The sequence below is a fragment of the Agaribacter marinus genome (assembly GCF_030160655.1).
In the GTDB taxonomy this organism is placed as follows: domain Bacteria; phylum Pseudomonadota; class Gammaproteobacteria; order Enterobacterales; family Alteromonadaceae; genus Glaciecola; species Glaciecola marina.
The window spans coordinates 692,059-807,401 of record NZ_BSOT01000006.1; the positions used below are offsets into that span (position 1 = coordinate 692,059).

General features: G+C 41.2%; 92 protein-coding genes (2 of these 92 only partly in view). 51 read left to right on the top strand and 41 right to left on the bottom strand.

Translation table 11 applies throughout. The annotated features are described in order from the left end of the window. The 7 genes from QQK00_RS13785 to hflC all read left to right on the top strand — a co-directional run. Window positions 1–563: the 3' portion of an N-acetylmuramoyl-L-alanine amidase gene (locus QQK00_RS13785; protein WP_284218160.1), read on the top strand. 826 nt of this gene lie to the left of the window's left edge; 563 of the gene's 1,389 nt are visible here — the last part of the coding sequence; its start codon lies off the left edge, out of view; the stop codon is at window positions 561–563. After that, entirely contained in the window at window positions 560–2,533 is a 1,974-nt protein-coding gene (gene mutL, locus QQK00_RS13790) for a DNA mismatch repair endonuclease MutL (protein WP_284218161.1), read from the top strand. Before QQK00_RS13785 ends, mutL begins: the two co-directional genes overlap by 4 nt. 3 nt (window positions 2,534–2,536) lie before the next feature. Further along, entirely contained in the window at window positions 2,537–3,505 is a 969-nt protein-coding gene (gene miaA, locus QQK00_RS13795; RefSeq protein WP_284218162.1) for a tRNA (adenosine(37)-N6)-dimethylallyltransferase MiaA, read from the top strand. Window positions 3,506–3,575: 70 nt separating this feature from the next. Beyond that, window positions 3,576–3,824, top strand: coding sequence for an RNA chaperone Hfq (gene hfq, locus QQK00_RS13800; protein WP_284218163.1), 249 nt, complete (start codon window positions 3,576–3,578; stop codon window positions 3,822–3,824). Between the two features lie 15 nt (window positions 3,825–3,839). Then, entirely contained in the window at window positions 3,840–5,126 is a 1,287-nt protein-coding gene (hflX, locus tag QQK00_RS13805) for a ribosome rescue GTPase HflX (protein ID WP_284218164.1), read from the top strand. A gap of 125 nt (window positions 5,127–5,251) precedes the next feature. After that, entirely contained in the window at window positions 5,252–6,403 is a 1,152-nt protein-coding gene (gene hflK / locus QQK00_RS13810) for an FtsH protease activity modulator HflK (RefSeq protein ID WP_284218165.1), read from the top strand. Between the two features lie 3 nt (window positions 6,404–6,406). Then, on the top strand, window positions 6,407–7,288 hold the full coding sequence (gene hflC, locus QQK00_RS13815; protein ID WP_284218166.1) for a protease modulator HflC: 882 nt from the start codon (window positions 6,407–6,409) through the stop codon (window positions 7,286–7,288). A 129-nt stretch (window positions 7,289–7,417) separates the two neighbouring features. On the opposite strand, the gene QQK00_RS13820 is transcribed toward hflC, so the two are convergent. From QQK00_RS13820 to QQK00_RS13835, 4 genes are all read right to left on the bottom strand, one after another. Next, on the bottom strand, window positions 7,418–9,583 hold the full coding sequence (locus QQK00_RS13820; RefSeq protein WP_284218167.1) for an EAL domain-containing protein: 2,166 nt from the start codon (window positions 9,581–9,583) through the stop codon (window positions 7,418–7,420). Between the two features lie 2 nt (window positions 9,584–9,585). Further along, complete coding sequence (locus QQK00_RS13825; protein ID WP_284218168.1) at window positions 9,586–10,080, bottom strand: Rab family GTPase; 495 nt, start codon at window positions 10,078–10,080, stop codon at window positions 9,586–9,588. A gap of 115 nt (window positions 10,081–10,195) precedes the next feature. Next, on the bottom strand, window positions 10,196–11,935 hold the full coding sequence (locus QQK00_RS13830; protein ID WP_284218169.1) for an OmpA family protein: 1,740 nt from the start codon (window positions 11,933–11,935) through the stop codon (window positions 10,196–10,198). Window positions 11,936–11,947: 12 nt separating this feature from the next. Beyond that, entirely contained in the window at window positions 11,948–12,472 is a 525-nt protein-coding gene (locus QQK00_RS13835) for a hypothetical protein (protein WP_284218170.1), read from the bottom strand. Window positions 12,473–12,623: 151 nt separating this feature from the next. Here QQK00_RS13835 and QQK00_RS13840 point away from each other — a divergent pair, with 151 nt between their 5' ends. The 3 genes from QQK00_RS13840 (at window position 12,624) to QQK00_RS13850 (ending at window position 15,956) form a co-directional block, all read left to right on the top strand. After that, window positions 12,624–14,225 (top strand): AbgT family transporter, encoded by a 1,602-nt coding sequence (locus QQK00_RS13840; RefSeq protein ID WP_284218171.1) that lies wholly within the window; start codon window positions 12,624–12,626, stop codon window positions 14,223–14,225. A gap of 82 nt (window positions 14,226–14,307) precedes the next feature. Continuing rightward, window positions 14,308–15,402 carry a ferrochelatase gene (hemH, locus tag QQK00_RS13845; protein ID WP_284218172.1) on the top strand — a complete coding sequence of 365 codons (1,095 nt, stop codon included), beginning with the start codon at window positions 14,308–14,310 and terminating at the stop codon, window positions 15,400–15,402. Then, the gene (locus QQK00_RS13850; RefSeq protein WP_348521157.1) at window positions 15,399–15,956 is read left to right on the top strand and encodes a DUF4112 domain-containing protein; all 558 of its coding nucleotides are present in this window, start codon (window positions 15,399–15,401) and stop codon (window positions 15,954–15,956) included. Before hemH ends, QQK00_RS13850 begins: the two co-directional genes overlap by 4 nt. Before the next feature lie 22 nt (window positions 15,957–15,978). Here the strand turns inward: QQK00_RS13850 and QQK00_RS13855 are convergent, their stop codons facing one another. Further along, a complete protein-coding gene (locus QQK00_RS13855; RefSeq protein WP_284218173.1) occupies window positions 15,979–16,341 on the bottom strand; it encodes a DUF2237 family protein in 363 nt (120 codons plus the stop codon). Between the two features lie 48 nt (window positions 16,342–16,389). Here QQK00_RS13855 and ubiG point away from each other — a divergent pair, with 48 nt between their 5' ends. Both ubiG and QQK00_RS13865 read left to right on the top strand, forming a co-directional pair. After that, window positions 16,390–17,181, top strand: coding sequence for a bifunctional 2-polyprenyl-6-hydroxyphenol methylase/3-demethylubiquinol 3-O-methyltransferase UbiG (ubiG, locus tag QQK00_RS13860; RefSeq protein WP_284218175.1), 792 nt, complete (start codon window positions 16,390–16,392; stop codon window positions 17,179–17,181). A 20-nt stretch (window positions 17,182–17,201) separates the two neighbouring features. Then, window positions 17,202–18,215, top strand: a complete 1,014-nt coding sequence (locus QQK00_RS13865) for a zinc-binding alcohol dehydrogenase family protein (protein WP_284218176.1) — start codon at window positions 17,202–17,204, stop codon at window positions 18,213–18,215. Between the two features lie 48 nt (window positions 18,216–18,263). Here QQK00_RS13865 and QQK00_RS13870 read toward each other — a convergent pair whose 3' ends face one another. Beyond that, window positions 18,264–20,582 (bottom strand): agarase, encoded by a 2,319-nt coding sequence (locus QQK00_RS13870; RefSeq protein ID WP_284218177.1) that lies wholly within the window; start codon window positions 20,580–20,582, stop codon window positions 18,264–18,266. Between the two features lie 173 nt (window positions 20,583–20,755). Between QQK00_RS13870 and QQK00_RS13875 the strand changes: the two genes are divergently transcribed. Both QQK00_RS13875 and QQK00_RS13880 read left to right on the top strand, forming a co-directional pair. Continuing rightward, window positions 20,756–23,422, top strand: a complete 2,667-nt coding sequence (locus tag QQK00_RS13875; protein WP_284218178.1) for a CRTAC1 family protein — start codon at window positions 20,756–20,758, stop codon at window positions 23,420–23,422. A gap of 93 nt (window positions 23,423–23,515) precedes the next feature. Beyond that, a complete protein-coding gene (locus QQK00_RS13880; protein ID WP_284218179.1) occupies window positions 23,516–26,392 on the top strand; it encodes a glycoside hydrolase family 2 protein in 2,877 nt (958 codons plus the stop codon). A 118-nt stretch (window positions 26,393–26,510) separates the two neighbouring features. Here QQK00_RS13880 and QQK00_RS13885 read toward each other — a convergent pair whose 3' ends face one another. The 9 genes from QQK00_RS13885 to QQK00_RS13925 all read right to left on the bottom strand — a co-directional run bounded on the left by QQK00_RS13885 (window position 26,511) and on the right by QQK00_RS13925 (window position 38,121). Next, a complete protein-coding gene (locus QQK00_RS13885; RefSeq protein ID WP_284218180.1) occupies window positions 26,511–28,103 on the bottom strand; it encodes a LamG-like jellyroll fold domain-containing protein in 1,593 nt (530 codons plus the stop codon). Window positions 28,104–28,106: 3 nt separating this feature from the next. Continuing rightward, a complete protein-coding gene (locus tag QQK00_RS13890; protein ID WP_284218181.1) occupies window positions 28,107–28,670 on the bottom strand; it encodes an RNA polymerase sigma factor in 564 nt (187 codons plus the stop codon). Next, complete coding sequence (locus QQK00_RS13895; protein WP_284218182.1) at window positions 28,670–29,908, bottom strand: lactonase family protein; 1,239 nt, start codon at window positions 29,906–29,908, stop codon at window positions 28,670–28,672. Before QQK00_RS13895 ends, QQK00_RS13890 begins: the two co-directional genes overlap by 1 nt. A 7-nt stretch (window positions 29,909–29,915) precedes the next feature. Continuing rightward, window positions 29,916–32,201: an FAD-dependent oxidoreductase gene (locus QQK00_RS13900; RefSeq protein ID WP_284218183.1), complete on the bottom strand. Its 2,286-nt coding sequence runs from the start codon at window positions 32,199–32,201 to the stop codon at window positions 29,916–29,918. Window positions 32,202–32,296: 95 nt separating this feature from the next. Then, the gene (locus QQK00_RS13905; RefSeq protein WP_284218184.1) at window positions 32,297–33,484 is read right to left on the bottom strand and encodes a glycoside hydrolase family 117 protein; all 1,188 of its coding nucleotides are present in this window, start codon (window positions 33,482–33,484) and stop codon (window positions 32,297–32,299) included. Continuing rightward, window positions 33,474–34,688: a glycoside hydrolase family 117 protein gene (locus QQK00_RS13910; protein WP_284218185.1), complete on the bottom strand. Its 1,215-nt coding sequence runs from the start codon at window positions 34,686–34,688 to the stop codon at window positions 33,474–33,476. The genes QQK00_RS13905 and QQK00_RS13910 overlap by 11 nt, the downstream gene beginning before the upstream one ends. A 9-nt stretch (window positions 34,689–34,697) precedes the next feature. After that, a complete protein-coding gene (locus QQK00_RS13915) occupies window positions 34,698–36,380 on the bottom strand; it encodes a sodium:solute symporter family protein (protein ID WP_284218186.1) in 1,683 nt (560 codons plus the stop codon). A 16-nt stretch (window positions 36,381–36,396) separates the two neighbouring features. Beyond that, window positions 36,397–37,680 carry a family 16 glycosylhydrolase gene (locus QQK00_RS13920; protein ID WP_284218187.1) on the bottom strand — a complete coding sequence of 428 codons (1,284 nt, stop codon included), beginning with the start codon at window positions 37,678–37,680 and terminating at the stop codon, window positions 36,397–36,399. 195 nt (window positions 37,681–37,875) lie between these two features. Further along, entirely contained in the window at window positions 37,876–38,121 is a 246-nt protein-coding gene (locus QQK00_RS13925) for a hypothetical protein (protein ID WP_284218188.1), read from the bottom strand. Window positions 38,122–38,200: 79 nt separating this feature from the next. Here QQK00_RS13925 and QQK00_RS13930 point away from each other — a divergent pair, with 79 nt between their 5' ends. From QQK00_RS13930 to QQK00_RS13940, 3 genes are all read left to right on the top strand, one after another. Further along, complete coding sequence (locus QQK00_RS13930; RefSeq protein ID WP_284218189.1) at window positions 38,201–38,872, top strand: cupredoxin domain-containing protein; 672 nt, start codon at window positions 38,201–38,203, stop codon at window positions 38,870–38,872. Window positions 38,873–38,908: 36 nt separating this feature from the next. Beyond that, window positions 38,909–40,147 (top strand): hypothetical protein, encoded by a 1,239-nt coding sequence (locus tag QQK00_RS13935; RefSeq protein WP_284218190.1) that lies wholly within the window; start codon window positions 38,909–38,911, stop codon window positions 40,145–40,147. 550 nt (window positions 40,148–40,697) lie between these two features. Continuing rightward, window positions 40,698–41,450 (top strand): hypothetical protein, encoded by a 753-nt coding sequence (locus QQK00_RS13940; RefSeq protein ID WP_284218191.1) that lies wholly within the window; start codon window positions 40,698–40,700, stop codon window positions 41,448–41,450. A gap of 43 nt (window positions 41,451–41,493) precedes the next feature. On the opposite strand, the gene QQK00_RS13945 is transcribed toward QQK00_RS13940, so the two are convergent. From QQK00_RS13945 to folM, 4 genes are read right to left on the bottom strand one after another with little or no spacing between them, the layout of a single operon-like run. Next, window positions 41,494–42,387: a carbon-nitrogen hydrolase gene (locus QQK00_RS13945; protein ID WP_284218192.1), complete on the bottom strand. Its 894-nt coding sequence runs from the start codon at window positions 42,385–42,387 to the stop codon at window positions 41,494–41,496. 43 nt (window positions 42,388–42,430) lie between these two features. Further along, a complete protein-coding gene (locus QQK00_RS13950) occupies window positions 42,431–43,510 on the bottom strand; it encodes an agmatine deiminase family protein (protein WP_284218193.1) in 1,080 nt (359 codons plus the stop codon). 27 nt (window positions 43,511–43,537) lie between these two features. Next, window positions 43,538–45,607 carry a TonB-dependent receptor gene (locus QQK00_RS13955; RefSeq protein ID WP_284218194.1) on the bottom strand — a complete coding sequence of 690 codons (2,070 nt, stop codon included), beginning with the start codon at window positions 45,605–45,607 and terminating at the stop codon, window positions 43,538–43,540. Then, entirely contained in the window at window positions 45,607–46,314 is a 708-nt protein-coding gene (gene folM, locus QQK00_RS13960) for a dihydromonapterin reductase (RefSeq protein ID WP_284218195.1), read from the bottom strand. Before folM ends, QQK00_RS13955 begins: the two co-directional genes overlap by 1 nt. Before the next feature lie 293 nt (window positions 46,315–46,607). On the opposite strand from folM, the gene folE reads away from it, so the two are divergent. Both folE and QQK00_RS13970 read left to right on the top strand, forming a co-directional pair. Further along, complete coding sequence (folE, locus tag QQK00_RS13965) at window positions 46,608–47,324, top strand: GTP cyclohydrolase I FolE (RefSeq protein ID WP_431307737.1); 717 nt, start codon at window positions 46,608–46,610, stop codon at window positions 47,322–47,324. 49 nt (window positions 47,325–47,373) lie between these two features. After that, window positions 47,374–47,562 carry a DUF1289 domain-containing protein gene (locus QQK00_RS13970; RefSeq protein WP_284218196.1) on the top strand — a complete coding sequence of 63 codons (189 nt, stop codon included), beginning with the start codon at window positions 47,374–47,376 and terminating at the stop codon, window positions 47,560–47,562. Between the two features lie 68 nt (window positions 47,563–47,630). On the opposite strand, the gene QQK00_RS13975 is transcribed toward QQK00_RS13970, so the two are convergent. Together QQK00_RS13975 and QQK00_RS13980 are read right to left on the bottom strand one after the other, a co-directional pair. After that, complete coding sequence (locus tag QQK00_RS13975) at window positions 47,631–49,733, bottom strand: alpha-amylase family glycosyl hydrolase (RefSeq protein WP_284218197.1); 2,103 nt, start codon at window positions 49,731–49,733, stop codon at window positions 47,631–47,633. Window positions 49,734–49,764: 31 nt separating this feature from the next. Continuing rightward, window positions 49,765–50,751 (bottom strand): aldo/keto reductase, encoded by a 987-nt coding sequence (locus QQK00_RS13980; RefSeq protein ID WP_284218198.1) that lies wholly within the window; start codon window positions 50,749–50,751, stop codon window positions 49,765–49,767. Window positions 50,752–50,928: 177 nt separating this feature from the next. Between QQK00_RS13980 and QQK00_RS20525 the strand changes: the two genes are divergently transcribed. Together QQK00_RS20525 and QQK00_RS13985 are read left to right on the top strand one after the other, a co-directional pair. Then, window positions 50,929–51,066: a lipocalin family protein gene (locus QQK00_RS20525; RefSeq protein WP_431307744.1), complete on the top strand. Its 138-nt coding sequence runs from the start codon at window positions 50,929–50,931 to the stop codon at window positions 51,064–51,066. 127 nt (window positions 51,067–51,193) lie between these two features. Continuing rightward, entirely contained in the window at window positions 51,194–51,697 is a 504-nt protein-coding gene (locus QQK00_RS13985) for a DinB family protein (RefSeq protein WP_284218199.1), read from the top strand. A gap of 93 nt (window positions 51,698–51,790) precedes the next feature. Here the strand turns inward: QQK00_RS13985 and QQK00_RS13990 are convergent, their stop codons facing one another. After that, the gene (locus QQK00_RS13990) at window positions 51,791–53,533 is read right to left on the bottom strand and encodes a bifunctional lysophospholipid acyltransferase family protein/GNAT family N-acetyltransferase (protein ID WP_284218200.1); all 1,743 of its coding nucleotides are present in this window, start codon (window positions 53,531–53,533) and stop codon (window positions 51,791–51,793) included. A gap of 152 nt (window positions 53,534–53,685) precedes the next feature. Further along, a complete protein-coding gene (locus tag QQK00_RS13995) occupies window positions 53,686–54,819 on the bottom strand; it encodes an SEL1-like repeat protein (RefSeq protein ID WP_284218201.1) in 1,134 nt (377 codons plus the stop codon). Window positions 54,820–54,946: 127 nt separating this feature from the next. On the opposite strand from QQK00_RS13995, the gene pyrC reads away from it, so the two are divergent. From pyrC to QQK00_RS14050, 11 genes are all read left to right on the top strand, one after another. After that, entirely contained in the window at window positions 54,947–55,984 is a 1,038-nt protein-coding gene (gene pyrC, locus QQK00_RS14000; protein WP_284218202.1) for a dihydroorotase, read from the top strand. A gap of 1 nt (window position 55,985) precedes the next feature. After that, a complete protein-coding gene (gene dbpA / locus QQK00_RS14005) occupies window positions 55,986–57,380 on the top strand; it encodes an ATP-dependent RNA helicase DbpA (RefSeq protein WP_284218203.1) in 1,395 nt (464 codons plus the stop codon). 24 nt (window positions 57,381–57,404) lie between these two features. Then, the gene (locus tag QQK00_RS14010; RefSeq protein ID WP_284218204.1) at window positions 57,405–58,202 is read left to right on the top strand and encodes a sulfotransferase family 2 domain-containing protein; all 798 of its coding nucleotides are present in this window, start codon (window positions 57,405–57,407) and stop codon (window positions 58,200–58,202) included. 2 nt (window positions 58,203–58,204) lie between these two features. Further along, a complete protein-coding gene (locus QQK00_RS14015; RefSeq protein WP_284218205.1) occupies window positions 58,205–58,408 on the top strand; it encodes a DUF3565 domain-containing protein in 204 nt (67 codons plus the stop codon). A gap of 68 nt (window positions 58,409–58,476) precedes the next feature. After that, window positions 58,477–58,929, top strand: coding sequence for a GNAT family N-acetyltransferase (locus QQK00_RS14020; RefSeq protein ID WP_284218206.1), 453 nt, complete (start codon window positions 58,477–58,479; stop codon window positions 58,927–58,929). A 147-nt stretch (window positions 58,930–59,076) separates the two neighbouring features. Next, a complete protein-coding gene (locus QQK00_RS14025) occupies window positions 59,077–59,490 on the top strand; it encodes an MAPEG family protein (protein WP_284218207.1) in 414 nt (137 codons plus the stop codon). A 63-nt stretch (window positions 59,491–59,553) separates the two neighbouring features. After that, window positions 59,554–61,395, top strand: a complete 1,842-nt coding sequence (locus tag QQK00_RS14030; protein WP_284218209.1) for an ABC transporter ATP-binding protein — start codon at window positions 59,554–59,556, stop codon at window positions 61,393–61,395. A 713-nt stretch (window positions 61,396–62,108) separates the two neighbouring features. Next, window positions 62,109–62,942 carry a PEP-CTERM/exosortase system-associated acyltransferase gene (locus QQK00_RS14035; protein WP_284218210.1) on the top strand — a complete coding sequence of 278 codons (834 nt, stop codon included), beginning with the start codon at window positions 62,109–62,111 and terminating at the stop codon, window positions 62,940–62,942. A 67-nt stretch (window positions 62,943–63,009) separates the two neighbouring features. Then, window positions 63,010–63,861 (top strand): ThiF family adenylyltransferase, encoded by an 852-nt coding sequence (locus QQK00_RS14040; RefSeq protein WP_284218211.1) that lies wholly within the window; start codon window positions 63,010–63,012, stop codon window positions 63,859–63,861. Window positions 63,862–64,018: 157 nt separating this feature from the next. Beyond that, window positions 64,019–64,831 (top strand): flocculation-associated PEP-CTERM protein PepA, encoded by an 813-nt coding sequence (pepA, locus tag QQK00_RS14045; RefSeq protein ID WP_284218212.1) that lies wholly within the window; start codon window positions 64,019–64,021, stop codon window positions 64,829–64,831. Window positions 64,832–64,939: 108 nt separating this feature from the next. Then, window positions 64,940–67,546 carry a tetratricopeptide repeat protein gene (locus QQK00_RS14050; protein WP_284218213.1) on the top strand — a complete coding sequence of 869 codons (2,607 nt, stop codon included), beginning with the start codon at window positions 64,940–64,942 and terminating at the stop codon, window positions 67,544–67,546. Between the two features lie 113 nt (window positions 67,547–67,659). On the opposite strand, the gene QQK00_RS14055 is transcribed toward QQK00_RS14050, so the two are convergent. The 12 genes from QQK00_RS14055 to tssA form a co-directional block, all read right to left on the bottom strand. After that, window positions 67,660–68,565, bottom strand: a complete 906-nt coding sequence (locus QQK00_RS14055; protein WP_284218214.1) for a sugar phosphate isomerase/epimerase family protein — start codon at window positions 68,563–68,565, stop codon at window positions 67,660–67,662. 38 nt (window positions 68,566–68,603) lie between these two features. After that, window positions 68,604–72,716 (bottom strand): DUF7133 domain-containing protein, encoded by a 4,113-nt coding sequence (locus QQK00_RS14060; RefSeq protein WP_284218215.1) that lies wholly within the window; start codon window positions 72,714–72,716, stop codon window positions 68,604–68,606. Between the two features lie 163 nt (window positions 72,717–72,879). Further along, complete coding sequence (locus QQK00_RS14065) at window positions 72,880–73,683, bottom strand: hypothetical protein (RefSeq protein ID WP_284218216.1); 804 nt, start codon at window positions 73,681–73,683, stop codon at window positions 72,880–72,882. A 31-nt stretch (window positions 73,684–73,714) separates the two neighbouring features. Beyond that, complete coding sequence (tssH, locus tag QQK00_RS14070) at window positions 73,715–76,495, bottom strand: type VI secretion system ATPase TssH (RefSeq protein ID WP_284218218.1); 2,781 nt, start codon at window positions 76,493–76,495, stop codon at window positions 73,715–73,717. Window positions 76,496–76,520: 25 nt separating this feature from the next. Continuing rightward, complete coding sequence (gene tssG, locus QQK00_RS14075) at window positions 76,521–77,552, bottom strand: type VI secretion system baseplate subunit TssG (protein ID WP_284218220.1); 1,032 nt, start codon at window positions 77,550–77,552, stop codon at window positions 76,521–76,523. Further along, on the bottom strand, window positions 77,516–79,387 hold the full coding sequence (gene tssF, locus QQK00_RS14080; RefSeq protein ID WP_284218221.1) for a type VI secretion system baseplate subunit TssF: 1,872 nt from the start codon (window positions 79,385–79,387) through the stop codon (window positions 77,516–77,518). Before tssF ends, tssG begins: the two co-directional genes overlap by 37 nt. 6 nt (window positions 79,388–79,393) lie before the next feature. Continuing rightward, window positions 79,394–79,894, bottom strand: a complete 501-nt coding sequence (gene tssE / locus QQK00_RS14085; RefSeq protein WP_284218222.1) for a type VI secretion system baseplate subunit TssE — start codon at window positions 79,892–79,894, stop codon at window positions 79,394–79,396. 53 nt (window positions 79,895–79,947) lie between these two features. Then, entirely contained in the window at window positions 79,948–80,766 is an 819-nt protein-coding gene (locus QQK00_RS14090; protein ID WP_284218223.1) for a type VI secretion system accessory protein TagJ, read from the bottom strand. 124 nt (window positions 80,767–80,890) lie between these two features. Further along, the gene (locus tag QQK00_RS14095; RefSeq protein WP_284218224.1) at window positions 80,891–81,382 is read right to left on the bottom strand and encodes an Hcp family type VI secretion system effector; all 492 of its coding nucleotides are present in this window, start codon (window positions 81,380–81,382) and stop codon (window positions 80,891–80,893) included. A gap of 54 nt (window positions 81,383–81,436) precedes the next feature. Beyond that, window positions 81,437–82,927 (bottom strand): type VI secretion system contractile sheath large subunit, encoded by a 1,491-nt coding sequence (tssC, locus tag QQK00_RS14100; protein WP_284218225.1) that lies wholly within the window; start codon window positions 82,925–82,927, stop codon window positions 81,437–81,439. A gap of 3 nt (window positions 82,928–82,930) precedes the next feature. Next, window positions 82,931–83,434 carry a type VI secretion system contractile sheath small subunit gene (gene tssB, locus QQK00_RS14105; protein WP_284218226.1) on the bottom strand — a complete coding sequence of 168 codons (504 nt, stop codon included), beginning with the start codon at window positions 83,432–83,434 and terminating at the stop codon, window positions 82,931–82,933. Window positions 83,435–83,504: 70 nt separating this feature from the next. Beyond that, window positions 83,505–84,605 carry a type VI secretion system protein TssA gene (gene tssA, locus QQK00_RS14110; RefSeq protein ID WP_284218227.1) on the bottom strand — a complete coding sequence of 367 codons (1,101 nt, stop codon included), beginning with the start codon at window positions 84,603–84,605 and terminating at the stop codon, window positions 83,505–83,507. A gap of 314 nt (window positions 84,606–84,919) precedes the next feature. Here tssA and QQK00_RS14115 point away from each other — a divergent pair, with 314 nt between their 5' ends. The 13 genes from QQK00_RS14115 to tagF all read left to right on the top strand — a co-directional run bounded on the left by QQK00_RS14115 (window position 84,920) and on the right by tagF (window position 100,440). Further along, on the top strand, window positions 84,920–86,914 hold the full coding sequence (locus tag QQK00_RS14115) for a type VI secretion system Vgr family protein (protein WP_284218228.1): 1,995 nt from the start codon (window positions 84,920–84,922) through the stop codon (window positions 86,912–86,914). 41 nt (window positions 86,915–86,955) lie between these two features. Further along, window positions 86,956–87,360, top strand: coding sequence for a hypothetical protein (locus tag QQK00_RS14120; protein WP_284218229.1), 405 nt, complete (start codon window positions 86,956–86,958; stop codon window positions 87,358–87,360). Then, complete coding sequence (locus tag QQK00_RS14125) at window positions 87,360–88,007, top strand: peptidoglycan-binding protein (RefSeq protein ID WP_284218230.1); 648 nt, start codon at window positions 87,360–87,362, stop codon at window positions 88,005–88,007. Before QQK00_RS14120 ends, QQK00_RS14125 begins: the two co-directional genes overlap by 1 nt. Window positions 88,008–88,018: 11 nt before the next feature. Next, entirely contained in the window at window positions 88,019–88,498 is a 480-nt protein-coding gene (locus tag QQK00_RS14130) for a peptidoglycan-binding domain-containing protein (protein ID WP_284218231.1), read from the top strand. A gap of 43 nt (window positions 88,499–88,541) precedes the next feature. Next, on the top strand, window positions 88,542–89,708 hold the full coding sequence (locus QQK00_RS14135) for a hypothetical protein (RefSeq protein ID WP_284218232.1): 1,167 nt from the start codon (window positions 88,542–88,544) through the stop codon (window positions 89,706–89,708). A 22-nt stretch (window positions 89,709–89,730) separates the two neighbouring features. Further along, on the top strand, window positions 89,731–90,657 hold the full coding sequence (locus QQK00_RS14140; RefSeq protein ID WP_284218234.1) for a HEAT repeat domain-containing protein: 927 nt from the start codon (window positions 89,731–89,733) through the stop codon (window positions 90,655–90,657). 57 nt (window positions 90,658–90,714) lie between these two features. Further along, a complete protein-coding gene (locus QQK00_RS14145; protein ID WP_284218235.1) occupies window positions 90,715–91,104 on the top strand; it encodes a DUF4280 domain-containing protein in 390 nt (129 codons plus the stop codon). A 180-nt stretch (window positions 91,105–91,284) separates the two neighbouring features. Then, complete coding sequence (gene tagH, locus QQK00_RS14150) at window positions 91,285–93,039, top strand: type VI secretion system-associated FHA domain protein TagH (protein ID WP_284218236.1); 1,755 nt, start codon at window positions 91,285–91,287, stop codon at window positions 93,037–93,039. 28 nt (window positions 93,040–93,067) lie between these two features. Continuing rightward, on the top strand, window positions 93,068–93,562 hold the full coding sequence (tssJ, locus tag QQK00_RS14155) for a type VI secretion system lipoprotein TssJ (RefSeq protein ID WP_284218237.1): 495 nt from the start codon (window positions 93,068–93,070) through the stop codon (window positions 93,560–93,562). A 38-nt stretch (window positions 93,563–93,600) separates the two neighbouring features. Then, a complete protein-coding gene (gene tssK, locus QQK00_RS14160; protein WP_284218238.1) occupies window positions 93,601–94,932 on the top strand; it encodes a type VI secretion system baseplate subunit TssK in 1,332 nt (443 codons plus the stop codon). A 2-nt stretch (window positions 94,933–94,934) separates the two neighbouring features. Then, window positions 94,935–96,305, top strand: a complete 1,371-nt coding sequence (gene icmH / locus QQK00_RS14165; RefSeq protein ID WP_284218239.1) for a type IVB secretion system protein IcmH/DotU — start codon at window positions 94,935–94,937, stop codon at window positions 96,303–96,305. After that, entirely contained in the window at window positions 96,302–99,733 is a 3,432-nt protein-coding gene (gene tssM, locus QQK00_RS14170; RefSeq protein ID WP_284218240.1) for a type VI secretion system membrane subunit TssM, read from the top strand. The genes icmH and tssM overlap by 4 nt, the downstream gene beginning before the upstream one ends. A gap of 8 nt (window positions 99,734–99,741) precedes the next feature. Further along, the gene (gene tagF / locus QQK00_RS14175) at window positions 99,742–100,440 is read left to right on the top strand and encodes a type VI secretion system-associated protein TagF (protein WP_284218241.1); all 699 of its coding nucleotides are present in this window, start codon (window positions 99,742–99,744) and stop codon (window positions 100,438–100,440) included. Window positions 100,441–100,481: 41 nt separating this feature from the next. Here the strand turns inward: tagF and QQK00_RS14180 are convergent, their stop codons facing one another. Together QQK00_RS14180 and QQK00_RS14185 are read right to left on the bottom strand one after the other, a co-directional pair. Then, complete coding sequence (locus tag QQK00_RS14180; RefSeq protein WP_284218242.1) at window positions 100,482–101,357, bottom strand: hypothetical protein; 876 nt, start codon at window positions 101,355–101,357, stop codon at window positions 100,482–100,484. A 32-nt stretch (window positions 101,358–101,389) separates the two neighbouring features. Continuing rightward, window positions 101,390–102,181 (bottom strand): PP2C family protein-serine/threonine phosphatase, encoded by a 792-nt coding sequence (locus tag QQK00_RS14185; protein WP_284218243.1) that lies wholly within the window; start codon window positions 102,179–102,181, stop codon window positions 101,390–101,392. A gap of 176 nt (window positions 102,182–102,357) precedes the next feature. On the opposite strand from QQK00_RS14185, the gene QQK00_RS14190 reads away from it, so the two are divergent. Genes QQK00_RS14190 through QQK00_RS14200 form a run of 3 tightly spaced genes read left to right on the top strand, consistent with a single transcriptional unit; the run spans window position 102,358 to window position 106,294 of the window. Beyond that, the gene (locus tag QQK00_RS14190) at window positions 102,358–104,391 is read left to right on the top strand and encodes a protein kinase domain-containing protein (RefSeq protein WP_284218244.1); all 2,034 of its coding nucleotides are present in this window, start codon (window positions 102,358–102,360) and stop codon (window positions 104,389–104,391) included. A 2-nt stretch (window positions 104,392–104,393) separates the two neighbouring features. Further along, window positions 104,394–105,386, top strand: coding sequence for a polysaccharide deacetylase family protein (locus tag QQK00_RS14195; RefSeq protein ID WP_284218245.1), 993 nt, complete (start codon window positions 104,394–104,396; stop codon window positions 105,384–105,386). Beyond that, on the top strand, window positions 105,383–106,294 hold the full coding sequence (locus QQK00_RS14200; RefSeq protein ID WP_284218246.1) for a tetratricopeptide repeat protein: 912 nt from the start codon (window positions 105,383–105,385) through the stop codon (window positions 106,292–106,294). Before QQK00_RS14195 ends, QQK00_RS14200 begins: the two co-directional genes overlap by 4 nt. Window positions 106,295–106,511: 217 nt before the next feature. Here the strand turns inward: QQK00_RS14200 and QQK00_RS14205 are convergent, their stop codons facing one another. Continuing rightward, window positions 106,512–107,783: a GGDEF domain-containing protein gene (locus tag QQK00_RS14205; RefSeq protein WP_284218247.1), complete on the bottom strand. Its 1,272-nt coding sequence runs from the start codon at window positions 107,781–107,783 to the stop codon at window positions 106,512–106,514. A gap of 249 nt (window positions 107,784–108,032) precedes the next feature. Beyond that, entirely contained in the window at window positions 108,033–110,843 is a 2,811-nt protein-coding gene (locus QQK00_RS14210) for a bifunctional aconitate hydratase 2/2-methylisocitrate dehydratase (protein WP_284218248.1), read from the bottom strand. Window positions 110,844–111,310: 467 nt separating this feature from the next. On the opposite strand from QQK00_RS14210, the gene QQK00_RS14215 reads away from it, so the two are divergent. Together QQK00_RS14215 and QQK00_RS14220 are read left to right on the top strand one after the other, a co-directional pair. Continuing rightward, the gene (locus QQK00_RS14215) at window positions 111,311–112,432 is read left to right on the top strand and encodes a phosphoserine transaminase (protein WP_284218249.1); all 1,122 of its coding nucleotides are present in this window, start codon (window positions 111,311–111,313) and stop codon (window positions 112,430–112,432) included. 32 nt (window positions 112,433–112,464) lie between these two features. After that, window positions 112,465–113,637, top strand: a complete 1,173-nt coding sequence (locus QQK00_RS14220; protein WP_284218250.1) for a phosphoglycerate dehydrogenase — start codon at window positions 112,465–112,467, stop codon at window positions 113,635–113,637. A gap of 96 nt (window positions 113,638–113,733) precedes the next feature. On the opposite strand, the gene QQK00_RS14225 is transcribed toward QQK00_RS14220, so the two are convergent. Further along, a complete protein-coding gene (locus tag QQK00_RS14225) occupies window positions 113,734–114,516 on the bottom strand; it encodes a 3-keto-disaccharide hydrolase (RefSeq protein WP_284218251.1) in 783 nt (260 codons plus the stop codon). Between the two features lie 148 nt (window positions 114,517–114,664). Between QQK00_RS14225 and QQK00_RS14230 the strand changes: the two genes are divergently transcribed. Continuing rightward, on the top strand, window positions 114,665–115,069 hold the full coding sequence (locus QQK00_RS14230; RefSeq protein WP_284218252.1) for a response regulator: 405 nt from the start codon (window positions 114,665–114,667) through the stop codon (window positions 115,067–115,069). Between the two features lie 68 nt (window positions 115,070–115,137). Here QQK00_RS14230 and QQK00_RS14235 read toward each other — a convergent pair whose 3' ends face one another. Further along, a protein-coding gene (locus QQK00_RS14235; RefSeq protein ID WP_284218253.1) for a DUF6471 domain-containing protein crosses the window boundary here: on the bottom strand, window positions 115,138–115,343 show its 3' portion. The gene runs 76 nt beyond the window's last position; only the last 206 of its 282 coding nucleotides appear in the window; its start codon lies beyond the right edge, outside the window; it ends in the stop codon at window positions 115,138–115,140.

Consider the following 115,343-nt stretch of genomic DNA (forward strand, 5'->3'; position numbering starts at 1 on the left):
TTGGGCGATTGTTGGAACAAACAGAGCGGAGCTCCGCATTGTTAGGTGCTGCGGCTGACGTGATTGAAGACCGTGATACAGAACGTTATTTTGCCGAAACTATTTTTAACATGTCGATGGACTTGTCTCGTGCATCAAGTTATGAGTTGAGCAACAAAGTGATCCGAGAAATGAAAGGCATCACTAAAATGCATAAACGTACTCCTCAAAGTGCAAGTTTAGCCGTGTTAACCACACCAGAAACACCCTCTATTTTGGTTGAAGTAGGGTTTATCTCTAATCCTGTAGAAGAAAAAAACCTCAATTGGTCCAAACATCGAGAACGCTTAGCATTAGCGGTCTTTAATGCAATAAAGGCGTATTTTAAGAAAACGCCGCCCGACGGTACATTATGGGCCGAATGGAAAGTCGATGAACCACAAGAACATAGAGTTTCAAGTGGTGAGTCATTGTCTTTGTTAGCCCAACAATACGGCGTAACGGTTCGCCAGCTCAAGAATGAAAACAAATTGACCTCGGACGTTGTGCGAATCGGACAGGTTTTGAAGATCCCTAGTTCATGAGCGCCGATACCCTAGCAAAACCAACGATACGAGTTTTACCGCCGCAATTAGCAAACCAAATAGCTGCGGGTGAAGTGGTTGAGCGTCCAGCATCTGTCGTGAAAGAGCTAGTGGAAAACAGTATAGACGCTGGCGCCACATCTATTCATGTTGAGATTGAGCAGGGCGGGCACAAGCGTATTTGTATTCGTGATAATGGTAGGGGGATTGCCAAAGATGAACTTCGTTTAGCGCTTAGCCGACATGCAACAAGCAAAATATACGGCTTAGATGACTTAGATGCTATTGTTAGCATGGGATTTCGTGGCGAAGCATTAGCAAGTATCAGTTCTGTTAGTCGGTGTCTACTGACGTCTAAACCAGTAACACAAGATGAAGCGTGGCAAGCAAAAGCTGAAGGGCGTGATATGGACGTTGAAGTCACGCCAGCAGCACATCCTAATGGTACGTCAGTTGATGTCGTCGACCTCTTTTATAATACACCTGCTCGTCGACGTTTTTTACGCGCGGCAAAGACAGAATTTCAACACATTGAACACGTTATAAAGCGAATAGCTTTAGGGCACGCCAACGTCGCGTTTGAATTGACACACAATAATAAAAAAATATTGAAGTTTCCTGCAGCAACAACGCTGAAGCGCATTGAACAGGTATGTAAGCCTGCGTTTGTGCATGAAATGGCCGAAGTAAATTATGCGTACGAAGAACTTGTTATCACGGGGTGGGTGAGTAAGGTCGGTGTTGGATTTGATAATAATGAGCAACAGTATCTCTTTATTAATAATCGAATGATGAAAGACCGTTTGTTAATGCACGCTATTCGTCAAGCGTATGAAGGTATGCTGCCAGATGCTAAGTACTCTGGGTTTGTCATTTTTTTGCATATTCCGCCAGATGAGCTCGATGTAAATGTACATCCAGCCAAGCATGAAGTTAGATTTCGCCAAGGAAGAAAAGTGCACGACGCCATTTTTAAAGCAATTTCTGAGGTGGTTTTGTCGGGTGCAAAAACTGAGTCGAAAAACAGCACGCACGAATATTTTTCACCTGAAAAAGCAGCGATGGTACAACCGAGAACTGACGACACCGAGCGGCCACCCAATCAGCAGAATAGTACCAGCATAGACGAACAAGCCACGCAGGTGCGTGATTATGTTCGTCCTATCCAAACTATATCGCCACAAGGCCCTGGTCTAAGTAGTGGCGTGAACAAGCGTAGCGGAGCGTCAGGTTTATACAAAGAAGGTTTTAGTAACAACAGTGCGAATGCTGCGATAACCGAAGCCGGACGAAACTATCAGTCCTTGATGACTTCAGCTAGTAGATGCAACCAAGCACAAAGTGCTTCACCAACGGCAGATAGCCTTGAATGCTTGTTGTTCAATGAGCACTTATTGATAAATATTGCCGCCGACGTATCTGCTACTGCATCAACTACTAATAGAGGCTCAGCAACAAAACTTTTTGCAATACCCATTGATGGTATTGTTTCTGCATTTCTGAAATACAAGTTCATTGAGCCTGAGGATATTGTGCAACAACCTCTACTAATGCCTGTGTCAGTCCAGCATGCTGATTTACATAGCGACAAATCTGAGATCGACCGAGTAATTCAACTTTTTGCTCAATACGGTTTTACGCTCACGGCAAATGTAAACAAAGTAACTCTTAAACAAGTGCCAGCGTTTTTTAGACAGTTACCTTGGGCCAAAATGTTTGCGCCACTTGTGTCTAGTATATTAGTGTCTATAGTTTCAAAAAACCAAGATGCGAGTGATGATGAAACGCTGAGTTTCTTTGACAGTTTAGCGATAAACTACGTAAAGTGTGTGCCGATGAATACGGAGGCCGTGTTTCAATTGGTGAATGACGCTCAACTCAATCTACACAATATGGCGTATGACATTGGTCGTGAACTGAATATGTCGTCTCTATTATTAAATGCTAAAGTATTAAATGCTGAAGGTTAAGTAATGTCATACGTTAAAGTGACTGATATTGCAGAGAACGAGCGTTTAGACAAAGAATACCCTCAAGTACTTTGTATCATGGGTCCTACTGCATCGGGGAAAACGTCTCTGGCGATTAACGCGGCAAAATTGACAAACGGTGAAGTCATTAGTGTTGATTCTGCGCTCATATACCAAGATATGAATATTGGCACAGCCAAACCGGATACACTGGAAATGGATGGTGTTAAGCATTGGTTATTAGACATACGAAATCCTGAGCAGTCTTATTCCGTCGCTGATTTCAGGAGAGACGCACTTGCCGCGATTGATGATATAACTGCTCGGGGAAAGTTGCCCATTTTAGCCGGTGGAACGATGATGTATTTCAATGCCCTCATTAACGGTATTTCTGAGGTGCCGGCAACAGAAACAAAAGTGAGAGAGCAAGTAAAATCCTTGATTGAGGAAAAGGGCTTAGCATCTGTTCACCGTATGTTAGCCGATGTAGATGAGGTGACTGGGAATAGAGTTCACCCAAACGATTTACAACGTACGTCAAGGGCATTGGAAGTGTATATTTCCACGGGTAAAACACTTACCTATTGGCAGTCAAAGAAGACGCCCCAAGCCAGATGTCAATTTACTCAATTTAGTATTATGCCAGATGCGCGAAATACATTGCATGCTAGAATTGAACAGCGATTTGACTTGATGTTAAACAATGGTTTTGTCGACGAAGTAAGGCGCTTGGTCGATAAATATAGTTTGCACCTAGATCTACCCTCAATGCGTAGTGTAGGATATCGTCAAGTCTATCAGCACTTAAAGGGCGAATACTCTTACGATGAGATGCGTCAGCTTGGCATTATTGCTACTCGACAATTGGCCAAACGGCAAATTACATGGTTACGATCATGGCAGAACATAAATGCACTGAATACTGACGATGAATCAAATTTGACGCAAGTTTTGCAAAAATTGGGTGCATAAACAAATAAATATGGTGTACACTTATCTGACACATGGGTAATCAAAACATAATAATAAATAAGGACATAGGATGGCAAAAGGTCAGTCTTTACAAGACCCATTTTTAAACGCACTGAGAAAAGAGCGCATTCCTGTTTCAATTTATCTGGTAAATGGTATCAAACTGCAAGGTCAGGTTGAGTCATTTGACCAATTCGTTGTATTACTTAAAAATACCGTCAGTCAAATGGTATATAAGCACGCTATATCTACGGTTGTTCCGTCGCGCGCTATTACTATGCCAACAAATCATAACGACAACGACGGTAGCCAAGACTAATTCCGGAGTTTATGTTTGTTTGATCGTTTTGATGCTGGTGAAAATGCCGTTCTTGTTCACGTAGACTTTTCTGACGAACAAAACAAAGAAGATCTTCAAGAATTACAGATGCTGGTTTCGTCTGCGGGCGTAAACCAGCTAGGTGTTATAACCGCAAAAAGAAATGCCCCTCATGCTAAATACTTTGTTGGCAGCGGTAAAGCTGAAGAAATAGCCGATACAGTAAAAGCGTTAGATGCCAACGTAGTTATTTTCAACCACGCCTTATCACCTTCTCAAGAACGAAATATAGAAGCGTTGGTGAAATGTCGAGTGTTAGACAGAACGAGTCTAATACTGGATATTTTTGCGCAGAGAGCAAGAACCCACGAAGGCAAATTGCAAGTTGAGCTCGCGCAACTAAAACACATATCGACGCGTTTGATTCGAGGCTGGACTCACCTAGAGCGTCAAAAAGGTGGTATTGGTTTACGAGGTCCGGGTGAAACTCAGTTAGAAACGGATAGACGCCTACTACGAGGGCGTATTAAATCAATCTTAAAGCGCTTAGAACGTGTACAAAAACAACGTGAGCAAGGACGTCGCTCTCGTCAGCGTGCTGAAATCCCTACGGTTTCACTTGTAGGGTATACCAACGCGGGTAAATCTACGTTGTTCAATACAATTACAGAAGCGGGCGTATATGCAGCAGATCAATTATTTGCAACGCTTGACCCAACCCTTAGAAAAATTGAGTTGAGTGAAGTAGGTTCAGCGATATTGGCTGATACCGTAGGATTCATTAGGCATTTACCGCATGATTTGGTTGCCGCTTTTAAGGCGACGCTACAAGAAACACAGGAAGCAGACCTATTATTGCATGTCGTCGATTATTCTGACGCACAATACAAAGATAACATCGACCAAGTAAACGAAGTACTTGATGAAATTGATGCTGATGAAGTGCCTCAATTGATTATTTGCAATAAGATTGATCGCTTAGAATCGGTTGTTCCGAAAATCGATAGAGACCAAGATGGTCGACCAATTCGCGTTTGGGTGTCGGCTCAACAAGGTTTAGGGATTGATTTATTAAGAAATGCCCTTACTGAATGTTTACGGGAGTCGATGGTTAATCATCAACTTTGTATCCCAGCCGGTGATGGGAAGATACGTGGTATGCTCTATCAAATGAATTGTATTTTGGAGCAAAAATATTCGGACGATGGAGATTGGTTGGTAAATGTACAAATGCCCTCGTCTGATTGGCACCGTATGGATAAAAAAGTTGAGCATAGATTAAGTAAATACGTCGTTCATTAATCGAAAATAATTGTCGATTTAGGCAAGATGTAAATTTTCTTACATTTTTATTCGTCGATGGGTAAAACTATTCGCGATTTGTTCTAGTATAATAATTAGTTAGAGTAATTTTGGAGTGTGTACTTATGGCTTGGAATGAGCCTGGCGGTAATAACAACAATAACGACCCATGGAAAAACAAGGGTGGTAAAGATCAAGGTCCACCAGATTTAGACGATGTTTTGAAAAATATTTTCGGAAAATTCGGCAAAGGTGGAAAAGGCGGAAGTGATGGTTCATCCAATGGCTTAACTGGAAAAGGTCTTGGCTTTGCTGCAATCGTTGCGCTTGTTATTTATGGTTTAAGTGGTTTTTATACGATAAAAGAAGCAGAGCGCGGCGTATTACTGAGGTTTGGCGAGTATAATGGTTTAGCTGATCCGGGTTTACAGTGGAAGTTCACGTTTATTGACCAAGTATTACCCGTCAATATGCAAGAAATCAATTCTTTACCTTCTAGAGGCGCGATGTTGACAGAAGATGAGAATATGGTTGGTGTGGAAATGGAAGTTCAGTATCGTGTTATCAATGCTCAACAGTGGGTTTTTGCGGTAGTAGATCCTGAAAAAAGTCTCAGTCAGGCTTTTGATAGTGCAATTCGTTATGTGATTGGCCATTCTAAAATGGACGATATCTTAACGGGTGGAAGAGAAGTAATTCGAGCCAGAGTGCTAGAAGAGCTTCAAGGCATTGTTGACCCATATGCTATGGGTGTGTCGATTATTGATTTGAACTTCACAAATGCTCGTCCACCTGAAGAAGTACGCGCTGCATTTGATGACGCAATTGCTGCTCAGGAAGACCAAGAGCGTTTTATTCGTGAAGCTGAAGCATACTCAAAGGCTCGAGAGCCAGAAGCCCGTGGTGTGGTCAACAGAATGAACGAAGAAGCACAAGCATATAAAGAACGTGTCATTTTAGAAGCGCAAGGTGAAGTTGCACGTTTTGAAGCATTATTGCCACAATATGCCGCTGCACCTGAGGTTACTCGTCAGCGTATATACCTAGAAACGATGGAACAAGTATTTAGCAATACCAGTAAAGTGATGGTGGATACTGAAGGTGGCGGTAATATGATGTATTTGCCTTTGGATAAAATTATTCAGCAACAAGGACAAGCGGCGACTAACCCTGTGCGCTTAGATCCTAATCAGTTTCAGGGATTAACTAATGGTTTGGGCACGAATACTCGTCAAGACTCCTCGCGTAGCAACTCTTCAAGACAAGGGAGAAACTAGACAATGAAACCATTATTAGGCATTGCCGTTGCGTTGTTATTAGTGCTTGGCTATAACTCATTATTTGTCGTCGCAGAGGGCACGCGAGCAATCGTTATTACCTTTGGTAAAGTAAAAATGGATAACTCGGAAGTCCCAGTTGTTTATGACCCTGGTCTGCATACTAAGATTCCATTTTTTGCGCGAGTTCAACGTTTAGATGCACGTATTCAAACGCTTGATGAACGTGCTGATCGGTTTGTTACCAGTGAAAAAGAGGATTTGATTGTAGATTCGTACGTCAAATGGCGGATCACGGATTTTTCTCGTTACTATCTTTCTACTGGTGGTAATATTTTACAAGCTGAAACCTTGTTAAAACAAAAGGTTACCAATGGACTTCGTTCAGAATTTGGTACTCGTACCATTCAGCAAATAGTTTCTGGTGAGCGCAGTGAATTAATGGATGACGCATTAACTCAAGCTGCTGACAGTTCAGACGAACTCGGTGTTGAGATAATTGATGTACGAGTAAAACAAATTAATTTGCCGGTTGAAATCAGTAATTCAATATTCGATCGTATGCGTGCTGAACGGGCTGCGGCAGCAAGAGAATATCGTTCTAAAGGTCAAGAACAGGGCGAAATTATCCGTGCTAACATTGATGCAAAAGTGACGATTATGCTTGCCGATGCCGAGCGTAATGCACGTCAACTTCGTGGTGAAGGGGACGCACTCGCTGCCGAGATTTACGCGAATACTTACAACAAAAGCCCTGAGTTTTATAGCTTCTTGAGAAGCATGGACGCTTATCGTCAAAGCTTCAACAGTAAAGCTGATATATTGGTTATTGAGCCTGATAGTGACTTCTTTAAGTACATGAATCAAAGTTCTGGAAACCGCTAACGGCCTAACACGTTTGCTTAAAAATTGTCTAAGTAATAAGTCAAATCTATCAAAACCAATCCATACGGATTGGTTTTGTTGTTTTCACGTTTGTCTCTGTTACGATGAGGCTTAGGTACTACGTGCCTTTTAATGCTTACCTTGGTGTTGATTGTTATTTTGTATGTTTGCAATAAAATCAGTGACAGGCATAGGGCGACCATACATAAACCCTTGCGCGATATGGCATTTGTGGTCAATTAAATACTGTTGCTGAGCTTGTGTTTCAACTCCTTCAGCAATGACAGATAAATTTAAGCTATGCGCCATGGCAATAATGGCATTTACTATCGCTCTATCATCTTCGTTATCATCAATATCTTCAATAAACGAACGGTCTATTTTTAAGGTATCAATGGGAAGATGTTTTAAGTAAGACAATGAACAATAGCCGGTACCAAAGTCGTCAACTGATATATGAATACCCGTATCCTTAATTTCTTCTAGAAATAACTTCACTTTATTGTAGTTGTTGATTAACACGCCTTCTGTTACTTCAAGCTCTAGCAGATCTGGGTCAATATGGTGCTCTTCGATTTGATGTCGAAAGAAATTGATTAAATGTAAGTCATATATTTGTTTAGGCGAAAAATTTACGGTTATAGGTAGTTTAACGCCCTGCTCTGATAGGCGTACTTGAATGTCACAGACAGTGGCAAAGACCCAGCGGCCAATGGTATTTATAAGGTCGCTGCGTTCTGCTATTGGAATAAATTCGACAGGCGAAATTGTTTCACCATTTAGATGCCACCGCAGCAAGGCTTCTGCTTTGATTACCTCTTTGGACTCAATGTCAAAAATTGGCTGCAAGAATACTTCCAGCTGATTCTGCTCTATCGCGTTTTTTAAGGCATTTTCAAGAAAAAGGCGCCGTTGGGAAGCTTGTTTCAATTTTTCGCTGTATACCACGATATCCTTGGACATCGATTTTTTAGCACTTGCTAAGGCTAAATCGGCGCAACTTATTAATTCTTCAGCATTGATTGCGTTTAATGGGAAATGTGAAACGCCAATTTTGACCGGCAATACACATTTTCGGTCGCTTTTGGTGAATAAGGCCTGTTTACTCATCGACACTATTTCATCAGAAAGTCGCAAAATACTTTGCTCATATTCGTTTTCGTTACTTCCTTTTGGTCTTCGACGTAAAATCATGAACTCATCTGCACCAACACGCGTCATAAAATCGCCATTTGTTAATATCGCGGACGTACGTTTTACCATTTGATTAAGCAGCTCATCACCATCAAGATAGCCATATAATTCGTTAACGCTTCGAAAGTTCACGATATCTATGCTTAATAAGGTAACAGCTTGCCGTTTCTTTATTTGTTTTTGTAGTTCTTGCCAAAAGTATTGTCTGTTTGGTAAACCAGTGAGTGGATCATGCAATGCTAAATCTTCATTGGTTTGCAATAAATATTTTATGCGAGTGATATCACTAATCGTAAAAATCCAATAACTCACTTTACCGACGTCATTAAATACGGGGTTTATGTTCAATTTTAGCCATTTTTGTGGTGTAGGTGGCGCATGCCAATACAGCTCACCAGACCAAGGGTTGGGGTGATTGAATATTTCGCTTGTATTGTGATGTTGCCGTTTTATCAATGACTCAATGATTACCAATATATTTTTTTCTGATTTGCTTTTCGAGCAATCAAAAATATCTCTAGCGGCTGGATTAATTTCAAGCGATTCAACGTTTTCGTTAGTAATGATAACGCCAATATCCGCATGTTTTATGGCTTGATGAAGAGGCAGCCCCAAACCTGACTGAGCAGTTTCTATCAATATGGAGCGAATTCTCTCGCTCAAATAATCGTGACGTTCAACGATTTCGTCATTCGAGATGAGCAATTCACGTGCAATTTGCAATGTTTCTTTTTGCTGACTGTAATACTCTGCAACATTGTTAATGACGAGTATCTGTTGTCTATCAATAATGGCGGCGATTGCTTCTAGATATAATTCGCCACCATCGGTAATTTCAGTCCATATTCCGCTTTTTATTTGGTTGTCATTGCAGCTTTTTTTAGCCTTGGAGTTTTCCCAAAAATCTACAGCATCAATCATAAAATCATCTAAGAAAATTGATTTATCTTCCAAGGTGTATGTATCGACGGTTATTTCGTATTCAAATAGAGGCTTTAGCCAATCATGATTGCCTTCCAACAAAGTGAAACGTTGGTCTTCTTGTCGCTGGAAAACAGCGCAGTTAATGAGTCCTAGTGTTTGGATTAACGATGCGTGCATGATTACTCCATAGTGACGATTTGGCTCATGGCCTCGAACATGGCATTTACTTGACTACCTGTCTTTGCACTCGTTCTAAATGTTTTTTTGAAACAAGCGGTATGCTTACTGACAGTATCTTCACACCAATTGATAGAAGGGGCTAAATCACTCTTATTAATGGCGAGAATCGAAGGGGCATCAGTATGCTCGCTGGCTAAATCGTGTAGCTCCATGACTTCGGGGATTGAGGCAAAACGGCTGGTATCTGCCACAAATATTATGCCTGAGCAACCTCGTAAGTATCTAGGGTTAAATCCCGTGTATCGGTCCACACCTTCAAGATCCCATAACAGCAGTTGAACCGGTGTATAGCCGCCACTGACTATCTTCTTATCTACTTTGACGCCGATTGAGGTTAAATATTTTTCTGAAAATATTCCCTCAACAAATTGCTTGATTAAGCTTGTTTTACCCACGCCGCTGGGGCCTAGGATGCATATTTTTTTTTGCAACATATATTATTTACACACGTTCATACTGGTAGAGTCAGCATGGATTGATTTATCAGATTTTTAATCCTTACTATGCACTTTTCGGCACAATAAACCTATTGAGTCGGTCGACATTTCGCTAATACATTATTGCGAAAATCGCTTTTCTAGCATTTGAGTTTAGTCCATTTGTTTCAACTTGTCCTATCGCTACCGTCTGTAAAAATGACGCGTTTACTCCGTGCTGTACGAGTCTATTTTTAACATTCTCCGCCCGCTCAATGCTGAGCATCTGATTTCTATCTTGTGTGCCTTGGGTATCACTAGTACCCAATACCAATAATAGCGCCTTTTTGTTCAATTGTTCAGCAACAATTTGAATTTTATTGAATTTTTCACTAATGATTTTGATTTTTTCAGCTTCAAATTGAGGTATGTCACTTTGGTTTACCGCGAATTCAATACGGATATTTGAAATTTCACCTATTAATTTACCTAACAAGTGCTGTATTGCATTGGTATCTATCGAGTTAGTCGATGCAATATTTTGTATGTGAGATATGTCACCGAGCAATTTATCACTGTCTACTCCAGGAATGTTTCTTAGCATTGATTCAAGTAAAATTACATCGCCTGTGTGGAGTTGGCTTTCCATCCCATGTTGAATGGATAATCGTCCTTTGGCATACATGATCTGCGGGAATTGGCGAAGCACATCATTTATCTTTTGAGTTACAACATCATTGCTTAGAGAAATGACGGAAATCTCGTTAACCTTTACACGGTTTTTATCAATCGACTGATTGCCCATCCAGTCCTCGATGGATATTGCGGAAGGATCTCGCATGACTGTTACTTCGACATTACGAATGTCTGATATCTCCGCATGTGTCAGAGTAATGCCGTTTTGGCCAGTAAGCCCATTTTCAAAAGTAGTTACGATATTTGATGCTTGCCAATATAAAAAAGATAGCCACCCAAGGAACAACCCCGCGGCGCCAAGCAATATAATTGCAAGCCAGGTGTTTTTTTGTTGAGAACTCTTTTGTTCCTCGAGTAGGCATGCTTGAAGTGTACTTTCGACTACGCTAAATGTGCTTGTGTCACCATTAAATTTATGGAGTTCATCAACGTACATCTTGTGAATATATTCTAGGCTCGTTTGCAATTGATGTTTTGCTGAAGGAGAAATTGTGCCTGTTACTGAGGCGACTAGGAGAGCAGACGGCCCTTGTTTTAAATATAAGGAAAACTCCTTAGTTTTTATCTCCGCTAATTCCTGCTCACTTCCTCCGCTATGCGTCGAGAAAGAATCAGCGACAAAATCGTTTATTGCCGTTAGCATTGAAGATATTAGTTCTGAGTTTTCATTATCGACGCTATTGGCGGATGCCGAATGCAACAAGATGCCTGTTTCTTTATGAATAAGTAACACTTGATGGATTTTATATATGTGGGTCTGTGCGATCACATATTTTGCGTAGGACATGCCTGAGCGCCATGCTTGATAACGCCATTTAAGTCCACGAAAAGACAAAGAGCTTTCGATTATATCGTTCGTTTTTTCGATGAATTCTCGTAAGCTAGCGGCTACGTATTTCCTGACTAAATCCCCGACTAACGGAAATATATAATCAATTAATTCTTTTCGTTGCTGTTTGAAGGATTTTTGAATGGAGTGCTCGACGACTGGCAACAGGACCTGTGATACGCTGTTGTCTTGCTTTTCCCTATCGTTAATAGCCTCTGAAACGACGTCTTTTACCATCTGCCGCGCGTTACGCTGCATTTCAGCTTGTTGCTTGGTAAGTGGTTCTTGAAGTAATACCTTGCGAAGTTTCTCTAAATCTTCTTTCGCTCGGGTTTGAATATCAGACATTTTTTACGGTAACTATTCGTCTGCGTCAAGGTTAGTTGCAACATTCGCCAGCAGTTGCGCGAGTGTTTTTCGGTCCGTTTTAGAGCTAGTTAAATCCTTAGACACCGCGTCTAGTTTTGTCATCAATCGCTCAACTGCATCGGCTAAATCTGCTTGCAATGCATTTACTTCGTTGTCCATTCTTGCATGCAAATTTTTTGCTTCATCTCGGCCAGCATTCTCTGCCATTTCAATTTGGCTGTTAAGACGCTCTGTAATTTCAATGAGTTTTTGTTGATTTGTGTCTTGCGTGTTGTCAGTGTCGTTTAACTTGCTAAGTAGTATCTGTTGATTTTCAGCAATATTTTTTTGCATGTCAGAAAACTGCAAAGATATCTGGGTTTGTATTTGTTGCATTTCGTCACTGAGTCGCTGATTTAACGCATCGATCTTTTCATCGAGTTCTTGTTTAGCTGCACCAAATACAATCATCCTTAATTGTTCTAAGTCGCCTAAGGCATCATTTGACGCCTTTGCTGAGGTTACCTTTGTCGTCATAATACAATCCTTGAATTCGAAACGCCGCGTTAAAACGCAAGTTGATTCTCACAATGTATACAATTCGTACTGCTTACTCAATTATTTATGAAAAGATATTCAAATTTCGTTAGTATAAATTCAATAATAACAAGAGCTAGGAAACTTAGGTTTGTCTAAAGACTCGGTATCAAACACAGAAAAAAATGCACAGATAGAGAATTCAGGATGGTTCTCAAAATTCCTATCCACCGTCGAATGGTTGGGGAATTTGCTTCCTCACCCAATAACACTCTTTGCGTCGTTAGCCCTATTCATTGTTGTCCTAAGTGGTATTTTAGGGTATTTCGATGTGTCTGTCCTTGATCCGCGACCAGAAGGTGCAAAAGGCAGATCCGCAGACGGTATTATTGAGGTTGTATCCTTACTCAACGCTGAAGGTTTACAACGAATTGTTACAGGCCTAGTGACAAATTTTACGGGGTTTGCGCCTTTAGGTACTGTCTTAGTCGCATTGCTGGGAGTGTCTGTTGCTGAGCATTCTGGTCTATTGAGCACGATGATGCGCGCAATGGTAATGAATGCCTCTAAAACAGGTGTGACTGTGGTGATTGTGTTCGCGGGTGTTATCTCTAATACCGCGTCTGAATTGGGGTATGTCGTGCTGGTTCCGCTTGCAGCAATGATCTTTCATTCGCTGGGAAGGCATCCTTTAGCTGGTCTAGCCGCTGCATTTGCAGGCGTGTCTGCTGGATATAGTGCTAATTTATTTATTGGTACTGTGGATCCGTTGCTTTCTGGGATTACGCAGGACGCTGCTCGCATGTTGGATTCCGAGTATGTCGTTGGCCCTGAAATGAATTGGTATTTTATGGCAATTAGTACGTTTGCCGTGGCAATTATGGGCGCCGTCGTCACGGCAAAGGTTGTCGAGCCAAGACTTGGCACATATGACCCTGCTGAAGCGTCAATTGACCTTGGCAAACAAACGATGGTGTTTCCGTCTAAACAAGAGATTAAAGCGATGAAATGGGCTGGTGTGTCGTTCGTTGTCGTATGCGCGATTCTTGCTTTAACCATCGTGCCTGAAAACGGTATATTGAGAAACCCCGATACCGGAAAAGTGACCGGTAGCCCATTTTTAAAAGGCATCGTCGCGTTTATTTTCATCACGTTTGCGATTCCTGGCTTTGTGTATGGTCGAGTAGCCGGCACCATGAAAAACGATCGGGATGTTATAGACGCCATGGCGAAAAGCATGAGCTCCATGGGGTTATATATTACGCTCGTATTTTTCGCAGCACAGTTTGTTGCGTTCTTTAAATGGACGAATCTTGGTACTGTGCTTGCTGTAAAAGGAGCCGCATTTTTACAAGCTACCGGCTTGGATGGCCCTGAAGTATTTATGCTATTTATTATTATGTGCGGAATCGTCAACTTATCGCTTGGCAGTGCATCGGCGCAGTGGGCGGTCACGGCTCCTATTTTTGTCCCGATGTTGATGTTAATCGGTTATGCACCTGAAACCATTCAAGCAGCCTATCGAATTGGTGATTCAGTGACGAATGTGATTTCTCCTATGATGAGTTATTTTGGATTAATTTTGGCAATCGCCGCGAGGTATAAAAAAGATATTGGGATGGGCACCTTAATAGCGACGATGCTGCCTTACAGTATGGTATTTATTGTTGGTTGGACTATTCTGTTCTACTTATGGGTATTCTTGTTTGGTATGCCAGTTGGTCCGGGAGCAGAAACGTATTATGTTGCTTAAGCCAAAACATTTTTGTCGGTGCTTATGGTCTTGTGAGCACCGTTGATTCGTATCTACATAAAAATATAATGACTGGACAAAGATGAAGTATCGTTCACAAGAAAGTTTTACCCACGAACAAGCTGACAAAATAGGCGTATTAGTCACCAATTTAGGTACGCCAGATGCCCCTACGAAGCAGGCGTTACGTCCGTATTTAAAACAGTTTCTGTCTGATCCTCGTGTGGTTGAAGTGCCCAAGCTGATTTGGTGGTTTGTATTGAACGGTGTTATTTTGAATATTCGCCCAAAACGCTCGGCGCATGCTTACAGTACTGTTTGGACAGAAGAGGGTTCACCACTACTGACACACACCAAAGCGCAAGCAAAGGGCATTACTGAACGTATTCATGCAGCCTATGGTAATAAAGTACTTGTCGAGTATGCGATGCGTTACGGACAGCCGTCTATCGAAAGTGCAATCGATCGCTTACTGAATCAGGGCGTACGAAAGCTGTTCGTCCTGCCATTGTATCCACAATATTGCGCATCTACTTCTGGTTCTACGTTCGATGCAGTTGCGAACGATTTTACGCAACGCCGTTGGTTACCAGAGCTACGTTTTTTGAATCAGTATCATGACTACGACGACTATATTGCATGTGTCGCTGAAAAAATTGAAAGGCACTGGCAAACTAATGGAAAAGCCGACAGGTTGATATTTTCTTATCATGGCATTCCAAAACGTTACTTAATGAATGGAGACCCTTATCACTGTCAATGTTATAAAACTACTCGCTTAGTGGCAGAAAAGTTGGGCATATCTGAAGACGAATACATGACATGTTTTCAATCTCGTTTTGGTAGAGAAGAATGGTTAACACCTTATACTGACGAAACTCTAAAGCAGTTGCCCGAAGAGGGCGTAAAGAGTGTGCAAATGGTTTGTCCTGGATTTTCTTCAGATTGTTTAGAAACTATTGAAGAAATTGGTGTCGAAAATAGAGATTACTTTATGGCATCAGGCGGTGAGCGTTACGAGTATATTGCCGCCTTAAATAGTGATACTAGTCATTTGGATATGTTGACCACACTTATCAAACAAAACATAGATGACTGGTGTTCTGCGGATGATGGGCTTGGACACCAAAATACACGTAGAGAATCGCTTGCCAAGCAATTAGGGGCGAAAAAGTGAGTGACAAACAAGGCATTGACGAAAAGCATGTCAATGACAATGCTGAAACGCTAGCAGATAGTAAAATTGAAAACGGCTTATCAAGTGGGCGAACTAGCTCTTCAACGCTGAGCACAACGTCATCAGACGCTTTTCCTGACGAAAGTTTTAGAGCGCCCGATGAGTTGCTAAACGCACAGGCGCTTGCAAATCTCTTAGATACAGCGGTCAGAATACCTTTTGTAGGCATTAAAGTCGGCCTCGATTTTTTAATTGGCTTAATTCCCGGAGTCGGCGATACCTTAATGTTATTGGCTTCGTTAAGGATTGTTTACTTAGGGAAAAAGATGAATCTACCAAAACCTTTGATGCATAAAATGATCCGTAATGCGGTGATAGATTATGGTTTAGGTTTTATTCCAATCGTGGGCGACATTATCGATTTATTCTTCAAGGCTAACCAAAGAAATGTGCGTATCATGGAGCAATATTGGGTCGCTGAAAACAAAGATATTATCGACGCGATTGCAAAACGCAAATATGAAGAGTGGGAAAGAAACAACAAGCCCGAATAAAGCAAATGCTATTTGCCTTGATTCACGCAATATAGCGATATGTTTCTAGGTCACTGAGAGATACTATTTCTAAGGATTTGCTGTTAGTGGCGTCCAAAATAACAAATGGAGCTGCACCAACTGATAATGCTTGTTTCCAACGTATTGCGCAAAGACACCAGCGATCGCCAGCGTTTAGTCCATTAAACCCATACATCGGGTTAGGAGATATCAAGTCATTGCCAACTGATTTTGAATGGGCTAAAAACTCATCTGTCATAATGGCACAGATGCTATGGTTGCCGGTGTCACCAGTAGGTACGTAACAAAAGCCTTCTCGAGTGAATCCAGTATTTCCGCAACATAGTTGCAAAGGTTTGCCGTAAACATTCGTTTCGTTAGCCATAGGGTATTCAATAAACTCGTAACAAAAAAAGAAATCATAAGGTGTACGATGTTAGACAAAAATGAGATTAAAAAGTCTGATCAAAGTGGTAAATTAAAAGACACAACAGTATCAGCTGAGGAAATTGCTCGCTTCGACAAGATGGCGGAGCATTGGTGGGATCCAAACGGCGAATATAAAATGGCGCTGGCCTTTAATGAAGCCAGAGTAGGCTACTTCATCGATAACATTGCACAACATTTTGGTAGGCGCTCAGACGTGCAAGATTGCTTAGCTGATTTACGTATTCTTGATTTGGGATGCGGCGGTGGACTGGTGAGTGAAGCCCTCGCTAAACGTGGCGCGACGGTCATTGGTATTGATGCAAGTGAAGTGAGTGTTCAAGTCGCCAAAAGACACGCAATAAAGTCGGGGCTTGAAATCGATTATCGAAATGTCCTTGCGCGAGAATTGATCGCAGCAAATGAATTATTTGACGTGGTCATAAATGCTGAGGTTATCGAGCATGTATCAGACCAAAAAGGCCTTGTTAAAGACTGCGCAAAATTGACTAAGCCGAATGGCATCGTCGTGCTTGCTACTTTGAATCGTACGATTCAGTCTTTTTTCTTTGGGATTGTCGGTGCCGAATATATCATGCGATATTTGCCAGCTGGTACGCATAGCTGGGGGCTTTTTGTTACGCCGTTGGAGTTAAATAGCTGGGCTTCTCTAAGTCGACTTCAGTTAATCGAAGAAAAAGGAATGAATTACAATCCTTTCAAAAAGGCGTGGAAAATTAACAATAGCCTTAAAGTCAATTACGTACAGATTTATAAAAAATTGACGAAGTCAATTTAACAGTCATATCGGAGCAGCGTATGAAAGCCATTGGATATATAGAGTCTCTTGCAATTGAAGAACATAATGCTTTAATGGATATCGAGTCACCCAAACCCACGGCAAGTGGAAGAGATTTATTGGTTAAAATTGCTGCCATCGCGGTAAACCCGGTAGATTGCAAAGTGCGAATGAGAGCTCAACCTGAAAATGGACAACATAAAATACTTGGTTGGGATGCAGTGGGTGAAGTTGTGGCAGTTGGCGAGGACGTTAGTTTATTTTCAGTGGGTGAGCAGGTATTTTACGCGGGTGATTTAACTCGACAAGGCACTAACGCTGAATATCACTTAGTGGACGAACGTATTGTCGGCAAGAAACCTGTTACGATTTCAAATGCTGAAGCGGCAGCGATTCCCTTAACTGCAATCACGGCTTGGGAATTATTATTTGATCGTTTAGCGCTACAACAAAACAAAGAGACAACAAAAGACATATTGTTAGTAACTGGCGCTGCAGGAGGGGTTGGCTCCATACTTGTGCAGCTAGCAAAAACCTTAATAGCGGCTACTGTTATTGGCACAGCATCAAGAGACGAATCAAAAGTATGGCTAGAAAAGTTGGGTGTTGATCATGTGATTGACCATACAAAACCGTTGAAGTCTCAATTGGGTGCGCTTGGTATTGATGCCGTTACACATGTTGCAAGTTTAAATGCCACAGATAGCTATTTTGAACAGTTTGTCGACATATTGGCGCCGTTCGGTAAGTTAGGATTAATTGACGATCCAGATACCATCCCTATCAATAGCCTAAAATCGAAAAGTATTTCTTTGCATTGGGAATTCATGTACACACATTCTATGTTTAAGACGGATAGCATGATTCAGCAGCATCATCTGTTAAATCAAGTGTCAGCCTTAATAGACCAAGGTAAAATACGTACTACCCTTGGCCAACATTTGGGCCTTATTAACGCGAAAAACCTACGTAAAGCTCACCAAATGTTGGAGTCTGGCTGTGCTATTGGTAAGCTAGTACTCGAAGGGTTTTGAGATTTTTCACCTTATATTAACTACGCGCTTGAAAACAGGTCATTCATGCTACTTCTTTTCTTCAGTAAAGCGGCGTAGATACATATTTGAATGCACTTCTTTTGCAGCGTTTACCATGTACGGAAATGGGATATCCGTCATTGTGACAAAACCTACGTTATAGTTCTCGCCATCATGCGCTCTCCCAGTTAAGGGGGAGTCTATGTATTGAAACCAATGTGCGCCGACGATATATGGGTTATCAATTGCTGAGTTTAAATAGTGTTTAAACATATCTGCACGCACTTTTTGGTTGGCGGCAAGAATTTTTCCAGGGTTGGGGTGACCTACATCACTGGCTCCGATGTGATATTCGCCAATGATAACTGGCGCATCTAAGTTTTTTAGAAACCCAAAGGTCATATTATCGATGCCTTCGCCATAATAATTAAAACTGACGACATCGGCATATTTCTTTGCCGCGTAATGGGCCTCGGGTGCAGTTCCCCAAGTAGTAAATCGATTTCCCATATACATGTGGTTTGGCATAAACTCTTTTACAGCATTGTTTACAACTTCAAAATACTTTTCCGCATAAGTTGTTAATAACCACGAGACATCAGCTAAGAGGGCCTCACTAAATGTTTCGTCGTTTTTATAGTCAACACCTTCGCTTAGTTGTTGCCATGATGACAAGTTTTTATTCCATTTGGCGTTTAGCAAATTGATGTCTTGATATTTGTCTTTTAACATTTCTACAAATACTGCTTTTGTCGGACTATCTTGGCTGCTTCGTGATAATGCGTCCAATACGATGCCATAGCGACGAACATAAGGTGCAGGGCCTCCCCAACTCATTTCGTTATCAATGAAAATGCCCACGCACCAAGGACTGCTTTGGATTTCATCCGATATGACTTGCGCTGTTATTTTAGCTCTTCGAGTAAATTCGGGATCGAATACATCTGGCATTTCACCCCATATATCAAAGCCGGAACTAAGTGTTTTAAACTCTCCAATAATCCATCCATTTGCGAAGTAAGGCATTTTTTTATTGTTATAGAACATTGGATCTGTCCAATTCCCAAATGATGTAAAACCCCAGTTATTCATGCGTTTCAGCGTAACGTCATGCCAATCATTTAAGTACGAATCTGGCGAGGATTCACCGTAACGACGTTCTAGGTTTGCTTGATAAAAACTGAAAACTTCACCATGTGGCATGGGGCCCAAATGAGCCTTGCGGCGGTAGCCGTAATGATTTGCTAATGGATGGTTATATTCGGGCAACCATTCAAACATTTCTCGTCGTTGTTGATTTGCTATGAAACTTGTTTTTTGAGCTTCTCTATAGTTCCCACTAATGCCTTGAGAGTCTTCTGGTGTGACGTCATTTGGATCGATATATCGCACAGAGTCGTCCTTGTAATCAATACCAGTGAATGTCGAGGTATTTGACATACGCGCGTTAGCAATGCCACTTGAGAAGTATAAATAGCCTTCAGGGTCAATAAGGCTCCATGTGTTCTCTACTTTTTCAACGCGGAAGTAACCTGTTGCATCAAGGCGAGGCCCATTTTTCCAACCACCAAATTTACTGCGATTCGACCAACCTTCGAAAGCATTTAATTGTGCTAACTCTTTGTCAGCATAAGCTTTAAGCTCTTCCTCAGAGCTTACTTTTAAATCAAACGCCATATCGGCTCGTTGGCCAAACTTATCCATAACGTTTGCTAGGTAGGCTTTGTTGGCAGGTGGCGTTGTCTCAATGCGCAAGTTATCAATTATGACTTCTGTACGGCGAATTTGTTTCTCGGTATAAATTTTAATTGCGTGAATTTCATTGAAGTCAAGGGTTAACTTACTACCTCGAATAGGCATTTTTCTAGAGGTAGTGTCAAATGTTGGAGGTGTATCATAAAGACCACGATTAACATTCAACTCGAAACCCTTGAGTTCAAAATACAATCCGGTTACTTCATTTTTATCAATACCGATAGTACGGCGTTGAGATTGACCGTTTGCATTCGTAATCGCGACGGTAAGCATTACGGGCTCGTCACTGGGATTTTTCACATCGAACATAAATGCGTTGTCGCCCAGATTCTCGGTATTCCAAGGCTTTTCGGGTTTTATCGTGATGCCTGAATTAGTGTGCTCAGTTGAAAACTGAATATGTAGACTTTTGTTTCCCAAGGTAGATTTAACTACTGAAATGTTGGCATTGAGCACATCGATATCGTTTAAAATACTTAGCTCTTCAAAGTCACTGATGAGGACATTGATGTTATCTACTGGCTTGCTTTCTTGGCTGCAAGAAAACAAGAAAAATACTGCGGTAAACAAAATTGTAGATAGGTCTATTCGCTTTTTTGAACATTGAATCATAAGCTTAATACTCCAAAAATATTTCTTTGTATATGTGTTGAAGATGCTTAAATGACACAAAAGAATCAATAATTTTTATTACTTAAATTTTCATATGAATTTATTTTTTTATATATACAATATCGTGCATTGTGAAATAGAGTGGCTGCTTCTGCCGCTTGTATGAAGTAGGAATGAACGTGGTTTATGTCGCTAATATAAAAAATGTTTTATTTACAACAGCTTACCGTTTTTTATTTGCCTTTTGCAGCAGTCTTTTACTTTTTGCTTGTGCAAGCAAGCCATTTAGTCTTCCACTGAAAGTGCCATATGACACAGAGGCTTATTTGCATATTGAGGTCGAAGGCTCTAAAACCAAGAAAGTAACATTCACCGGATTTAACAGGGGTGAATATGCTTCGATTAGTGTCTTTTCAAATGGTCGTTTACTCATCGATAAGCTTCATATTGCGACGCTTGGCGCATTTGAAGTCAGTGCATTAATTTCCTTTGACACTATAGGGCAACATGCGTTGTCTATTCGTGCACACAATGCAACACTTGAATTGCATAATGTACTCTTTGACGATATAACATCTATCACTCTCCCTAAGTTTAGCGATACTAGCGCGCAAGCGGGCCTCGATAAAGTCTCATCCATTAAATATGGTGGGCCAAGTATTGCTGATATAGATAACGACGGTGACTACGATTTTATTGTTAACAACCACAATGCCGAAAGCAGTAAGTTGTATTGGAACAATGGTGATGGTTCGGTCACTAAACACAACAAAAACCTCGCTCGATGGTTTATGCATGATTTACACGGTACTGCCTTGGGTGATTACGACAATGACGGTGATCTCGACTTGGTGGTTACACAAGGGGGAGGGAATGGTAAAAATCCTTCCAAAGCAAATTTCTACTTAAATGACAAAAGCAACTTTATACGCTACACGGGTGACGTCGGAATACACAAAGGTGGACGTGGAAGAGGCGCACGTTGGTTGGACATGGATACTGACGGTGATTTGGATTTATTGCTATTCAACGAGGAAGGTTTAGTAAAAACTAAGCCTCAGCATTTCTTCTATCGGAACAATGGTGCTGGCAAGTTTGAATTGACAACAGTCAACGGTATTGAAAATGAGCATCCTTCTCGTGTTTTGGTTACCGATTTAAATAATGATCAAATTGACGATATTATTTTATATGCTCCATTGTCTGTTTGGCTTGGTAACGGTGATTTTACTTATACAAATATCAATGCAAACTTCCCTTCTTCTCTACTATCCAACCGCGCAATCAATGCCATCGCCGATATAGATATTGACAATGACGGTGACCTCGACTTGTATTTAGCCATCGGCAAGAAAACAGTAGGGTGGACGAAACCTTCGACCGCTGTAGATTTTGACCCCTTTGCAAAACAGTTATCAATAAAGCCGAAAGGACTAAAAGGTAGAGATGCATTCACGTTTAAAGCCGACAGTAAACTTGAGCTTTCTAACTATAGTTTTTTATCCAGAGGTGGCTTTAGGGGTGAAGACTATCCTATTTTTTTAGGTGCACAAAAGAAAGTCATTAAAATTACGCCTAGGGAGAATATTGTCCTTATTCCTTCAAACGCGGAAGGTTGGCCTGAAGATAGAAAGGAAAACGGAATCTATTTTGGCTACCGTGGCGGCAACCAATGGAAAGCTGAACTTGTCAGGAATGACAATATTTTCTGGAGTTTTCATTTTACATTGACAGGCGTAAATCACGTAAAAACAGCCTTCGAGCCAGAAAATCGATTAACACAAGATGTCTTGTTGATGAATGATAACGGTATATTTTTAGACGTTTCAAGTGATTGGGACTTGCCATCAGGAAGTCACTCAACAGGTGTTACTAGAGGTGACTTTAACAACGACGGCCATCAGGACCTTTTTGTGTATCGTTGGGGGGATATTGCTAGCCGTATTTCAGATTATATGCTGCTAAATACTGGTCAGGGTAATTTTGAAACATTGACGATGCACGGGGCAAATCACGTTGGTGGCCCAGGCAATGGTGATATGGGGCAAGCATTTGATTTTGACCTAGATGGCGATATTGATTTGTTAAATGGCTCCGAAGGCGGAGAGTGGTATTTATATACTAATGAAGGTACTGAAAAAGCAAATTATCTCAACATCCGCGTAGGTAGCTCTCCAAAAGCGTCTATTGATCCGATTGGCGCTGTTGTTGAGTTGTTTTTTAACGATAAAACGCTTCGTAAGCGAGTCGGTTCTGCTGGCGAGATATTTTCGCAAAGCTTACTCAATATTGTCCATTTCGGTGTAGGTGAAGTGGAGTTAATTGACAAGGTTGAAGTTACGTGGAGAAATGGTGAAAAATTTGTATTTACAGAACTGCCGGTAAACAGAGTTGTATCAACTTTACCTGTATCTGAAGGCCATCAAATAGATCTTATGAATAAGAAAAAACCGCTAGCGCAGGCGCCGTACATAAATATTTTAAATGAGGATATACTCGCGAAATCAGCATTAACAATAGGCGAAGATATATCTGTTGAAGTTGAGTATACCGCGGGCACTAATCAACAAGTTATCTGGGCTGACGAAGGTGGAATACGGTTTTGGTTGCGTCAATTTAAGAGCAAGTGGGTCCCGCAAAAGGATACTGTATTGGTAGATGATGAAGCGCTCTATTCTGAGTCAGGTAAGAGTCAAAAAACGTTTTCTACAAAAGATATTATACCCACTTCAGACTTGCCTGAAGGTCATTTTTACCTGTTGCGTGTTACCTTTACTGCCAGTGATGGTAACACCTATAGTAAGGAGATTTACCCATTGAACTTTGTCGCGCCTGAATAAGTTACCTGCCAAGCAAAGCGAGTATGTAAAATATTTGTGTCATATACAGATTGATGTAACAACATAACTTGATAATAAAATATGGTGACGTTTATGTTCATAAAATTTAATAAGTTATTTATATCTAGATATGCAATATTGTTGGCTTTTAGTGCACTGCTCTTAACCGCTTGTGTTTCACAAAGGGATATTACGGTAACGCCGGTCTCTTCTGAAACTCAAACTCAATCATTGGCTGGGAAATGGTCATTTAAGATAGACCCGTATAATCTGGGCGTTGAGCAGAAATGGTGGGAAGTAGCGCTAGACGCGGAACATTGGGATCAGATAGACGTACCGGGTGTATGGGACGTTTACGACAGGTATCACGATTATACAGGCACGGCTTGGTATCGATACCAGTTTGACACTGAGAGTTACTCCGAAGAGCAGTTAATAGAACTCGTATTTGATTCGGTTTACCATGATTCTGAAGTATGGTTAAACGGTCAGTATTTAGGTGCCAATAACCTTGGCTTCATGGCCTTTAAGTTTGATGTTACTGAGTATTTAAACGCTTCCTCCTCGAACACTTTAGTTGTCAAAGTAAATAACCGCGTCAAACGCGGTGCAGTATGGAACTGGGGAGGAATACGCTTTCCTGTTTACTTAAAGATTGTGCCGCAAACCAATATTGAACATGCTCATGTGACTGCAGTACCAGATCTTGCTTTAGGTAATGCAGAGATATTGGTCAAAACTCAGATCAACCATTCAGATGCAGGTCTTGATAATGCAAAAGTAAAACTCGATATTTTACGTGATGAACGCGTTATCTATAGTAATATTGTGACAGCGTCAACGAAGGACAAAGACAATAGCAATGCATCAAACTTTATCGACACATTTACACTAAATAAGGAAGATGTAGACCTCTGGCATTTTAATCATCCGAATTTGTATCATGTGCGGGCAACCTTAATGATAGATGGCGATGTTAAGCATACGCTGAATGATAGATTCGGCATCCGCAAGATAGCCTTAAAAGACAATGGTCTTTACCTTAATGGTGAGAGAATTCGTCTAAATGGCTTTAATATGGTGCCTGAAGATCGCTTTGATGGAAATGCGCTGCCACTTACTCGTATTAAGGAGGACGTAGATCTACTAAAAACGCTGAATGGTAACTTTGCGCGATTGTCAGGTCCAGCGTTGCCAAAACCATATTTAGATTATCTCGATGAAGTTGGCTTCCTGTTAATAGAGGAAGTTGGGCTATGGGGTAAAGATGCGTTGGTGGACCCAGATCATCCATTGCCGAAAGAATGGTTAAAGCGCCTAGTCAATGATCACTATAACCACCCATCTATTATTGGCTGGAGTGTAGGGAATGAAATTGGTGATTTGCAGAAAAATCCAAAAGCGCTTGAATATGTAGAAGGAGCCATTGAGCACTCCAAACGCTTAGATCCTGAACGTCTCGCGGTCTATATTTCTTATTCGGCAGACTATCAAAGAGACGATCCTACTCAGTTTTCTGACATCGTTATGTTTAACAAATATAATGACCACGAAGAACGGTTAAAAGTCGTTCATGATTTTCATCCTGATAAGGGTATTTTCTTTTCTGAAATTGGCACGAACTTGGACGGTGTGGATCCTAATGAGTCAACATTAGACCCGCAAGCCTTGTGGAATGGACTTAAAAAGTATCCTTATCTTATTGGTACATCGCATTTTGCGTTTAGTGACTATCGTAGTGATTGGAATGATGAGAAAGATTCATGGACAACCGATTTGTCAGAGAATAGAGCGTGGGGTGTACTAACATCATATCGTCAACCCAAGCGGTCATTTGATAAAATTCGAAACTTTAATGCGCCGGTTGAGGAACTTAAAATAATTGATGGTGATTCCCAAACTGTTTCGTTAGAAATTACACCTAAGTCAATCAATACCTTTCCTGCATTTACCTTACATGATTATCGTATCTTATGGGTGGCTAAAGGCAAAGGTGGCGCTATCATCAGCGCTGATTCTAAGCGGTTACCTGAAATTAAGCCTGGCGACCAAGTACTGTCGACGAATGTAAAAATCGATGAACCATTTGATAAGTTAAGTACTTATTTGCTAGATCCCTTTGGTTACATCGTAAAACAACAGGATTTATTCAAGAGTGCTCCGGATGCCCCAAAAGTAACGGCGGTATATTCCTCACTTGATACGTTTCGAGTGAGCTTTGAACATAGTGATTTAGCTGAAGAGTATACCCTTATCGCTGTAAATGATGCTGGAGAGATACTAGAGGGTAAGCCAACTATCAATGAATTTGCAGAAATTGAAAACATAGAACCCGACAAAAATTATCAATTACAACTTGTTGCGTCTAATCAGTATGGTCGCAGCACGCCAACTATCGCCTCAGAAAATATGATAACGAAGCCAGATGAGCTGCCGCCAATCATTTGGTCAGTGTTTGCAAAGCAGGATGCTTTCCATATCGGATTCTCTGTCACAAGAAACGATTTTAAATATGAGATTCAATATGGCCTTGCGCCAGGAGAATACAGTCGCCAATTTCTCATAGACACCCATGGCGCTACGCGTATCCCTGCCATCAAACCTGGAAAGAAGCACTTCTTCAGGATGAAGAGACTGATTACTGGCAGTATTGATAGCGAATGGACTGCAGAGTATGAAGTGGCTTTACTGGGTGAAAATGGAATTGAAGCTCCAAATGATGCCGTTGCTATATCAACGAACGAGGGGGTCGTATTGATGCTTAACCCAGTACAAGGTGCTATAGGTTATCGTTTAAGATGGATGGAAGAAGGTAAGCCAAAGACGCTTGATACTAAATTGGCTTATTCTACCTTTATAACGGTTAACAATGTTTCGTTATTGAATGCTCAAAATATTGAGATTGCAAGTATCGATGTTAACTCACAGGTCGCAGAGTATAGTGACGTGCGATTGATTAGTAATAAGTAATTCGATCTCTCTGGATAAGTAACTTCTGTAATCCCCGCAAAGGCGGGGATTTGTCACATTTTTTCACGCAATATTACAATCTAGTTGAACGACTTTCTCGTTCGTACGGACGAACAGCTTATTCAACTAGGGTGTTATTCTTCATTAGTCTGCGTATTTGCTCTTGGCTCAAGGCCGCTTCAAACACAAATAGTTCATCGACACTACCTTTAAAGTAGTTTTGTGTTTCATGGGCTGCATTTGGGTGATAGCCAATGTTTCTGCCCAAACTGAGTGGTTTGGACTTTGGATGATCTAATTGCGTGTTAACTTTGGCAATTGATTTGTTTTGCGTTTTTTCTAACTTTCCGTCCACATAAAGTAGTATATGCGTAGAAACATCGGAAGTTTCACCCCCGTAAAGTACCACTGCTATATGATGCCATTGATTGTCTCGCAAATCAGTGTGTCCTACCACTTGGGCGTTATATGTACCGATGCGTATCCGCCCCAGCTCACCGTTATTTTTTTCTGGATTGGGGGATATTTGCCAAGAGGCATAGTTCTCTTGTAGGCCCCAATTAATAATGCCGTAGGCGTTATCTGTTGAAAAATCACTCGGTACTTTAACCCAAAAACTAACGGTCCGCGGATCGTTATTTCCGATACCAGGAAAGTTGGTTTCTAGCCAATGACCGTTGCCATTAAAGTTTATTGCTCTTCCGTAAACGCCGTCGAGTAGTTCAATGGGTGTTTGTTTTTGCGATTGATCTATTGCGTAAAATTCAGAATTATCAAAGCCGTTGCTGAGAGCTAAGAACTTATTGTTTTCTTTTTCATCAAATGACCAATGTAAATAATTGGGTCGTTCCGCAGAGTTTCCTGGTAATACACGCCTAAACTCCTTTGGGTTACTATGAATATGTTCTATATCATCCGCATGATTGAACGCTAATGCTTGGTCTTTTTTCAAATGCTGATACGACTGTAGTTTACTCGCTCGTGCTTTTACTTCGCCTTCTAAGACATGTACTTGTGAGTCTCCATTAGCTAACACGTCGACGCCAAACTCAGTGCCTAAGTCAATGATCTCAGCGCTCGGTGTATCTATGCGGAAGCCGATGGCGTTCGGCGGTACTTTGGCAACTAGCTTTCCACTATCTACGAACACTTTATTCTCGCTTTGCAATGTGAGTTTTACTGGAGCTTCGAGCACAAGGATAACGCCATTGCTTAAGGTCAGCTCACTGTAGCCTTCGGAGAGTTCAATACTACCGCTTCCCAGTTTATCACCTATTTTAAGATGGTTATCTACGACTGATGTTGCGGCAATTTGAGTTATGATTGCGATATGTCTTTGTTTATCCAAAAAATTTGCTATAAACAAAAAACATGCAAAAGCGGCAATACTTGCCACCATTGCAACTTGGCTTCTGAACCAAGGTTGTTGTTTGGCCTTACGACTGCCAATCTTTCGTAATACGTGACTCGTGAGGGCTGATTGCTCTCTAGTTTGGATTCGCGTGATTACTTCTTCGCTAAACAACGTCGCATCATTAAGTGGCTCTAGCTCACCTGTCATTATTCTGCCGTTGGCAACCAAGGCACTTAGCTCTTCGAGTAGTGCAGGACTTTCTTTACATGCGTCTAGTAATTCGGAGGATACGTCGTCACCCGCTAAATATGCGGCAAGTAAACTTTCCTGTGATTTGCTCAATATAGAAGTAGCCATACTTTACGTATTCGTCCTATTTTCTATGCAGGTCTTGAGTTTTTGTCTTAGTCGATACATCCGCATTGTCATTGTGGAATGACGATCCCCATACTTTTTACAAAGCTCTGACAACGAATACCCCAAGGTAAAGTGCTCAGTCAGCAGTGTACGCATTTTCTCGTCTAGTTTATTTAAACAATACTTGAGATGTGCCGTCAATGCAGATTCTTGTTCTGCGTGAAAACGTTGCTCTATTTGCTGGTTAATTAATGTTTCTAACTCATTGTTGCCACCCACTGCAACAGGTGCATGTTTGCGTTGATGATTACGCAATAGGTTGGTCGCTATGCCGCGAAGCCATGCACTAAATGATGCGTTCATTTGAAAGTGACTCAATTTGTCATAGGCAACAATAAACGTTTCTTGGGCTAAATCTTCAGCTTCATGAATATTATTCATACGCACTCTCAAATATGCTCTAACCGCTGATTCATGTCGTTTAACTAATATAGAAAAAGCGTTGTTGTTGCCTGTTTTGGTTTTTTCGATGAGGCTTATATCACTAATATCTGTTGCTGAGCTCATTACGGATTTGTTCGTGTACTTACAAATTTATCGCCAAGCGCAGACACATATGATGGCTTAGTTATTGACAACGATATGCCTGTTGGTATCAGTTTTCCTGAACTGAGCTCTCGTTTTATAAGATTAAGTGTATCGCTATGCTGGTTGGCTACAAGTATATAGTCTTGTGAGGATGAAAAATTGAAATCTCTAGGATGTTTACCACCGCTACTGACTTTATTGATCAATGATAATTTGCCTTTTTCTTTGATCTCGTAAGCATATAGCATATCTTCGCCTCTAACGGCGGCATATAGATGTTTTCCTGACTTATCTATGCGAATAGCGGAGGCAATGTTGTTTGTCTCTCCTTGCTTTTGAGGGTGTAGTAGTGTTTTATGCAACTGGTCTAGTTTTCCTGTTTGTGAGCTTTGCTTGTACACTGTAATACTATTGCTAAGTTCGTTCAGGCTAAATACAATATTTTGATTTGGATGGAATGCAAGATGGCGAGGACCGTCGCCCGAATCTAGCTTGATGCGGTGAAGGGGACGTGACAACGCGTTTTCTTGTCCATCAAAAACTAATATTTCGTCAGTACCTAAATCACTCGTGTAAAGGTAACGATTGTCATTACTCCACCCCACGTAATGCAGGTGGGAACTTTGCTGACGTGCAGTGATACTTTTACCTACATTGTTAAATTTACCAAGTGCCGAGGTATTCGTATCGGTGATATCGAACAGGCCGATGTCACCGCTTGTGTAGTTAGCTACCGCGACTTTCGACTGATCACGGTTAGTATTTATATGGCATATTCCTCGTCCATCAATATTTAACGATTCTCGTAAATCAAATTTTTGTGTATTTTTATTCCAACTATATTGGAGTAACAGTGGTGATTTTTTTTCATCGGTAGCAATGCTATATAAGCGCCTTTGCTGTGGTAGCCAAGCTAAATACGAAGCATTATATGCTGCGGCGACTAACTGTTTTTTGGCCAACAGTTGCGCATTTGTATCATAGCTAACCAGTTGGATACCGCTTTCTGCGCTTGTTCCATATCCGCCAATGATAAAGTGTTCTATGTCTGGCCTCATGCTAAGGTCATCTTCATGAGGTAGTGTGTTTGGCACGTTTTTACAAGCGCCAAGCGTCACAAGCACAGCTGCAAATACTGCGGTTTTTAGGGCTTTCTGCAACCGAGCTTGCCAAGGTTTTGTGAAGGGATTGTCCTTGTTAAGCATATTATTTACCATTTTTTCATCACCTGACTTGTATTTCAAATAGGGCGGCTGGCACATCACTAGATGGGTGATCTAACTCAATTATCAACTCTTGGCTGGTAATCGATGAATCGAGCGTCAGCGTGTTTACCGTTTGATAGTTATTATTAACATCAGCCAGTAACTTACCTTCAGCAGTTCTAATTCGGTAGCTTTTAACGCAATACGGCATTTCTGATTCTGGGTGCTGCATTAACACAGTTTCTAAGGCGTGGTCATAGTCGGTATCAAAAAATAAGGTAATTTCTGAAAGCTCTACTTTTTCTTGCCAAGTGATCTTTAGCGTTGGTTGAGTATCAGCATAATCCGAAACCCACGCATTACTATTTAACCATGGACGTAAGTGACCGTTTACAACATTATCTTTGCTAAATGCAGGCAGTGGTGGATCGAAAGATACCGCTAAATTCTGCCCCTTTGGACGACGTTCTGGTGTCCAAAACTCAAATTCTTCAATACCACTATTGGCGGGAGCTTCCTGTCTACCTGAGTTAGATACTGCCTTATGTACTTTGTTAAAGACACTCATAGTACCGCTGACTAGTTGTGTCGATATTTCTAACTGAATGTACTGATTCGCTAGAAAGCAAACAAAACCATATTGGTCGATGACATCCACATCAGTAAAGTCAAATTCAATCGTTTGTTTACCAGCATGCACGGGGAGACTGATCGTTTTGTTTATTATATCTGGCGTGTAGTTTTCGGGCTTTTCACTTGTACGCAATTGACACACGATCTCTGTATCTCGTTCAGCGATTATGTTTATTGAAACAATAGGCGCGTTACCTTTTTTCAACGGTATCAATTGAGCTGCAGACTGCGCAAGGGATACATAATCTCCACAGCTCTCATAGTTTTTCAAGACAAGTTCACTACTGGCAAATATATTGGCAAAAGATACTTTGTTAGCGCTTTTATCAAGTGCAACCCCCGGAATTCCATGGCCGAATCGGTTTAATCGCTGTTGTAATTGGTGAATGAGTTCTTTCTCCAGTAAGTCCTTTGGACTCACTGATAAATCTTTGCACATAGCGGCGGCTTCACCTACTGCTTGACCACCATGGGCGCAGGTAATCATTACTCGTGTTGACCCATATGCCATGTGTGTTGCGCTGATATTACGCCCAGCAAAATAGAGGTTGTCGATGTCTTTACTGACAAAGCAACGATAAGGAATTTGATATACTCCCTTAGAGTGAAACTGAGAGCAAGCAGGTTTTTCACTGTAAATACCTTCAGACGGATGAATATCGATTGCCCACCCACCAAAAGATATAGCATCGTAAAAGTTAGTTTGTTCAACAACATCTTGCTGCTTAAGCATATACTCACCATTGAATCGGCGGCTTTCGCGCTTACCAGGCACTGTGCCAACCCATTCCAAGGTTAAGTTGTCAACATCTTCAAATTGGCCGCTATTTTTTATGTAGTCCCAAATACCGTATACAATTTTCCAAAGTTCCCATTTGATTTCTTCTGTTTCATAGATAGTGTCGCGAATACCGCCGTATTCAACCCACCAAAATTTTACGCCAGAATCGTGGCCATGAATGTTTTTCGAGCGAGGATTGGCACCAATTTCTTCATGTGAGTAGGCAAAGCTGGGGGCTTTGTAAGTAACAGCGTGGTCAACTTTTTTGCTGTAAAAAAATAAGGTATGTCCTAGTATTTGGTTACTTTCGTCTTCACTTGCCAATAATTCACCGAACTCTTCCCTGGACTCTGCGCCAATACGGAAGCTAGCGCCTGCATTAAAGCCGACTAGGCCATCACCGGTTGCGTCGCAAAACAAGGGCGCTGAAATGGTGTAATGTGTGGAGTTTTGACTACAAAAAGCATCAATACTATCTATTTTTGTGTCTAATGATTTATTGACCTGATAGGCAGCAGTGTTAAGAAGCAGAGTAATATTTTGTTCTGCAGAGACTTTGTCTAACAGAATGGCATCAAAGTAAAGGGGGTTGCCATCTTTGTTGGTTTTTAGGTTTTCCAACATTATTTCATCAATCACGCCACCTTCGCGCGACCAACGGTTGTTGTTGCCCATATGAGATGTTGCGCCTAAGGCCCAAATTCTCACTTCACTTGACGCGTTACCTCCCAGTACTGGACGGTCTTGAACCAATATAACTTTGGTCCCGGCTCGAGCAGCCGTAATTGCCGCGCATACACCAGCTAATCCGCCGCCAGCGATAACAAAGTCTGTTGTTAAACAAACTTTTTTATTGATTCGTGTATTTTTACTAAACGTTTCTTTAATCATTATATTTACTATATTTGTTCGTTATTTTAGTCACTGATTTGCATTAAATTTCATTTCAGTGAAGTATTGTCAATGACGATGCTTAACTCTATATTTTATTCTAGTGCTTTAGTTCGTCGTGCTTTAGCTTGTTTGGGTGACAACCTTTGTGCAAAAAATGCACTGGGAGCATGCACTACGTCAGTCTCCTTCATATCTTTACTGGTGTCGTTCAACATCAAATTACAGTCGAATCGACCCAAATAACTATGCTTGGTTGTCGGATCTTTTTTATCTGAAAAATGACAAATTCCCCATTGTATACCGTGACCGTACTTGGTATTCGTAAATGCCTCTGGATTATATGGTTTCGCACCTACGGGCATCATTGATGTAGTCGCAGCAAGTGAAAAATTAACGCCATCTGGTGAGAACTGAATACTGTTACTTTCGTTGCCATTTCTTATTGCGAAAGCGGCAATACCTTCTTTAAAAGGAAAAAAGGTAGTTTCGTGACCTGAGTTCATAATTGGGTTTAACGGGTGCTTTTCGAAAGGCCCCAAAGGGTGCTCCGCTGTGGCTAAACCTAAGCCAACTAAGTAATCTGGGCGGTCACCAAAAGCAGCTTTATAATAAAAGTGAATTTTGTCTTGATACAACAATAAGTATGGGCCATGTACAGAATACTGGTCCCAACTGCCGGGTTCACCATTTGGCACCACTAGTTGATTGTGTGGTGTCCATGGTCCATCTGGCGAATCCGCTACTGACACGGTAACAGGGCAGTTATCCCCTTTTACCATGCTTGGTTCGACAAACGCTTGATAGTATAGATAGTACTTACCTTCCCAGACTAATATATCGGGTGTACACACTGAGCGCCATCCCCAGTTCGGCTTTTCTGGGCGTCCAACCGCAATACCTTGTTCATCCCATGTAAAACCGTCTTCGCTGGTTGCATACCATATGTCGGCTAAGTCCCAATCGGTTGATGGCGCTGTATTATTGCACCCTTCTGGCCCTTGAGGTGGTACCGGTGTATCTCGTTTGGTATACCACATATAATACAAGCCATTGACCGAAATTATTTTAGACGGATCGCGACGCGAGACTGTACCGTCATTGTTACTGTAGTCAAAGCCTTTCAAGCGCGTGTACTTAAAGCTAGTGAACAAGGGATTGTCTTCAGGGCGCGGTGTTAGATAATTGTCGTATAGTCTTGTCATCGCTTGACTCAGCTCGCGAGCAGGCTTTTTTTGTGGAATATCCCACGGGAAGCTGTCCGCCACTTTATCAATCATCATTATTGCCCTTTTGCTTCGCTTGAGTTCTAGCGAGTTGTTGGCGTTGTTCATATTGTTCAGATGTTAAGCTTTGAGCAAAGAAGACCTCAGGATCATGAATTACATCAGTTTCCTTCATATCCTTATTTCCGCCATTAAGCATCAAGTTACAGTCGAATCGACCCAAAAAGCTATGCTTTGTGCTTGGGTCTTTCTTGTCTGAAAAGTGACACAATCCCCATTCAAGACCTTCAGAAAAACCGCTGTCAGTAAAGGCATCCGGTAGATAAGGACCAGAAGCCACGGGCATCATTGAGCTTACTGAGGCAATAGAAAAGTTTACGCCATCATCCGAATATTGAATTGTATTGCTCTCATTGCCATTTCTGATGGCGAACGCAGCGATGCCGTCTTTGAACGGAAAATACGTGGTTTCATGACCTGAATTTAAAATGGGATTTAGTGGGTGTTTTACAAAAGGTCCCATTGGATTACTAGCAATAGCTAAGCCGTTGCCAACCAAATAGTCGGGCCTATCTCCGAATGCAGCTTTGTAGTAAAGGTAAATCTTACCTTTATACACGATTGGATAGGGGTCATGTATAGAGTATTGATCCCAACTTCCACGCTCGCCATTTTGCACGACTACTTCGTTGCACGGTGTCCATGGTCCATCAGGGCTGTCGGCTGAAGACAAGGTTACAGGGCAATGATCGCCTTTTAAACCACTAGCTTCCATGAAGGCTTGATAGTAAAGATAGTATTTACCCTTCCATACCAGAATATCTGGTGTAGACACTGAACGCCAGCCTAACCCAGGTTTTGGTGGCCGCGTAATGGCTACACTTTGCTCTTGCCAGCTAAAACCGTCATCACTGGTTGCATACCAAATCTCTGCAAGATCCCAGTCTGTTGATGGTATTTTATCTGTGCATTGTTCTGCACCGCGAGGCGGAGTGATGGTATCGCGCTTTGTGTACCACATGTAATACACGCCATCTACATTGATGATTTTAGACGGATCCCGACGTGAGACTGTGCCGTCATGATTGTTGTAGTCGAAGCCCTCAATTTTAGTATATTTAAAACTAGTGAATAGAGGATTATCTTCTGGCCTTGGTGTTAAATAGTTATCATAAAGCCTTTCCATTGCCTCGCTTAGCTGTCGATTTGGCTTGGTTTCAGGAATGTCCCAGGGAAAACTATTGTTAGATTTAATTGTCATAATTATCCTTTACAAACTGACAGCGGCGTCACGAGTACCGCGAAACTTCACCAATAGAAAAATGCCTACTGAGAGAATTACTCCCCCAAGTAGGGCTACAACACCTTGCCCAAGTTCTGCTATAAACGATAACGTAAGCATAATTGTGCCTGTTGCTGCAATACCATAACCAATTACACGAATACCTTTGTTGTTATCCGTTGTTTTTTCGTCTTCAGAAATATGTTCGCCTTCTCTTGAGCGTTGCTCAACGGCATTGAGGTAACGCTGAAAGCCTGGCGCTTCAACGTTACGGAAACGCAAGACAATTTCGAAAATACCAAGCAATACTACAGGTAAGCCAACGCCAAGTATCATTTCTGAAGCACGAGACAAGACAATATCTAACATACTAGGAGCGACAAATTTAAAAAAGCCATTAACCGCTAAACTGATGAATGTTGTCGCTAGTATCGTTGTGCCGGTTTGATACCGAGAAAATAGCAACCAAATTGGAGGTAAAAACAATGCGCCACCAGTTAAGGCCGCGAGAGTCATCACAACTTCAACTACCCCCCCCATTTTAGGCACTAAAAGCGCAACAACAATAGTGATGCACCCAAGTATTGCCGTAGCTACTCGTCCAAATGTTACAAGCGTTTTTTGGCTAGCGTTAGGCTTAAACTGTTTGAATACATCATTTGTAAGTACACCAGCAGCGATATTGAGTGAAGTGTTTATGGAGCTAGAGGTAGCAAAAATCATCGCACCGAGCATTAGCCCTAACATTCCTACGGGTAAAACCTCTTTACTCATAAGTAAGTACGCACCTTCGTTCTCAAAGCCGCCAAGTTCAGGGTTCAATGCTCTGTATATCATTGGAGCAATCATCCAGATGATTGGACTTATCAGGTAAAGTCCACCAAACAATAGCCCAACTTTTTTTGCATCAGATGGGCTAGAAACACTGGTGAAACGTTGAATATATGCCCAGTTACCTGCAATGAAGAAGAGGTTGTACAAGCCAAATGCGACAATAAAGCCCCATGTATATTCGCTATTAGTCAGTGCAAAAAAACCTTCGGGCGCTTTTTCTATAAAATTACTTAGGCCGCCGATTTTATCCAGAGAGAGTGGCACGACAATTAGTACGGCGGCGGTGAGCACGACAAATTGTAATATGTCGGTAACGACTACTGCCCATAAGCCACCAATTGCCGTGTATAGCAAAATCAAAATACCTAAAATAATAATGGTATGCTCGATAGGCAGGCCTGTTGATACTTCTACAATTTTGGCCACTGGGTACAAAAAAGCACCAGTTGAAAAGCTAGTGATAGCCAAGAAAATATAAGTGTATACTTTCTGGACCTTAAGACCTAGACGATCTCTAATGAATTCCGCGGCTGTCAACACTTTAGTTTTTTGCCACTTCGGAGCGATAAAAAAACCGATAATGATACCAGCTATACACATTGTCCACTGTATAGTGACGGCAACCCATCCGTGTTCATAGGCAATAGACCCCCAAACAACGAAAGTGCCGGCTGAAAAAAAGCTCATGAACAATGATAAGCCGCTCATCCACCAAGGCAATGCGCCTCCAGCAGAAAAGAAGCTCTTCATGTTTTTACTCGAACTCGAAAAACTTATTCCGCAAGCAACTACTAACACTGTAAATAGCAGTATGACGCTAATATCTATCGTATTCATGTGAAACCCTGATTATTTACTGTGACTTAGGAGTATAGTAACGCACCCAATCAATGGCCATACTTGTACCGTCTATGCTATCGTTCACCTGCCCTGCAATTGCCGCTTTTAATATTGCTAGACTAAACAGCATAGTGGTTTCGCTGAAACATACATCGTTCCGCATTTGATAGAATAATTTGCCGTCTAAGTAAAATTTAAAGTAGTCCTGATCCCACTCGAGTCCATAGGTATGAAACTTTTCTGAATAATCTGCAACGCTTGCTGCATCATATGAAGCAACTTCAACCCATGTTTCGCCATTGTGGTATTCAAGTGAGTAGTCACTTATCAGATTTCGATAGCTTCCCTCTGAAACTCCATATTCTTGCAACCAACCATTGATGAACTGAATAGCTCCGATGTCTACTGGTGCTGACCAAGTTAGTTCAAGAAATTTGTTGCCGTGTTTTTCAGATACCCACCGGGTGTCTGGTCTGTTGTCTATGGCAAATTTTTCTTCTGACGGAAGACGATTAAAAATGCCATTTGTACTTAGCGTAACCCCCGAATCCAGAGCATGGTTGGTGTGAGCCTGTACTGCTTTTTCGTCAAACGCGTCAGGATAACCATTGTCCGACGGTGCAAAAACTCTAAATTCGCTAATATGAATTGAGGCAGGGTTTTGAGAGCGCAAACGGATTTTATTTGTCTTGATTGGAGAATCTAGTTTGATGGTATGGTCAGGTTGTCCCTCTAACGTGTGGTGTAGTTGATTGTCGGAATGGGCCACTCGTCCGTTGGGTAGGGTGTATTTGTCAGTCCAGTTGTGGATATTAGTATTGATGATATTTGGGTAGTGCCCCTCGTTAACATCTATCTCACAGGCTTTTTCACCATCTGGAACGCCATTTTTAGGCCAAAACCAAAATGAATTATTTGTGCCATAAGCGCCTGCGATTTTATATCTTGCTTCAAAGTATCCGTAATGGAATTGACGCTTAGACCATATGTTGCCAGTCGTCCACTCCTGCCCACCGCGAGATTCTTTTTTGGCAAGCAAATTCAAAACGCCATCTTTCACTACAGCGTTTTCGCGCCAACGGCTACTTAGCACCCATGGGTTTTCTGTTGGGCCATTCTGAGAAATCCAATTGTCGTCTAATTGTTTGTTTGGATAGTTAAACTCGTCACTCCAAGCTAATTCCCAATCCTTTAAATCTATATCGCTTGGAGTTGCGGATGCGTTGGTAGTAGCGGCTAAAAATACGGTGTTAATTAGTGCAATTAAGTAAATTTTGTTGTTTTTAAGAATAGACATAATAAAACTCGAACCCGTTATAAAAGTAGAATGTGTGCATATCTGTTGTTCTAATGTCTTTGAGCGTTATACATGACACATTTATTTTCGTAATGTTGACGTTAGCGAAACTTGGATTCATTAGTGATAAAAGCATATGCCTTTTGTTTAGATGCATATTCAGATATTCTCAAAAGCTACTGTTGCAGTTGGGTTTTATCCGCCATCGCCTCTATCTCCCCCTTCATTTCCATCAGCGTCTCCATTTTCACCATAGCCATCATTCCCACCATTTGCCCCGTGCAAGCGAATGAACAAGCTAGCTTCTTGAAACAATGAAAATCGATGCAACTCTCCATTGGACAATAATGTAAAAACTAAACCCTTACTTGTGTGTTTTGGGATACTTAGCCCAACCGCGTGAAAGGCATTCTTAGCACGTTGCCAAGTATGCGAGTTCAAGAATTGAGTGTAACAACCGTTAACTAAATGAGAGTTTGTATAGACACGATCACAGATGTTGATATAGGAAAGAATAGAAATGCTGAAGGTACGCCATTTTGTAGTTATTAAGTTATTCATACTAATATGTGTTTCTTGCCTTGCTTACGCAAATACTAAAAGTGATAGCACTGATGTAAAGATCATTGTAAAAAATAATGATGGTGACGTACTTGAAAACATGGTGATCACGGTGCACGGTAACAACTTATCGAGTATACCTCCTGAAGAACGCCCGACCGTAAAACAAATTAACAAGCAGTTTGAACCTCACATAAAAGTCATACCGGTAGATGCGGAGGTTACTTTTCCAAATTTGGACAGCGTACAACATCATGTCTACAGTTTTTCGAAGGCCAAAACGTTTGAGTTAGCCTTATATGATAGTGATAGCAAATCAAATGTGGTCTTTGATACCGCAGGCGTCGTAGAAATGGGGTGTAACGTTCATGACTGGATGCTTGGTTATGTCTATGTCACCGATGCGCCAATCTACGGAAAAACCAACAGTAATGGCGTTGTGAATATTGCACTACCTGTGGGTGAATATAGCATCAAAGTATGGCACCCAAGATTAAAAAGCAGTGATATTGACAAAATACATACCTTAAAAAGTAGCGGTAATAAGCAGACCTTTACATTGCGTCTAGAAGAAGAAATGTTACCTGATGAGCTTGCTGATGAAGATGATCTTGAATTTGACGACTATTAATCGCAATAAACATATGTACAAGAAATAAGCACTGTCATGCAAATACGGTTCGGCTTTTTTTTCGCGTTAATACTACTTATTCAAACTTGTAATTCAGTAGCGTTAGCGAATGAGATAGGTTTGAGTGGGCGTATTGAAGCTGCAGTTGTAGACCGGATTGATCTTGTTACATGGCAACAAAGTGGCACTGGTATTTTACGCGCGGAAGATGATGGTTTGGCACTCAATCAAGCGTTTTTAATATACCAAAGTAGGTCATGGAAAGGCTTGTCATTCGAAGCAGTGGCGAATGGGTACATGGATGGCGAGCAAAATATTGGGTTTACCCAAGCGTTAATAAAATACAAACCGCTGTCCGCCAATAAAGTAAAAATGAAAGGACGTTTTGGTTTTTTCTACCCAGAGTTTTCTGTCGAAAATACCGCAAGTGGATGGTTATCCCCCTATCTTTTTACGCAATCTGCGATTAACAGTTGGTACGGCGAAGAGTTAAGAACTATGGGGGCTGAGCTGAGCTTATACTCGCCAGGACGCACTCGCAGAAGTCCATGGACATGGGAGCTAATTGGCGCGGCTTACAAGGGAAATGATCCCTTGGGGTCAATATTAACGTGGCGAGGTTTTGCTTTGCATGACAGGCAAAGCTTGCATAGCGACAGAGTTTTGATTGCACCGACGCCTGGTGTCGTTGACGAAGGTGCGATTAACGGTCCCGCGTGGATCGAGCCATTTACAGAAATTGATAGTCGTTTCGGTTTTTATGTCGGTGGACACGCTAGATATATACGAAAAACAGATTTTCGCTTTTATTATTATGATAACCAAGCTAATCCGAACGAGCTAAATCATCAACGTTTATACGCGTGGCGCACAAAGTTTCACAGCCTTGCAATACAGCACAATATTAACCGAGAGTGGCGAGTATTCTCGCAATTACTTGATGGTTCCACTGATATGGGCGCTCGTATTGTATCTGCAAATTTTACATCCGCATATATAGGCTTGTCTTGGCGTCCAGCACAAAATAGAAAACATAGAGTTTCAGCGCGTTACGACTGGTTTGAAGTAAACGAAACGGACAATGAACGAAAAGATCCAAACAATAGCAACGGCGACGCTTTTACCATTGCTTGGCGATACTCATATTCTAAGGTTGTGTCCGTTGGTATAGAACATCATGTGAACAATAGTGATGTTGAAAACCGTGTGTTTTTCGATCAAGAGGTAAAGCAAAGTCAGCAACAAACAATGGCCGTAGTTAGTTTCAATTTCTAATGAGCATAAAAAATTGGCAGATTGTAGTAATGGATAGACCTATATCCTACTACTTTCTAGCCGGTATTTAGCGCTGTGTATTTATGTTAGATATTCTTAAGGATATTCTCGGATTACGTATGAATGATGCTACCTTATCAAGCATTTTTCTTATACGCGAATTATAGATATTTACAAAAAATTCACCTTTAGATAGTCAAATTATTAGGTGTTTTTACTCAAAAACATCTACAAAATTATCTTACAAAAAGTGCTTTTTGATTGCGTGAAATTTACTCATCAAGCCATTTATTAGCACTTTTAGCTGCGTATAATTTTTGTATGACAACTCGATAAATACGCTTGTTTGTCAACAATCGATGAAATACTACTTATCATTTAGTAAAAAAATCTATATGGTATAAAAAAATACACTAAAGTATAGTAGACATACATAAATTACTGTTTTAGTTTAGATTATAGCAACTTACTTCGATAAGTAGTCTGTTTGTGCCATCGGCTATATTAAGTATATATAGCCATACAAATAAAAAAATTTGGTGTTATGAAAATGAGGTTTGTTGTAAAAATAGTATTTTTAGTACTATGGGCGCAAGTTACGCTCGCATCAAGCGACCTTGTAATTCACACTACCCCCGTTAATCCTCAACACGCAGACCTCCACGAAATACTTATTAAGTCCTATGAAAGGCTTAATGTGCCGGTTATATTTACGACCCTGCCCTATACGAGAGGTTCCGTTAGCGCTAACTATGGTGTGATTGATGGTTTGGATTTGCGATTGGAATCGCATGCCGCGGACTACACTAACCTCGTCAAGGTAGAATACCCGGTTTACGTTAGCAACATTGTACTTGTGATTGACAAACAGCTATGCATTAATTGCTCGTCTATGGCTATTTCTTCGATTGCAAGTGTGAGTGGATATAACTTTCAATCTCACTTTAAGCAAGACGTATTGACTGATTTGAGTTCCTTAGAATTTGCTGATCATGCTAAGTTATTTAGATTTTTTGATGGAAGACGAGTAGAAGGCATGGTTGTTGGTGATATATTTTTACCGCAAAAATATATCGACAACCCTCGATATCAAATAGTTCGTTTAACTAGTCAAAAGGTTTTTCATTATCTGCATGAAAAGCACGCAGGGCTCGCTAAAAAGTTAGCGCATAACTTTGAACGGTTGAATGAGGTGATTGCCAGAGAACTTAAAACTGGGGCGTCTAACCTAGGGCAATCATTACAGGCACCGCCTGCTATGCGGACAAATGTTGTGCTTAATATTCAAGCGGAAGTTAATTGAGCGCTAAATTCAACAGATATATGCATATTGCACTCTATCTGCGCTAGTTTCCCCACCTTTTTGTTAGCAGCTCGTACGCGTCAATTCGTCTATCTCTAAAGTAAGGCCAAACTCTCTTCACGGTTTCTGTTCGTGTCATGTCTACATCAACAATCAATGTTTCTTCTTCGTCATCGCCTGCCATCGCAAGTACTTCGCCTTGCGGGCCTGCAACAAAGCTGTGACCCCAAAACAGTATGCCGGGATCATTCTTAATAGGCGATGCTTCAAAGCCCACTCGATTGGCCACAACTACCGGCACTGAGTTAGCCACGGCGTGGGCGCGTTGAATAGTTTCCCAAGCCCCTTGTTGGCGCTTTTGTTCATCTAATGTATCTCGTTTATCCCAGCCAATTGCCGTCGGATAGAATAAGATATCCGCACCATTCATAGCCATCAAGCGGGCTGCTTCCGGGTACCATTGATCCCAACATACTAAAACGCCTAATTTTCCGATACTGGTGTCAATTGGCTCAAAGCCGAGATCGCCAGGTGTAAAATAAAATTTTTCATAAAAGCCGGGATCGTCAGGAATATGCATCTTTCGATATTTGCCCGCAATCTCATTAGAGCGATCGAAAACAACGGCTGTATTATGATATAGACCAGATGCTCGTTTTTCGAAAAGCGATGTTATAAGTACTACATTGCATTCTTTTGCTAGGTCACCAAAAAAGTCTGTGGCCGGGCCAGGAATGGGTTCAGCCAAGTCAAAGGTGTCTACATTTTCGTCTTGGCAAAAATACTGAGTGGAATGAAGCTCTTGCAACAGGATACATTCTGCACCTTGCTTTACTAGTTCTCTTATTTTGTTCGCCGACTGGTGCCAATTTTCGAGCTTCTGATTAGACTTTACCGCTGCTTGAATCAATCCAATTTTTATGTGGTGCTTATTCATAAACGTACATACATGAGTTTCTTCATTTTATTTATTCTATCGCTTAACCCTTATTGCCTTCAAGGTAGCGAGTAAGGCCATTTTTTGTTAATTCCAATATCTCCGCTCTAAGCGTATTCTCGGGAATTTGCATGGTAATGCAATGCAAGCTGCCAAATTGCTGAATTAGCGTTGAGCAATCAATCGCGAATATTTTGTAATTAGGGTAGGCGTCTGACAATACCTCAAGTGCTTCCTTGTCCTCTTCCTGTTGATATATAGGTGCCAATATGGTGCGATTGCAAATTAAAAAATTGGCATATGAAGCAGGTAAACGCTCTCCATTAGCATTATGTATTCGGGGTAAAGGTAGTTCGTATAGTAGGTAGCCTGTAAACTTCTTTTGAATCTCCAGTTTTAATTTGAAAAGGGCTTCGAAATGCGAATCATCAGTGCGGTTATAGGCGCTTTGCATGACTAAGCCTCTAAGGGGGGTAAAACGCACTAAGGTATCTATATGGCCATCAGTGTCGTCGCCTTCTAAATGTCCATGTTCAAATATACAAAGTTCTTTTGCCCCTAAAAGACACTGAAACATTTCCTGATAAGCGCTATCTGGCAGCGACCCGTTGCGTCGAGGGTTATATAAACAAGACGCGGTACTTAGTAGCATTTGGTTTTGGTCTATTTCGATTGCGCCGCCTTCAAGTACTGCGTCACAGGAAATCATGGGGCGTTGGCACAGTGCAGACAACGCTTGGTTTACTTGATTGTCTAGCGACGCATCAAATTTTTGTCCCCAACCATTGAATGTAAACTCTACAGGGACGTTGCCATGCTCACTTTCGCACGTTAAGAATACGTAGTCCCTTGTCCATGTATCATTGTAAGGTACGACAACAAGCAGCACTCTCGACCGCATAGGCACCATTGCTTTTATTAGCCCTATTTCGTCTTCTTGACAAAGTAATACAATGCTCGAACCGGTGTTAAGAATCGCATCGATTAAATGCAAATATGTGCGTCGAGCGTCATCTAACCAAGGCGCCCAGTCACTATTCGCATGAGGCCATGCTAGCACAACTGCCTCAATATCTGCCCATTCAGGCAGTAAAGTGAGTGAGTTTTTACTTACTTCAAACATACTGTATATTCTCTAGTTTTGCTTTTTTTAGTACGTATATCGCACGGAAATAAACACTCTACGTGGTTGTCCGACAAAATAACGATAATTCCCAAAACCAAAATCAGCTCGTTCGGCGTAGTCTTTGTCTAACAAATTAAATACATTCGCTTGAAGACTTAATGCGCTATTTATTTGGTGTGATACGCGTAAATCAACTAATTCGTGACCTCGATATTCTGCTGTATTCTCTGGGGTTAGGTAATAGTCGTCGAGCACATTTACACTTAATGATGACGAGGTTTTATCATTAATATCCCATCGCAAGCTACTATTAAATAGCGTATCAGGCGCCGTATCTATTTTATTCCCATCGATAGAAGTGCGGGCAATCTGAATATCATTGTCATATTCATGGTTTTGGCGAGTATAAGCGCTCGTTAACCTCAGTGAGTCTGACACACGCCACGTCCAACTTACTTCTAGCCCTTGGTGGCTAGTGTCACCACCAGCAATGCTTTGACGATCGGTGCTTAAAATAATGACATCACTCTTTTGCATGTCAAAGGCAGATATTTGCACATCGTGTATCTCACCGGCATAGCGCCAACCTAGTTCTATGGCATCTAATTTAACTTCATCAAAGTCCGTCACGGTTTGATTGTTTTGTAGGCGAAACAACTCTGTAGCTTCTGGCGCTCTAAAACCTTGAGAGTACTTAGCGTAAAGCCGTTGCTCAGATGATATTTGATAAGACAATGACGCAGATGGAGAAAACGATGTGAATGATATCTTTTGATCTGCTGGTCGAGTAAAACGACAAACTGCAACGTCAGGCGCACAGGCGTTGCCATCGCTTAAGCGATTGTCGTAGTTGTACCTTATGTTCTCAAGTCGACCACCTAGCGTAAATTGCCATTGTGCCCAACGCCACGTACCTTGCAAATAAGCGCCATTTCGGCTCGCATTTACGCGATAATCATAGTGCTCGCCTTGAGGTATGTTCGGTGAAAACGCTGCAGCTTGTGTTTCTCTTAACTTAGCTCGGGTAAAGTCTGAGTCCACGCCACTAAGCCAATCCGCATCTAAGGCATTGAAGGCGTATTGAATTTGCAGTCCTACGCTATGATGTTGATTTTCCTCTAGCCCTTTCCATGGCAAAAAGTGTTGTAAAAACTGCATTTTATTCCAACGTAAATAGGGCGTAATACTTAAGCCATTTTGACTGAACTTACTGTAGGCGCGCAGAGAACTCGCGTCTCTAAATGCTTCTGGGTTTGGGTTTTCGCGCCGGGCATCTTTGTCTTTGAATACTTCAAAGCCCTGCACAAACCCTGCGGTCTCTTGGTTAAGGTGGCTCGCATCCAGTACGGTTTTGTTTTCCCATTCAGTAAAACTGGTTTCGCTTATTAATGTGAGTTTTTGTTGGTCATAACCACTTTCTGCTTGATAGCCGTCATCATCGGTCGCATTAAATAGCAGCCTTAAGTTATTTTTTTCATTGTCTTTGCTTCGGCCTATTTGCCATGCATTGTCTGTTTCAATACGAATGAAATCGTTGGCACCGAGGGTGCCTTCAATCGTATTTTCGCTGGCCGCTGCGCTTGGCGTAAGAACATTCACCATGCCATGCAACGCGTTGGTGCCGTATAACGTACTCGCGGGGCCTTTTAGCACCTCAATGCTACCTGCTTGTTCTGTATTGGCATCAAATAGTTGATTGGTATTACAAAAACCTGGTGCGCGGAGGCTTATACCGTCTAGCGCCATTAAAAATGCACCACAACTGCCTGCGCCAGTTAGCACTGGCGAACGAATCGCGGTTAAATGTTCCTGCCCATTGCCTCGACTTATCCATGTGCTTGGAGAGTTTGTGAGTACTTGTTGAACGTGCTGTGCATTAATGCTTTGAAGATAGTCTGAAGAAATTTGCGTAATACTCGCATTTACTTCGCTTAACTCAATTGGTCTTCTAGTTGCAGTAACACTGACGACTTCGATGTCGTTTTCAATGTTTGTGCCGTCAGTGCTTTTGGTGATTTCATCATCAGCCAATGTAAATTTCGAAATAAACAGACTTGCACTTAAAATGGATAAAACGATTGGTGTAAATTTCATTACTTTAGGTGTCTCCCACCATTTAGGTGTAATACTTGACCTGTGACATAGTCACTGTCGAATAAATAATTGACTGCTTTGACGGCTTCTTGCGCACCAGGGCACGTTTCTAGTAAAGATTTTTTAACCGCCCGTTTGCGGTATTCATCGTCATCCCATTCGTTGAACATAATGAGCGCAGGCGCGATGCTATTTACCTTCACTTTTGGTGCTAACAAGTGACTAAAAGACAGTGTTAAATTGTGTAATGCGGCCTTACTCGCCGCATATGCAATATGTTTTTTACTGCCTTTTTCTTGCACAAAGTCGGTCATATGAATTATGTCGGCAAAATTATTGTCGTTCTCAAGCATTGCTTGGCATGCTAAGTTTATTTGGTAAGGGGCATTTGCGTGTACATTCATCATGCGACTGAATAAGGTCGCATTGTCTGATTCTGGAGACTCTTTGTCCCAATCAGATGCGTTGTGGACAATACCTCTCAGCGTGGTTGTTGTACTTTTTAGCCTTGCTATAAATGCGTCAATACCAGCATTTGTCGCAAAATCAGCGTGAATAAGCTGAGCGCCTTTTTCCTTAAGGGCATCTAGTGATGGTTTTTTGCTCCGATATGTTATAATCACGGGCTGATTTTTAGATATAAAGTTTTCAGCAATCGCTAAACCAAGGCGTTGAGCGCCGCCAGTAATAAGAATTGGTGCTGTCATGTAAAGGCCGAGTTCCTTGTGCTTGACGTATTTTTCTTTTTATTGATGTTGCGTTTTACGCGAGCGTCGTATTGTTGGATCGTATTCATTCGGTGGGTCTATATAGATAAAACCCAATGATAACTATCTCAATATAAAGTTACTTAACTTTATTTTAAAGAGCGCGCAACGCGGAAAACGTGTCAGAGAATAGCAGAGTGCGCGCAGATGGCGAATGTAAATTTTTTCAAATTAATCCAAATTTGCTGAATAACGCGTATATGACACTAATAAGACAATAAACTGGATGTAGGATGTTAGCAAAAACGGCCCTAACAAAAGAAACCATGAGAGTACTAGACGCATCGGTACATGATGCAACCGAGTGCGGTATATCTCCGCAAGCACGGATTGTTCAAGCGGCGCTTGCTAAGGCTGGGCTAGAAACGCCTATGGTTAACAATGGCTTGTCTGATGCGGAAAAACGCCAAAAAATCCAATGCGCGATGAATGATGTGATGGAAGCACTTGGCTTAGATTTAGCCGATGATAGTTTGCAAGATACGCCTAGACGCATCGCGAAAATGTACGTGGATGAAATTTTCAGTGGATTGGACTATCGTAATTTTCCAAAAATAACGCAAATCGAAAATAAAATGTCGATTGAAGAGCCTGTGCATGTCACTGATATCAGTTTAACATCTACATGTGAGCATCATTTCGTGACAATCGATGGTACTGCTAGTGTTGCATATATCCCAAAAGATACCGTGATTGGTTTGAGTAAAATTAACCGCTTGGTGGCATTTTTTGCTCAGCGCCCGCAAGTGCAAGAGCGCTTGACTCAGCAAGTAATGGTAGCGTTACAAGCATTAACTGGCAGCCAAGACGTTGCCGTTAGTATTAATGCCACGCACTATTGTGTTAAGGCACGAGGCATACGTGATACAAATTCTTACACCAAAACGTCATCGCTGGGAGGCGTATTTAAAACAGATAGAGATATGAAGCGCAGTTTTTTTGGTGTTTAGCGTTGTCGCTCTTCAATTGGTTATGTGTTTCTAGGGATAAATATCGCGAATGAACGTTAGTGACAGTATAAACTCTCCTTGCATCAGAAATTGCTGCCTTAATGACGAGAATATCTGCATAGGGTGCTTTCGTTCCTTGCAAGATATCACGCAATGGTCAAACGCGTCAGACGCAGAAAAGATAGAAATTCTGCGCTCAGTTGCGCGGCGGCGTGAGGAGCGAAATAAGCTTTTTTAAGGCGAAAATGCAAAACACGTCACCGACATTGTTATTTTTCAGTACTGTAAATTATATCCTTCCGACACTTACGGCGTTAAAGATATTATTTTTTGGATTTTGATATCATCAAAATTACTCGTAACAACCTCAATTTTATTTAGTTTACTACCGTGTTCTGTCGGCAAAATTAAGCGATAAGGATAGGTTGTATCTTTAGCCAAAAATGTTCTACTGCCAGTTTCGTCGATTGAAAATATCGACAAGTTAATATTGTGTAAGGCTAGGGTATTTTCAAACTCAATTTCGAAGGGTATTACTAACTTGCCATTGTCAATGTAGCTATTGCTGATTTCTATACGTTTAGCAATTGATAATGGCGCCTTCTCAGTTGCGCGGACTAAACTGTATGAGAGAGGAGGTAAGTCAAACATAGCCTTGTTATTTGATACAGTCGCGATTTCGCCACTTAACTGTTCATAGTTGCTAGAATCAACGTCTAAGGTTAGTGATTGACGTGTATTACTCATATTGAATACTGCAATGTATTCTTTTTGTTCGTCTGCGGCAATCCGAGAAAATGCATAGAGGTGTTTATCTGCATCGACATGCCGATTATGATGTTCACCTCGGGATAATGCCGGATGAGCACTTCTTAATTTGGCAAGGTTAACCAGCGTTTTATAGATAGGATGATTTGGATCGAAGTTGCTATCGGCGGTAGTCGCTGACGTGCCAATAAGTGTATTGTCGTTATAAACGTTGACTTGGGAGGGGTCCATGTTCTCACGCGCATCTACATCGCCGCCATCGCCGGTAAATCCTTGTTCGTCACCATAGTATACGACAGGCACCCCACGAGAGAGGTACATAAATGTATGGCTAAGTTTACTGCGTTGAAGTTTTTCCGCGTCAGTGATGTTTGGAAACCCTTGTTCGATAAAGTAACCAACACGCCCGGCATCATGATTGCCCAAAAAGTTCATAAGATCTAGCGGAGTTGAGTCGTGGTCACGGTAAAAGTCATCGCTACTAAACAGCGTACTTAGACGATTAACGTCCATCCCAGAGTAAAGTACATCTTTCACATTAAAATGAAAGCCAAAGTCGAGTACCGAGGGAAGTTTACCTGTTGTAGTAAAGTCTGATAGTACAGCTGGGTTTCCATCATAGACTTCACCAAAAATATGAAACTTCGGGATGCCAATCGATTGTGCATGTTTAACTATGGCAGGCGCAAAAGCTTGCCAAAACTCAATATCTACATGTTTTACTGTGTCTATGCGAAAGCCATCTGGTTTAAATTCGGTGATTAGATCATTAAACACATTTATCATATTTTCTTGGACGGTAGGCAAGCTCGTATTGATATCATCGAGGCCTGCAAAGTCGCCGGTAATTACACTTTCGCCTTGCCAAATGGAGTCTCCTTGGTTGTTATAAATCGCAGGATCATTTAACCAAGCAGGCACTTTTACATTCACTTCTTTTTCGGGCACAAACGGGGTGTATGTATCACCATTTGCAAGCTGTTCATCAGTTTTAAAGGGACAGCCTTTTTGCGCTGCTGCTAAAAATTTGCCGGCTGTATCATGGCATTCTTTAAATTTAATAACGTCTGCAGTATGGTTAGTGATAATGTCAAAAAAGACCTTAATGTTACGTGCATGTGCTTCATCAATGAGTATTTTAAGGTCGTCATTACTGCCAAAGTGAGGGTCGATTTCTGTAAAATCTACGACCCAATACCCATGGTGGCCAAAACCATCCTTTTGCACCGCTTTGTTTCGCAAGATAGGTGTCATCCAAATTGCACTAATGCCTAGATTTTGAATGTAATCAAGTTTCGCTGTTACGCCTGGAATGTCACCGCCATGAAATGCCCATTTCGACGTTTTATCTAAGCCACCATAAGAGATTGGGCGATTAGGGTCACCCATATCGTTTGCAGGGTTAGCATTGTGAAACCTATCAGGCATAACGAAATAGAATATATCGTCTTGAATGTCACGCGCCAGATAATGAGGTAGTGTCTCGCTAACGGGGACTACCAACGCTTCGCTTTTACTTATCTCCGCCGGAACATTTGGGGTTGATGCGCTTTTTTGATGGTCCTCTTTGCTACAACCATTTAACAGTGAGCTTGTTATTAAGGTCATGCCAAGTAAATGCAATGTAGTCGCTTTTAACATTCAATCATCCTATGTAAAAAATTCATATGGTTTACGGTACCTCTTGCCCTCTGCGTGCTTCGAGGAGGTGATACCAATCATCGCGAGACAACAATATTTTGCTCGCTTGCGCAGCTTCCGCTATGCGCTCAGGTTTAGTTGTACCAATAACGGGTTGTATCATTGCGGGATGTCTCATTAGCCAAGCCAAAACGATAGCGCTGGCGCAAGTGTTATAACTTTCGGCTAATTCACCGACGAGTTGTCTTGTTGCGATGACATTCGCAGGGACGTCGTCGTTTATATTTTGTGGGTCAAATAAACCTTGAGCCATTGACGCCCAAGCTTGCAACTGAATGCCTTGAGGCTGACAATATTCGAGTGTTCCTCTAGGAAAACCTATGTCACTGTTGATACTCATGTTTACCGTAATTGCATCTTCTACAAAGTCTGAAGCAAGTAAACTCATTTCTAGTTGGTTGGCAACCATTGGCATACCCACGTTGCTTTGAATATAAGCCATTTGTCCCGCGTGCATGTTGGAGACAGCTAGGTAGTCAAATTTGTCTTGTTCATAATTGCGGTTGAGGGTGTTGCTCAGGCTTTCAATTTCCATCAATGGATCTGGACGATGCAAGAATAGAATATCGAGTTTCTCGATACCCAAACGTTTAAGGATGGCGTCTAGACCTTTCTCCGCCCAAGAAGCAGATAGGTCGTATTGCTTTACTTTTGCGTCGTGAGTCAACTTTATACCGAGTTTGCTCTGAATTATAAGATTGTCGACTAGTGCAGGCACTTTTTTGAGTACGCGACCAACGACTTCTTCAGCTTTGCCAAAAGTATATATATCTGCTAAATCAAGCGTATTAATTCCATGTTCAATACAAGCTTCAAGCAATGCTTGAGTATTTGATTCATCATCTTTGGATATTGGGTTCTTGTTCCAACCTCCACCTAAGTGCATACCACCATAAATTAGCCTAGAGGCATGTGATATGTGCTGATGTATCGGGAGCTTGCCGTTATTTGCTGTCATTACATATTTCCTTTTCAAACTAGTTTACGGCGCGACATAAACCAGTAATTAACATTAGGCTAACAAAATACAGCAGTTTTGTAGCTTTGAATACGTATGCGTAAGGTGGTTCTATAAAATTAAGGCAGATGAACACAGCTAACTTCATGCGATGTAACGGATGTAATATGTGTCTATATAACAGGACAAAATAGAGATTATTTGTGGATTTTTGCGCGTAGCCCTATACTAGGGCAATCTGAGCTGAATAAACTCATTAATGTCGTTGATGGCCTTGGGTTTCCAGTGGAAGAGTTGATTTTTGTCACGCATTGATAAAAAAAACATAAATTTGAAAGAAAATCACAACAGTTTAGGTCTAGCATTACCGTATAATTGTTGTAATGTTACACTAGAGAAACAAATAAGAAGTTGCTCTAAAGCACCGGAAAAAGGGACATTAATGTCAAATAGCTATATACAAATCGTAGAACAAGCAATTGATTTACTGGATGGCTTATCGCTAAAAGAATATCAAAGTGCTATTCAACCTCATTTCCCTAGCAGTATTGGTGCGCATTTGCGTCACGTAATTGATCACTTTTTAGCATTGATGAGTGGATCAACTGAAGGGCATGTAGATTACAATAAGCGTCATCGTCACAATCAGATTGAACAATTCCCTCAGGCCGCGACTGAAATTTTGGAATCTATTATTGATTGGTTATCTGGTTTAGATGACAGCGATAGAGAAAAGACAATTAGCGTTACCAGCGAAATCGATGTGAACGATACTAAGTCAGCAACATGTCACTCTACCATTGAACGTGAGCTAGTGTTTGTAACAAGTCACGCAATACACCACTATGCCCTGATTCGTATCATGTGTGGTATGCAGAACAAAACCATTCCAGAATTTTTTGGGTATGCGCCAGCAACGATTACTCATTTGACTAAAACTGCTTAAATAAACATATGTACTGAGCAATACAAAAAGCCGCGAATAATCGCGGCTTTTTGCTACTTTTACATGAGTTTCAATCCACCAATGGACAGCGTATTACTCTGCTTTGTAAGCTTTATATTCTCTCCACCCCTCACCAGCATAAAGCTTTAACAGTTTGTCTGGTGCGTTTGGGAAATCGACACTCAGCATTAGGCCTGGCGTGTGATTGAAACTCTTATCTATACCTAAAGCATGAAAACGAGCGCCCATTTTTTGATATTGTTTTGCTAAGACTGGAATGTCTTTGCCATCAGTTTCAATGCTTTTCAAAAATGCAGAAAGTTGCTGGGTCCTGTCTTCTTGCCGACAATACTTTTTTAATTCGGGGTGTAAGTCAAATTCAAACTTGTTATGCGGTACAACATCGATGTCAGCGTTTTTATCAATAAGGACTTCTTCAATTAAGCTGACACTTCTTGGGTCATAAAGTTTACTGATAGACACTGTGCCATAAAACGTACGGTACCGTGGATATTTGCATACAAAGGTGCTTAAACCACGCCACAATAAAAACAGGCCATGAAATGAACCTTGGTATTCAGGCACTAGAAATGAACGACCTAATTCGACACAAGGCCCACGTTGATTAATAAAGTTGTCTTTAAAGTTGAACATCTTGTTTAAGTAAAGACCTTCACGCCCATATTTTTCTTGAAGTATATCGGTTTGCCCCATTCGATAAGCACCAATAATTTGTCCATCATTTCGATTGACAATGAACAAATGTGTATAGGTAGCGTCAAAGTTGTCTGTATCTATAGGTTCGCCGCTGCCTTCATTGTGTTCTCGAAAGACCAACTCTCGTAGGCGGGCTATTTCTGTCACTATCATGGGTATTTGAGACTGATACCCATAATAAACATCATAAGACTTAAAACTGACCAAATGTTGTTCATTTGGAAGTGCGTCGATTTCATCTTGAATAGTTTGCCGATTGATGGGGTCAGCCAAAGGCTTGTTTTCGACAATAGCATCTTCTGGCCATTCGTAGTGCCAGCTAGCATCTTGAGCGTAACTCAAGGCTCTGCATAAATCAGCCTTTGCGTCATTGTTGCCTGTTTTTAGCAATTTTTGCGGCACAGGCAGTCCTGCAGCAATTTGTATTTTATTGCCTTGTTTGTTTAGTAGTTCACGGCCCAATAAAAACATACGTAATTTGAAATACACTTTCTCGATACGGTAAAACCAATCAGAGTTTTTACCACTCACAAATACTGGCAAATACGCACTGTCTGCAATACCTGCAAGTTTTCCGACAATTTTGTTCCAATCGTGTTCGACTAAACGGCCGTCCTCATGATCAAAATGAGACACTCTGCCAGCAGGGAAAATCAGTAAACTATTTCCATTCTTGACATGTGCAATACATTGACGTAATGACGGCGCATTTTTCGGGTCATTGGCGGACAGTGGATTTGTGAAAATGAAGAAGTCAGTTAGCTCTGAAAAGATACCCAAGCCCTTGTTAGCAAGCACTTTTATATCGGGGCGCACTTCACCGATTGCCCTAGCTAAAACAACGCCTTCAATACCGCCAAACGGATGATTACTGGCGATTACCACAGGGCCATCTTTAGGTATTCTATTTTGCAGCTCGGCGATACCTTCAAGTTCAAGCGCCAATAATTCAAACAATTTGTCTGAAAAGGCCTCTTTGCTTAAGCCACACATTTTATGTTGGTGATAGAGCGAATTCATTTTAGCTACGCCCATGACCTTATCCATCAACCATACGCCAAATTTGGTAAGTGCAGAAGGGCGCTCGACAAGGTTTAAAATACTTATTTGTTGGTGCATGGATTTAACTTCTTTCCTTCGCTTAAACGCGTTTCAGATATACGAAACCTTTGCAGGTATCAATGTATTTTTCATACGACGACTATACATGACGACTAGATTAGATCTTAAACCTGTACTAAAAATTTTATAACAAAAGTATCTCATTGCACTCAGTCGTTGCTATTGTTTGTCAGCTCTGTGTCTACGAGTTCAGGCGCCTCAATACGTCGGTTGAGTGTTCTTAGTAACGCACTTTCAATCGATAACTTAATTTTCTTAAAGAATGCATCGTACTCTTTGACTAGTGATTCCGTAACTGTCCGTTCCTCGTTTTTATAGGCACTTAAGCGCTCTTTGTACTCAGCGACTAATGCACTGTTTTCAGGTGCTTCTACAATCTTTAATAATAAGGCAAGTGCATTTTCCTGCGTCGTAATAGCCTCATTGTATTCACCGTTTGCTGCATACGCTGCTGCCAATGTATCGATGTATATGTGGTTGTTGGAATACTTTTTATTTTGGGTAACTTTTTCAGCTAACTCGACCGCTTTTTCTGGCATCAGTAAGGGGTTTTGGTCTAGCGTGGCAAGATACCATGCGACATTATTTGTTGTTACGGGAAAGCGTAAGTCGGCGTGCTTAAGTAATACAGATGTCGCCTTTTTATAATCTTGTTCGACACCAAATCCATTACTATATATTGCCGCTAAATCGAAAGCACTAAATAGATCGGGTGCTTGTTCGTATGCGCGTTGAAACAACCAAATAGCGCGGGATGTTTTTGCTAGGGTATTTTGTTCAAGTTTATATAACGCTCCTAAGTACGCGGATGCAGGCCCATAATTTACATTCGCCAGCCGCTTGATTCCTTTTTCGCCAAAGGTTTTGTCTTTTTTAGATTCGCCTAAAGAGAGCAACATTATGTAGCGGAGCAGTTCGGCACGCCTATCCGATTTACCGATTATCGATACCCACTTATACGCTTCATTCCAATTTTGAAAATCCCCTTGCCGCGTATAAGTCCACGCTATTTTCATTTGTGCTCGCGGCCAACCGTCTTCCGCAGCCGCTAAACAGGTAGAGAATGCTTCTGTTTCTTCGGCTGTTGTTATCTCGTTACATGCCAATAGCCGCGCATCCCATGGTTCTGACGCGGTCTTAATTACAGGTTCATTCTTTTGACCCAAGGGCCATTGAAAATAAAGACTAATGCCGAATACCAAACAAAAAATTCCAAAGACAGTGAGCCATGTTTTTTGGCGATTCATATTTTTGGAAGGGATGGGGTTATGTGATTCTGACATGCTTACCTTAAAAATTTGCGCAGTATCTCTATTTTTAAGCAATATCCAAATAAATCAAGCTGTTTTAATGAGATCTTTTTACTGATAAGGCATAATAACGCTATTCCAAGTACCTCAGAATTTACATATGACTGATCAACTAACGATTCAAATGCCCGATGATTGGCATTTGCACTTTCGCGACGGTGACTTACTAAAAGAAACTGTGCCGGCAACTGCTAGGTGTTTTAAGCGCGCAATTGTCATGCCTAACTTAGTGCCGCCTGTTACGACAACAGCGTTAGCGCTTGCTTATAAGTCACGCATTGAGGCGGCTATTCCTGAAAATAGTCACTTTGAACCGCTGATGACCCTATATTTAACCAATGCCACAACTCCGGAAGAAATTGTTAAGGCGAAGTCTGCTGGTATTGTTGCCAGCAAGTTGTACCCAGCTGGTGCGACAACAAACTCTGACGCAGCAGTAAAGGGGATTAAGTCGCTCTATCCAGTATTCGAAAAAATGCAAGACGTCGGTATGTTGCTGCTAATTCACGGTGAAGTAACAGACGCTGATATTGATATTTTTGACCGCGAAAAAGCATTCATTGATGCATATTTAAAAGACATTGTTGCTGACTTTCCCGCACTTAAAGTGGTATTCGAGCATATTACAACAAAAGATGCTGTCGACTTTGTGAATGCCGCCAGTGATAACGTAGCGGCAACTATTACACCTCAGCATTTGTTATTGAATCGAAATGATTTGTTGGTGGGAGGTGTTAAGCCGCACAACTATTGTTTACCTGTGTTAAAACGCAATATTCATCAAAAAGCCTTGAGAGATGCGGTGGCTTCTGGCGCTAAAAAGTTTTTTTTAGGCACTGACAGTGCGCCTCATGAAAAACATAACAAAGAATCAGCGTGTGGTTGCGCAGGATGTTATAGCGCTTGGAGCGCGATAGAATTGTATGCGAAAGTGTTTGATGATTTAGGCGCGTTGGACAAGCTAGAAGGTTTTGCGAGTCACTATGGTCCTGACTTTTATGGCCTCCCCCGTAATAAGGGTACAATTACATTGTGTAAAGACGCCTGGAAAGTACCGTCTTTAGTAACATTGGCAAATGGTGATGAAATAGTCCCGTTTTTCGCGGGCGAAACCCTTACTTGGAAGTACACTTCATAATATGCAATTTACTCAACTTCCCGTTGCAAATGAAATTCTTCAAGCCATTTCTACCTTAGGTTTCGAAGAAACAACAAAGACTCAAGCCTTAGCCTTACCTGATGTTTTAAGTGGAAAAGACGTCGCCGTAGAGGCCAAGACAGGTAGCGGTAAAACCTTGGCATTTGCCTTAGGAATATTGCAAAAGCGGATTACACAGCCTGTAGATGCTAATCCAAGTGCGCTTGTACTTTGCCCCACAAGAGAGCTAGCAGAGCAAGTGGCAGAGCAGATACGGCTACTTGCAAAGCAAATCCCCAATTATAAAGTGCTTACACTTTTTGGTGGTGTTGCGATGGGTCCGCAGCTTGCGTCTTTAAAGCATGCGCCTGATTTGGTCGTAGGTACGCCCGGGCGCATTATCGACATTATGGGAAAAAAGGCACTTTCATTGGCGGGAGTGAATACCTTGGTGTTGGATGAGGCTGATCGCATGCTCGATATGGGGTTTGCCGAACAGATGGATTGGCTATTGAGGCAAATTAGCCAAAACAGCAACAAACCACAGACGCTTTTATTTTCTGCAACGTTTGGTGGAAAGATTCAAACCCTTTCAAAGCAGTTTCAGCACAATGCTAGTGTCATCAAAATTGAAGAAGCTAAAACACCAAGTAAAATTGAACAGCAGGCATGGCAGCTATTGCCTGACAAAAAAGATTATGCGGTAGCAGCGCTGTTAACTGAACATCAGCCCAAATCCGCGATGGTATTTTGTAATACAAAGGTTGACGTAAAGCAACTTGCTGATAGTTTGCGTGAAATGAGTTTTGATGTTGTTGAGTTGCATGGAGATCTCGAACAAGAGAGCCGAAACAATGCAATTCGAATGTTTTCTAGTGATTGCGCAAATGTACTTATTGCGAGTGATGTAGCTGCAAGGGGATTAGACATTCCTTCTGTCGACTTGGTCATTAATGCCGACGTTAGCCCTGATGTTGATACGCACATACACCGTATTGGTCGAACTGGCCGGGCAGGTGCTAGTGGTCTAGCCCTTACGCTGATTGAAGCGCATCAAATCCCGCATTTAGAAAAAATTGGTGCTTTTCTCGAACAAAAAATACCCGTTAAGCAAATGCAAGCGTTGCGGTTTCATGCAAACAGGATTGTTGAGGCAAAATTTAACGGTATTGAAATTAATGCCGGTAAGAAGGCTAAAATAAACAAAGGCGATATCCTTGGTGCGTTGACAAAACAAGCAGACATTGACGGCGACGATATTGGGAAAATTCAAGTGGCCGCGCAGCGCTCATTTATTGCAATAAAATCTCGCAGTGTAAAACGCGCTCTTAACTTATTCAGAGAACAAAAAGTAAAAGGCAAGCGAGTAAAAGCAAGAAAAGTGCAAACCATTTAATAAAATTTTTTTTAGGCAATTTTAATGATTAGATATTTTCGATATAGCAGTGCTAACAATAACCCATTGGCAAGCAACCCAAGGCATAAACTAGCTAATAATCACGCACTGAATATTTATTTGGCTGATGCAATATATTCGTTCATCCCAAAAAATGCATGTAGCACCATGAGAACAAGTCTGGCGCTTGCCAATGGGTGTATACAAGATCCTAAAGAGTTTAACTGGATACATAAGAATAACTTCACTTTTTCTGCGGGCATATCACAACTGTTAAAAGCGAAATACACGTTTACGATTCTTCGTTGTCCTTTTTCAAGGTTGGCTAGTGCTTACTTGGATAAGATTGTAAATCGTGACAGTGTGGCTTGGGGTTATTACGAGTTACGTGAACGAAAAGTTGAATTAGAAGATGTTTCTTTTGCGTCATTTGTCAAAAGTATGACCGTGCCTAGAGTTAAAAATGGTAATCCACATTGGCGGCCGCAAGTCGATTTTTTGGTATACAAAGAATATGACGATTATTTTGCAATGGAAAATTTTTCATACGTAGTTAAAACGCTTAAAGAAAAAATTGATTTAGATGTGATTGATGCACGAAAATTAACAAATCATGGTGTTGATGGACTTGAATTAATTGATGGCGAAGATTTTTCAAACGCAAAGCCGATTGAATTCTTGAAAATGAAAGCTGAAGGGAACTACCCATCCGCGAGATCCTTGTATTCACCTGAGTTGATAAAGTCAGTGAGGGCTACATTTAAAGCGGATTTCGACTTGTATAAAAGCTTATTTGGTACCGACAATTTACTATTTAAATAAGAATGAAGCAGGCAATTGTAGGGTATCATCTCGATGACCAAAATCATTGGGTAGCCGAGCTCAAGTGCAGGCACAACCAGCATGTTCGGCACGATCCGCCTTGGTCTACTCGTTTATGGGTAACCACAGAAATTGGGCGTCAAGAGAAACTAGGATTTAAGCTTTTTTGTAAAAAATGTGACCGCGACGAGCCAAGTGACTTTTAGATAGGTATAAACTTACTAATTAAATTGAAACTACCGCGGTCAACATATGTTGAATACAAAGGATATTTATGGAATTAGTTCAAGCAACTATCGATGATTTGGATGTAACTGCGGGATTGTTCGATGCTTATAGGCAATTCTATGGTCAAAGTAGTAACATAGAAGCCACGAAGGTCTTTATAGCAGAACGTTTATCTACAGGTGACTCCATGATAATCCTTGCTGTAGATGATGACAATGATGCACTTGGATTTACGCAGTTGTATCCATCATTTTCGTCCGTTGCTATGCAGCGGATATGGATCTTAAACGATTTATATGTCTCCAAGCATGCGCGAAAATCGGGTGTTGGCTCTGCGCTTTTAGAGGCTGCGAAACTTTATGCCGAACAGACCGGTGCATGCCGACTTGTATTGTCAACAGCTATCGATAATAAAGTCGCGCGCTCACTTTATGAAACAAAAGGCTATAAGCGAGTTGTAGAATTCGACAACTACTCTCTTGATATCGTATCGATTTAAGCTTTTTTGTAATGCCGATGCTGGCGTGCCATTGAGGTTTTTAATTGCCTTAGCTATAAAATGGCGGTCATACTCAACGAGAGCGATAAGCTCTAGTCTCTGTGTATGACCTCCTCTTAAGTCGAATTAAACTCGGAAGGACATAAAATGAATGCAACAATATTGGTGCTAGCCGGCTACATTCTCTGGATAATGCTACTGCTTGTAATTTTGGCAACAGTTCGTACTGCATTTAGCAATAAGAGAACAGATAAATCTCTGAAGTTCGATCCTAATGGCGCAGATTTAGCTGGTTTGGGTCAACGAATAACCCGTGCACACATGAATACCGTTGAATCATTTCCTTTCATTGGTGGCGTATTATTGTTAGCGATTGCGACAGATTCCACGGTTATCACTAACAGTCTTGCATTTGTGCTTCTTGCCGCGCGCATAATACAAAGTTGTATTCATATTAGTTCGGTAGACAATCGAGCGATAACATTACGTTTTATTTTCTTTATGATTCAGCTAGCAATTTGTTGCTTTTGGCTGGTTCGTATCATTCAGAAGTTCGTTTAACAAATATTAACGGAATCTCAGTAGGCTATTGGCTTGTTTTAACCGATTATTTTGAGTGTATAAATGTTTTCTTTTTTTGAACGACTTACAAAACCCTTTCCTTCTGAAGCGCCTGAACAGCCACCAAAATCATTATTTGCATTTTTAGTGTATTTTTCAAAAGGCATGTTACCTGTTCTTATTTCGGTCTCATTGCTGAGTGCGCTGGTTGCAGTGCTAGAAGTATCGTTGTTTGGATTCATGGGGCAAATGGTTGACTGGTTTGCTGAGCGAGATCCCAGTACTTTTATAGAAGAAGAAAAGTCGGCGCTAATAGGCATGGGGCTATTGGTGCTATTGATTTTGCCCGGTATGGTAATACTCGAATCGCTTATTACTCATCAGTCTATAATGGGCAATTTTCCAATGCGAATTCGGTGGCTAGCGCATCGCTATTTGTTAGGCCAGAGTTTATCTTTTTATCAGGATGAGTTTGCGGGTAGAGTGGCGACAAAGGTTATGCAGACTGCGTTATCTGTGCGTGAAACAGTAACAAAGATTCTAAATCTTGCGGTATACGTTATTGTCTATTTTGTATCTGTCGTTGCGTTAGTGTTTTCAACTGATTGGCGTTTAGCGATACCGTTGGTCATATGGTTGGTGATTTACGTCATTATTTTAAAAGTGATGTTACCTAAACTAAAGAATGTCTCTCAAAAGCAAGCAGACGCTCGTTCCGTTATGACGGGTAGGATTGTCGACAGCTATACGAATATTATGACGGTGAAATTGTTTTCACATCACAAACGTGAAGAAGAGTATGCGAAAGACGGCATGAATCAATTTCTTCAATCGGTGTATCCTCAAATGCGTTTAGTCACGGTATTGCAAGGGTGTGTCTGGTTTAGCAATTCCTTGCTTGTGTTTAGTATATCCGCACTAGCAATTTATCTGTGGATCAACGGAACAGTGTCTCCTGGCGATATTGCTATCGCTGTAAGCTTGAGTTTGCGTTTGAACGGAATGTCTCAATGGATAATGTGGGAAGTATCGTCTTTATTCGAGAATATAGGTACTGTGCAAGATGGTATTGATACATTAGCAATTCCTACTGCCATTCAAGATAAACCGTCAGCAAAAGTACTGAAAATAAAGGGCGGAGAACTCGTTTTTGATAACGTGAATTTTGCTTATAAAACTCAGCCGAACAGTGCAATACCTGTATTTTCTGATTTAACGCTAAGTATTAAGGCGGGAGAAAAAGTTGGATTAGTTGGTCGTTCCGGTGCAGGAAAGTCCACCTTAGTAAATTTACTCTTACGATTTTACGATGTAGACAGCGGTGCCATTACTATCGACAAACAAATAATCACTGATGTTAAACAAGAAAGTCTGCGTGGTAATATTAGCATGGTGACTCAAGATACATCGTTAATGCACCGCTCTGTGAGGGACAACATAATTTATGGAAGAGCGGATGCATCAGACGAAGAGATGATCGCGGCGGCTAAAAGTGCCGAAGCACATGAATTTATACAAACGCTTTCTGATGCACACGGTAGAACAGGTTATGACGCGCATGTTGGAGAACGAGGTGTTAAATTGTCCGGAGGGCAAAGACAGCGTATTGCCATTGCTCGTGTGATGCTTAAAGATGCACCTATTTTGCTACTTGACGAGGCGACGTCTGCTTTAGACTCTGAAGTTGAGGCCGCTATTCAAGAAGGCCTCACGAACGTCATGCGAAATAAAACTGTCTTAGCTATTGCTCATAGGCTTTCTACTATTGCACAGATGGATAGATTGCTGGTGTTAGAGCATGGCCGTATTGTCGAATCAGGCAGTCATAACGAATTACTCGCAAAAGATGGGATTTATGCGAAGCTTTGGGCACATCAAACAGGCGGCTTTATTGGACTAGAATAAATATTAACAAAGTGTAAGTTTGCTCGTGGTATATTTCTCTAATAGTCATGAATCTAGACGATTAGTGAGTGCTAAAGAAAGACATTCCACTACATAGCAGTCACACAGGTGCTGTTACCCTTCTTCTGATAAGGTGCATTCGCGGCGTGTTTTTTTATTTAGCCGACACACACGACATTTGCAACCGATTCGCCTCTTAAACAAATATTAGAATGAATATGCCATGATAGTACTTTCGTGCAAGTGACGAGATGCTGCAATTTATTCTCAACAAGCCCTAATAGTTTTAATATACCAATTGCCTCTTCCCTCTTTTATTGTTACGCCAAAGCAAAGAAATCAATAATGGTATTGTAAAAAATACCTATTTGTTTGTCTAAAGTCGCTTAAATCTTCAAAAGAGAGGCGATAATTCACTTCTGCTTGTACGCTTTTGCTTACAGGTATCAGACATAAGTTAAATTGATTTAATGTAAAAAAAATCGATACGGGCGCAATAAAACTAAAAAATTCACTTTACATATCTAATGGTCACATTAGTATAGGTTGGACATGGGATTTATAAATGTTGCAAAAAAGCGACAGCGTCGCAAAAAGATAACAAATCCAAGCCCAAATTCCGTTCTGTGTCCAAATTAATACCTAACCATGTTGAGTTTCACGACTTGATGCGATTTCACTCGTAAATAAATTGTGAAAGAAGGAGAGCAGAAATGATATCATTAGCACCACCGAGACTTAATGTATTCAAAAATATTATGGTTTTGCGAAAGATGTCTAACGCTATCGATGGCGTTAAAAAGGCTTATGGCGCTTACAAAAAGTTACAAGAAGCGAATAGAATCAGCCAGCACTTTTCTAACTTTTTTGAACCTGTAGTTGCGTCAACTCAGGAAGAGTTAAGTGGCGTTCAAAAAATCCGACATGATGTCTTTTGCCAAGAATTAAAGTTATTTGAAGCCACTGGGGATAATGTAGAGGTAGACTTTTTTGATGCATATTCTAGCCAATGCTTAATTAAGCATACGCGCACAGGCACATTTGGCGGCAGTGTTCGTATTATCAATCCGAGGAACGACGATGATATTCTCCCAATAGAAAAAGTCGCGAGTGAATACATTACTAAAACTGAGTATTTACCTTCCAACTTTGATAGGCATGAAGTCTGTGAAATATCTCGTATTGCTATACCTAAAGAGTTTCGTCGGCGTCGCGCTGACCAATTTAAGGGGGCAGCCCAGGCGGCTATCAATACTGATACCTATTCTGAAGAAGAGCTACGTTGTTTCCCATTAATCGCTGTAGGACTTTATATTTCTGCGGCAGCGCTAGCAGTTAAGCAAGGTAAAAAGCATGCCTATTTCATGGTTGAACCTCGATTAGCAAAAAGCATGCGCTACATTGGTATCAAGTTAATAAAGATTGGTGGAGAATTTAACTATGTAGGGCGGCGTGCTCCATATTACGTAAATTATGAGCTATTCTGCAGAGACTTGTCGCCATCGTTCAAATATATGATGGATCAATTTTTGAAAAAAATGGGCTAATGGTCTAAAGGCTTCAGTTTTATCTACGTTAACCTAAAGTAAGTAAAGCTATTGCTTAGGATTAATTATGTTCGACTATGATAATGCTTTTTCTCGTAATGTAGGTTGGATAACCGAAAAAGAAAAAGAAATCATTAAAAATACAAAAATTGCTATTGCAGGATTAGGTGGTGCCGGTGGGGAACATGCCATTACTCTTGCTAGAATGGGCTTTCAACATTTCCATTTTTCGGATTTCGATGAATTTGAAGTACATAATTTTAATCGTCAGGCAGGTGCCTATATAGATACGGCCGGTCGGCCTAAATGTACTGTAATGGCAGAAATGGTTAAAAAGATTAATCCGAATGCGTCTGTTAAAGAATTTCCCACAGGTATTAATAAAGAGAATGTTGACGAGTTTTTTGATGGTATTGATATTTATGTCGATGGCATCGACTTTTTTGCCCTTGAGGCACGCTTAACTGTATATCAAGCCGCGCAAGATAAAAAAATCCCCAATTTATTAGCGGCGCCTTTCGGAATGGGCGCTGCACTAATGATATTCACACCTAATAGCATGGGTTATGAAGAATACTATCGTTTCAACGACGGTAAGAATGATGAAGAAAAATTTATTAAACTACTCATCGGTTTAGGTCCTGCACTATTGCAGCGACCCTACCTCGTTGACGAATCGACAGCTGACTTTAAAGCTAAGAAGGGGCCTTCAACCCCAATGGCGATAAAATTATGTTCGGGTATGCTGGTTACCAATGTACTTAAGTTAGTATTGGGCCGAGGTGAGGTCATTGCTGCCCCTAGAGTTCAGCAATTCGATGCTTACAGAAACAAATATGTCATTTCTTGGTGTCCTTTTGGTACCCGTGGCCCAATTCAAAGATTGAAATTCAACATTGCTAAAGCAAAAGTGTTGTAATTGAGCAATAATTTAGTGTCTAATTTTTTTACAGTTAATCATTTTAATAAAAGAAGAAAATAATATATCCTTTACAAATCAATGGTTTGAAATTGTGGCATCGTGCTTGCTAACTGAAGCCTGAATGCTAAATTGAATCGATAAATAAGGATTGATTATGAATAAATTACTTAAACAAGTAGCAGCAGGTGCAATGATTTCTGCGTTTGCAGTTAGCGCAAATGCAGGTGGACTTCCATTTACTGTAGATACAACGACTGATACATCTCCTGGTGTTTCTGGTGCACTTTCTACTTTTATTGCTGATGAAATCAACGGTACTTATGTTGAAGGTATCAATGTTAAATCTGCAACAGAGTTCAGCGCATCTATCGTTTTAGATTTCACTGGTTTCAGTGGGATTCCAGATTTCATATCTGGTTTAAACATCGACTATGATATGTACGCTGTCATCGACGTTGTAGGCTCTATCACGCCAGCTGGCGGTCTTTTCGAACTTGCTGACTTTACAGGCGACATCAGTGTTTATGCAGATTGGGATAATGACTCTAACTTAGATGCTGTTGGTCCATTTAACCCAGCTGGTGTTACATTTGGTTTCGACGTAGCTGGTAACGTCGAGTCTATCATTGACCAAGGTACTGCTGACGTGCTTCTAGCGACTACTACAGACCTTGCTGGTGGAACAAACGTTGGTGTTTCATCTTCTTTTGCTTTGTTCAGTGATACTTTAGCATTAACACCTGCTGGTGAAGACGTATTTGTTGCTCCTCGTCCGTTCTACAACATGTTGTTCTCTGACGGTAACATCAGTGACTTATTCACTGAAGTTGATTTCGGAATGGTTACTACGTCTATCCAAGAGTTTACAGCACAAGCTGACATCATCTTTGTTCCAGAACCTTCTGCAGCTGCTCTATTAGGTTTAGGCCTATTCAGCCTAGGTTTCTCTAGACGTCTTAAGAAGTAATATTTACTTTTTAAACATATCTTAAAAAAAACAGTGGCTTGCCACTGTTTTTTTTTGCCTGCATGTGTTCGAATGTCTATAAGTGTGACTTAAACATTGGAACGTAACATGCCGTGGCAAAATATATTTAGTCTATCATTACCTCAAATTAGCATCATTCGGCTTATCTCAATAGTATTGGCAATTGTATACATTGCAGGTTGTGCTAAAGAGCATACTGAAGAAAGTTTAACCTCTGAAGTAGAAACATTACTCGAAGAAAAAAAATACTCTCAAGCTGAGCTGATCATCAAGAGCTTTCTAGTTAATAACACTGAATCTGCATTGTCTCGTGCTTTGTTAATGGAAGCGCTTGTCGAACAAGGGGACTATAACAATGGTGTTTTACAGTGGGATAAGATTGGAAATACATCGATAGATCGCCAAGCGTCATATGACCGTTTATTAGAAGCATATTATTTTTTGGCACAAGATCAGTTAGCCATTAGCTTCTACGAAACTATTCATGATGCAAACACTTTTTCGAAGTCCGATTTTCTAATTGCGCTAATTAGTATGAGACAAAATGATATCAGTAGTGCAAAAAAAATTATTGAAGATAAAATCAGTGCTGATAACGGCACTTCTATAGCGCAATTTTTAGTTCATTCCGTTGAATTAGCGCAAGGCGGTGACAAAGAAAAGTTTAGCGCTTTTATCAAATCAATTGATAAAAGTAACGCATTGTATGATTGGCCAGTATTTCAGTCTGTAGCCGCCAATTTTTTCTACAATGATTTAGTGTTTGACGATGCTGAAGTGTATTTTGATAGTTATCTTCAGCACAGAAAAAAGCATTTTGAAGTGTATTTAACGTTTATAGATTCGTTGATTCGCCAAAATAGTATCGGAAAAGCAGAACAATACATTGATTACGTATTACAAATTAGTGCATCACAACCGATTGCTAACCAACAAAAAGCGCACGTTTTACTTACTCAAAATAGAGTTCAAGAAGCCAAACCTTTTATTGAAAGGGCAATTTCAAATGGCTACGGCACACGAGATAACTACCTAGCAGCAGGCTTGATTAATTTCAACTTAAAGAACTATGAGCAGACCATTGGACATCTTGAGCGAGCGCTTCAGGACCTTAGCGGCTATTCCGAATATCAACGTATTTTGGACTATGCTAAGGCTAGAGCATCAGGCGCCGAAGCGACTTCCATTGTTGATAATTTACCCGAAATTGAGGACTACAGTGATTTAAATAGAATTTTAGCGGTGCTTAAGGGGTTTGAGGATAGTGGAAACGACCTTGGCGCTAATCAAATCGTTAACCACATTGCTAAGACGAAAACATCCAATGTTCGCTTAGGGTTAGAAACATATCTGCGAGATGGTATTTCTAATGAGTCAGAGCTTGGTAATGTTATTCTTCTCGCTAAGGATGCGATCAATAAAAATGAAGGTAGGCAAGGTTTAACGCTTGATAAGGCAAAAATAATTTACATTAGTCATTTACTGACTGAAAAAAAGCTGACTGAAGCCACTGCCATGGCTAAGGATTGGGTGGAAAAATACAATTTCGCCATGGTTGATGTTCTATTGTACGTCGATACCTTAATTGCAAATCAACAACATGAAGACGCTTTATATACTTTGCTTGAAGCTAAAAAGGTACGGGACTTGGCTGTTTATCATAGTCGAGAAGCTAGTGTTTATGTACAACTAGAACAAAATGAAAAAGCGATAAGCTCAGTAAAAAATGCCTTGTCGTTGTCACCATATTCGTCAGAGTATTTGCGTCAGTATCTCTTATTGTCGGTATCATTCGATGAGCAGGATGACGAATTTATTACGAATTTACTTTCAGACTACAAATCTAATCAGATTTCAGCGATTCAATTATCACTTTATTACACCTTAGTTGGTAATTTAGAGCGCTCAATTAGTGTACTTAAAGAGGTTAATTTTGAAGAATCAAACCAAGAACCCTTTGAATCTTACAGTGTAGTCTTAGCGCAGCGGTATCAGGTCGCCGGTGATATTGAAAATATGAAAGCGGTTTTGGAGCGATTCCAGAAAACACCATTAACAGATATTCGCTTAGCTGATGATATTGGCTATTTATTGAGTAAAACGGATAGTAAAAATGAGGCAATACGGTTTTATTCTTTACTGGCTGATACTTATCCTGCCAATACTACATTCACGTTAGCACTTGCCAATTTGCATATTGAAAATAAAGACAATAATTCTGCACTCAAAGTGTTGTCTTCGATGGAAGATAAAAATTCGTCTAGGTATCTTCAATTGTCTGGTATTGCGAATCGAAATAAGGGGGAGTTAGGAGCAGCTCGTACATTATTTTCTCGCGCATTTAAAAACCATAAAGACGAAACTAGTATGCTGTTGCTCGCTGAACATCTCTATTTAATTGGGGAAATAGGTAATGCGAATAAACTCATAAGTGATTATCTGTTAGTCAATCCAGAGAGTACTCAGGCTAGATTTTTACTTGCATCAAAATCAACGCCTGAAGGCGCTATCAATATTTATGAAGAAGTCTTAGGCAAAGAGCCAAACAATGTCTTTGCGTTGACAAATCTAGCGTGGCTGGAGCACGAAAGCGGTAACACACCAAAAGCTAAACCAATAATTGAAAAAGCAATAGCGCTAGCACCGGAAAATGAAGGTGTCAAGAATACTTACAATAGTATATTTTCAAAATAATTAGTCTTTAATTGCTTGTTTGGAGAGCTTAACGGGTTAATACCATTAAGCTCTTCAAACAAAGCACTAAGGTCAGCATACGATAATTAGCTGTACTAGCTTAAACTTAGATGTCACGGGTGCTTGTTAAGTGATTTTTTTAGGGCTTTTTCTAGTCCAATTTTTGATGCCTCAACGGCTGTCAACGATGTATACCCTTTAGGGTATTCCTCCTGTTCAACCACTAGCCATTCTGTCCCACCATGTTTTCTCATATCTGAGATAAGCGCGACCCAATCAAAGTTGTCATCCCCAATAATTGTATCTATCCCTGTATTGCCTTTCGTGCGAATTTTGATATGGCTGGTGAGCGTTCTATTTGGATAGCGTTTTATTATCGCATTAGGATCTTTTCCCGCATAATTTACCCATCCAATATCCATTTGCATCACAACGTTTTTTGGGGTGTTTGCAGTGACATATTCCCAAAAGGTAGCCATTTTACCGTCGAGCACTTTATAGTCCTCAAATTCGTATGCATGGTTGTGATACCCTATCTTGATGCCATATTCGGCCAACTTTTTTGCATATAATGCAAGTTCTGCGGTGAACTCAGCTAGCTTTTCTGGATTCGCGGAGCGTCCGTCACCAGGGATTATTGCAATAGGTGTACCGATATCAGACAAAAATTGCATCAACTCATGCGCATTACTATTTTTCAACAAGCCAAACTTTACATGTGCTCCGCTTACTTCTAAACCTAATTCATCTAAAAATTTACGAAGGCCTTTTGCGTCATTTTCGTAAGGGCCAAAATTGCCCGCAAATTCTACGGCATCAAACCCCATATTTGCGAGTCTAGTAAGCGTGCCCTTAAAATCAGCTTCGACGTCCTTTCTTACGGACCACAATTGCACACTGATTTTGGGGTGACTTAACACGCCAGTGTTTTCTTCTGCGGCATTAGCGAGATTTATAAAAAAACCCATGCAAAACACAGAATAAAAACACACTAAAGTAAATCGCTTTACAACCTTCATATATTCATCCTTTTATTTCATACTATTAGGGGTTTACCCTAATGGACATCCTCAAGTTTTTCTTTGCGCAAACTAACGAGATACGCTAATACATCCCTAATCTCTCTGTCTGACAAAAGCAAGTTCATGGGGGGCATTCCAGACGCTGCGCGTTTTATCTCTTGTACATCAGCCTTTTGATAAACAGTGGTATCCCCGTTTTTTACGGATATGCTGTTCTCATCTTCACCCATGTAAGTGCCGGTTAGCGTCTCACCACTTTTTAATATAAGCGTCACGCTGCCGTATCGTATTGCGATTTCGGCACTGGGATCCACTAAGGCCCTCAACAAATATTCTTTGGAGAATTGTTCGCCGACGCCAGTGAGTTGCGGTCCAACAAATGCAGAACCTACGCCGTTAACCCGGTGACATCTCATACAACCAGCCGCGCCATTATTAAAGAATATATCTTCACCAGTTTTTGCATCTCCTCCCTCCAACGCGACGGCATAGACTTCAGAGGGTGCCTTACCTATCAGGCTGTCATCATATTTTTTCACTGCGGCTAAAATCTGAGGCGATTTACTTTCTTTTGCTGCATTAACTACTTCAAGTGCCATTCTTTTATCTAGACTGCCCGCTAAGAGTTCGGATAAGTAACCCTTAAGTAAGCTAACTAAATTATCGTTTTCAATAGTCGAAAGTTGCCCTAGCACCGCTTTTTTCGCGACAATACCGCCGCCTCTAAGAATGTCAGATGCGATAGTCTGTGCTTTATCCTTGTCTGTATTAACGATTGTTTTGAATGCAGAAGACACCATAAATACTGAGTTATCTTTGAGGAGGGGTTCAGCAATTTTTATAGAATCAATTTTTCCCTGAGAAACTATCAAATTTAGCGCTTGTGCTCGAATCCTAGCATTTGCTTGGCTATCTTGCGCAATCGCTAGTAAGACATCGTTTTCGATAGAATAATTGTATTTTTCTGCTAAGCGCATACCTTGTACTAATGCGTCGTCTTTAACGGATTGAAGTACGCTTGCGATGTGTTGATTGATAATCTCCGTTATTTCATCCCGTTGTTTATTTGCTTTTGTGGCGTGTCCGGTAATTGGGTCAATTGGATTTACGTCATGCCAGCCTTCAATTGCCGCTAATGCTTCTGCGGCTAGCCGATCGTGTAAACCTATTGATGCTGCGTAGTCAAGTAAGCGAGTTGCGCTTTGCGCTGTTCCCTCGTTATAGTTAGCGTTAATCATTCTGTGGTGTGTGTATCGTTTTGCCGCGGTATTTGAAGGTAAACTTGAGTCGAGTCGTTTAGCCAGTAGAGGACGAAGTTCAAGCATTTCTTTATCATCGATGGCAAACGCTGCTTCTGCGACGATATCTGTATCACTATCGTTAAGGAAAATGGCAAGGTCATTGTCTTCTAACATGCGTAATGCCAGCAAGACTGACATGCGAACATGTGTTGAATCGTTGTTTGCATAGTCTATCCATTTACTTTTGTCGATTCCCTTCAATGCCATAACGTAGGCATGGCGTAGCCATAAATCCTTATCTTTATTTTGTTTAATTAGATTGATTAGTTTTTTCACGGCAGGCGCATGACCAATTCTACCTACGCCAATTGCTGCATACATTTGGACTTGTGGATGACTATCATCTAAGGCATTTACAAGGGCGTCCGCAGCAAATTTTACCTTGTGATCGCCCAGCACTTTGGCCGTTTGTATACGGACTTGTTCGTTCTTGTCTTTTAGTAATGGAAGTAAGGCGTTGAGCGCGTTTTTATCAATTACATCATCGAATACAGATTGACTTAATCCCCATATACTGTGTATGCGCGCTAGCGTATCTTTTGAAGAATCGAAAGCGATCATTTTAAATAAGGTCGTTGCAGGAGAACCTCGCTTCACTAATTCAAATTGCGCTCTCTGCCTAATTTTCATGTGATCTTCTGACAACAAATCACCTAAGCGTTTTGTCTCTAGTGAACTGTAGTCTTGCACCAGTAGCGTCTGTAGTTTCGCGACTTTATTTTTATACTCTGAAGAAGCATTCTCTGGTGATATTGTAAAGATGGCACCTTGGTCAGCATCTTTCCAACCCCCATAGTTAAATTCAGAAACATACAAGCGGCCATCGGGACCAAAATCTAAGTCTGGAATATTAATGCCGTGAACAATCGGCTTTACTGGTGTTGTAAGAAAGGATGCACCATTTTCGATATTCTTGTATGTGGATACAAAAGAACGCGTAGTCGCACCAACCATGTGAGCAATAAAAAAGCTGTCTCGCCACTCTTCCCCCCAATACATACTCGGATTGTATGTGAAACCTGATGGGCCAGTGAATAATTGGGCTATACCAGGTAGCATAAATGCTGGCTGCTCTTCCATTCTTGGCTTAGACATGTTGTTAACGAGCCAAGCCGTGGGTACGTCAGGATCACCGGTATAAAGGAATGAGCGCAATTTCAGTTTGTCTACAAAGCTCATGATACTTTGGTGACCGCCACGCCAGCCTGAATCGCCGCCTTCTACAATGTGATTAACACGTTCGGTATCAGTGCGGTCGCCGTCGTTATCGGCCGTAAACAAATTGCCGTATTTATCGAATGTAAGTTCTTGAGGGTTACGCAAACCACTATAAATTAATTCTAAGTTGCTACCGTCGGCTTCCATACGAAACACACCGCCCATATTGGGACCATGTAATAGCTGACCTTCTTTATTGGTAACGGAATGACCTCTGTCACCCAATGAGAAATACAAGCGACCATCTGGCCCCCAAACTAATCCATGTAAATCGTGGCCTAAAAAACTCATACGCGTGCCGAATCCCGTATGCATGACCTCTTGTTCATCGGCTACCTCGTCACCAGTCGTATCTTTAAGTCGCCATAAGTTTGGAATATTGGTTAAGTAAACATCTTTATCGCGGGTGATTAAGCCAACGGCTAAGCCGTCTAGTGGATCATTGAAAGGGCCCGCGAATACATGTGCTTTGTCGGCTTGTCCGCTGCCGTTTGTGTCTTCAAGAAGTTTGACATAATCCGAGTATTTAGAATAGCCGCTCCAAGGATATTTACCCTGATTTTTTGGGTCTTTCATCATGGATAAACGATCTTCCATTGTCTCAATGGAAATATCTTGAATACTCATGTATTTAGACATTCTACGAATATCGTTGGTGCCTTTGTCGATTCGACCAATTTCAGTGACTAACATCCGGCCCTTATCATCAAAAGTGAAAAAGCCCGTATTCTTAGTTTGTGTTTCATCAGCCCACAGCTCAATTTTCATGCCCTCAGGTATTTTTGCGCCTGACATTCTTAGCTTGGCATCTGATGTCACTTTGTTTTGTTTTAGTGGCTTAATCTTAATTTCTTTAAATTGGATTGGGTGGGTTTCTGCCTGAATAGAGATATAGCCGGAGCGTAAGTTTTTACCGCCGTAAATTTTCGAATATTTTTCTACATCGCCCACTGATAACTGCGGGGACTCATATTCAAGTACTACTTCACCATCTACAATGTGTTTAAAATACTCTCCGCCATATACTTCGACATCAACGGTTACCCATTGGTTGCCGCCATAAGTTTTGGATACCGACTTTATGCAATGTTCGGTGATAAGCTTGCCATCCATTACGACATCAGTATTGGGTGTGCATAAATTCAATGTAGGGCGAGGTGATTCATTTATTCCGCCGAGTAGCTGAACTTCAATGCTTACTGGAAAGGATTGATCAAGTTCCATGGTTTCTGGCGGTTGGCTATGTAGCATTAGTCCGTTGTTTCGAAATGCCCAGTTCATGTCTTCAGTAATTGGCATTTCTGCATCTGTAAAACGGTAGGTCGCTCTGATCGTATAATGAGAATAGGGCGTTTTGTAAAACAAGTGCCCAAATTCACGGTTAAATGAAGGCCATTTAGTATAATCTACGGTTAAATAACCATCTTTTACCGTAAAGGTATCTCTGTAGTTTTCGCCTAATGGATAACCTGCAAATTTTGGTGTCCATCCATCGAGTGACTCGCCGTTAAATAAATGTACCCATTCATCGTCTGGGTTTTCTTTTGCATTCAATGTAAACGTTAACATTGACATGTAAAAAGTAAGTATACATGTCGCAAATGCAGATAGTTTCCTTGTCCTGGGCATACAATTTTCCTGTTCGTAATAATTGTTAATTCTAAATGCTCATTTAAATACTAACAATTGTAATATAACAATAAAACAGAATGTTAACATTTATGGCGTTTTCCAAGCTATGGCAAGGACTAAATTGCTAAAAAACATACATGCAAAATTAAATTTGAGTGGGTTAAGATAAGGCCGGTTTTGCGATAGGAATGATTTGGGTGCTTGTTTCATCAAATACGGAAATGTGTAATACAGTTCTGCCTCGTGTGCCGGCAGCATGCGTCAGATTTGTGCCTGCGTCACGGAGTGTGTTTTCATAATTGATTAGACCATCACATTTGTAATTTCGGCAAGTCGTAGCGCGCATGTCACTAGGTAGCGCACAGCCCATTTCGCCTTGAAACACACAAGCCGCTTGGTAACTATGAGATGGTAAATATTTACGGTAGTCATTTATCACAGTTTTTTCTGTTGGCATCTTTTCAAAAGCAGACACGTAGCGCCTAAGCGACCAATAGTCTTGAAAAGCATGCGTCTCGCCTAAACCACAACAAGCGCCTTTACATGTGCCGCAGGCTTTCCCTAACATTGTTGATGTAAGTTCGTCATCTGCTGGCTTGAGTTCTGCCACATAAGTTGCTTCTGCATTGGGCTTTTGTTCACAAACACTTTGATATACACGTCTAAGGTGCGCTATAAATGCTTCCTTTCTGTCCTCAGGAAGCTCAACAAGGGCTTTGTCATTATAGGGCAAAATAGCGTTTATCGGTGTTGATGGATGGTTTTCATCATTTTCAGTGGGCTGTTGGCTATGCCTAAATAATTCAACGCTCTGCTGGATAACTTGATTTACCTTCGTTTTATGTTCAAGTATCTCTGCTTGGACGCGCGCTCGTTGACAAGGGTTCTGACTACAATAGGGGCTTCTATTGTAGTCAATATACGCCATACTTTGGTGGCAGTGTTTACAAAGATAATTTAGCACAGCAACGTCCCCAACATGTTGAATCCCTTTGCTAATGACTTACTGCATAAACAAACTCACCGCCCTTTGCATCTACACTAACACTGACAACAGGTTCACCTGCTAACATTTGGTTTAAGAATCGGTTGCTTAATTCAGGTAGTAATGTATTTGTCAGTATTGAGTCAATCATCCGGCCGCCACTTTCTAATTCTGTGCATCGACTAACGACAAGATCGACTACACTATCTGAGTAAGAAAATACGATCCCTTGTCCTGTTTCAACACGATGTTTAATTCGGTTGAGTTGAAGTCTTGCAATTGCATCTATCATTTCGTTTGACAGTGGATAATACGGAATCGAGACAATTCGGCCTAGCAAGGCCGCAGGAAAAATTTTCAACTGAGGTTCACGTAATGCTTTAGCAATGCCGTCTGGTTCCGGCATTAGGTCTGGGTCACTACACATATTCATGATTAAATCGCTACCAACATTTGACGTGAGTAAAATTAACGTATTTTTAAAGTCGATCATTCGACCTTCACCATCCTCCATGACACCTTTGTCGAATACTTGAAAGAATATTTCGTGTACGTCAGGATGCGCTTTTTCTACTTCATCCAATAATACGACGGAGTACGGCTTTCGTCTTACGGCTTCTGTTAAAATACCGCCTTCACCATAGCCGACATACCCTGGAGGAGCGCCTTTTAATGTGGATACGGTATGTGACTCCTGAAATTCACTCATATTAATTGTAATCACATTTTGCTCACCACCATAGAGTGATTCAGCTAAGGTTAGTGCTGTTTCGGTTTTCCCTGTACCTGAAGGTCCACAAAGCATAAACACGCCGATGGGTTTGTTTGGGTTGTCTAATCCAGCCCGAGAGGTTTGAATACGCTTAGCAATCATTTCCATTGCATGGTCTTGGCCAATAACGCGTTGCTTCATGATGTCCGCTAAGCTCAATACCACATTTATCTCGTCGCTTACCATTTTACCTACTGGAATCCCTGTCCAATCCGCTACTACAGCGGCAATCGCTTGCTCATCACATGCGGCAAGGATTAAAGGGCTTTCGCCTTGTAAGCTTTCTAGGGCATTATGCAGACGTGCAAGTTCTTGTTTGGTCTCATCGATATCTTTTTCATAATCAGGTGAATCCATTACATCCACGTCACTCTCAATAGCAGTGCTCTCAACAACGTCGCCGTCGACGGCCTCGCTAGCCTCTCCTTCGTTGTGGATATTTTCGGTCGATAACGAAGCTTTTTGAGCGCTGATGAGATCTCTTAATTTGCGTCTTGCTGCGAGTACACCATCCACGGTCTCTTTTTCTTGATTCCACTTACCTGTCAATTCGGATTCTCGCAGTTTTTCTTCTGCTAATTCTGACGTAACCTTGTCCATTCGTGCAGTATCTTCCATGCCGATCGCGGCTTCATTTTCTAACACGGTATATTCTTTGTTTAGGTTTTCAATACGTTGTTTACAATCTTCCAATTCTGCAGGCGTTGCAAATTGACTGACAGCAACTCGAGCCGCTGCAGTGTCTAAAAGGCTAACGGCTTTATCTGGTAATTGGCGAGCGGGAATGTACCGATGGGAAAGTTTAACAGCGGATTCAATGGCTGAGTCAAGAATTTCCACATGGTGATGTTTTTCAAGCATACCTGCAATGTTACGTAGCATTAATATTGCGCGGGCTTCACTAGGTTCTTCTACTTTTACCACTTGAAAACGTCGCGTAAGCGCCGGGTCTTTTTCGATATGCTTTTTATATTCAGCCCAGGTAGTTGCACCAATTGTGCGAAGCTCTCCGCGAGCTAGTGCTGGTTTGAGCAGATTAGCTGCATCACCGGTGCCTGCTGCTCCGCCTGCACCGACTAAAGTATGCGTTTCGTCTATGAACATAATGATTGGGGTAGGTGAAGATTTTACTTCTTCGATAACTTGTTTAAGTCGGTTTTCAAATTCACCTTTCATACTCGCGCCGGCCTGTAAAAGGCCAATGTCTAAACATAAGAGTTTTACATTTTTTAATAATGGGGGTACGTCGCCCTTATTTATGCGATGAGCAAAACCCTCAACAACAGCGGTTTTTCCTACACCAGCTTCGCCAGTAAGTATTGGGTTATTCTGACGCCGCCGCATGAGAATGTCGATGAGCTGTCTTATTTCTTCGTCTCTGCCAATGATAGGGTCAAGATCGCCATTAGCCGCTTGTGCCGTTAAGTCAGTGGTGAATTGCTGTAAGGCTTCTTGTTTTCCCATCTCTGCGGGCGACATTGCTTGACTATCTACGCCAGGTTCGCTACCAATCGCGCTACCATCATTTGCTGACAATTCATCCTCAGTGGAGCCAGCAAGAATACCTCGTAAATCGTCACTTAGCGCTTCAGCCTTGATTTTCTTGAATTCACCAGACATGTTAAGTAGCGCACTGCTCAGCGCTCGTGTTTTTAACATACCAACCACTACATACCCCATTCGGACTTTAGAATCGCCATACACTAAACTGCCATATACCCAGCCTCGCTCTATCGAGTCTTCGATGTGACTTGATAAATCTGATATTGATGTTGCTCCTCTGGGGAGTGAGTCTAAGGCATTTGTCATATCTTTTGCGATAATTGAAGGGTCTAAATCAAAATGTCGAATAATTTTGTGAATGTCTGAATCTTGCAACTGCAATATTTGTTGGAACCAATGGACTAGTTCTACATAAGGGTTACCGCGCAATTTGCAGAATACTGTTGCGCTTTCTACTGCCTTGTATGCAAGTGAATTTAACTTACCGAAAAGATTAACTCGACTAATTTCTGCCATGATGTGTATTCCTTCTTTTAATGAGCTAGCAAACTCGTTGGTATACTACAGCTGCTGTTGGTTGATTGTTCGATGCGAGTTTTCCTCTACACCATGTATTAATACCTAATCTCGATTTGCCTAAACAAGTAACACGCGTTTGCTTCGGTTTTAATAGAATTTTAATAGAAAATGAATACTCGCAACCCACGTGTTTTATGGCCAAGCGTTTTACATTTGTCATGCGGCTTTTGTCATCGATAAGAGAAATGTATTCCTCGTATGTCAATGGCCCGACAATAATGGAAAAATTAAAGCTCCGTTGGTGGGTTCTGTTGCCCAAAATTGTATCCTGACCTAAACGTGTGTTTACATAGCCGAGTTGGCTTTGCTCTTCGTTCCTGAGTGTATACCATTCACCTTCGAACTCTTGAATTTCAACTGGTTGATGTAAATATTCGCTTAGTATCTGTGACAAGATACCTGCACTTCTATTTTGTTGGCTAAATAAACCAGCTAAATGTTGTTGCACTTGGTTTAAATCAGTAAATGACAGTGACGCTTCTTTGCCATTTGGATTGTCGGTTTGCCCATAAAATACAGATAGCCGTTGACGAAAATGATCAGCGCCAGGCCGGTCATGGCATACTGCAGGCTGGCTGTCCGCCCAAGCGCGATAAAACAAGGAGATAAAGCGGTGATGAAAGATATCGAGAAATTCTGTTAGCGTCTTGTCGTGAATACGATATTGTCGCTCAATGGCATATTCTGTTATGTGTGTGGGTAAAGGACCGTTGTGGCCGAGCAAGCCCCAGTAGCTATTCCTCAGCTTATAATTGCCATTGACATCTTCAAATCGAACATCTGTAAAAGCCGAAGAATGGAAATGCAGTAACGGTGCTTGACCAAATCTCAATGCATCTTGTTTAGGTGAAACTGAATATCCTATTCTTTCTGCAAGCGGCGCATTGGCATCTAAATACCGCAACAGCGGCGTAAACCCTTGTTTATAGAGTTCTTCTTGATCACTTACAAGGTGCTCTAAATAGCGCTTCGTAAGCCGATTCGAATGGGCCACCGATGCACCTCTCCACGATTTGATGAATGTAACACAAGTTGCGTAAATGAATTAAGGCTAACGTAATTTGCAAAGAAACGATCTAGTACCATGCCCAGCATAAAAATACTGTTTCCTTCGTAAGCCATTTCATCCAGTGTAATCTTTATTTCTACCCCTCGGCCAAAACAAATAGGCCCTGAAAAAGGCAATCTGCTTGTTATTTGGCGTGTTTGAACATTAATAATACCGTCGATTTGTTTACTTGCGGTATGGTCATTTTTGTTCATCATTAAGCTCAATAACGTTTTTAGCGATGTTAAGGCGTCACCCTCGCTTTCGTTGCTCATACCCAAGAAGTTGATCGACAATTGGTTAATTAAATCCCAAGCCACGTTTCCTTCACTAAGTGGGGGAGAGGGTCTTGTCGGCTCACCAACACACCTAACTGCCTCACAGGGGGCACCAGTTTCAATCGTAAAGTCAGTGGTGCTTTTTCCTAATGGCATCATTAAGGGCAAATCACGGTTGCAGCAAAGTGTTTCTACTGACAGCTGACGCAAATTTTCAGCGTATGGTGCATTTTTGGGGTCCACCAGAGATAAACTAAGTTCTGTGCCGATATAGCTAGAGCGGTGTCCAAATTTACGTTCATTTACACTGAGTGTACGTGTACTTCTGGTGGTCGTGAAGTAGCCTCGATGCTGTAAATTCGGTTTATCATCACTACCATATAATGGGAGAAATTGTGATGTGGATTCTACGCCACTGCTAAACCCTTTTACGTCGGTTACTGCACACACTTCATAATCTAAAGGACGCAGTTTATCTGGCACAACATGGAGCTCGTTGCTCACGCGAGACACATTAATTCTATCAGCTCGTTTCGGGAATAAATTGATTGCCGGGCTACAGTGCAACGCAAAATTATCGGCGGAGACCAAATTTTCAAGCCGTTTATCATTATGATCTAGTAGCAGTAGCAGTTGTACTTTGCTTTCATGGCATTGTTCAAAGGTAGGTCGTAAGTTATTTAGCGCCAAAAACAAATATCGCCGAGTAAACGCAAAATATTCTCTGAGTAACCTAAAGCCATCAAACTGCCGGTTACAATAAGGTAAAAGCGCGTCATCTTTATCGTAGCCTAACGGTGACAAGTCAGTAGGCGCTTTTTCTCTGCGCCACAGCTTATCACCCGTTTTATACATGAGTCCTTTAAAGCCTTTAAATAAAGCTTCAAATAGATACAGTGGAAATGATTCGCTGCCTCGGATATGAAGATTCAAACTATCCATCATAATTTCAGAGAATTTTATATTTGGCGCAGTTTCGAGCGTTATCAAAATACCACTCTTCGGTTGATAGGGTAGCAGCCCCCGATTTACGTATGAGGCTAAGTCTTGTGCATTAACATATTCTGCCTGAGTAAGTCTAACCGGCCAAAGCGTTACAGCATGTGACGTACGGTATTCACAAGCGGTTTGTTCTCCCTTACTCAACAAACTATGTAAAGGCGTTTGTCTTGGCATGTTGACGCCTTCAAGTAAACTGCCTTCTTCAAAGTCTGGTGTAAACTGTGCGATAAGCATAGAAGGTAAAGGTTGTAAAAATGTTGGAAATAGCAGCTCTAATAAATGCTGGGTAAATTGTGGGAAAGAAGCGTCTAGCTTGAGATGTATGCGCGCGGATAAAAAAGCAAAGCCTTCCAACAACCTTTCAACGTAGGGGTCTGAGCAATCAAAACCATCAAGTCCTAATCTACCAGCAATTTTGGGGTATTCCTTGGCGAACTCGGCGCCAGATTCGCGAATGAACTTTAGTTCCTGGTTGTATAGTTCAAGAAATTTTGCTTCCATGGATATTTACCGCCACTGTCCTAATGAAAGACTACCGTTTTCGATGTCAACGTCGGTTTTCAGAAATAATTGTAGCGGTAAAGGTTGTGCCCAGAGGTCACCCGTTATTTCAAATGATAAGGTATTACCGCTCATTTCTTCTTTCGCTAAATGTACTTTTATTTTTAATGTCCTAGGAATAATACGAGGTTCATAATTTTTAATGCTTTTTACAAGTTCTCTTTCAATTGCTTTAGCGCTCATCGCTAAGGCGTTTACGCCTGATAGATCGAGAATACCGTAATTTAATGTAGATTTTTGTATTTCAGGGTAGTCAGATAAATCCATATTTGCAGAAGCATGCACACTGTTTAGCAGCCATGCTAAATCTCTTTGAACAAGCTCTTTAAGCCGAGAAACAGAAATAACTCTTTTCTCTCTTGATTCACTCAATTTTTGAGGATCGTCATCAGACAATCTATCCAATAGTGAGAGTTGCAATCGCTCTTTTTGAGAAAGTTCAGGCATTGTATTTGATTACACGCATTTTGGAGTATTAAAAATATTGAGGTAATGCATATTTACTCAAATACGATCGACGTGATATCCAGAAGTGGATATTCATTGTCTTCAGAAATGAGTACACGTTGGCCGTTACCAATAAAAAAATGTTCTACCGGTTCATCCCAATCGCAGGTTCGTGATAGTAGTTGTTGATCGGTTGTGTTGCCATGAATTGGATACCTAACGGGCACAAAAACAATCAGTTTTCCGTTGTTTTTGAGTGTTAAATTTGCAGGGCGCCAAACCAAATCCCTAAGATCTTCTACCGGCTCAAAGTGCAATTCTTTTATATACTCAAAGGGCAGCCAATAGTAGCCGCCATTCAGCATCACTTCGATTGATGGGCCAAATCTTACATCGCCATCGCTTAACCAAGAAAATGCTTTCCCATCGACTTTTCCACTCGATGTTGACGCTAGTTCGATACCATTGTTTAGCAAGGTTTGTGCTTCTTGGTATTTTCCAGCGCTAGCTTGCTCATAAGCTTGTACGTAGTAGGCTAACCAGTCTAATGGTTCTCCAAAACATGTTGGCTCGATATCGCCTGCGATTACTCGCTCTCTTTTAGCCTCACAGTCGATGAGTTGTTTGTAAGTATTTACTAATGCTAGGGTGCTATCAGATAATCCTTTGAGGACCTCTAGTTGACTTAATGCTCGCTTCCAATCACGTTCAATACAGGAAAGCTGGAATAAGAATATACGTAGCTCAACATTGCTTGGATCTTGTTTAACTTGGGTAAAAAGTTGCGCTTTACATTCAGCCAGTTGGCCCTGTTTTAGTAGTGTGGCGGCATCCATATTATTCTCTGATAAGTATGCTCGGGCAATGGTCATTGCTCAAGTCTGCGTTGAAGGTGTTATTTTTATAAAATTTATATTCTGAGAAAATATCGGTATATGCGGGCCAAAGAGACGAGATATGTAAACATATTTAACGGCTCTTTGGCGTGCGCATAGATTAGGCGATCTCTTTTGGTGCGTTCTCAGCAATACCCCAACCGAAGTTAACCGCAGCTGCGCCTGAGCCATCTTTATTTTGCGGCGTATAAATTACTTTAAAGTCCGCAAAGTTGATGGATACATTTTCGGTTAAACGATCTTCGCCGCCAGAACCACCGGTTGATACAGATGTAATCATTATGTCGCGCATATCGATCACGTAGTATTCAAGTGGGTTGCCTCCCGCCTTTCGAACGATTAGCTTTGCTTTTTCGATATGCTTACCTTCTGCCACATGCTGCATTAAGGTAGGTGAAGAGCGGTCAATATATTTGGTTACCGAAATATCTTGAAAACTAGCCTTCCCAGCACCAGCACCCATTCCCATATGCGTTGTACCAGATTGTGACAAACCCCAACTCCATGCTAAAACGTCAATCGTTTTTGCATGTGTTTTATCCATGGATTCACCTTCAATCCCTTCAAACTTTAAAAACATGTCTACTGCCATGATGCCTCTCCTCTAAATATTGTGCGTATTCGCTTAGTTTACTTGCTTTGCTTACTATTTTTCAGAAGGTAACTTAGACACTAGCCGCAGAGATGCCGTTAACCCTTCCAATTGATAATGAGGTCTTAAGAAGAACTTGGCGCTGTAATAACCGGGACTTCCTTCAACTTCGTCAACTACTACTTCTGCTCCCGCAAGTGGTTTACTTGCTTTGGTTTCTTCACTTGATGTGCCTGGCGCGCCATCAACATAATTATTTATCCAACTTTGTAACCAGCGCTCCATGTCAGGACGTTCTTTAAATGAACCAACTTTGTCTCTCACAATACATTTTAAGTAGTGAGCAAAACGCGTGGTTGCAAATAAATATGGTAGACGAGCGGCCAGCGCAGCATTAGCTGTCGCGTCAGGATCGTCATATTCAGCCGGTTTTTGTAGCGTTTGTGCACCAATAAATGCGGCCATGTCGCTATTCTTACGATGAATGAGTGGCATTATGCCGCATGCGGACAACTCTGCTTCTCTGCGGTCACTAATGGCGACTTCAGTAGGGCATTTCATATCGACACCGCCGTCATCACTTGGAAAAGTATGTACCGGCAAGCCTTCAACCGCGCCACCCGACTCAATGCCACGAATACGTGAACACCAGCCATATTCTTTAAATGAGCGGTTAATGTTTACTGCCATAGAATATGCCGCGTTTGTCCATGCATACTTCGATGAGTCAGGTCCGCTCACGTCTTCCTCGAATTCAAACGCTTCTACTGGGTCTGATTTTTCACCATAAGGTAATCTAGACAACACGCGAGGCATAGTCAGAGATACATACTTTGCATCTTCTGTTTCGCGTAAAGACCGGAATGACGCATAATCAGGCGTTGAAAATATCTTAGTTAAGTCGCGCGGGTTTGTTAGTTCATTCCAACTGTCCATCTGCAACAAACCAGGTGACGCAGCTGTCAAGAAAGGCGAATGTGAAGCGGCACAAATCTTTGACATATTTGTCAGTAGATTTACGTCAGATGGGCTGTTATCAAAGTAGTAATCACCAACAATCGCGCCGAAAGGTTCGCCACCAAACTGTCCATACTCTTCTTCATAAAACTTCTTGAATATAGGGCTTTGATCCCAAGCTGTACCTGCAAATTTTTTCAGGTTTTTACCGAGTTCTTTTTTCGATATGTTGAATACTTTTATCTTCAAGTATTCATCGGTTTCGGTATTGTTCACGAGGTAATGTAAACCGCGCCAAGTTCCTTCTAGGTTTTGAAAGTCTTCATGGTGAAGTATTAGATTAACTTGCTCAGATAATTTTTTGTCTATTTCAGAAATAATGGCTTCAATAGAATGAACTGTGTCATCAGATATTTTATTGATATCTTCTAACGCGAGCCCTGCAAGCGTATTAACCGCTTTTTCGACTTCTGTTTTTGCATGATCTGATTTTGGCTTAAACTCTTTTTGTAACAATGCAGCAAAGCTGTCATTATCTAAATCTTCCCACGCAGTTTCTTGGCCTTGGATAGCTTCTTGTTCTGCCATTTTTTACTCCTCAGACGCTTCTTGTTTGGGGGCTGCACTTAAGGTTTCTAGTAGTGTTGGATCAGCTAATACCTTTGCAATAAGCTGTTCAGCACCCTCTTTACCATCCATGTAGGTTATCAAATTCGACAGCTGCGTACGTGCTTCCAACAGTTGCTTTAAACCGTCGGTTTTCTTCGCGATGGCTTCAGGTGAAAAGTCGTCCATACTTTCGAAATTTAACTCTACTGACAGGTTTCCTTCACCCGTCAGTGTGTTCGGAACACTCAACTGAACGCGTGGTTTAGAGGCTTTAAGTCGATCATCGAAGTTATCAACATCAACTTCTAAAATCTTGCGTTCAGATATCGGTGCTAACGGCTCTGCAGGATTGCCGCTTAAGTCTGCCATCACGCCCATTACAAAAGGTATTTGTACCTTTTTTTCAGCGCCATACAACTCTACATCGTATTCAATCTGTACTCTGGGTGCTCGGTTTCTTCCGACAAATTTCTGACCGCTGGACACGTTAACTCTCCTATTTATGTAATATTAATTCAGGACCTTGTCTGAATAATCAAACCTGATAAACGCTGTATTACCATGAACTATCAGTTGTACTGCTGCTTTCAGGCGTTACCTGTTGTTCTTCAATGCCACCCAAGTGCTTTAAAGTCGATATCGCATCCGGGTATATATCTTTCATGATTTCTAAAAAGTCTAAATGTACAAGCTTATTTGCACGATGAACCAAAATAGGCACAGGGCTTGAAGGTTCATACTTTGCATAATAATCTAAAATCATAGCAAAACACTTTTCCACATCTTTTCGTGAACTAAGCGCACCATCTGTCGAAAAAGAAGAGTTTTGCATAGCAGCCCCTTGTGCTTGCGAATTTGCTTCACTGGTTGATGATGTAGAACTTGAGGTGTCATCTTGAGGAGCATGAACTTGCTCGTCGGCTTGCTCCACATTTACGCTTACATCGCCAAAGCGCTCAAATGTGCTAACAAGATGATTCAGAACTTCTAGTGCTTTATCAAAATTTACATTGTATTCGTTGCCAGCCCGTTCAACGAATGCTTGGCTGATTGTACTTAGATGTTTTACTGAATCGGCAATTGCCGAAAGGGTTTTCGCTTTTTCTTCAGTATCTACTTCACTGAAAATCCCTCTCACTTGCGATTCACTCAGGGCTTCTTCGTCTTCCCCTGCAATTGCTCTATCAATTTTTTGTAAATTCAGTGGTCCAAGAACTTTTGATGTCGCTAACGGCATTTGCTTCAAGGAACTTGTAATAAAACTGTCGTTAAAGTGTCCCAAAGCAGATATACGTTCAAGCGGATCACCGTCGTCTTCATCCAACGAAGGGTAGACTGTATCCCACTCATCGACCACTAAACTCGCTAATCCATTTAAGCAGGTTTCAAACGGAACAAACCCTTCTGTGTTGAGTACAGATTGGGAAAGTATGGATATTAGTTTTAAGTCTTTAGTTGATTTAAGGTATTCAAGTGAGCGTTTTTTTATGTCTCGCCAGTCTGGTGGTTCAGCGGGCGTAGTATTTTGTCCATCGAATCGCTCAGGCGTACCTTGCGCTTCAAAAAAAAAGTTTTGAAAGCCTGCATCATCTTCAAGGTTTAAGCCACACTTGGAATCGTTACTAATTGGATTGGTGATGGCCTGCAAATAATCCATTACAAAAACCTTATAAAACGTAAGTTGGGTATGAACTTTGTTTACAATTAAGTGATAAACACTAATACAAAAATTCATGATTGCAAAGGTAATTTGAATAATTAGTGGATCATTTTTTTACCGCAAAGGATTTCATTGCTCAAAATAATGCTTATACTGATACTTTAAGTGCAAGTCATTATTAGATATTTGTGCGGTCGTCGCTGATAACAAGGATAATGTAATTGGATGAAAATCATACAAAATCAAAGGGTTAATGGCCTGTGAGTATTGTAACTAATTTGTAATGTATTAGTTCGCTGAAAGGATACACAATGTCTGGAGAAAGTAGTTTAATTTCTATATCTACGCCTTTGGGTGACGATGTCCTTATATTTCGTCAAGCGAAAGTCAAAGAGCAACTGGGTCAGCCCTTCCAAATCGACGTTGAATTGATAAGCGATGACGAAGACGTGGCGCTTGAGAATATTTTAGGTAAAAACGTGACAATTAGGATGGAGACTAGTGAAGACCAGCCGCGTTTTTTCAACGGTATTGTGACGGAATTCTTTCAAAAAGATAATAAAGATAAAAATGCGTTTTATGGTGCGGTGATTCGGCCTTGGTTTTGGCTACTTACATTAAGTGAGCATTGTCGTATTTTTCAAGAGAAAAGCTACCCTGATATTATTAAAGCCGTATTTAGTGATCTTGGTTTTTCCGATTTCGAAGACCAACTTACAGCCACATATCAGGCCAAAGATTACGTTGTGCAGTTTAACGAAAGTGATTTCAACTTTGTATCCCGGATTATGCAACAAGAAGGGATTTTCTACTATTTCAAGCATATTAACGGTAAGCATTCGTTAGTACTCACTGATGATAGTTCTTCATTGCCGGATCTCGGTCAGGTAAACTTTTTCGAACTAGAAGAAAACAGTAAACATCACGGTGTCGAAGGTATTACTTCGTGGCACAACCATTTTAAAGTACGAAGTGGCGGTGTCAGTTTACGAAGTTTTGACTTTGAACTACCAACTAAGAATCTTGACTCGGTTACTGCAGATCCTAAAACGGCGTCTCTATCTTCTTTGCAGCGCTATTCTTATCCGGGTAAATATGCTGAAAGAGGCGATGGCGATCAGTATACCAAGCTATTAATGCAAAAAGAGAATGCAGGTTTTGAACAGAAATCTCTCAGCGGAAATATTCGTACACTATACGCGGGTGCGCAATTTTCACTTTTCGACTATACCAGAGAGGATCAAAACAGTAGCTATCTAATCTGTGGGTATCAATGTCATCTTAGAGGAGATGCATTGCGCGCAGAAAAGGGTAACGAAAAGCTGCCGATGTTTGAGTTTAATGCTACCGCTATTCCCGCCAATATACCTTTTCGGCCAGAGCAAAATGCGACTAAACCAAAAATGACGGGGCCACAGACAGCAACCGTGGTGGGTAAATCCGGTGAAGAAATTTGGACAGATAAATATGGGAGAGTAAAGGTTCTTTTTCATTGGGACAAAGAAGCTCAAGGCGACGAGAAAAGCTCATGCTGGATACGTGTGTCTCAATCGCTTGCAGGTAAAAACTGGGGAAGTATTTATATTCCTAGAGTTGGGCAAGAGGTACTCGTTGAGTTTTTGAATGGTGACCCTGATAAGCCAATAATTATTGGTTGTGTATACAATGGCAGTACCATGCCTCCTTATCCATTGCCCGCAAATGCGACTATGAGTGGTATTAAGTCTCGTACCAGTAAAGGTGGCGGAGGCTTTAATGAGATTCGCATGGAAGATAAAAAAGGCGAAGAGCAAATATTCGTTCACGGTAAGCGAAATATAGATACACGCATTGGGCACAATTGCTTTCAAACCATTGGCAATGATAAACATCTAGTCGTTAAAAACGATCATTTTGAGCGTATTGAAAATAATCAGAATGTCGAGATTGAAGGCGATAGTGTGTCTAAAGTAGGTAAAGACCAACATTTTTCTGTTATAGGCAAAGATGCTAAAAGCGTTGACTCAGAGTTATCTTTAACGGTGAAAGGAGATGTTTCTGAAACGTTTGATGCTGGTCATTCAATGGTCGTTAAAAAAGACAGTTATATTAAAGGCGCAAATATTTGTATCGAAGCCGGGACAAATTTAACCTTGCAGGTAGGTAAATCATTTATTGCGATTGAAAGTGGGGGTATTACGATCAGCTCTCCAGGCAAAGTTACCGTTGAATCTAAAGCCGCAATAAAAGTTGATGCTAGTGCTACAGTCGATATCAGTGCTTCAGGTATGGCGACGTTGAAAGGTTCAATGGTAAAGGTAAATTAGTATGCGGAGTATTTTGAGATCTTGGTTATGGTTGTAGTGCAATGAAAGCGAAGTCTGGAAAGGTTGTTAAAGCGGTAGCACCTATTGAGCCTGAAGAAGTGTTTGAGGCTGATGCTGCTGATCCCGGAAAAGCGGCAAAGGCAAAAGCAACACCAAAATCTAGCGAGAAAGGTAAATACGATGAACAAAAAGTTAAACCTTTCAAACCACCAAAAGACGACGACAATACATCGGACGAAAAAGAAGATAAGCCAAGTTCATGGGTTGAGTTTAGTTTAAAGGACGAAGCGTCGAACCCGGTGTCTGGTCAAAAGTATGAAGTAGAGTTACCAGATGGGTCAATTGCTAAAGGCACTACTGATAGTAAAGGAAATGCTAAAATTGAAGGGTTTGAGCCCGGCGAGTGTAAACTTAGCTTTCCTGATTTACATAAGGATGCATGGTAATGAAGACCTATAAAGTTAAAAAGGGCGATTGCTTTTCTAGCATTGCTAGACAAAACGGGTTTCATGACGCCAACGTATTATATACCGATAGTGCAAATGCTAGCCTAAAAGGTCAGCGAGACAACCTTCACATATTGCACAAAGGAGACAAGGTCAAAATACCGGATAAAGAGAGTAAAAAAATGACTTTGGCACCTGAATCTTCTGCCGGTATTTCAGTAAAAGGTATTATATGTGAGCTGAAAGTTGTCGTTGAAGATTTTGATGGCAATGGTTTTGCTGACATGGCGTATTGTTTGGAAATTGGCGGTGAGAAGTTTGAGGGAAAAACGGATAGTAGCGGTTTAATCGAAACCAAAATTGATGCGGGCAGTATGAGCGCAGAATTAACCATTTATCTTGACAAAGACAAAAAGAATAGTGTGTGTTGGCCTATAGATATTGGTGGTTTGGCGCCCCATGATGAAATTGAAGGCCTGCAGGCAAGGCTCAATAACTTAGGGTATGCCTGTGGCAATGAGAAAGGCAAAAATGACAAAAGCACTAAAAAAGCGGTGAACGCCTTCAAGAAAAACAATGGTTTAGCGGACGACGATGTGATTGATCAAGCAACAAAAGATAAAGCACGTTCTGTGTACGGATTTTAGGAAAATATACTATGGCGAGTGTTGCGCGTTCCAGTGCTGCTAAGACAAATAAGAACAAGCTTCGCGTACATAAAGTGAAAGTGTTTCTACAGCTGTATCCAGGAAAATTTGGCACAGACGACGAGCGGGCTATCGATAAAGCTATCGAATATACCGTTTACATCGATGGTAAGTTTTCTCAAGGCGGTAATATTGAAGATGATGGCAGTGTTGAGGTTTACATTCCAGGGGGCGCTAAGGCTAAGCTAGAAGCTTTGGGCACAAGTTATGAAATTGAACCAATTACCAATTTGGAAGCGCATGATACTCTATTAGGTATTCAGAGACGATTGCGTTTGTTGGGATATTTACACACTGATGTGAATGATGAGTGGGGAGCAGATTTTGATCGTGCAGTGCTAAATTTTCAGGCTGATCATGGTTTAGACCCTAACGGGAAAGCCCTCGACGCTGTAACTTATAACAAGATCAAAAGTGAATTTGGCGAATGACGTTATTTGGTGAACCAATGAAAGCCTCGGAGGCATACAGGAAATGACGATTAAGTTACAGGCCAAAAAAGAACTTAGAATTGTGCCTGTGCGCTTTGAGCGTGCGGCGACAGGCTCACCAGATGCCGCCTACCCTGAAGTTGATGACAGAGGACACACGCATACTGTGCCTCAAGTGAATGGTCTTGCTGCTTCAGACCCCATTCGTGGGGGTGTGTTGGGCTTAACCAAAGATCAAGAAGTCACGATACAGATGGTACGCGAAGACATAGATAATAATGCCGAGTTATATGTTACTACTTCAGATGAAGAGGTGGTTAAAATTATCACACCAAAAGATGGCGAAAAAGTTGCTTCTGGTAAAGAGAATAAGATTAAGTTGAAAGGTGGGACTTTTAGTGGTTCTACGCCAAAGTCTGGTAAGGTCGAAATACGTTTTGGTGCTAAAGATGGCCCGATCATCGCTAACTTGGTCGTTTATACCTTTAATCGCTTGTTGGTCTTTATTCAGCCCCATATTGTCACAGTCAATGATCCATCCGGTGCTAATGGTGTCGCACCAACGCTAAATATAGACAATGTTATGAAACAAGTGAAAGCACTCTGGGCACCTTGTGGCGTTCATTTCACTGTTAATAAGGCCGAATCTTTCGATATCAAATTAGCTAACGCTAACAAAATGTTATTTAGCGAAGTCAACAACGTTTATGCTAAAAAATGGGTTAAGGACACTATAAACGTCTATGTTATGCAGGAGCTTGACAGTGCATTGGGTTATGGTTTCAGTAAATCGGCATATGCAGGGTTTGGTTTAACTCATCCGGGTGTATTCATGGGGATGAAAACTGGCGCGACAGACCGTACTGCTGAGACCTATTGGTGCGCAAATGATTTGGCTCATGAGTTAGGGCACTTTTTCACTCTCTGGCATCCGACGGATGGCTCAGGGTCTGGTTGGCAACGTTATGAAACTTGGTCTATGCGCTTTTTAATGCACAATTACAACTACACTGGCAGAGCAGGCGCTCCTCAAGGTGGAGCACATTGGCCAGAGTACAATAATTTTGGTTACGGAAGTTATTCAGGCTATCCTTATCGTTCAGGTTTGGTGAGTCTAAAGAATGTAAGAACAGGCGCTAGTGCAGGGCGTGATGGGCAATGCTCGACAGTTAGGAATCATATCGCACAAGGTCCAAGCGTTTTATATTAAACACAAAAAGTATGAGATAAATTTGATAAAAGTGAGCAGGGTTGTTACTACTACAAGCGTTGCAGTGTTGCTTTGTTTAAGCAGCAGCTATGCGTCAGCTGCAATTACGTCAGTAGTTAATGAAAACGCTGACAACAGCAAATCGTTATCGCTTACCACGGGAGAGATACCAATGTCTCAACTTACAGAGCAAATTGAAGAGATGGATTTTGAAGCGGTTGACTTAGCGTCTCGTATGGGGAACGCCGCGTTAGGTGAGTTATCAGCACTATTGGAACATGAAGACAGCGCAATTCGCACGATGACGGTGATGGTACTTGGCGGCATGGATTTGTCTATCAGTTATGAATTATTGTTTAAAGCGCTTGAAGACGAAGACATCAACGTTGTTAACACGGCAATGCAGCAAATAGAGAACCATGAAGCGGCATTGTCGGCTGAACTACTGCATGGCCTGTTAAATAAAGTTAAGCACGAAAATGCAAAGGTCAGGGCAATACTGTTGCTTGGTAAGCGATTGACGTTGGAGCAATCACCAGCATTGGAGCCGTATTGCACTGCTGAGCAACCTGAAGTGATTGCTTTGAATTGTATGGCGGCATTAGCAAAGATAGGTGTAAAACAGCGCAGAGAGCAATTTTCTACGTATTTGCTTTCAATTAAAGACGACGTAACGGCTTTCAATACGATGTTTGATCTTATTGATTACATCGATCAACCTTGGGTAGTCCCCTCACTTCGACTATTGTTGGGGAATAAGAGTGACGTTCAAAGCTTAGGCGATCCTCCTCCCGGTTTTCCTCATATGCTTAGAGTCTGTGATAAGGCGGTACCTCGCATTGCGAGATTACTCGGTGTTCAATTTACATTTAACACTGAACTGCATTCGAATTATACCGATGAGCAGTTAGCTGAAGCGAACTTGGCTGCGTCAAATCATCAATATTAAATGTTCGTATTGGTAGCTTGGATAGTGAGTATTTGATAGTCGGATAGGAGTCACAATATGGGTATGCAAGTTGTAATGGGCGCTAGTTTGATGTGTACTCAAGGTGTCGCCCCAAGTACATTAATTGTAACACCGCAAAACAAGACACTTGCGGACGGTAAACCTGCAGCAAATATCATGGACAATAAACCGATTGCTAATATCCCACCGTTTGGTATGTGTCGCTCTTTAGCAAACCCGACCGTTGCGGCTGCGACTTCTGCGGCGCTTGGCGTACTGACGCCAATGCCTTGTATTCCAGTGATCCCCGCACCGTGGGCGCCAGGTTCGCCAACGGTGCTTATTGGGAACCAACCGGCACTAAACAATTCAAGTAAGTGTATGTGCGCCTATGCCGGCACAATATCGATAACAAATCCTGGTAGTACTACTGTGCAAATTCCGTAAGATTTATTGATTTAGTCGTCGCATACTTATGGTGTTATGTAAGTCAATTTTGACCTTGAATTTAAGAGGCAATTAACGCTTAAAAATTTTGCGTTTATCTGTCTTTACTTATAACCTAAGCAACAAGCGCATATACAAAAATGTCAAGCGCTTCTTTAATGGTAAGGAACAACAAGAAACATGCCTCATTTGCAGTTATCAATGGTATCAGAGGGGATAGCGGATCAAATCAGGACCTTTCAATTTACTAGTCTTGGTGGCACGATTGGGCGTTCAAAAGACTGTGATTGGACGCTGAATGACGTCGATCGTTATATTTCCAATAAGCATATTGTGATTAGTTACCTTGACAATCAATTTATGCTGACTGATCAAAGCAGCAATGGGGTTTTTATTAATGACGCAGCGTCTCCCTTAGGAAAGGGCAATCACCACAAGTTGTCACTTTCTGATCGTATTACCTTAGGTAAATTTTGTTTAGTCGTTGAGGCCATTGAATGTGATAGCCATAACCCTGCTTTTGTACCACAGATGCCCAGCACTAATAGTTTACAAGCGGATAACCCTACCAACAGTGACAGTGGCTTATTGGATTTGATATCGGGTGCTAGCGCTAGTGCGGACAGCAGTACGAGTAATTTGGGGGCGAATGTTGAGCAAAACCTCGGTGATTCATTCTCACAGAAATTGCCCAATACTGACAGTTTGGGTTTGCAGGATATTCTGTCCTCACCAGCAAAACCATCATTTGATAGTCAGCAAAATATGGGTAATTTTGACGACGATTTCACCAGGAGTACTGCGACTGCTAGCAACCATGACGGCGCATCGAATTTAGATCCCTTTAGTTTAGGGACAAATACGAATGAAGTTTCTCCTTTTGCCCGTTCTGATGGCGATAACAATAACAATAACAATAACAATAACAATAACAATAACAATCATGCGTCTGCAAACCCGTTTTCACAAACAACTGAGCGTTATGAAACCCAAAGCAATATGCAACCTTCTAATATTATTCCGGAGGATTGGGATTTAGGTGATTCGCCTAGCGAAGATAGTAACGATGCTGCTACTTTGGACGCTTCCCAAGTAGATTTTGCTCGAAGTGAAGGTGTGAATACGGAACATACAGCACCAAAAACACCTCAATTACCAGGCGCGGCTTCGTTAACGCCAACACCGTCAGTTTCAGTACCATCAGTTTCAGAACCATCAATTTCAACGCCGCCCATTCCAACAGCTAGTAGTGTCTCTCCGGGCATACCTGCACAGCCCACTTCTGGCTACGCAGCTCCCGCACCAATGCCAAGCACGACGCACAGTAAGCAAACAGTAACTGCGCAATCAGAAGATGTGTTTTTTCATGCGTTATATGAAAAATTAGGATTACCCAAAGAATACATTGATACCGTTGACAAAACGCAATTTGCAGATGATATTGTTAACGTATTAATGACCTCGACACAAGGCATTATGGCCTTATTGGCAGGACGTTCAGTCTTTAAACAAGAATCTAGATTGTCGATGACAATGATCAAGCCGCAATCAAATAACCCTATTAAGTTTTCTATTGATCCAAGTGATACTTTGGAAATGCTGTTAGTTAAAAAGAAACCAGGATATATGTCTGCACAAGATGCTTATGCAGAAGCCTTAAATGACATTCAACTTCATCAAATGGCCTTTTTATCTGGCTTACAAGCAACCTTAGCCGGTGTAGTTGGTGAGTTGTCACCAGAACAAATCGAACAAGAAGCAAAAGATAGCGGCCAGAGCTTTATTGGTTTAAAGATGAACAACATACGGTGGCAGCTGTATAGAGATAAGCAAGATTCATTAGGGAAACAAGTGAACGAAAACCTAAATGAACTACTTAGCAAATATTTTTCTGACGCTTACGAGGCGCAGATTAACAGTATAAAGAACCGATAATTGCATCGTTTATAAATTAAGGATAGTTATGTTGAAAATGGCAGTAAACAAGGTAATTTACGCAGTTTCACTCGCGTTACTTACCCTCATGCTTCTTGCTTGCGGCAGCACTGGTGAGAAGACGGTCGATTTTACTTATCTTATTACTGCGACGGACGATATTAATCCCGATATTAATGGGCGCGCGTCTTCTGTTGTTGTACGTGTTTATCAGTTGAGTAATTCAATTAACTTCGAAAATGCGGCTTACGAGGACTTGTTTGCTGCTTCTGGCAATTCTCTTGGTAGCGAATTTATCGCCGTTAATGAGTATTTAGTGGACCCTGGAAGTCGTACCGAGTTAGATTTGGAAATATCTGAAAATGCCAAATTCATTGGTGTTGTTGTTGGTTATCGAAGTGTAGATATGGTGACTTGGCGAACGTTAAAGGAAATCCCTGGAAAAAATTATAAAAACTTTTTTAGTGATTCAGGCTTAGAAATTGTCGTCGAAAAATTGAGTGTTAGAGTCGTATCGATATAGCATAAATTGTGCTAAATAATTAATAAGGATTTATCCCTATGCCATGGGAAAAACGCGTTGTTTGGTCCGAAGGGATGATGCTTCAACCGCATCACTTTCAACAACAAACCCGATATCATGAAGCTCAATTGAGGAATGTTTCTCATTTATCACAACCATATAAATGGGGAATATATTCACTTGATGTAGACAAATCTCATCTTAAAACAGGTAAGTTTTGCGTAAACGCATGCGAAGGTATATTGCCTGATGGCAGTGTTTTTAACTTACCTGAAGTAGACAACTTACCTTCTGCGTTAGACATTACTGAAGACCACCTGGATTGTACCTTATTTTTAGCCGTGTCAATTCGGCGCCACGGAAATACTGAAACGGCAAGAGATACTCAGATTCAAAGCCGTTATGACGTAATTGAGCATGAAGCCCGAGATGTTTCAGGCATCTCTTCTACGGTAGCGCCTATCGAAGTTGCAGGATTCAATTTTTCATTGCGCACAAGTAAGGATGACAATAACGAATTTAGTTGTATTCCTATTGCTCATATTGAAGATGTGAGTATTAATGGTGTAATTACGCTTAAGGAAGATTTTATTCCACCATGTTTAAATGTAAAGATGAGCGCATATGTTTCAGGTGTTGTTAGTGAGCTCCTAAAATTAGCAAAACATCGTATTCAGTCCTTGGCGTCGAGGGTGTCTGTTGCGGGTAAAGCAAGCACAACGGAAGTGAGTGACTTTTTGATGTTGCAAACGTTAAATCGTCACTATCCAATGCTTGAGTATTTGGATGCCGCTGAGCATGTACCGCCATTCGATTTATATCAGCAATTTATTACCCTTATTGGTGACCTGAGTACGTTTATTCATGCCGATAAGTTAGTGCCCACTTTACCTGTTTATGACCATGCTCAGCCATCTCGTATGTTTACAAGCCTAGTGGCAGAGTTACGGCAGTTGTTTAGTGTGGTACTAGAGCAAAACTCAATTAACATCCCATTACAGGAACGTAAATTTGGCGTTCGTGTTGGCACTATTTCTGACAAAACATTATTTACGTCTGCCAGTTTTGTGTTGGCAGTGACCGCAGACATTTCTGCGGACGAAATTAGAAAGTATTTCCCTCCACAGGTTAAAATCGGTTCTGTTGAACAAATTAAAGAATTGGTAAATGTACAATTACCGGGTATCCAACTAAATCATTTAGCAGTGGCTCCAAGAGAAATGCCGTATCAGCGCAACTATGTGTATTTTGAATTGGTGCAAAATGGCGAATACTGGAATGCCTTGGTGGAGTCTGGTGGCATTGCATGCCATATTGGTACCAATTTTCCAAATTTGAGTATGGAGTTATGGGCCATTAGGAGCCATTAGCAATGAATGATGATGACGATTTATCTAAAACAATGGTCATCCCCAATCCAGGGGGACGTCGCAAAGTAGGTGAAGTTGGTCAGCCTGCGCAGTCAATTCCGCCGCAACATGGGGGGCCACCCCATGGTCAGCCACCTCAACATATAACTCAGTCCGCCAATACATACGGCAATATTGGCGACGCATCGGCGAATATGCCTAGAATCGAAACTGAGAATATTCTGCTGAGTTGTGCTGATGATATCCTTGTGTTGGCTGGCAGCCTTAGAACTTTAGAACCGAATAACACCATTGAACAATTACGTCGTGACATTGAAGCGCTTTTTGCAAAACTAGATAAACAACTAACTGATCATTCATTGCCGCAAGAAGTCACTCTCACAGCAAGATATTTATTGTGCTGTCTTATCGATGAGTTAGTCTTGTCGACGCCTTGGGGTTTAGATAGCGCGTGGAGCCATCAAACCTTGTTAGGAAAGTATCACAATGAAACATCTGGAGGAGAAAAGTTTTTTTTAATTGCCAATAAGTTAATGGAGCAACCGCAGCGTAACATTGACTTGATTGAACTGTGTTACGTGTGTCTGTCTATGGGATTTAGAGGTAAATACAGACTTTCTCAGACAGGTGAAAACGATATTGTACAAATTTCTCAAATGCTCTATCAACCGATTACTTTGTATCGTCCAGTGGTCGGTGACTTATCGCCTGCATGGCAAGGAATAAGCGACGACAAGCCCAGCTTAGAAAAACGCGTTCCTCCTATCTTGTTTTTTATGATCTTGGCTTTTATCTGTATAGCGGCATATATTGCCTTTTTGTCCAACTTGCACGCTAAAGCCTCGCCTCTATATCAAAAAGTAGAGGGCATTGGCTGGAGTGATGTTGTATTGCAGATTAAAAATAACCAAGCGCCTGAGGTCAAGTTACCCGATGTTGCAACGCAGTTGCGGTCACGTCTCTCGCAATCAATTGCAGATAATAAACTTGTTGTCGACATTAAGGATGGCATGTTGATTGTTCGCTTAGTGAGTACTCAGCTTTTTCCTTCAGGCAGTGCTAAAGTCAACAAAAATGAATTGCCCGAAGTCAATGTATTAGTCGATACGCTTAATCAGTATGCAAGTTCGGTGATAATTGTTGGGCATACCGATTCTACCGGAAGAGCCGATTCAAATTGGGTCATTTCTCGTAAACGCGCGACAGCCGTCGAAGCTTGGTTAAACACCGCAAACACACCACCAAGTCAAACTTTGACAAGAGGGGTTGCCGATACGCAACCACTTGTAGACGATGCCAATAGTGATTTTAATCAAAGCTTGAATCGCCGTGTTGAGCTGATTTTGGTCGTAAAGGATGAGTTGGCACCATGAGTAAAATAAAAGCAATTACGTCACATAAATATTTTATTCCTATTTTATGTTTGTTTATCGCTGCACTACTTATTTTCTTGGCAGGGCCTTACTTTTCGTTCGCGGGTTATGCACCCTTGGCAGGTTTTGTTACGCAGTTGCTTGTATTTCTTTTTATTGTTGCAGGTTATTGCCTATACCAATATATAAAGTTTTTGAAGTCGCAAAAGCAACAAGACAAGATGGTCGAGGAGATCACTAAGGATGATGGTGTAAACGAGGCAATTGATGCAGAGTCGGCCGCGTTAAAGGAAAAATTTAAGTTAGCATTTTCTACTCTGAAACAAAAGAAAGGGGGACCGGCTTCATTAACGGAAATTCCTTGGTACATGATTATTGGTTCACCAGGTAGCGGAAAAACCACCTTATTATCGAACTCTGGTTTACGATTTCCTTTAGCGAATGAGTTTGACAACAAAGCTGTCCAGGGGATCGGTGGCACGAAAAATTGTGATTGGTGGATTACGCAGCAAGCGGTATTGCTTGATACGGCTGGACGGTATGCGTCTCAAGACAGTTATCAAAAAGTTGATGAGTCGGGTTGGAAAAATTTTCTTAGTATGATTAAGCGCTATCGGCGCAAGCCAATCAGTGGCCTACTTGTCAGCTTCAGCATGTCAGATTTGATGACAATGAACGAATATGAGTTAAGCCAACATACGCTAAAATTAAAGCAGCGGATAGCTGAAGTAAATGAGTTTTTTGGTACGCAATTTCCCGTCTACATTGTGATTACTAAGTCAGATATGTTAGCGGGTTTCACCCAGTTTTTTGACAATTTTTCTCATAAAGAACGAGAACAAGCTTTCGGCCTGACGTTTGATAAACAACTGAGTGTACAAGGCAATATAACTGAGGCATTTAGTCTTCAATTTAGTGATTTATTAAAGTCTATATCACGAAGACAGTGGCAGCGAATGTCTCTTGAACGAGATGCAAACAGAAAGTCCACCATCTATACGTTTAGTGATCAACTTGCGTCTTTGCATAATGCATTTAATACAATTGTTGACGGGCTTAGTCGCAAAGAAGAAGGCTTGAGTACCGGTATTATTCGAGGTCTGTATTTGACCAGCGGTACTCAGTCGGGCGCGCCTATTGATCGCATGATAAACAAAGTTTCTCAAGCATTTGGCCTAAAAAGTACCGCTAGAGTTATGTGGAATAACGATCAGCGTAGTTACTTTATTAAAGACCTATTGCAAGATTTGGTATTTGCAGAAGCTGACAAATTTGGCACTTTAACTAAGTATGAAAGCAGAAAGCAATTATTAAAACGTATCGCTATGGGGGCAGCCGCTGCAGTAACCTTAGGTCTTTGTATTGGCATGTACCTAAGCTACAACAACAATACACAATACATTGCTCGGAGTGACGCTTCAGTAGACAAATGGATATCGCAGTATGATGACAAATCTATTGGCAGCGATGCGGATATTCGACAATTTTTGCCAGCATTAAACGACTTTACCAATGATATTGAAGGTCTCGCGAATGAGAATAGAGCGAATTTTTCCGGCCTAGGTTTAAACCAATCGGATGAAGTAGAAAGTGCCTTAATGGCGAGCTATGGACGTTTACTTAAAGCGGTGTTACTGCCATACGTTAGCGAGCAGGTCAAGACACATTTAAGACAGCCCTCTGATATAAGCCAGCAATATCAAGCATTGAAAACATACTTGATGTTAGCGAATAGCGAAAACCGAGATAACAAATTTATTGCACGTTACTTGGAACAACACCTCAACAGCAATCAATACTTCTCTTCACTTGAATTTACCCAGGTATTTAGTCATGTTGAAAACCTGGTTGACAGTAACATGGTCATAGAGAGTGTCGATAACGCACTGGTAGTGGATGCGCGCCGAACGTTAAGTGCACAGCCGCTGGGCGAAATCTATTACAAACAATTCAAAGATGCTTACTTGTCAGATCCTACAAAGTATCTATCGATGGCGCAGTTGGCTAGCAGTGATTGGGGAACAATTTTCACAACCCGTTTTGATGATATTCAAACGTTGTCAAAGTTGTACACTCCAGAATCATTTGATGTGGTATTAAGTGAAGAAATTGATGAATATATTGATAAATTAGGTGACGAAGCCTGGATTTTGGGGCCCGATAACGTAGTAAATTCTGCAAATCTATCTGAACAGTTGAATAAACTCTACGCAAGAGATTATGTTAACTCATGGCAAGCATTAATCAATTCTGTGTCAGTAAAGTCTGCCAGCAGTGCTGCGTCGTTAAGTGCCGGTTTGCAGTTGCTAATTGAAACAGATAGTCCCATCTTTGTCTTTTTGAGTAATGTCTCTCAGGCAACAAAGTTGATTGATATTTCTTCAAATACACCAAATTTGAATCTTGGTGCCAATGCTAGCCGTGCTGTAAGCGCCGCTAAAAATGCGTTAACAGCTGACAACCCTAGGGTATATGTTACGTCTCGATTTAGTAAATTGCATGAGCTGATGCAAGAAGATAAGAAACTTGCAACGCAGCAACGTTTCTCTACATTGCTACAGGAAGTAAACGTAAACCTTAGCTTCCAACTGCAAAATACTAACAATGCTTTTGACCCTAGTATTCTAAATGGTTTGCAAGGGTACGGGTATTTGCAAACCGAACCGCTGAATCGCTGGGTTAGTCAGCTAGCAGGCAGTATTCAAAGTGCGCAGAACCGATTGCAAAAGACGCAGCTAACACAACTATGGAAAAGCGGTGTGCTTGGAGTGTGTTCGGACGTTGTAGAATTTAAATATCCGTTTAATCGCGGTGCTAGCGCAGATGCGAGCTTGCGTGACATCAATCAATTATTTGCACCGTCGGGGGCATTATATAGTTTCTTTGAGCAACACTTGGCCCCTTTAATTAATATGCAACGTCTACCATGGACATGGAAGAATGACGTGCAATCAAGTTATGCATTTGGCGAACATGTGCTACCGTTTTTTGAGAATATCTATACTATCCAACGGAGTCTGTATGCCAGTGATGGGTCTCAGCCAGAAATACAACTGTCACTTACACCGGTGTATTTAGACCCTCGGCTTGCCAGGTTTCGAATGTCTATTTACGGCAAAACTTTAAATTACCAGTTTGGTCGGCCAACATCGACACCGGTTATTTGGCCACCAGAGAACCCAAGCACTAATGGACAGGTGAGTTTTGGCCGCCGTGACGGAAGTGAAGTACTAGACAATAAAGAAGGTTTATTTGCATTATTCCGTTTACTCGATGCTTCTGAAACCAAGCGAATCAGCGCAAATAAAGTAAATGTTACTTTCTCAAAAAGTGATTACAAGGCAATTTACGAGTTATCAGCAGCGAGTCCTGTTGACCCCTTAGTATTCACAAGAATGTCTTCGTTAACATGCATTGACAGTTTATAGGAGACGCAATGAAAATTGGCTTTTTCGGCAAACTACCTGGATATGGTGATTTCATACAGCGAGGTGTGTCTCCAGAGCTTATTAGTCAATGGGACAACTGGATGTTACAGTCCTTAGAAGTGTCAAATGGTCAACTTGGTGATGATTGGCAGGGAATTTATTTCAATAGTCCTATTTGGCGCTTCTGCGCAGATGCTTTACTGTTTAGTAAGTCTTCAGATTCGCTTGCTGGTGCGGTAACGGGGGTAATGATGCCAAGTATCGACAATTGTGGTCGCGCATACCCTTTTGCCGTTCTATGTCAGACAGGACAAGCCGTCAATTTATTTAATCTTTCACAAAAAGTCGATGATTTGCACGCCCAATGCGAAGATTTTATTTTAGATTTACTAGACAAAAAACGCCCTGATCTCGACGAAATAGCCAATGTATTAAATCAAATTTATGCACCCTTAAAAGAGTACGATTGCCAAGATGTTCAACTCACGGAAACAAGTTCAGTTGGCGAATTATGCCGTTTAAGTGACAACATACTCAATGACATGAGCAAGTGTCACAATACATTTTTGCAAAACGCAATACTTTCTAAAGATATGCGTCTATCGATTTGGTCTATGGCGGGTACAACAAATTTAGCACCGCAACAACGCTATTACTCTGGCTTGCCTCCAGCGGATATGTTTTCTTCTCTACTACGTGGGGTCTGATTTAATTAAAGCTAATTAGGTTGCTTGCATACTTTAAAAACTTATTTAAGGGCAATGTTCACCAATTTGGCTGGATAAAATGGCAGTTTTTCTTGCGTAAACCAAAGCTCTCCATTCGTTGAGCAAACACCTTCCACTTGACCAAACCCTTTAAGGTATTCAGTTCTTGTAACGTTGTATTGAGCGTCTAATAGTGAGATAAACGGTCGAACACTAAACGTATTTACCTTATAGCCAACAATAATAAATTGCTGTTTATGCTCATCCCAGTCTGCACCCGTAATAATGCCAGGAAGTCCAGCTATGCTTGCTGTAGGTGTTAATATTTGATTTGTTGACGTTGTTTCTATTCGGTAGACGCTAGCGATACCGGTTTTCCAGCTTTTAGAAAACATAATTAAGTCATCGCCTTTCAGTACTAGAGCTTCGGCATCTTGGTCATGCGCTTTATACTGGCGGCTTTGCGGTTCGTTTATATTGGCGACATCGCCGTCATTTGCGTAGGTAAATGTGTGTTGTGACGTTTGTTTTTTGTCTACATTATGAATCAGTATACGCAAGTCCTTGCGATTTCCTGCGTTATTGCCGAAGTCGCCTATATAGAAATTTTTTCCATCGCTAGCCAGTGCTTCCCAATCGACATTTTTAGCCTCTACTGAGATTTGAGCGCTAAGCTTTCCGGTGTGGTTTAGTGCATATATTTCAGATAAATTCCCTGAGTCATTCAGGGTATAAATATTGTGGTTGTCGCAAAATAAGCCAGAGGTTTCGAGTAAGGTGTCTGGCAATAGTATTTCTGTTAGGACGGTTATACCGGCGCTAGTGTTACTGCGATTTGAGCAGGCAGAAGTCAATATTACGCCGAGGAAAATGACGCATACGAGAATGCCATGCTTCAAATATCGATGTTTACTCATCTCATGTCACCCAAGAGCGTGCGCACTATGCACTATGACTTATTTGAGTAATGTAACGGCAAGGTGTCATCTAACGGGAGTGTTTCGTGTAGCGCTTCTTCAATTTGCTTTTCATTTCTAACGACTATCACGGTAACGTTGTCTCTTGCTTTGCGATTTAATGCGATTTCTATTAAACGATTACTGATTGTTTTTGTATCCATCGTCTTTAGCGCATGTTCAAGTTCGAGGTCGTTCATCACTTTGTTTAAACCATCGCTGCATAGTAAAAATTGATCACCATCTTCCAAGGGCAGTGTTTTAACATCAAGGTCTAGCTCAACCGCTGCGCCAACGGCGCGTGTAATGACATTTGCTTTAGGATGTGTTTCGGCTTCTTCAGGGCTGATTAAACCCGCATCAATCATGTCCTCTACTTGACTATGATCTCGCGTAACTCGTTCTAATGTATTACTTCTGAGCCGATATATTCGGCTGTCACCCGCCCATATTAAATGTGCATGCTCGGCGGTAAAAAATAGTGCAACAACCGTGCTGCCAACAATTGAGTTGTGTTGATTCGATAGTTCTATAAGGGTGTAGTTTGTCTGCTTGATACAGTCACATATACTATCGACCGAAAGCTCTTCTGGTGCATTTGATGCAAGGTCTGATAACGTTTTTGTAATTAGCTGGCTGGCGACATCACCTTTTGCATGCCCTCCCATTCCGTCCGCGACACACCAGAGTTGGGCTTCTGGTAAATCTAAAAAATCGTCTTCGTTGACTTTGCGCACTGTGCCAATATTGGTCTCAGCGATAGATGTCCAGCCAGAATTGCTCATAGAATTCCTTAATTAATTAGCAGCAATAGCCGCAATTTTTTATTTTCAATTTAGGCTCAGTCATTCCGCAAAAGAAATTGAATATAAAATAAGTCGCAGTAGTTTATTATTGCATCAAGTTGGGCTATTGTTGAAGTCCTTCTTCTGCTTTACAGCAAAAAATACCTGGGAGTAGCATGGCAGACGACATGTTGAATCGAAAAATCGGCCGATACGAAATACAAGAACTCATCGGCGAGGGTGCAATGGCGATGGTTTACCGAGCATACGACCCTGAAATAAATCGCTCTGTGGCTTGTAAAATTTTAAAAGCCGACCACTGTGTTGATGAAGAGTATATGTCTCGATTCTTGCGCGAAGCTAAGGCCGCTGGTGCACTGTCGCACTCAGCAATTGTGACGGTATTTGACGTTGGGAAAATAGACGAATCACCATACATTATGATGGAGTTACTTCAAGGAAGTGACTTGGGTGACGTGTTAAAAGAAAAGAAGACGCTTAGTGTTAAAGATACTATCACTATTGGGTTGCAGCTCGCTAAAGCACTTGATTACGCGCATTCGACCGGCATAGTGCATCGTGATATTAAACCCGACAATATTATCGTGCTGCCAGATAGCGAAACCATCAAAGTAGCAGACTTTGGTATTGCCCGCATGAATGAGAATGAAGAAGCGCAGAAAACGCAAGTGGGTTCTGTGCTTGGAACACCGCGCTATATGTCACCTGAGCAGGCGCTGGGTGACGAAGTTGATGGTCGCTCAGATTTGTTTTCAGTCGGTGTGATTTTGTATGAAATGCTCACCGGTACTAAGGCATTTGATGCAAGTAACATGGGAACATTGATGATTCAGATTGCTCAAAAGCAACCTGAGCCGCTTAAAAAGTTGAACCCTGAAGTACCTGCAGGCTTAAGACAAATTGTTCAGAAGTTACTGCAAAAATCACCAGATAAACGTTTTCAGACAGGTAATGACCTAGCACAGGCATTGATCTCTGAATTGAACTCCCTTCGTGATCAACAAGAAGAACAGAAAAAACATAAATACATTCCCCTTAAAATTAAGTGGACGCTGTCAGCCGTGGCGATTGTTGCAGCTGTATTGTTAATCAGTATGAATGTTGTGTTTGGTCTACAATCAAAAGCGATGACCAAACAAGCAATAGATTCCGGGGCTTCTTTTGCTAAATTTATTGCGACTGAAACGGCAGTGCCTTTGCTCGGAGAGGATTGGATAACATTGGAAACTTTCATCAATGATGCTGCGGGTAGAGATACGTTTGCTTATTTGATAGTTACCGACCGTTCGGGTGTTATTCGAGGCGCAAGTGACACTAGCCTAGTTGGGCAAACCTATACTATGCAAGCCATGCATGATGAAGCTGAAGTGCTAATGCAAACGGATGATGTGCACACAAGTACATCAACGATGGATGACGGTACCGACGTTTTCAATATAAACACGCCTATTTTGTTTCAGGATACGGAAGTAGGAACCATAATCTTAGGGCTGTCGCAGGCTAGCCTAGAAGAAGTGAAAAGCGTCACCGCTTGGTTGATGTTCTTACTCGCGATAATCACGATTTCTGCAGTAGCAGTCACGATGTTTATTTTTGGGGGACTAATTTCAAAGCCACTAAAAGCCATCAGTCAAGCCTTGGAAGGTTTTGGTTCCGGAGATTTGGATACTCGTATATCGCTGAGGCGACAAGATGAGATTGGTGAGGTGTTTGGCGATTTTAATAAGATGGCTACTTCAATCCAAGACCGGTACACAGTAGTTGCCGATGAATTAGCACAATCAGGCATTAAAGTGACAGACGACGCAGATATAAGCCGAAGACTTGAACAATCTGCTATTCATCAATACAAGGATGAAGAAGTCGACGATGCTACTATCTTGGCTAGCAGTGTTATCGACATTAAAACTGACGGTGCTGAGCCTAATGACGACGCGAATACCAGTGTTGTTGATGCTGCGGAAAGCATCGATAGCAGCAGTGACGATGAAAGTGCTAGTGAATCCGATGCAATTGGTGACGAAGATAGAACCATTATTTCTTCCTCAGTTATTACTGAGATAGATCACACTGAGATGGATCAGTCTCTAAATGACAGCAATATACAAAATGATGCCATAGAGAACGATGTTCCTAAGGACCCAGAACAGCCCGATGAAGACATAGAGAAAAATAAAAAAAGTAGTTAATAATGTCTGTCAAAAAAGTCTTATTTTTTATATGTATGACCATATTCTTTCAAGGTTGTGCAAATAAACAAATACTCAAAAGAGAACTCGCGACAAACGCGTCATTTACACTCGTGCGTGTGACAGAAAAGGATAGTTTTGCGAGTTTAGCTGAGGAATATTTAGGACACGCAAAATACGCTAGCGTCGTCCAGCGATATAACCCTGGTATCGACATAGCTGCGGCTAATTATGTCGCTGTTCCCTTGAAGAGTATAAACGCTAGTGCGGTGTTTTCTAATGGGTATCAAACGATTCCAATTTTGTGTTATCACCAATTTACTCGGGATAAAACGGGTAAGTCGCGGATGGTTGTGCCTGAACATGAATTTCGGGAACAAATGACTTACTTGTCAAACAATGGCTATCAAGTGGTGCCGTTGAGTGATATTGGATTGTTTATACGAGGCAAAAAGGAACTGCCTGACAAGGCCGTCGTTATTACTATTGATGATGGATATAAGAGCTATATGGATATTGCCTTCCCTATCTTGAAAGAATATGGATTTCCTTCAACCATGTTTGTTTACCCAGAATTTGTCGGTGCGGGTATTGCCTTAAATTGGCGAGATGTTAACGCCTTAAACGATGAACCATTAGTTGATATTCAATCGCATTCAAAAACTCACGATAGTTTATCTAGGAAACCGTCAGGCGAATTGGATGCAAACTATGTGAAGCGCCTTGAGAAAGAAGTCGTTGACGCAGAAAAGATTATTTCAAAACGCACAGGCAATACAATTAATCAATTTGCTTACCCCTACGGCAATACCAGTGTCGTATTGGTTGATATGCTTAAAGAAAATGAATATGACTTGGCTGTTACCGTTCAGCGAGGCAGTAATCCCGCGTTTTCATCTCCATTTTTGCTCAATCGAACAATGATTTATGGCGGGGATAGCATGCGTAAATTTACCTCTAGTTTAGACGTGTTTATAGAGGTAAATACGAAATGAAGTCTTTATATCTTTGTTTAATAATGAGTTTTTTTCTGTTTGGATGTGAAAGCACACCAGAGAAACAAGAAGCGATGGCAGACAAACGCATGCGTATCGCTGAAAATTTGGAGCAACAAGGGCGTTGGTTTGACGCACTGATTCAGTGGCAGATTTTGTATACTTTATATCCAGAACAGCAACACATTAGCCAAGAGATTGACCGTTTAAGCCAGCAAATAATTAAGAAGAAACAATTTCTTAAAGCTCAATACGCGAAAATAGAAAAAAGTGATAAGACGAAAGCTAAGAAGGACATCCTCTTGGGGATATTAGCGATAGCGCCCAACGATCCGGAAGCTAAGGAAGCACTGAGGCAGATGAACTGGGCGCTTGCCTTAAAAAGTGCGAATGCGAAAACCAAGACGATCGTAAAGTATTTTGAAGAAAATCAAAAGAAAGCCCAGAAATCTATCGAACTCACCAATTTGCTCGATCAAGGTGAGCAATTTATCAAAGCAGGCAAATATAAAGCCTTATTGCAGACAGCCGATAGATTAGAAAGTAAACATCCAAAACATGCGAAAATTAACCATTTTCGATATACAGCGTATTCGCAAATAGGTAAACAATATCAAGACAATAACGACGTAGAGACGGCCATTGCCTCTTATGATCGAGCGGCAAAGTATGCACCAAAAAATGATGACGCTACATTGAGTCGTAAGATACTTGACCTTCGTCAAACTAAGGCTAATGAATATTATATCGAGGGAAAAAAATTATTTAAACATGATTTGGAAAAGGCGATTGAATTGTTTAAAAGAGCGAAAGCAATTTTTCCAGAACATCCTAAGGTAATGGGTGATTTGGTGCGAGCAGAGCGAATTCAAAAGAATTTGTTGAAGATAAAGAATTTAAAAAAGTAATTTAGCGCTATTTTTGACTCTGTATACTCTTATTAATTCAGTCAAATCGTTTGCTCAACAGATTGACTTTGGGGTTTTATCGTACAAACATGGCTAATCTGTAGTGGCTCAAATCTAATCAATCCACTTTACGCGTTGTCTAATTTCGCTGTTCAAAAGGTCGTACTATATTGAAACGATCTCTATGAATCACATACGAATAATTTAATACGATTTTTTAAACAACCACCGTTCTGTTTCTTCCGGTTTCTTTGGCCTTATATAATGCTTTATCAGCTCTTCTAAAGGCCATCTCAAAATCTTCATTTGTAGATAATTTTGTTGTGCCAATACTGGCAGTGACCTTGTCTAACTTACCGTTTGCAAATATTCCTTTTTCAATCGATTTTCTGATTTTTTCGGCGAACGGGAGTATCGATCTTGAGTGTTTGTTATGAAAGAGAATGACAAATTCCTCCCCGCCCCAACGACAAAATACGTCATAATATCGAGTATTCTTTTGTATTCGCTGCGTTAACTCTTGCAATACTATGTCGCCAGTATCGTGGCCTAATTTGTCGTTGATGGACTTAAAATGATCGATATCAAGTATTAGCAATGAATACCGTTCTAAGCGCTGCTTTTCATGTAAATCGCTTACGATTCGATTTAAACCGTGTCGATTGAGAATACCCGTGAGAGCATCGGTTTCGGACTGTTTTTTGTAATTCTTGCTCTGAACAGTAAGCTCTGTAATTTTCAGCGTTTTCAATTTTAGTTTGCGATCTAACTTTGTATAGCGTACTAGGCCTTCTGACATAAAAATACTGGCCCAAATGATGATGATGCCTAAGTACATGCTCTCTTTTGAAAAGTAGCTTCCTGATACGCGTAACGATTCTAGCTTGAAAGCATGATCGCCGATTACCACCGGAGGCCTAAAGTCGATGCCAATCGATATTACTTGATCGTATTCAGTCTGAATATCGGTGGGTGAGATATTGTGCGTAGATATCCACCAATCAGCGACTCTGAATGTGTCTAAAGGGATTGTTATTCCGTTTATTGTTTCTGTCGCGTCGACACTTGTACTGCTATATTTTGAGGTAGCCATTTCGTCAAAACTATTGGGAATAAAATAAGCGTTGCGAAGGAATATTTGGATATACTTCGCTTCACCTGTATATGTTAAATCTATTTCGAGATCTGTATATTGTGACAAATCAATCGCGGAAAATGGTCTTTCTTCAGACCACGTTAAAAACATACCGCAATAGGGGTACGGAATACCTTCACGAATGTGGCAGGTCCATTCTAAAGGGTGCTCATTTTGCCAGCTTAAAAACGAATTTCCACCATTCCAAGAGTCAGTGGCTGCCTGGCTAGATTTAGTCATGCTAGGAAAAAGCAGCATGGTGTTTTTTGGTAAGAAGTCGTAAAACGCTACGCATAATATTGGCAGTAATAGGCAAATTGCTTTTAGCACCTTAATAATGCCGATGTGCTTCACGAGTGTTGTCCCCTGCAATACTATCTACCACCATTATTTTAGTTTAGATGAAAATGCGTCATTTGTATTTGACCCTAGTGTCAAATGAATCGCACGCTATCAGTCTTTAACGGCCGTTCAGTCAAATTATTTATTACAGGTTAGTGACTTTGCAATTGCTTATATAGCGCAGACATAAAAAAGCTCGCATACTTGCGAGCTTCCTAGCTTGGTTCAATTGTATTTATCTGAGTTGTTGACTCAAACAGTTTAAATTGATTTTACTGGTACGTTAGGGACAAACTTAGACTGTGCGGTAAGTTCTTCAACCGGTGGCGCAAAGTCTGTTAAGTTAATACCCTTAACGGCATTTTTATATTCATCAATGCTCGGCGTGCGGCCAAGTATGGTCGAAAGTACAACGACTGGGGTTGATGCTAATAGAGATTCACCTTTCTTCTCCTCAGCATCCTCAACAACACGCCCTTGGAATAATCGTGTAGACGTGGCCAATACGGTATCGCCTTTCTCGGCTTTTTCTTGGTTACCCATACATAGGTTACAGCCAGGTCTTTCAAGGTACATGATGTTGTCGTATTTAGTACGAGCAGCACCTTTTGGATTGTCGTCGTCAAACTCGAAACCTGAGTACTTCTTAAGGACTTCCCAGTCGCCTTCTGCTTTTAGTTCGTCAACTATGTTGTATGTAGGTGGCGCAATTACCAGTGGCGCCTTAAACTCGACGCCACCGTTTTGTGCTTCCAAATTTTTAAGCATTTGAGAGATAATTTTCATATCGCCTTTGTGCACCATACATGAGCCGACAAAGCCAAGGTCGACAGTCTTTTCACCTTTGTAGTATGAAACAGGTCTAATAGTATCGTGCGTATAGCGTTTTGACACATCTTCGTTGTTTACGTCTGGGTCAGCAATCATTGGTTCATCGATTAGGTCTAAATCAACAATGACTTCAGCAAAGTATTCAGCGTTATCGTCGGGTGCCAATGCGGGGTTAGTGCCAGACTTAATTTCATCAATTCTTTTGTCTGCAAGATCAATCAAACCTTGCAGTGTTTGAGCTGCGTTATCCATACCCTTGTCGATCATTATCTGGATGCGACTCTTGGCAAGTTCTAAGGACTGAATCAAAGTATCATCTTCAGAAATACAGATAGATGCTTTAGCTTTCATCTCTGCAGTCCAATCGGTAAACGTAAAGGCTTGGTCAGCCATTAAAGTACCAATATGTACCTCAATTACTCTACCTTGGAAAACATTGTCGCCAAACTGCTTTAACATTTGCGCTTGAGTTGCATGCACAACATCACGGAAATCCATGTGAGATTTCATTTCGCCTTTAAAGGTAACTTTTACAGACTCTGGAATGGGCATAGTTGCTTCACCTGTCGCAAGTGCAAGTGCTACTGTGCCCGAGTCCGCGCCAAACGCGACGCCTTTAGACATTCTAGTATGCGAATCACCACCAATGATAATTGCCCAATCGTCAACCGTAATATCATTTAATACTTTATGGATGACGTCAGTCATTGCATGATAAACCCCTTCAGGGTCACGTGCGGTAATTAATCCGAACTTGTTCATGAAAGACATAAGCTTAGGTATATTGGCTTGCGCCTTTTTATCCCAAACTGATGCAGTATGGCAGCCTGATTGGTATGCACCATCTACACTCGGAGAAATTACTGTCGCAGCCATTGACTCTAGTTCCTGAGACGTCATTAAGCCAGTAGTGTCTTGTGAACCAACGATATTTACCTTAACGCGCACATCAGAGCCTGCATGCAGGTCTTCATCAGACAATGTGCCTACCGCATTTTTATTGAAAATCTTTTCTACTGCGGTAAGGCCTTGGTCAGCGTGTGAAATTTCTTTTGATGGTGCGTATACAATGGGTGGTTCAACACCGAGTATTTCTGCTGCTACGTTCTGTAGTTTCTTACCGAATACAATCGCATAAGAACCACCGGCCTTCATAAATTCTACTTTTTGAGGCGTAAACGCGGATGACACATCAACTAATTCTTTGTCGCCCTGATACAGCTTTTTCTCTTTTGTATTGATGGTCAGTACTGTACCTGTTTCTACGGAATATGTTTGTTCTAGTACTGGGTCTCCATTGTCATTTAGAACGGTATTACCATCAGCGTCAACTTTTTTCACCCAGTTTTTAAGATCAAGGCCAATACCACCTGTTACGCCAACCGTCGTCAAGAATATGGGGGAGATACCATTAGTACCCGCTACAACAGGTGCAATGTTAACAAAAGGAACATACGGACTTGCTTGCTTACCTGCCCAAAGTGCAACGTTATTTACGCCAGACATGCGAGAGGATCCGACACCCATAGTGCCTTTTTCTGCAATTAACATCACTTTTTTGTCTGGGTGTTCTGCCTGAAGGGCTTGAATTTCGGCTTGTGCTTCGGGTGATATTAAGCATTTTCCATGCAACTCGCGGTCTGAACGTGAGTGCGCTTGATTACCTGGAGAGAGTAAATCGGTAGAAATGTCACCTTCGGCAGCAATATAAGTAACTACGTCAACTTTTTCTTCGATTTCAGGAAGATTAGTAAAAAAATCTGCTCTTGCGTAGCTTTCTAAGATATCAGTCGCAATTTTGTTACCCGCTTTATGCGCAGCTTCAAGGCGTCCAGTATCTGCTTCATATAAAAATACTTGGGTTTTTAAAACATCAGAGGCCGCATTTGCAATATCAGCGTTTTCGCCTAGCGCTAAATCCAGTAATACCTCTACAGAAGGACCGCCTTTCATATGAGATAGCAATTCAAAGGCAAAAGTGGGTGTGATTTCTTCAACTACTGATTCACCAAGAATAATCTCTTTTAAGAACGCCGCTTTAACACCTGCTGCACTTGTCGTGCCTGGTAGGGTGTTATAGATGAAAAAATGCAGAGAATCTTCGCGATGCTCATTTCCAGTATCTTTGATTTGTTCAATGATCTCTGATAGCAATTCTGCGCTATCGATTGGCTTTGGATGCAATCCTAACTCTTGCTTTCTTGTTGCGATTTCATCCATGTATTCTGAATATAAACTCATTCAAACCTCTCGGGGGTGCGAAAAACATTAATTAAACTGTGCGACATTTTACCTGATTTTATCACTGAGCGTAATCATTTGACTAATACTCTGTATTTTAAACGCTGATTATGGTCACTTATTAAAAATGATTCTTATTTACAATGCTTTAAGTGTTATTTAGGTAGGGTATTTGGGGCCATTCAGATAAAATACAGAATTTTAAACAAGACAGTATCTCAATATCTTTAGCAGTGATTTTGGTGAAAATGTCGATTCAAGCCTTACTTGTGCCGATTCAGAAGAACATTGCTGCTTGCTCAGCTCAAACACCACTTACGGTTTTGAGGTCTATAACACCATTCGCTATAACTCATGTCACACGAATATTGGTCAAGCCCATAAATCCTAGTATTCTTACTAACAATTTTTTAACAGTGCAAAGATCAACGCGCATCGCTTGTTGTTCAAATACAAAGAGATCTTTTATGCAACCGAGCTTAAAACCTTCAAACCCTAATTTTTCATCTGGACCATGTGCTAAACGTCCTGGCTATGACGTGAGTCAATTAGACTTGTCAGTACTCGGGCGCTCTCATCGAGCGGCGATTGGTAAAAAAGCCCTAAAAAGTGCCTGTGTTGACACCGCAAGAATACTCAATTTACCTGAAGGTTATCGTGTTGCTGTTGTCCCCGCGTCAGATACAGGTGCAATGGAGATGGCCATGTGGTCAATGCTTGGAGAAAGACCCGTAGATGTGCTCTATTGGGAGTCTTTTGGACAAGGTTGGGCAACTGATATTACTAAACAACTTCAACTTGATGATGCACGTGTGTTAAGCGCTGATTATGGACAACTCCCAAATTTGAACGATGTGAATTGTGATCATGACGTTGTGTTTACATGGAATGGTACAACCTCGGGGGCGCGTGTCCCTAATGCGGATTGGATAAGCGATGATCGCAAAGGGCTAACCTTTTGTGACGCGACGTCGGCGGTCTTTGCACAAGAAATGGCATGGGAAAAACTCGATGTCATTACTTATAGCTGGCAAAAAGTATTAGGTGGCGAAGGTGGTCACGGTATGCTGATATTGAGCCCGCGAGCAGTTGAACGGCTTGAAAGTTACATACCTCCTCGCCCGTTGCCTAAGATATTCCGCATGACTAAGGGCGGCAAGTTAATAGAAGGGTTATTTACCGGTGCGACGATCAATACACCTTCTATGCTTTGTGTTGTGGATTACTTAGATGCGCTTTCATGGGTTGAGTCGGTCGGCGGTGTGGCAGGCACTATCGCCAGATGTAATGCTAACTTAGCAACGGTAAGCGCATTTGTTAACTCTCATGATTGGATAAACTTTTTGGCAGCTGACGAAAGTATCCGGTCAAATTCAAGTGTGTGTTTAAGTCTTGATTTACAGGCTGAACAAGTAAAGTCGCTTGTGAGCTTATTGGCGGAGCATGAAGTTGCCTATGACATCGGCGCCTATCGAGATGCACCCACTGGCCTGCGTATTTGGTGTGGTGCGACGATTGAAAACAAGGATATAGAAGCCTTGATGCCATGGTTAGCATGGGCATATGAACAAGTAAAAGCAGATAGCTAGCTTACGCGTAAAATCTCTTATAAAGGAATAGTATGTACAAGGTAAAAACGTTTAATCTGATTTCTTCGAAAGGCTTAGAGAGGTTTTCTAGAGACAAGTATGAAGTGAGCTCTGACGCTAGTCAGCCTCATGCAATATTGCTTCGAAGCCACAAATTGCACAATGAAGTGCTGGACAACTCAGTACTTGCGGTCGCGCGTGCTGGAGCTGGCGTGAACAATGTCCCTGTTGCTGATTATAGTAAACGCGGTATTGCTGTATTTAACACACCTGGCGCAAATGCAAATGCTGTAAAAGAACTCGTGTTAGCCGGTATGTTATTAAGTTCGCGGGGCATAAAACCTGGCATTGATCATGTTTCAACATTACACAATATTTCAGATGCAGCGGAATTACACAAAACCTTAGAAGCACAGAAAAAGCAATTTTCTGGCAGTGAACTTAAAGGCAAAACGCTTGGTATTATTGGCTTGGGAGCAATTGGTTCTTTGGTCGCTGATATGGCACTAGCGCTTGGCATGAAAGTCGTCGGTTTTGATCCCGCGTTGTCGATAGAAGCCGCTTGGCGACTATCAAGCGAAGTACAACGAGCGGAGAACATGCATGCTTTATTAGCCAAGTGTGATTATGTCAGTTTACATGTTCCGGCAATTGAACCAACAATTCATATGATTAATGCTGATGCACTGGCGCAGGCTAAAGAAGGTATGGTGTTAGTTAACTTTGCTAGAGAGTCAATCGTCGACCCAGAAGCAGTGGCAAACGCGTTGGATAAACGTATATTACGCACTTATGTCTGTGACTTCCCAGAGCCTGTTTTTTATGGACGAGAGGACGTCATTGCGATGCCGCATATTGGCGCTTCTACCGCTGAAGCTGAGGAGAACTGCGCGATGATGGCAGCCGATCAGATTATGGACTTTTTGGAAAATGGCAACATTAAGAATTCGGTTAATTTTCCCAATGTGGCGATGGCAAGGGAGGAAGGGCAACGTATAATTTTTGCCAATGAAAATGTCCCTAAGGTCTTAGGTAATGTCTTGTCTGTATTAGCTGACCATAATGTCAATGTTATCGACATGGTAAATAAGAGCCGCGGTGACTTGGCTTACAATATTATTGACGTTGAAAAAATGGAGAACGGGCATGTAATCGACGCTATCAATAGTATTGAACACGTGACTAGTGTTAGGTTGATTAACTGAAGCCTAAGATAAATTTTAGGATAAAATGCAGGGCGAACTGTTTTCTCGCCCTGTTTCTTTTATCTTCTTGCGTTTAGGTACTAATTCTTTAGATGATTAGAGCGCTTTGATTTTTACGTTTTTAAAGTCTATCGGGTGGCCTTCACTTTGTAGCGAAATATACCCTTCAGATAATACTTTGCCTTCATCCCACGCCGATTTATCAATGCCTTTAATTGTGCCGGTAAAGCCTATTTGAGGGCGTTTGTACTCGAGCACCGTTTTGCCATTTATAATGTGAGTGACATCCCCATTATTTACGATTAATTCTGCTGACACCCAGTTATCAGAATAATAAGTATCGGAAGATGAATTTATGCAATGTTCTTTTGTAAGCGCACCATTGATATAAATATCCGTACCTGGTGTACAGACATTCCCCGTAGTACGAGTTGTTCCTTTTCTCCCTGCGGCTAAAAACTGCATTTCTATCGACAACGGCCAATTTTGGTTTTGCAAAATACTGTCCGGCGATTGCGCATAAAACATAACGCCACTATTTAGTTTGGCGAAACTTGGTGCCCCAGTGTACATCTCCCCCCTAAATCGATATTCAAGTGTTAGATGAAAGTTTGTGAATGGTTTTTCGTAGTAGATATGAGAGAAGCGGTCATCAAATTCCCCCGTATAATTTGTATAATCTACTCGTAGCATGCCGTTATGGACAGTAAACGTGTTGTCTGGATCTTCTCCGAGTTTGTAGCGATGAGTTTTTACTATCCACCCAGACAGATCGTTTCCATTAAATATTGTTTCGAATTGATTTTTGTTGCTGTGAGGATGATTCGCGCATGCCGAAAGCATAATGATTGCGCTAAGTAAGGGGATAATTTTCAACATTTTATTTATAGTTTTATATTTGAATTAGCAAATCCTACAGTAAAGTATCTAATGGGTCTATGTACAACAATAGGAATTCAAACTTGAAAAAACGCTGATGGTGCCGTTAACCTCTTTACATAATGTGTTTTCAACAAGAAAATTAGGCGTGAAAGATCCGGCAGAAAAATTAAAGCGAATAAACATTCTCGTTGTCGACGATATGGAGTCGATGATTGGATTAGTTACTAGTTGCTTAAGATCAATTGGCGCAGAAAAGATAAATACCGCGTATAACGGCGCAAGTGCTTGGTCAGCATTGAATAAAAAAAGTTACGATTTGATAATTTGCGATTGGGATATGCCCAAAATGACGGGGTTTGGCTTATTAAAACTCGTACGTGAATCTGAAACGCATAAACATATCCCGTTTTTATTACTTACCGCTGCAAGAGAAAAAAACCTTGTTGTTGATGCTCTTGAAGCTGGAGTAAGTGATTACTTAGCCAAACCATTTCAACCGAAAGAATTGGCTTTTCGAGTGATTAAGTTACTCCGAAAAATACCTGTATAATTGAATTAAGAAATCTCGACTCTCAATCAATATGTTATGCCTACTGCAATTTTACCGTTAGGTTGACCTCACGACTTAACTGAAATTTCTGCACTCAACTCATTGGTAATTATTTCCACAATCAAAAAAAACAATCCCGCGGATAAAGAATTGCCCGATACTTTGTTTCTCAGATTGCTCGAACTAAGCACAACGCCTCTCTTTTCAAGCAGTGCAACAATTTCATCATAGGTTACTTCGTGTTCCACCATTAATTTTTTAATATGCAAAGTTG

Excerpts from the sequence above, each read along its gene's own strand:
- mutL (WP_284218161.1), top strand. The coding sequence starts at position 560 with ATGAGCGCCGATACCCTAGCAAAACCAACGATACGAGTTTTACCGCCG.
- miaA (WP_284218162.1), top strand. The coding sequence starts at position 2,537 with ATGTCATACGTTAAAGTGACTGATATTGCAGAGAACGAGCGTTTAGAC.
- hfq (WP_284218163.1), top strand. The coding sequence starts at position 3,576 with ATGGCAAAAGGTCAGTCTTTACAAGACCCATTTTTAAACGCACTGAGA.
- hflK (WP_284218165.1), top strand. The coding sequence starts at position 5,252 with ATGGCTTGGAATGAGCCTGGCGGTAATAACAACAATAACGACCCATGG.
- hflC (WP_284218166.1), top strand. The coding sequence starts at position 6,407 with ATGAAACCATTATTAGGCATTGCCGTTGCGTTGTTATTAGTGCTTGGC.
- QQK00_RS13820 (WP_284218167.1), bottom strand. The coding sequence starts at position 9,583 with ATGCACGCATCGTTAATCCAAACACTAGGACTCATTAACTGCGCTGTT.
- QQK00_RS13825 (WP_284218168.1), bottom strand. The coding sequence starts at position 10,080 with ATGTTGCAAAAAAAAATATGCATCCTAGGCCCCAGCGGCGTGGGTAAA.
- QQK00_RS13830 (WP_284218169.1), bottom strand. The coding sequence starts at position 11,935 with ATGTCTGATATTCAAACCCGAGCGAAAGAAGATTTAGAGAAACTTCGC.
- QQK00_RS13835 (WP_284218170.1), bottom strand. The coding sequence starts at position 12,472 with ATGACGACAAAGGTAACCTCAGCAAAGGCGTCAAATGATGCCTTAGGC.
- hemH (WP_284218172.1), top strand. The coding sequence starts at position 14,308 with ATGAAGTATCGTTCACAAGAAAGTTTTACCCACGAACAAGCTGACAAA.
- QQK00_RS13855 (WP_284218173.1), bottom strand. The coding sequence starts at position 16,341 with ATGGCTAACGAAACGAATGTTTACGGCAAACCTTTGCAACTATGTTGC.
- ubiG (WP_284218175.1), top strand. The coding sequence starts at position 16,390 with ATGTTAGACAAAAATGAGATTAAAAAGTCTGATCAAAGTGGTAAATTA.
- QQK00_RS13865 (WP_284218176.1), top strand. The coding sequence starts at position 17,202 with ATGAAAGCCATTGGATATATAGAGTCTCTTGCAATTGAAGAACATAAT.
- QQK00_RS13870 (WP_284218177.1), bottom strand. The coding sequence starts at position 20,582 with ATGATTCAATGTTCAAAAAAGCGAATAGACCTATCTACAATTTTGTTT.
- QQK00_RS13875 (WP_284218178.1), top strand. The coding sequence starts at position 20,756 with ATGAACGTGGTTTATGTCGCTAATATAAAAAATGTTTTATTTACAACA.
- QQK00_RS13880 (WP_284218179.1), top strand. The coding sequence starts at position 23,516 with ATGTTCATAAAATTTAATAAGTTATTTATATCTAGATATGCAATATTG.
- QQK00_RS13885 (WP_284218180.1), bottom strand. The coding sequence starts at position 28,103 with ATGGCTACTTCTATATTGAGCAAATCACAGGAAAGTTTACTTGCCGCA.
- QQK00_RS13890 (WP_284218181.1), bottom strand. The coding sequence starts at position 28,670 with ATGAGCTCAGCAACAGATATTAGTGATATAAGCCTCATCGAAAAAACC.
- QQK00_RS13895 (WP_284218182.1), bottom strand. The coding sequence starts at position 29,908 with ATGGTAAATAATATGCTTAACAAGGACAATCCCTTCACAAAACCTTGG.
- QQK00_RS13900 (WP_284218183.1), bottom strand. The coding sequence starts at position 32,201 with ATGATTAAAGAAACGTTTAGTAAAAATACACGAATCAATAAAAAAGTT.
- QQK00_RS13905 (WP_284218184.1), bottom strand. The coding sequence starts at position 33,484 with ATGATGATTGATAAAGTGGCGGACAGCTTCCCGTGGGATATTCCACAA.
- QQK00_RS13910 (WP_284218185.1), bottom strand. The coding sequence starts at position 34,688 with ATGACAATTAAATCTAACAATAGTTTTCCCTGGGACATTCCTGAAACC.
- QQK00_RS13915 (WP_284218186.1), bottom strand. The coding sequence starts at position 36,380 with ATGAATACGATAGATATTAGCGTCATACTGCTATTTACAGTGTTAGTA.
- QQK00_RS13920 (WP_284218187.1), bottom strand. The coding sequence starts at position 37,680 with ATGTCTATTCTTAAAAACAACAAAATTTACTTAATTGCACTAATTAAC.
- QQK00_RS13930 (WP_284218189.1), top strand. The coding sequence starts at position 38,201 with ATGCTGAAGGTACGCCATTTTGTAGTTATTAAGTTATTCATACTAATA.
- QQK00_RS13935 (WP_284218190.1), top strand. The coding sequence starts at position 38,909 with ATGCAAATACGGTTCGGCTTTTTTTTCGCGTTAATACTACTTATTCAA.
- QQK00_RS13940 (WP_284218191.1), top strand. The coding sequence starts at position 40,698 with ATGAGGTTTGTTGTAAAAATAGTATTTTTAGTACTATGGGCGCAAGTT.
- QQK00_RS13945 (WP_284218192.1), bottom strand. The coding sequence starts at position 42,387 with ATGAATAAGCACCACATAAAAATTGGATTGATTCAAGCAGCGGTAAAG.
- QQK00_RS13950 (WP_284218193.1), bottom strand. The coding sequence starts at position 43,510 with ATGTTTGAAGTAAGTAAAAACTCACTCACTTTACTGCCTGAATGGGCA.
- QQK00_RS13955 (WP_284218194.1), bottom strand. The coding sequence starts at position 45,607 with ATGAAATTTACACCAATCGTTTTATCCATTTTAAGTGCAAGTCTGTTT.
- folM (WP_284218195.1), bottom strand. The coding sequence starts at position 46,314 with ATGACAGCACCAATTCTTATTACTGGCGGCGCTCAACGCCTTGGTTTA.
- folE (WP_431307737.1), top strand. The coding sequence starts at position 46,608 with ATGTTAGCAAAAACGGCCCTAACAAAAGAAACCATGAGAGTACTAGAC.
- QQK00_RS13970 (WP_284218196.1), top strand. The coding sequence starts at position 47,374 with ATGAACGTTAGTGACAGTATAAACTCTCCTTGCATCAGAAATTGCTGC.
- QQK00_RS13975 (WP_284218197.1), bottom strand. The coding sequence starts at position 49,733 with ATGTTAAAAGCGACTACATTGCATTTACTTGGCATGACCTTAATAACA.
- QQK00_RS13980 (WP_284218198.1), bottom strand. The coding sequence starts at position 50,751 with ATGACAGCAAATAACGGCAAGCTCCCGATACATCAGCACATATCACAT.
- QQK00_RS13985 (WP_284218199.1), top strand. The coding sequence starts at position 51,194 with ATGTCAAATAGCTATATACAAATCGTAGAACAAGCAATTGATTTACTG.
- QQK00_RS13990 (WP_284218200.1), bottom strand. The coding sequence starts at position 53,533 with ATGCACCAACAAATAAGTATTTTAAACCTTGTCGAGCGCCCTTCTGCA.
- QQK00_RS13995 (WP_284218201.1), bottom strand. The coding sequence starts at position 54,819 with ATGTCAGAATCACATAACCCCATCCCTTCCAAAAATATGAATCGCCAA.
- pyrC (WP_284218202.1), top strand. The coding sequence starts at position 54,947 with ATGACTGATCAACTAACGATTCAAATGCCCGATGATTGGCATTTGCAC.
- dbpA (WP_284218203.1), top strand. The coding sequence starts at position 55,986 with ATGCAATTTACTCAACTTCCCGTTGCAAATGAAATTCTTCAAGCCATT.
- QQK00_RS14010 (WP_284218204.1), top strand. The coding sequence starts at position 57,405 with ATGATTAGATATTTTCGATATAGCAGTGCTAACAATAACCCATTGGCA.
- QQK00_RS14015 (WP_284218205.1), top strand. The coding sequence starts at position 58,205 with ATGAAGCAGGCAATTGTAGGGTATCATCTCGATGACCAAAATCATTGG.
- QQK00_RS14020 (WP_284218206.1), top strand. The coding sequence starts at position 58,477 with ATGGAATTAGTTCAAGCAACTATCGATGATTTGGATGTAACTGCGGGA.
- QQK00_RS14025 (WP_284218207.1), top strand. The coding sequence starts at position 59,077 with ATGAATGCAACAATATTGGTGCTAGCCGGCTACATTCTCTGGATAATG.
- QQK00_RS14030 (WP_284218209.1), top strand. The coding sequence starts at position 59,554 with ATGTTTTCTTTTTTTGAACGACTTACAAAACCCTTTCCTTCTGAAGCG.
- QQK00_RS14035 (WP_284218210.1), top strand. The coding sequence starts at position 62,109 with ATGATATCATTAGCACCACCGAGACTTAATGTATTCAAAAATATTATG.
- QQK00_RS14040 (WP_284218211.1), top strand. The coding sequence starts at position 63,010 with ATGTTCGACTATGATAATGCTTTTTCTCGTAATGTAGGTTGGATAACC.
- pepA (WP_284218212.1), top strand. The coding sequence starts at position 64,019 with ATGAATAAATTACTTAAACAAGTAGCAGCAGGTGCAATGATTTCTGCG.
- QQK00_RS14050 (WP_284218213.1), top strand. The coding sequence starts at position 64,940 with ATGCCGTGGCAAAATATATTTAGTCTATCATTACCTCAAATTAGCATC.
- QQK00_RS14055 (WP_284218214.1), bottom strand. The coding sequence starts at position 68,565 with ATGAAGGTTGTAAAGCGATTTACTTTAGTGTGTTTTTATTCTGTGTTT.
- QQK00_RS14060 (WP_284218215.1), bottom strand. The coding sequence starts at position 72,716 with ATGCCCAGGACAAGGAAACTATCTGCATTTGCGACATGTATACTTACT.
- tssH (WP_284218218.1), bottom strand. The coding sequence starts at position 76,495 with ATGGCAGAAATTAGTCGAGTTAATCTTTTCGGTAAGTTAAATTCACTT.
- tssF (WP_284218221.1), bottom strand. The coding sequence starts at position 79,387 with ATGGAAGCAAAATTTCTTGAACTATACAACCAGGAACTAAAGTTCATT.
- tssE (WP_284218222.1), bottom strand. The coding sequence starts at position 79,894 with ATGCCTGAACTTTCTCAAAAAGAGCGATTGCAACTCTCACTATTGGAT.
- QQK00_RS14090 (WP_284218223.1), bottom strand. The coding sequence starts at position 80,766 with ATGACCATTGCCCGAGCATACTTATCAGAGAATAATATGGATGCCGCC.
- QQK00_RS14095 (WP_284218224.1), bottom strand. The coding sequence starts at position 81,382 with ATGGCAGTAGACATGTTTTTAAAGTTTGAAGGGATTGAAGGTGAATCC.
- tssC (WP_284218225.1), bottom strand. The coding sequence starts at position 82,927 with ATGGCAGAACAAGAAGCTATCCAAGGCCAAGAAACTGCGTGGGAAGAT.
- tssA (WP_284218227.1), bottom strand. The coding sequence starts at position 84,605 with ATGGATTATTTGCAGGCCATCACCAATCCAATTAGTAACGATTCCAAG.
- QQK00_RS14115 (WP_284218228.1), top strand. The coding sequence starts at position 84,920 with ATGTCTGGAGAAAGTAGTTTAATTTCTATATCTACGCCTTTGGGTGAC.
- QQK00_RS14120 (WP_284218229.1), top strand. The coding sequence starts at position 86,956 with ATGAAAGCGAAGTCTGGAAAGGTTGTTAAAGCGGTAGCACCTATTGAG.
- QQK00_RS14125 (WP_284218230.1), top strand. The coding sequence starts at position 87,360 with ATGAAGACCTATAAAGTTAAAAAGGGCGATTGCTTTTCTAGCATTGCT.
- QQK00_RS14130 (WP_284218231.1), top strand. The coding sequence starts at position 88,019 with ATGGCGAGTGTTGCGCGTTCCAGTGCTGCTAAGACAAATAAGAACAAG.
- QQK00_RS14135 (WP_284218232.1), top strand. The coding sequence starts at position 88,542 with ATGACGATTAAGTTACAGGCCAAAAAAGAACTTAGAATTGTGCCTGTG.
- QQK00_RS14145 (WP_284218235.1), top strand. The coding sequence starts at position 90,715 with ATGGGTATGCAAGTTGTAATGGGCGCTAGTTTGATGTGTACTCAAGGT.
- tagH (WP_284218236.1), top strand. The coding sequence starts at position 91,285 with ATGCCTCATTTGCAGTTATCAATGGTATCAGAGGGGATAGCGGATCAA.
- tssJ (WP_284218237.1), top strand. The coding sequence starts at position 93,068 with ATGTTGAAAATGGCAGTAAACAAGGTAATTTACGCAGTTTCACTCGCG.
- tssK (WP_284218238.1), top strand. The coding sequence starts at position 93,601 with ATGCCATGGGAAAAACGCGTTGTTTGGTCCGAAGGGATGATGCTTCAA.
- icmH (WP_284218239.1), top strand. The coding sequence starts at position 94,935 with ATGAATGATGATGACGATTTATCTAAAACAATGGTCATCCCCAATCCA.
- tssM (WP_284218240.1), top strand. The coding sequence starts at position 96,302 with ATGAGTAAAATAAAAGCAATTACGTCACATAAATATTTTATTCCTATT.
- tagF (WP_284218241.1), top strand. The coding sequence starts at position 99,742 with ATGAAAATTGGCTTTTTCGGCAAACTACCTGGATATGGTGATTTCATA.
- QQK00_RS14180 (WP_284218242.1), bottom strand. The coding sequence starts at position 101,357 with ATGAGTAAACATCGATATTTGAAGCATGGCATTCTCGTATGCGTCATT.
- QQK00_RS14185 (WP_284218243.1), bottom strand. The coding sequence starts at position 102,181 with ATGAGCAATTCTGGCTGGACATCTATCGCTGAGACCAATATTGGCACA.
- QQK00_RS14190 (WP_284218244.1), top strand. The coding sequence starts at position 102,358 with ATGGCAGACGACATGTTGAATCGAAAAATCGGCCGATACGAAATACAA.
- QQK00_RS14195 (WP_284218245.1), top strand. The coding sequence starts at position 104,394 with ATGTCTGTCAAAAAAGTCTTATTTTTTATATGTATGACCATATTCTTT.
- QQK00_RS14200 (WP_284218246.1), top strand. The coding sequence starts at position 105,383 with ATGAAGTCTTTATATCTTTGTTTAATAATGAGTTTTTTTCTGTTTGGA.
- QQK00_RS14210 (WP_284218248.1), bottom strand. The coding sequence starts at position 110,843 with ATGAGTTTATATTCAGAATACATGGATGAAATCGCAACAAGAAAGCAA.
- QQK00_RS14215 (WP_284218249.1), top strand. The coding sequence starts at position 111,311 with ATGCAACCGAGCTTAAAACCTTCAAACCCTAATTTTTCATCTGGACCA.
- QQK00_RS14220 (WP_284218250.1), top strand. The coding sequence starts at position 112,465 with ATGTACAAGGTAAAAACGTTTAATCTGATTTCTTCGAAAGGCTTAGAG.
- QQK00_RS14225 (WP_284218251.1), bottom strand. The coding sequence starts at position 114,516 with ATGTTGAAAATTATCCCCTTACTTAGCGCAATCATTATGCTTTCGGCA.